General features: G+C 56.4%; 106 protein-coding genes, 9 pseudogenes and 1 other annotated feature (2 of these 116 running past the window's edge). Of the genes and pseudogenes, 51 read left to right on the top strand and 64 right to left on the bottom strand.

Annotation, left to right across the window (positions count from 1 at the left end; genetic code table 11):
• A protein-coding gene (locus tag EOK75_RS01815) for a hypothetical protein (protein WP_137192327.1) crosses the window boundary here: on the bottom strand, positions 1 to 1,763 show its 5' portion. 265 nt of this gene lie to the left of the window's left edge; 1,763 of the gene's 2,028 nt are visible here — the first part of the coding sequence; the start codon lies at positions 1,761 to 1,763; its stop codon lies beyond the left edge, outside the window.
• Between the two features lie 401 nt (positions 1,764 to 2,164).
• Between EOK75_RS01815 and EOK75_RS01810 the strand changes: the two genes are divergently transcribed.
• Positions 2,165 to 3,252, top strand: a protein-coding gene (locus EOK75_RS01810) for an IS3 family transposase (protein WP_137192138.1) whose coding sequence is annotated in 2 segments (ribosomal slippage) — positions 2,165 to 2,426 and positions 2,426 to 3,252 — 1,089 coding nt in all. Because the reading frame shifts where the segments join, the coding sequence is not laid out codon by codon here.
• A gap of 40 nt (positions 3,253 to 3,292) precedes the next feature.
• On the opposite strand, the pseudogene EOK75_RS01805 reads toward EOK75_RS01810, so the two are convergent.
• Positions 3,293 to 3,595: pseudogene (locus EOK75_RS01805) on the bottom strand (IS110 family transposase); the annotation flags it as partial.
• Positions 3,596 to 3,698: 103 nt separating this feature from the next.
• A protein-coding gene (locus EOK75_RS01800) for an IS5 family transposase (RefSeq protein ID WP_137192326.1) occupies positions 3,699 to 4,456 on the bottom strand; the annotation gives its coding sequence in 2 pieces (ribosomal slippage) (positions 3,699 to 4,138 and positions 4,138 to 4,456; 759 coding nt in all).
• 72 nt (positions 4,457 to 4,528) lie between these two features.
• Here EOK75_RS01800 and EOK75_RS01795 point away from each other — a divergent pair.
• From EOK75_RS01795 to EOK75_RS01765, 7 genes and pseudogenes are all read left to right on the top strand, one after another.
• Positions 4,529 to 5,272 (top strand): annotated as a pseudogene (locus EOK75_RS01795) (helix-hairpin-helix domain-containing protein); the annotation flags it as partial.
• A 46-nt stretch (positions 5,273 to 5,318) separates the two neighbouring features.
• Positions 5,319 to 6,553, top strand: a protein-coding gene (locus EOK75_RS01790) for an IS3 family transposase (protein WP_137192325.1) whose coding sequence is annotated in 2 segments (ribosomal slippage) — positions 5,319 to 5,613 and positions 5,613 to 6,553 — 1,236 coding nt in all. Because the reading frame shifts where the segments join, the coding sequence is not laid out codon by codon here.
• Positions 5,606 to 5,722, top strand: a sequence feature (AL1L pseudoknot). Its footprint overlaps the gene before it by 117 nt.
• A 285-nt stretch (positions 6,554 to 6,838) precedes the next feature.
• Positions 6,839 to 7,036, top strand: a complete 198-nt coding sequence (locus EOK75_RS01785) for a CsbD family protein (RefSeq protein WP_137192324.1) — start codon at positions 6,839 to 6,841, stop codon at positions 7,034 to 7,036.
• A gap of 73 nt (positions 7,037 to 7,109) precedes the next feature.
• Complete coding sequence (locus EOK75_RS01780; protein WP_137192323.1) at positions 7,110 to 7,208, top strand: DUF3309 family protein; 99 nt, start codon at positions 7,110 to 7,112, stop codon at positions 7,206 to 7,208.
• A 428-nt stretch (positions 7,209 to 7,636) separates the two neighbouring features.
• Positions 7,637 to 8,152 carry a DUF421 domain-containing protein gene (locus EOK75_RS01775; RefSeq protein WP_137192322.1) on the top strand — a complete coding sequence of 172 codons (516 nt, stop codon included), beginning with the start codon at positions 7,637 to 7,639 and terminating at the stop codon, positions 8,150 to 8,152.
• A 37-nt stretch (positions 8,153 to 8,189) separates the two neighbouring features.
• Positions 8,190 to 9,431 (top strand): cation:proton antiporter, encoded by a 1,242-nt coding sequence (locus tag EOK75_RS01770; protein WP_137192321.1) that lies wholly within the window; start codon positions 8,190 to 8,192, stop codon positions 9,429 to 9,431.
• A 523-nt stretch (positions 9,432 to 9,954) separates the two neighbouring features.
• Positions 9,955 to 11,226 (top strand): IS5 family transposase, encoded by a 1,272-nt coding sequence (locus EOK75_RS01765; RefSeq protein WP_137192320.1) that lies wholly within the window; start codon positions 9,955 to 9,957, stop codon positions 11,224 to 11,226.
• A 188-nt stretch (positions 11,227 to 11,414) separates the two neighbouring features.
• Here the strand turns inward: EOK75_RS01765 and EOK75_RS01760 are convergent, their stop codons facing one another.
• A complete protein-coding gene (locus EOK75_RS01760) occupies positions 11,415 to 11,780 on the bottom strand; it encodes a response regulator (protein WP_240793977.1) in 366 nt (121 codons plus the stop codon).
• Entirely contained in the window at positions 11,777 to 13,999 is a 2,223-nt protein-coding gene (locus tag EOK75_RS01755; protein WP_137192319.1) for a PAS domain-containing sensor histidine kinase, read from the bottom strand. The genes EOK75_RS01760 and EOK75_RS01755 overlap by 4 nt, the downstream gene beginning before the upstream one ends.
• Before the next feature lie 489 nt (positions 14,000 to 14,488).
• Here EOK75_RS01755 and EOK75_RS01750 point away from each other — a divergent pair, with 489 nt between their 5' ends.
• A complete protein-coding gene (locus EOK75_RS01750) occupies positions 14,489 to 15,001 on the top strand; it encodes a DUF892 family protein (protein ID WP_137192318.1) in 513 nt (170 codons plus the stop codon).
• 140 nt (positions 15,002 to 15,141) lie between these two features.
• Here the strand turns inward: EOK75_RS01750 and EOK75_RS01745 are convergent, their stop codons facing one another.
• The 7 genes and pseudogenes from EOK75_RS01745 to EOK75_RS01715 form a co-directional block, all read right to left on the bottom strand.
• Positions 15,142 to 15,330 carry a hypothetical protein gene (locus tag EOK75_RS01745; protein ID WP_137192317.1) on the bottom strand — a complete coding sequence of 63 codons (189 nt, stop codon included), beginning with the start codon at positions 15,328 to 15,330 and terminating at the stop codon, positions 15,142 to 15,144.
• A 461-nt stretch (positions 15,331 to 15,791) separates the two neighbouring features.
• A complete protein-coding gene (locus tag EOK75_RS01740) occupies positions 15,792 to 16,823 on the bottom strand; it encodes an IS110 family RNA-guided transposase (protein WP_137192047.1) in 1,032 nt (343 codons plus the stop codon).
• A gap of 103 nt (positions 16,824 to 16,926) precedes the next feature.
• On the bottom strand, positions 16,927 to 17,334 hold the full coding sequence (locus EOK75_RS01735) for an IS5 family transposase (RefSeq protein WP_276612527.1): 408 nt from the start codon (positions 17,332 to 17,334) through the stop codon (positions 16,927 to 16,929).
• Positions 17,335 to 17,349: 15 nt separating this feature from the next.
• A pseudogene (locus EOK75_RS01730) lies at positions 17,350 to 17,505 on the bottom strand (IS3 family transposase); the annotation flags it as partial.
• Positions 17,506 to 17,910: 405 nt separating this feature from the next.
• A complete protein-coding gene (locus tag EOK75_RS01725) occupies positions 17,911 to 18,282 on the bottom strand; it encodes a glutaredoxin (protein ID WP_137192316.1) in 372 nt (123 codons plus the stop codon).
• 140 nt (positions 18,283 to 18,422) lie between these two features.
• Positions 18,423 to 19,640 (bottom strand): type II toxin-antitoxin system HipA family toxin, encoded by a 1,218-nt coding sequence (locus tag EOK75_RS01720; RefSeq protein WP_137192315.1) that lies wholly within the window; start codon positions 19,638 to 19,640, stop codon positions 18,423 to 18,425.
• Positions 19,633 to 19,935: a helix-turn-helix domain-containing protein gene (locus tag EOK75_RS01715; protein WP_137192314.1), complete on the bottom strand. Its 303-nt coding sequence runs from the start codon at positions 19,933 to 19,935 to the stop codon at positions 19,633 to 19,635. The genes EOK75_RS01720 and EOK75_RS01715 overlap by 8 nt, the downstream gene beginning before the upstream one ends.
• Before the next feature lie 218 nt (positions 19,936 to 20,153).
• Between EOK75_RS01715 and EOK75_RS01710 the strand changes: the two are divergent.
• A pseudogene (locus tag EOK75_RS01710) lies at positions 20,154 to 20,366 on the top strand (IS3 family transposase); the annotation flags it as partial.
• 581 nt (positions 20,367 to 20,947) lie between these two features.
• Positions 20,948 to 22,035 (top strand): IS3 family transposase gene (locus EOK75_RS01705; protein WP_137192138.1). Its coding sequence is split into 2 segments (ribosomal slippage): positions 20,948 to 21,209 and positions 21,209 to 22,035, totalling 1,089 coding nucleotides; the frame shifts between segments, so codons are not numbered across the junction.
• A gap of 429 nt (positions 22,036 to 22,464) precedes the next feature.
• Here the strand turns inward: EOK75_RS01705 and EOK75_RS01700 are convergent.
• The 3 genes from EOK75_RS01700 to EOK75_RS01690 all read right to left on the bottom strand — a co-directional run bounded on the left by EOK75_RS01700 (position 22,465) and on the right by EOK75_RS01690 (position 29,044).
• A complete protein-coding gene (locus EOK75_RS01700) occupies positions 22,465 to 23,229 on the bottom strand; it encodes a hypothetical protein (protein ID WP_137192313.1) in 765 nt (254 codons plus the stop codon).
• Between the two features lie 588 nt (positions 23,230 to 23,817).
• Entirely contained in the window at positions 23,818 to 24,852 is a 1,035-nt protein-coding gene (locus EOK75_RS01695) for an IS110 family RNA-guided transposase (RefSeq protein WP_137192312.1), read from the bottom strand.
• Positions 24,853 to 25,360: 508 nt separating this feature from the next.
• On the bottom strand, positions 25,361 to 29,044 hold the full coding sequence (locus EOK75_RS01690) for a vitamin B12-dependent ribonucleotide reductase (protein WP_137192311.1): 3,684 nt from the start codon (positions 29,042 to 29,044) through the stop codon (positions 25,361 to 25,363).
• 624 nt (positions 29,045 to 29,668) lie between these two features.
• Here EOK75_RS01690 and EOK75_RS01685 point away from each other — a divergent pair.
• From EOK75_RS01685 to rarD, 5 genes are all read left to right on the top strand, one after another.
• Positions 29,669 to 30,343: a DUF533 domain-containing protein gene (locus tag EOK75_RS01685; RefSeq protein ID WP_137192310.1), complete on the top strand. Its 675-nt coding sequence runs from the start codon at positions 29,669 to 29,671 to the stop codon at positions 30,341 to 30,343.
• Between the two features lie 75 nt (positions 30,344 to 30,418).
• Positions 30,419 to 30,838 (top strand): Fur family transcriptional regulator, encoded by a 420-nt coding sequence (locus tag EOK75_RS01680; RefSeq protein WP_137192309.1) that lies wholly within the window; start codon positions 30,419 to 30,421, stop codon positions 30,836 to 30,838.
• Complete coding sequence (locus EOK75_RS01675) at positions 30,835 to 31,752, top strand: DMT family transporter (protein ID WP_137192308.1); 918 nt, start codon at positions 30,835 to 30,837, stop codon at positions 31,750 to 31,752. The genes EOK75_RS01680 and EOK75_RS01675 overlap by 4 nt, the downstream gene beginning before the upstream one ends.
• A gap of 34 nt (positions 31,753 to 31,786) precedes the next feature.
• Positions 31,787 to 33,064: a phosphopyruvate hydratase gene (gene eno / locus EOK75_RS01670; protein WP_137192307.1), complete on the top strand. Its 1,278-nt coding sequence runs from the start codon at positions 31,787 to 31,789 to the stop codon at positions 33,062 to 33,064.
• Positions 33,065 to 33,177: 113 nt separating this feature from the next.
• A complete protein-coding gene (rarD, locus tag EOK75_RS01665; RefSeq protein WP_137192306.1) occupies positions 33,178 to 34,086 on the top strand; it encodes an EamA family transporter RarD in 909 nt (302 codons plus the stop codon).
• Here rarD and EOK75_RS01660 read toward each other — a convergent pair.
• Complete coding sequence (locus EOK75_RS01660) at positions 34,083 to 35,177, bottom strand: anhydro-N-acetylmuramic acid kinase (RefSeq protein WP_137192305.1); 1,095 nt, start codon at positions 35,175 to 35,177, stop codon at positions 34,083 to 34,085. The two genes, rarD and EOK75_RS01660, sit on opposite strands and share 4 nt — an antisense overlap.
• A gap of 77 nt (positions 35,178 to 35,254) precedes the next feature.
• Here EOK75_RS01660 and tyrS point away from each other — a divergent pair, with 77 nt between their 5' ends.
• Positions 35,255 to 36,505, top strand: coding sequence for a tyrosine--tRNA ligase (gene tyrS / locus EOK75_RS01655; protein ID WP_137192304.1), 1,251 nt, complete (start codon positions 35,255 to 35,257; stop codon positions 36,503 to 36,505).
• Positions 36,506 to 36,551: 46 nt separating this feature from the next.
• On the opposite strand, the gene EOK75_RS01650 is transcribed toward tyrS, so the two are convergent.
• Both EOK75_RS01650 and EOK75_RS01645 read right to left on the bottom strand, forming a co-directional pair.
• Positions 36,552 to 37,163, bottom strand: a complete 612-nt coding sequence (locus tag EOK75_RS01650) for a peptidylprolyl isomerase (RefSeq protein ID WP_137192303.1) — start codon at positions 37,161 to 37,163, stop codon at positions 36,552 to 36,554.
• Positions 37,156 to 37,662, bottom strand: a complete 507-nt coding sequence (locus EOK75_RS01645) for a peptidylprolyl isomerase (protein ID WP_137192302.1) — start codon at positions 37,660 to 37,662, stop codon at positions 37,156 to 37,158. Before EOK75_RS01645 ends, EOK75_RS01650 begins: the two co-directional genes overlap by 8 nt.
• Before the next feature lie 124 nt (positions 37,663 to 37,786).
• On the opposite strand from EOK75_RS01645, the gene EOK75_RS01640 reads away from it, so the two are divergent.
• From EOK75_RS01640 to EOK75_RS01605, 7 genes are all read left to right on the top strand, one after another.
• Entirely contained in the window at positions 37,787 to 38,980 is a 1,194-nt protein-coding gene (locus EOK75_RS01640; protein ID WP_137192301.1) for a phosphoglycerate kinase, read from the top strand.
• 133 nt (positions 38,981 to 39,113) lie between these two features.
• Entirely contained in the window at positions 39,114 to 40,007 is an 894-nt protein-coding gene (locus EOK75_RS01635; protein ID WP_137192300.1) for a fructose bisphosphate aldolase, read from the top strand.
• A 116-nt stretch (positions 40,008 to 40,123) separates the two neighbouring features.
• Positions 40,124 to 40,426, top strand: a complete 303-nt coding sequence (locus EOK75_RS01630) for an FtsB family cell division protein (RefSeq protein WP_137192299.1) — start codon at positions 40,124 to 40,126, stop codon at positions 40,424 to 40,426.
• A 132-nt stretch (positions 40,427 to 40,558) separates the two neighbouring features.
• A complete protein-coding gene (gene pdhA / locus EOK75_RS01625; RefSeq protein ID WP_137192298.1) occupies positions 40,559 to 41,548 on the top strand; it encodes a pyruvate dehydrogenase (acetyl-transferring) E1 component subunit alpha in 990 nt (329 codons plus the stop codon).
• A gap of 15 nt (positions 41,549 to 41,563) precedes the next feature.
• Positions 41,564 to 42,928: a pyruvate dehydrogenase complex E1 component subunit beta gene (locus EOK75_RS01620; protein WP_137192297.1), complete on the top strand. Its 1,365-nt coding sequence runs from the start codon at positions 41,564 to 41,566 to the stop codon at positions 42,926 to 42,928.
• A 12-nt stretch (positions 42,929 to 42,940) separates the two neighbouring features.
• A complete protein-coding gene (locus EOK75_RS01615) occupies positions 42,941 to 44,233 on the top strand; it encodes a pyruvate dehydrogenase complex dihydrolipoamide acetyltransferase (RefSeq protein WP_137192296.1) in 1,293 nt (430 codons plus the stop codon).
• A 1,178-nt stretch (positions 44,234 to 45,411) separates the two neighbouring features.
• The gene (locus EOK75_RS01605) at positions 45,412 to 45,864 is read left to right on the top strand and encodes an IS1595 family transposase (RefSeq protein WP_137192294.1); all 453 of its coding nucleotides are present in this window, start codon (positions 45,412 to 45,414) and stop codon (positions 45,862 to 45,864) included.
• A gap of 260 nt (positions 45,865 to 46,124) precedes the next feature.
• On the opposite strand, the gene cysE is transcribed toward EOK75_RS01605, so the two are convergent.
• The 34 genes and pseudogenes from cysE to EOK75_RS01425 form a co-directional block, all read right to left on the bottom strand.
• A complete protein-coding gene (gene cysE, locus EOK75_RS01600) occupies positions 46,125 to 46,934 on the bottom strand; it encodes a serine O-acetyltransferase (protein WP_137192293.1) in 810 nt (269 codons plus the stop codon).
• Between the two features lie 309 nt (positions 46,935 to 47,243).
• Complete coding sequence (locus tag EOK75_RS01595; RefSeq protein WP_168199113.1) at positions 47,244 to 47,744, bottom strand: hypothetical protein; 501 nt, start codon at positions 47,742 to 47,744, stop codon at positions 47,244 to 47,246.
• 88 nt (positions 47,745 to 47,832) lie between these two features.
• Positions 47,833 to 48,920 (bottom strand): IS3 family transposase gene (locus EOK75_RS01590; RefSeq protein WP_137192138.1). Its coding sequence is split into 2 segments (ribosomal slippage): positions 47,833 to 48,659 and positions 48,659 to 48,920, totalling 1,089 coding nucleotides; the frame shifts between segments, so codons are not numbered across the junction.
• Positions 48,921 to 48,991: 71 nt separating this feature from the next.
• Positions 48,992 to 52,342: pseudogene (locus EOK75_RS01585) on the bottom strand (baseplate multidomain protein megatron); the annotation flags it as partial.
• Positions 52,343 to 52,355: 13 nt separating this feature from the next.
• Positions 52,356 to 52,790 (bottom strand): NlpC/P60 family protein, encoded by a 435-nt coding sequence (locus EOK75_RS01580; RefSeq protein WP_137192290.1) that lies wholly within the window; start codon positions 52,788 to 52,790, stop codon positions 52,356 to 52,358.
• A complete protein-coding gene (locus tag EOK75_RS01575; protein ID WP_137192289.1) occupies positions 52,787 to 53,677 on the bottom strand; it encodes a DUF2163 domain-containing protein in 891 nt (296 codons plus the stop codon). The genes EOK75_RS01580 and EOK75_RS01575 overlap by 4 nt, the downstream gene beginning before the upstream one ends.
• Positions 53,674 to 54,306 carry a DUF2460 domain-containing protein gene (locus EOK75_RS01570; protein ID WP_137192288.1) on the bottom strand — a complete coding sequence of 211 codons (633 nt, stop codon included), beginning with the start codon at positions 54,304 to 54,306 and terminating at the stop codon, positions 53,674 to 53,676. Before EOK75_RS01570 ends, EOK75_RS01575 begins: the two co-directional genes overlap by 4 nt.
• Before the next feature lie 9 nt (positions 54,307 to 54,315).
• Positions 54,316 to 54,969 carry a phage tail tape measure protein gene (locus EOK75_RS01565; protein WP_137192287.1) on the bottom strand — a complete coding sequence of 218 codons (654 nt, stop codon included), beginning with the start codon at positions 54,967 to 54,969 and terminating at the stop codon, positions 54,316 to 54,318.
• Positions 54,962 to 55,165: a rcc01693 family protein gene (locus EOK75_RS01560; protein WP_137192286.1), complete on the bottom strand. Its 204-nt coding sequence runs from the start codon at positions 55,163 to 55,165 to the stop codon at positions 54,962 to 54,964. Before EOK75_RS01560 ends, EOK75_RS01565 begins: the two co-directional genes overlap by 8 nt.
• Positions 55,162 to 55,482 (bottom strand): gene transfer agent family protein, encoded by a 321-nt coding sequence (locus tag EOK75_RS01555; protein WP_137192285.1) that lies wholly within the window; start codon positions 55,480 to 55,482, stop codon positions 55,162 to 55,164. Before EOK75_RS01555 ends, EOK75_RS01560 begins: the two co-directional genes overlap by 4 nt.
• The gene (locus EOK75_RS01550) at positions 55,482 to 55,895 is read right to left on the bottom strand and encodes a phage major tail protein, TP901-1 family (RefSeq protein ID WP_137192284.1); all 414 of its coding nucleotides are present in this window, start codon (positions 55,893 to 55,895) and stop codon (positions 55,482 to 55,484) included. Before EOK75_RS01550 ends, EOK75_RS01555 begins: the two co-directional genes overlap by 1 nt.
• A gap of 45 nt (positions 55,896 to 55,940) precedes the next feature.
• A complete protein-coding gene (locus EOK75_RS01545; RefSeq protein ID WP_137192283.1) occupies positions 55,941 to 56,339 on the bottom strand; it encodes a DUF3168 domain-containing protein in 399 nt (132 codons plus the stop codon).
• Positions 56,336 to 56,674 (bottom strand): head-tail adaptor protein, encoded by a 339-nt coding sequence (locus tag EOK75_RS01540; RefSeq protein ID WP_137192282.1) that lies wholly within the window; start codon positions 56,672 to 56,674, stop codon positions 56,336 to 56,338. Before EOK75_RS01540 ends, EOK75_RS01545 begins: the two co-directional genes overlap by 4 nt.
• Positions 56,671 to 57,273, bottom strand: coding sequence for a head-tail connector protein (locus tag EOK75_RS01535; protein WP_137192281.1), 603 nt, complete (start codon positions 57,271 to 57,273; stop codon positions 56,671 to 56,673). The genes EOK75_RS01540 and EOK75_RS01535 overlap by 4 nt, the downstream gene beginning before the upstream one ends.
• Positions 57,274 to 57,430: 157 nt before the next feature.
• Positions 57,431 to 58,627: a phage major capsid protein gene (locus EOK75_RS01530; protein WP_137192280.1), complete on the bottom strand. Its 1,197-nt coding sequence runs from the start codon at positions 58,625 to 58,627 to the stop codon at positions 57,431 to 57,433.
• A 38-nt stretch (positions 58,628 to 58,665) separates the two neighbouring features.
• Positions 58,666 to 59,226, bottom strand: coding sequence for an HK97 family phage prohead protease (locus tag EOK75_RS01525; RefSeq protein WP_137192279.1), 561 nt, complete (start codon positions 59,224 to 59,226; stop codon positions 58,666 to 58,668).
• Between the two features lie 4 nt (positions 59,227 to 59,230).
• A complete protein-coding gene (locus EOK75_RS01520) occupies positions 59,231 to 59,479 on the bottom strand; it encodes a GTA head formation protein, RCAP_rcc01685 family (RefSeq protein ID WP_050527395.1) in 249 nt (82 codons plus the stop codon).
• Complete coding sequence (locus EOK75_RS01515) at positions 59,476 to 60,651, bottom strand: phage portal protein (protein ID WP_137192278.1); 1,176 nt, start codon at positions 60,649 to 60,651, stop codon at positions 59,476 to 59,478. Before EOK75_RS01515 ends, EOK75_RS01520 begins: the two co-directional genes overlap by 4 nt.
• An 89-nt stretch (positions 60,652 to 60,740) precedes the next feature.
• Complete coding sequence (locus EOK75_RS01510; RefSeq protein WP_205965489.1) at positions 60,741 to 62,084, bottom strand: DNA-packaging protein; 1,344 nt, start codon at positions 62,082 to 62,084, stop codon at positions 60,741 to 60,743.
• 468 nt (positions 62,085 to 62,552) lie between these two features.
• Positions 62,553 to 63,731, bottom strand: coding sequence for an endolytic transglycosylase MltG (gene mltG / locus EOK75_RS01500; RefSeq protein ID WP_137192276.1), 1,179 nt, complete (start codon positions 63,729 to 63,731; stop codon positions 62,553 to 62,555).
• Entirely contained in the window at positions 63,731 to 64,993 is a 1,263-nt protein-coding gene (fabF, locus tag EOK75_RS01495) for a beta-ketoacyl-ACP synthase II (protein WP_137192275.1), read from the bottom strand. Before fabF ends, mltG begins: the two co-directional genes overlap by 1 nt.
• Before the next feature lie 116 nt (positions 64,994 to 65,109).
• Positions 65,110 to 66,846: a hypothetical protein gene (locus tag EOK75_RS01490; RefSeq protein ID WP_137192274.1), complete on the bottom strand. Its 1,737-nt coding sequence runs from the start codon at positions 66,844 to 66,846 to the stop codon at positions 65,110 to 65,112.
• A 377-nt stretch (positions 66,847 to 67,223) separates the two neighbouring features.
• Complete coding sequence (locus EOK75_RS01485; protein WP_168199112.1) at positions 67,224 to 68,165, bottom strand: MurR/RpiR family transcriptional regulator; 942 nt, start codon at positions 68,163 to 68,165, stop codon at positions 67,224 to 67,226.
• Entirely contained in the window at positions 68,116 to 69,138 is a 1,023-nt protein-coding gene (locus EOK75_RS01480; protein WP_137192272.1) for a C45 family autoproteolytic acyltransferase/hydrolase, read from the bottom strand. Before EOK75_RS01480 ends, EOK75_RS01485 begins: the two co-directional genes overlap by 50 nt.
• A complete protein-coding gene (gene glnQ / locus EOK75_RS01475) occupies positions 69,128 to 69,856 on the bottom strand; it encodes a glutamine ABC transporter ATP-binding protein GlnQ (protein ID WP_137192271.1) in 729 nt (242 codons plus the stop codon). The genes EOK75_RS01480 and glnQ overlap by 11 nt, the downstream gene beginning before the upstream one ends.
• Complete coding sequence (gene glnP, locus EOK75_RS01470) at positions 69,853 to 70,509, bottom strand: glutamine ABC transporter permease GlnP (protein WP_137192270.1); 657 nt, start codon at positions 70,507 to 70,509, stop codon at positions 69,853 to 69,855. The genes glnQ and glnP overlap by 4 nt, the downstream gene beginning before the upstream one ends.
• Before the next feature lie 57 nt (positions 70,510 to 70,566).
• Positions 70,567 to 71,304 (bottom strand): glutamine ABC transporter substrate-binding protein GlnH, encoded by a 738-nt coding sequence (glnH, locus tag EOK75_RS01465; RefSeq protein WP_137192269.1) that lies wholly within the window; start codon positions 71,302 to 71,304, stop codon positions 70,567 to 70,569.
• Between the two features lie 337 nt (positions 71,305 to 71,641).
• Positions 71,642 to 72,397 (bottom strand): ATP-binding cassette domain-containing protein, encoded by a 756-nt coding sequence (locus tag EOK75_RS01460; protein WP_137192268.1) that lies wholly within the window; start codon positions 72,395 to 72,397, stop codon positions 71,642 to 71,644.
• Positions 72,398 to 72,434: 37 nt separating this feature from the next.
• Positions 72,435 to 73,382 carry a sugar ABC transporter substrate-binding protein gene (locus EOK75_RS01455; RefSeq protein WP_137192267.1) on the bottom strand — a complete coding sequence of 316 codons (948 nt, stop codon included), beginning with the start codon at positions 73,380 to 73,382 and terminating at the stop codon, positions 72,435 to 72,437.
• Between the two features lie 20 nt (positions 73,383 to 73,402).
• On the bottom strand, positions 73,403 to 74,335 hold the full coding sequence (locus EOK75_RS01450; RefSeq protein WP_168199111.1) for an ABC transporter permease: 933 nt from the start codon (positions 74,333 to 74,335) through the stop codon (positions 73,403 to 73,405).
• 118 nt (positions 74,336 to 74,453) lie between these two features.
• The gene (locus tag EOK75_RS01445) at positions 74,454 to 75,917 is read right to left on the bottom strand and encodes a xylulokinase (protein WP_137192266.1); all 1,464 of its coding nucleotides are present in this window, start codon (positions 75,915 to 75,917) and stop codon (positions 74,454 to 74,456) included.
• A gap of 303 nt (positions 75,918 to 76,220) precedes the next feature.
• Positions 76,221 to 76,631 (bottom strand): LysR substrate-binding domain-containing protein, encoded by a 411-nt coding sequence (locus EOK75_RS01440; protein ID WP_420821933.1) that lies wholly within the window; start codon positions 76,629 to 76,631, stop codon positions 76,221 to 76,223.
• Positions 76,632 to 76,636: 5 nt separating this feature from the next.
• Positions 76,637 to 78,049 (bottom strand): annotated as a pseudogene (locus EOK75_RS21750) (IS256 family transposase).
• 878 nt (positions 78,050 to 78,927) lie between these two features.
• A complete protein-coding gene (locus tag EOK75_RS01425) occupies positions 78,928 to 79,476 on the bottom strand; it encodes a peroxiredoxin (protein ID WP_137192264.1) in 549 nt (182 codons plus the stop codon).
• A 461-nt stretch (positions 79,477 to 79,937) separates the two neighbouring features.
• On the opposite strand from EOK75_RS01425, the gene EOK75_RS01420 reads away from it, so the two are divergent.
• The 3 genes from EOK75_RS01420 (at position 79,938) to EOK75_RS01410 (ending at position 83,509) form a co-directional block, all read left to right on the top strand.
• Complete coding sequence (locus tag EOK75_RS01420; protein WP_168199110.1) at positions 79,938 to 81,044, top strand: GGDEF domain-containing protein; 1,107 nt, start codon at positions 79,938 to 79,940, stop codon at positions 81,042 to 81,044.
• A 634-nt stretch (positions 81,045 to 81,678) separates the two neighbouring features.
• Positions 81,679 to 82,436, top strand: a protein-coding gene (locus EOK75_RS01415; protein WP_137192262.1) for an IS5 family transposase whose coding sequence is annotated in 2 segments (ribosomal slippage) — positions 81,679 to 81,997 and positions 81,997 to 82,436 — 759 coding nt in all. Because the reading frame shifts where the segments join, the coding sequence is not laid out codon by codon here.
• Positions 82,437 to 82,633: 197 nt separating this feature from the next.
• On the top strand, positions 82,634 to 83,509 hold the full coding sequence (locus tag EOK75_RS01410; protein WP_137192261.1) for a transposase: 876 nt from the start codon (positions 82,634 to 82,636) through the stop codon (positions 83,507 to 83,509).
• Positions 83,510 to 83,766: 257 nt separating this feature from the next.
• Here EOK75_RS01410 and EOK75_RS01405 read toward each other — a convergent pair whose 3' ends face one another.
• Positions 83,767 to 84,051: a hypothetical protein gene (locus EOK75_RS01405; protein WP_137192260.1), complete on the bottom strand. Its 285-nt coding sequence runs from the start codon at positions 84,049 to 84,051 to the stop codon at positions 83,767 to 83,769.
• Positions 84,052 to 84,366: 315 nt separating this feature from the next.
• On the opposite strand from EOK75_RS01405, the gene EOK75_RS01400 reads away from it, so the two are divergent.
• Both EOK75_RS01400 and EOK75_RS01395 read left to right on the top strand, forming a co-directional pair.
• On the top strand, positions 84,367 to 85,314 hold the full coding sequence (locus tag EOK75_RS01400) for a hypothetical protein (protein ID WP_137192259.1): 948 nt from the start codon (positions 84,367 to 84,369) through the stop codon (positions 85,312 to 85,314).
• A gap of 81 nt (positions 85,315 to 85,395) precedes the next feature.
• Positions 85,396 to 87,411: a hypothetical protein gene (locus tag EOK75_RS01395; protein ID WP_137192258.1), complete on the top strand. Its 2,016-nt coding sequence runs from the start codon at positions 85,396 to 85,398 to the stop codon at positions 87,409 to 87,411.
• Positions 87,412 to 87,492: 81 nt separating this feature from the next.
• Here the strand turns inward: EOK75_RS01395 and EOK75_RS01390 are convergent, their stop codons facing one another.
• Positions 87,493 to 88,947, bottom strand: a complete 1,455-nt coding sequence (locus tag EOK75_RS01390; RefSeq protein WP_137192257.1) for an amidohydrolase family protein — start codon at positions 88,945 to 88,947, stop codon at positions 87,493 to 87,495.
• Positions 88,944 to 89,630, bottom strand: coding sequence for a GntR family transcriptional regulator (locus tag EOK75_RS01385; protein WP_137192256.1), 687 nt, complete (start codon positions 89,628 to 89,630; stop codon positions 88,944 to 88,946). The genes EOK75_RS01390 and EOK75_RS01385 overlap by 4 nt, the downstream gene beginning before the upstream one ends.
• 184 nt (positions 89,631 to 89,814) lie before the next feature.
• Between EOK75_RS01385 and EOK75_RS01380 the strand changes: the two genes are divergently transcribed.
• The 11 genes from EOK75_RS01380 to EOK75_RS01330 all read left to right on the top strand — a co-directional run bounded on the left by EOK75_RS01380 (position 89,815) and on the right by EOK75_RS01330 (position 100,601).
• Entirely contained in the window at positions 89,815 to 90,879 is a 1,065-nt protein-coding gene (locus tag EOK75_RS01380; RefSeq protein WP_137192255.1) for an ABC transporter substrate-binding protein, read from the top strand.
• A 34-nt stretch (positions 90,880 to 90,913) separates the two neighbouring features.
• A protein-coding gene (locus EOK75_RS01375; RefSeq protein ID WP_137192138.1) for an IS3 family transposase occupies positions 90,914 to 92,001 on the top strand; the annotation gives its coding sequence in 2 pieces (ribosomal slippage) (positions 90,914 to 91,175 and positions 91,175 to 92,001; 1,089 coding nt in all).
• 59 nt (positions 92,002 to 92,060) lie between these two features.
• Positions 92,061 to 92,582: a periplasmic substrate-binding domain-containing protein gene (locus EOK75_RS01370; RefSeq protein ID WP_137192254.1), complete on the top strand. Its 522-nt coding sequence runs from the start codon at positions 92,061 to 92,063 to the stop codon at positions 92,580 to 92,582.
• A 73-nt stretch (positions 92,583 to 92,655) separates the two neighbouring features.
• Complete coding sequence (locus EOK75_RS01365) at positions 92,656 to 93,639, top strand: ABC transporter permease (protein ID WP_137192253.1); 984 nt, start codon at positions 92,656 to 92,658, stop codon at positions 93,637 to 93,639.
• A gap of 13 nt (positions 93,640 to 93,652) precedes the next feature.
• The gene (locus EOK75_RS01360) at positions 93,653 to 94,570 is read left to right on the top strand and encodes an ABC transporter permease (RefSeq protein ID WP_137192252.1); all 918 of its coding nucleotides are present in this window, start codon (positions 93,653 to 93,655) and stop codon (positions 94,568 to 94,570) included.
• 6 nt (positions 94,571 to 94,576) lie between these two features.
• The gene (locus EOK75_RS01355; RefSeq protein ID WP_137192251.1) at positions 94,577 to 95,545 is read left to right on the top strand and encodes an ABC transporter ATP-binding protein; all 969 of its coding nucleotides are present in this window, start codon (positions 94,577 to 94,579) and stop codon (positions 95,543 to 95,545) included.
• A complete protein-coding gene (locus EOK75_RS01350) occupies positions 95,542 to 96,561 on the top strand; it encodes an ABC transporter ATP-binding protein (protein ID WP_137192250.1) in 1,020 nt (339 codons plus the stop codon). Before EOK75_RS01355 ends, EOK75_RS01350 begins: the two co-directional genes overlap by 4 nt.
• Positions 96,561 to 97,214: a flavin reductase family protein gene (locus EOK75_RS01345; RefSeq protein ID WP_137192249.1), complete on the top strand. Its 654-nt coding sequence runs from the start codon at positions 96,561 to 96,563 to the stop codon at positions 97,212 to 97,214. The genes EOK75_RS01350 and EOK75_RS01345 overlap by 1 nt, the downstream gene beginning before the upstream one ends.
• Positions 97,211 to 97,939, top strand: coding sequence for an aspartate/glutamate racemase family protein (locus tag EOK75_RS01340; RefSeq protein ID WP_338053342.1), 729 nt, complete (start codon positions 97,211 to 97,213; stop codon positions 97,937 to 97,939). Before EOK75_RS01345 ends, EOK75_RS01340 begins: the two co-directional genes overlap by 4 nt.
• Positions 97,936 to 99,129 carry an amidohydrolase family protein gene (locus tag EOK75_RS01335; RefSeq protein ID WP_137192248.1) on the top strand — a complete coding sequence of 398 codons (1,194 nt, stop codon included), beginning with the start codon at positions 97,936 to 97,938 and terminating at the stop codon, positions 99,127 to 99,129. Before EOK75_RS01340 ends, EOK75_RS01335 begins: the two co-directional genes overlap by 4 nt.
• Entirely contained in the window at positions 99,129 to 100,601 is a 1,473-nt protein-coding gene (locus tag EOK75_RS01330) for an amidohydrolase family protein (protein WP_137192247.1), read from the top strand. Before EOK75_RS01335 ends, EOK75_RS01330 begins: the two co-directional genes overlap by 1 nt.
• 399 nt (positions 100,602 to 101,000) lie before the next feature.
• On the opposite strand, the gene EOK75_RS01325 is transcribed toward EOK75_RS01330, so the two are convergent.
• From EOK75_RS01325 to EOK75_RS20660, 6 genes are all read right to left on the bottom strand, one after another.
• Positions 101,001 to 101,825 carry a sugar phosphate isomerase/epimerase family protein gene (locus tag EOK75_RS01325; RefSeq protein ID WP_137192246.1) on the bottom strand — a complete coding sequence of 275 codons (825 nt, stop codon included), beginning with the start codon at positions 101,823 to 101,825 and terminating at the stop codon, positions 101,001 to 101,003.
• A gap of 30 nt (positions 101,826 to 101,855) precedes the next feature.
• Positions 101,856 to 102,542, bottom strand: coding sequence for an HAD-IA family hydrolase (locus EOK75_RS01320; RefSeq protein ID WP_137192245.1), 687 nt, complete (start codon positions 102,540 to 102,542; stop codon positions 101,856 to 101,858).
• Positions 102,539 to 103,297, bottom strand: coding sequence for a glycerophosphodiester phosphodiesterase family protein (locus EOK75_RS01315; RefSeq protein ID WP_137192244.1), 759 nt, complete (start codon positions 103,295 to 103,297; stop codon positions 102,539 to 102,541). The genes EOK75_RS01320 and EOK75_RS01315 overlap by 4 nt, the downstream gene beginning before the upstream one ends.
• A gap of 14 nt (positions 103,298 to 103,311) precedes the next feature.
• Positions 103,312 to 103,665 (bottom strand): ABC transporter permease, encoded by a 354-nt coding sequence (locus EOK75_RS01310; protein ID WP_240793992.1) that lies wholly within the window; start codon positions 103,663 to 103,665, stop codon positions 103,312 to 103,314.
• A gap of 264 nt (positions 103,666 to 103,929) precedes the next feature.
• Positions 103,930 to 105,258 (bottom strand): Hint domain-containing protein, encoded by a 1,329-nt coding sequence (locus EOK75_RS01305; protein WP_137192243.1) that lies wholly within the window; start codon positions 105,256 to 105,258, stop codon positions 103,930 to 103,932.
• Positions 105,259 to 105,469: 211 nt separating this feature from the next.
• Positions 105,470 to 105,607, bottom strand: coding sequence for a hypothetical protein (locus EOK75_RS20660; RefSeq protein ID WP_168199109.1), 138 nt, complete (start codon positions 105,605 to 105,607; stop codon positions 105,470 to 105,472).
• Between the two features lie 199 nt (positions 105,608 to 105,806).
• On the opposite strand from EOK75_RS20660, the gene EOK75_RS21165 reads away from it, so the two are divergent.
• The 4 genes and pseudogenes from EOK75_RS21165 to EOK75_RS01290 form a co-directional block, all read left to right on the top strand.
• A complete protein-coding gene (locus EOK75_RS21165) occupies positions 105,807 to 106,082 on the top strand; it encodes an IS110 family transposase (RefSeq protein ID WP_240793991.1) in 276 nt (91 codons plus the stop codon).
• Between the two features lie 311 nt (positions 106,083 to 106,393).
• Positions 106,394 to 106,849, top strand: a complete 456-nt coding sequence (locus EOK75_RS21160; protein ID WP_240793990.1) for a transposase — start codon at positions 106,394 to 106,396, stop codon at positions 106,847 to 106,849.
• 54 nt (positions 106,850 to 106,903) lie between these two features.
• The gene (locus EOK75_RS01295; protein ID WP_137192242.1) at positions 106,904 to 107,659 is read left to right on the top strand and encodes an IclR family transcriptional regulator; all 756 of its coding nucleotides are present in this window, start codon (positions 106,904 to 106,906) and stop codon (positions 107,657 to 107,659) included.
• Positions 107,660 to 107,804: 145 nt separating this feature from the next.
• Positions 107,805 to 108,017: pseudogene (locus tag EOK75_RS01290) on the top strand (IS3 family transposase); the annotation flags it as partial.
• Positions 108,018 to 108,028: 11 nt separating this feature from the next.
• On the opposite strand, the pseudogene EOK75_RS20655 reads toward EOK75_RS01290, so the two are convergent.
• From EOK75_RS20655 to EOK75_RS01280, 3 genes and pseudogenes are all read right to left on the bottom strand, one after another.
• Positions 108,029 to 108,211 (bottom strand): annotated as a pseudogene (locus tag EOK75_RS20655) (transposase); the annotation flags it as partial.
• A gap of 149 nt (positions 108,212 to 108,360) precedes the next feature.
• A pseudogene (locus tag EOK75_RS01285) lies at positions 108,361 to 109,306 on the bottom strand (IS110 family transposase).
• A 129-nt stretch (positions 109,307 to 109,435) separates the two neighbouring features.
• Entirely contained in the window at positions 109,436 to 109,660 is a 225-nt protein-coding gene (locus tag EOK75_RS01280) for an ATP-binding cassette domain-containing protein (RefSeq protein WP_240793989.1), read from the bottom strand.
• A 432-nt stretch (positions 109,661 to 110,092) separates the two neighbouring features.
• On the opposite strand from EOK75_RS01280, the gene EOK75_RS01275 reads away from it, so the two are divergent.
• The 7 genes from EOK75_RS01275 to EOK75_RS01245 all read left to right on the top strand — a co-directional run.
• Positions 110,093 to 110,899 carry a CoA transferase subunit A gene (locus EOK75_RS01275; protein ID WP_137192240.1) on the top strand — a complete coding sequence of 269 codons (807 nt, stop codon included), beginning with the start codon at positions 110,093 to 110,095 and terminating at the stop codon, positions 110,897 to 110,899.
• Positions 110,900 to 111,009: 110 nt separating this feature from the next.
• Positions 111,010 to 111,648, top strand: a complete 639-nt coding sequence (locus tag EOK75_RS01270; RefSeq protein WP_240793988.1) for a CoA-transferase — start codon at positions 111,010 to 111,012, stop codon at positions 111,646 to 111,648.
• A 39-nt stretch (positions 111,649 to 111,687) separates the two neighbouring features.
• On the top strand, positions 111,688 to 112,884 hold the full coding sequence (locus EOK75_RS01265) for a CaiB/BaiF CoA transferase family protein (protein WP_137192238.1): 1,197 nt from the start codon (positions 111,688 to 111,690) through the stop codon (positions 112,882 to 112,884).
• A gap of 10 nt (positions 112,885 to 112,894) precedes the next feature.
• Positions 112,895 to 113,455 carry a molybdopterin dinucleotide binding domain-containing protein gene (locus EOK75_RS01260; RefSeq protein WP_137192237.1) on the top strand — a complete coding sequence of 187 codons (561 nt, stop codon included), beginning with the start codon at positions 112,895 to 112,897 and terminating at the stop codon, positions 113,453 to 113,455.
• A 2-nt stretch (positions 113,456 to 113,457) separates the two neighbouring features.
• Positions 113,458 to 114,027, top strand: a complete 570-nt coding sequence (locus EOK75_RS01255; protein WP_137192236.1) for a peroxidase-related enzyme — start codon at positions 113,458 to 113,460, stop codon at positions 114,025 to 114,027.
• Positions 114,028 to 114,030: 3 nt separating this feature from the next.
• On the top strand, positions 114,031 to 114,426 hold the full coding sequence (locus tag EOK75_RS01250; RefSeq protein ID WP_137192235.1) for a rhodanese-like domain-containing protein: 396 nt from the start codon (positions 114,031 to 114,033) through the stop codon (positions 114,424 to 114,426).
• A gap of 44 nt (positions 114,427 to 114,470) precedes the next feature.
• Positions 114,471 to 115,343 carry the 5' portion of an acyl-CoA synthetase gene (locus EOK75_RS01245; protein ID WP_137192234.1) on the top strand. It continues 783 nt past the right edge of the window, so only the first 873 of its 1,656 coding nucleotides appear in the window; it begins with the start codon at positions 114,471 to 114,473; its stop codon lies off the right edge, out of view.

Genomic DNA, 115,343 nt, shown 5'->3' with positions numbered 1-115,343 from the left:
CCGTGCAGAAAGTCCTCGGCTACGGCACCTGCGATGGCATCATTGCCCGCCTGTGCGTCGGATGTACCCGTCTGCACCAAGTCGCCGTGGTACCTCATGGTATCGATATCAGTGTTCCAAGTCACATCACCAAGGATGCCCCCGCCTGAAAGGGCTGAAAAATCCACCAACATGGTCGTATAGAGATCCCCTTCCGCAGGACTTCCAACCAGATTGACAATACCCGAGTATGTGACGGTGACGGCACCGCCCATATCTTCATAGTAGCCCAAGAACTTAAACTCATAGCCAAAACTGGAACCCGGCGTGGAGCCTCCGAGGGGATTATCATCAAGCGTGTCCGTCGTATCGAATACTGAACTGGCTGATGTGAGATTAATTTGAAGGGACGCCAAATTCTTGGTCACCGTCAATTCATGTTGGCTCCACCCATAATCCATAGTGATGTCGATGCCTCTTGCGCCACCGAGGGTGTAGGCATCGAAAGCTTCCCAAGTGAGGTTCTCGACAGAGCCGTCAGCGTAAGTTGCAACAATCAGCGCGCCAGCCAAATCCACGCCACGCGAAGAGGTATCATCGCGGATACCGTAAACCGTTTCACTTGGGTCCGTGTCCAGTCTTACGATCTCAATGACGGGCACGACCGGCTCTGCGGTATCAACCGGGTCTACCGGATCGACACCACTTATTGTTTGCCAAACAGCATCCGTTTCAGACACAACAAGCTCATGTTCTGAGCGGCTTACTTCGACACCTGCGCTATCAGAGCCGATGACTGAGATTTCGTAAATATGGTCTCGGTCATAGTCCCAGACCTCAGCGTAAGACGGGGTGAACCAGTTTTGATAGCTGACCTCACCGGTTGCCGCGTCTATCTGGAAAATCGCGGCATCTTCGCCAGCCAGCGTGTAGGTAATTGCATCACTCGGGCCGATAGAATCAACGGGGTCACTGCCGTCGACCGTCCGCCAAACAGCATCCGTTTCAGACACAAAAAGCTCAAGCTCTGCGCGACTGACTTCGACACCTGTGCTGTCAGCGCCAATGACCGAGATTTCGTAAATATGGTCTCGGTCAAGGTCCCAAACCTCAGCGTAAGACGGGGTGAACCAATTTTGATAGCTGACCTCACCGGTTGCCGCGTCTATCTGGAAAATCGCGGCATCTTCGCCAGCCAGTGTGTAGGTAATTGCACTACTTGGATCGACGGGGCCTACCGGATTCGTTCCCTCTGCCGCCCGCCAAATAGCATCAGCCTCCGACACAACGAGTTCAAGACCTGTGCGGCTAACCTCAGCACCTGTACCATCTGTTTCGATGACCGAGATTTCGTAAATATGGTCTCGGTCAAAGTCCCAAACCTCAGCGTAAGACGGGATGAACCAATTTTGATAGCTAACCTCACCGGTTGCCGCGTCTATCTGGAAAATCGCGGCATCTTCACCAGCCAGCGTATAGGTAATTGCACTACTTGGATTGATCGGGGCAATTGCGCCACCTCCGTCGATAGTTCGCCAGACAGCATCTGTTTCCGACACCACAAGCTCAAGCCCTGCTCGGCCAACTTCGACCCCCGCGCCATTTGATCCAATGACCGAGATTTCGTAAATATGGTCTCGGTCAAGGTCCCAAACCTCAGCGTAAGACGGGGTGAACCAGTTTTGATAACTGACCTCGCCGGTCGCCGCATTTATTTGGAATATTGCCGCATCTTCGCCGCTCAGAGAGTAAGAAATTGCGTTGGGCAGGTTAACAATGGGCATACTGGTCCTCAAGAACTGATCCACCGTCTATCTGCGCTAGTTTTGGAATTAGAGCCAGAAGAACGACGGAGAATTGTGTAAAATTCCCGATTTATTTTTTTCTCTTTTTCTTTTTAGATACTTACAAAAACGCGTAGGGAAGCGGGTTGTTGATGCAATAGAAATAGAATCCACCTACAGCGCGAACTGTTTCTTTGCGGACATCGTAATTCACCAGCGTCCCTTATCCTGATGCAATCCTATTCCACTCTAAGAGCATTGATCTGTATGATTCTTAGAGTGAACTTGTGCGCCAATCTGCGCAGATCAAAACAGATCATTCACAAAAAGGGTAATCCCCCCCGAAAGTAAGGGGCTGCGGAAGTAGAATTTTCTCGGCAAGATGAACGAGGAGATTTTGAATGAAAATGACCAGATATAGCGAACCCCAGATCCTTGCGATCCTGCGCCAAGCCGAAGGTGGTGTGCCGGTGGCCGAGCTTTGCCGTGAACATGGCATGAGCAATGCGTCGTTTTACAAATGGCGTGCGAAGTATGGTGGCATGGATGCATCCATGGTCAGCCAGATGAAAGCCATGGAGGAAGAGAACCGCAGGCTGAAGCGGATGTATGCAGATCTGAGCATGCAGGCGGACTTATTGAAGGAAGCCCTCGGAAAAAAGTAACGGGGCCATCTCAGCGCCGCGAGATGGCCGAAACGGCGGTAGAGCGACGGGGCGTCAGCATCGCGCTGGCGTGCCGGGCCTTCGAGGTCAGCGAGACCTGCTATCGTTACAGCCCGAAGCTGAAAGACGAGAACGAGGTGATCGCCGATCTGCTGACAGGGCTGACGGATGCGCGCAAGACTTGGGGATTTGGCCTGTGTTTCCTGCATTTGCGCAACGTGAAGGGGCATCCGTGGAACCACAAGCGGGTCTACCGGATCTACTGTGAGCTGGAACTGAACCTGCGCATCAAGCCGCGCAAGCGGCTGAAACGGGAGAAGCCTGACGTTCTGGCGGTCCCGAACAGACCGAATGTGACCTGGTCCATGGACTTCATGGCGGATCGCCTCGGCGACGGCAGGGCTTTTCGGCTTTTGAATGTGTTGGACGACTTCAACCGCGAAGGGCTGGGGATCGAGGTTGATTTCTCGCTCCCTGCCGAACGGGTCATCCGCAGCCTTGATCGCATTATCGAATGGCGCGGAAAACCGGGCACGATCAGGGTCGACAATGGGCCGGAATATATCAGCGAAACACTGAGAAAATGGGCTGAGAAACATAGTGTTACGATCCAGCACATCCAACCCGGACAGCCCCAGCAGAACGCCTATGTCGAGCGCTACAACCGGACGGTTCGGCATGAATGGCTGGATCAATACATCATCGAAAGCATCGAGGAGGCTCAGGATCAGGCCACACAATGGCTCTGGACATATAACAACGACCGCCCGAACATGGGCATCGGCGGCATCACACCCGCTATGAAACTGAAAATGGCCGCGTAAGTTCTACAGATGCACCCCGTTAAAAAGGGGGCGATTACCCAATGCCCTCGGCATCCCGCCGGTCCGTCTTGATTGGCATCGCCTTCAGGGCGCCTTTTACCTGGCGGGTTTCCATCAGGACGACTTCAAGCCCTGCAACGCTCATTGCGCGATGTAACCATTGAGACAATGGGCCAGCCTCGAGCCCAATGGCGGCAATAGTGCCGTCCTGTTCGCGGGCCCAACGCACCAATTCTTCAGGTTCACTGGCGACCTGCGCTTCTTTCACGATCTTGCCATGCTCGCTGATCACGCAAATTGCGGTCTTTGCCAGCGATACATCCAACCCAACAAACAGTCTCATCCTGTAGCCCTCCATGTGGATCCAATACGGGATGGTCGACAAATTGCCCCTGATCTTGCAAGCGGTAACAGGCAGTGTGCAACGCAGGCCCCGTTACGGCATCTCATAACCAAAATATGAAGGTTGCAGCGAGAGCGATGGCAGACAGGAATACCTTTGGGCAGCGATCGTAGCGAGTTGCCACGCGCCTCCAGTCTTTCAAACGACCAAACATGATCTCAATCCGGTTGCGTCTTTTGTAGCGACGCTTGTCGTACTTGATAACTTTGTCGCGTGACTTCCGGCCAGGGATGCAAGGAGTTATGCCCATATTCACAAGGGCTTCACGGAACCAATCCGCATCATAGCCACGATCCCCGAGCAGCCAGTCGGCGGCTGGAAGGCCACTCACAAGAGCTCTTGCTCCAGTGTAATCGCTCACCTGACCGGCTGTCATGAAGAACCGAATTGGTCGCCCCATCGTGTCAGTCACAGCATGCAGCTTTGTGTTCATACCGCCTTTGGTGCGCCCGATCAGGCGTCCACGCCCCCCTTTTTGACCGACAAGCTGGACGCTGTCCGGTGGGCTTTGAGGTAGGTCGCGTCGATTGAAATGGTTTTGTTGTCAGGCGCTTCAGCGGCAAGACCCTCCATGATCCGGGCAAATACTCCCATATCGCTCCACCGTTTCCAACGGTTATAGAGCGTCTTGGCCGGACCGTACTCCTTGGGTGCATCACACCAGCGTAAGCCGTTGCGATTGATGAAGATAATGCCACTGAGCACCCGCCGGTCATCTACGCGTGGCACACCATGGCTCTTTGGAAAGTAGGGCCGAAGCCGCGACATTTGATCTTCGTTAAGCCAGAAAAGATTGCTCATATAACCCCCCGCAGTTGGGGGGCTTGAATCATGCCGAACTGACAACCTCAACCGAATTAACGGGTCCTGAGCCTAAACAGCCAGCCGATGGGGTTTTACGCCCCCGCCCAGCTGGTGCGCGACGCGCGCGATCGTGGGGTCGAGGTGCGCCCCATCTCGGTCAACCACTCCGATTGGGACTGCACGCTCGAACCCCGTCCCGATGGCGCCTTGGCTCTGCGGTTAGGCTTTCGCCAGATCAAAGGCTTGCGGGCCGAGGATGCCGCGTGGATCACCGCCGCCCGCGCCAATGGCTACCCCGATGTGGAAAGCCTTTGGAGCCGTGCGGGAGTCAAACCAGACACGTTGGAGCGTCTGGCCGAGGCCGACGCCTTTGCCGCCCTAGGCCTGACCCGCCGCGATGCGCTGTGGGCTGCCAAGGCACTGAAAGCCCCAGCCCCCCTGCCGCTGTTCGGCAATGATGGTGAGGGTGGCATTGAACCCGATGTTGCCTTGCCGCAGATGACCTTGGGCCAAGAGGTGATCGAGGATTACCTGTCGCTGCGCCTGTCTTTACGCGCCCATCCGATGGAACTGCTGCGCACGCGTCTGCCTGAGTCCCTGCCCCATGACCGCCTTGCCAATACCAAAGGCCGCGCTACCATCACCGGCCTCGTCATCACACGCCAACGTCCCGGAACGGCATCGGGTGTGATTTTCCTGACGCTGGAAGACGAATCCGGCACCGCCAATGTGATCGTCTGGAAGCAAGTCTATCAGGCGTTTCGCAAGGCCGTGATTGCGGGCCGTTTGGTCCGCGTGACTGGCCGCATTGAACCGCCCCGGGTTTACCGGAGAGTAAAACTCTCCAAGGATAACCCTTATGACACAACGCAAACATATCCCGTCTTATACGGCTGAGTTCCGCGCGCGCGGCGTTCGGCTTTTCAATGAACAACGCTCGGAATATCGCAGTGACAATGCTGCTTATCAGGCAATTGCACCCAAGCTGGGCTGTGCTCCTGATAGCCTGCGGGGATGGTGCCGTCAGTCTGAACGCGATGCTGGTGCCCGCAACGGTCCCACCTGTGAGGAGAAGGCCCGGATCAAAGAGCTTGAGCGTGAGGTTCGGGAACTGCGCCAAGCAAATGAGATTCTGAAGAAGGCTTCTGCGTATTTTGCTCAGGCGGAACTCGACCGCCCGTTCAGGAAATGATTTCATTCATTGAAGATTACCGCACGGACTTTGGTGTCGGGTCGATCTGCAAGATTTTGCGGGTCGCACCATCGTCCTACTATGCAAATTCGGCGATCAGACGAGATCCCCGGCTCGCCTCAAACAGGGCGCGCCAAGACGTAACGGACAGCGTGGAAATCCGGCGCGTTCACGATGAAAGTCGTGGCCGCTATGGCGCCAGAAAGGTCTGGCACCAACTGCGCCGTGAGAGCAAGGACATCGCCCGATGCACTGTCGAACGCTTGATGAAAGTTATGGGATTACAGGGCGTTGTTCGCGGCAAGCCAGTCATCACGACGAACCCCGATGCCTCTCAGCCGTGTCCGGACGATAAAGTGAACCGCGAATTCAAAGCACAATCCCCAAACCAGCTCTGGGTCAGTGACTTCACTTATGTTTCCACATGGCAGGGCATGGTTTACGTCGCATTTGTTGTCGACGTCTTCTCTCGAAGGATCGTCGGCTGGCGGGTCTCAACATCGATGACAACAGCCTTTGTGCTCGATGCCTTGAACCAGGCGATCTGTCAGCGCAGCCCTGAAAAAGGCGGCGGGTTGATACATCATTCCGACCGCGGATCTCAATATTTGTCCATTAAATACACTGAGCGATTGGCGGACGCTGGGATCGATCCATCTGTCGGAACCGTGGGAGATTCCTACGATAATGCCCTCGCTGAAAGCATCATTGGCCTGTTCAAAACTGAGGTTACAAAGTTGCTCGGCCCATGGAAATCAATGGGCCAGCTTGAATGGGAAACGCTGAAATGGGTCGATTGGTACAACACCAAGCGCCTGCACAGTGCCATCGGATATGTCACGCCGCATGAAGCAGAGGAGATGTTCTATGCAACCTTGAACCCAAATGAAAAAGCAGCCTAACATTCGAAACAAACGCTCTCCGGCAAACAAGGGGCGGTTCACATTCTGAGTCCCGGTATATCCGACGTACTCGAACCCCGGCTTCCCACTCGACGGAAATCCATCAGTCAGGTGTGGGCGCAGTGGAGGGGCATAATTTGCGGAATCACTGGTTCACTTACAACTTGGTCACATTTCGAGAGGAACCAATTTTCCAGTTACGCATTTAGATACCGAGCGCCGCATTGTTAGCGCGTTTAACTCCGCACCAAAAGGTGCGGCGAGTCCTAACTAAGGAGATATTCGATGAATTGGGATCAAGTTCAAGGCAAGTGGAAAGAAATGTCTGGCAACGTTAAAGCCAAATGGGGCGATATGACAGACGACGAGCTCACAGAGATAGATGGCAACCGCGAAGCCCTCGAAGGAAAAATTCAGGCAAAATATGGCAAGTCTAAAGAACAAGCAAAAGCGGAAGTTGATTCGTTTTTGAGCGATCACTAAGTTTTAAGGCCGAGAGATGATCCTTCGTTTTTCGGCCTTTTACCCGCGCATTAAATAACAGAAAGTAAATCCAATGCTTGGCACAATACTCGTCGTACTTCTCGTACTTTTACTTATTGGGGCGTTGCCTAGATGGGGTCACAGCGCAAATTGGGGTTACGGCCCAAGCTGAGTAGTCGGGATCACCGTGATCATCTTGTTAATTCTTGTTCTGGCGGGCAGAATTTAATCAGCAGATACCAATTTACGGCTTATCTAAAAGCTATAATCGAGGGATGGGTTGGCGATGGTGGCCCGAGCGGGATGGCTTGCACATAGGCAGTTGAATCTTGGCCAGTGATTGTGAGTGACTTGAGAGTGGTAGTGCGTAAATTGCCCAGTGGCATTCTTAAAAATCCAATCGCGGGGTCCTGCGCGGCATAGCCAAGAAGCACACATTCGTCAAATGCAACTGTAATGTGATATTCTTGAACTGGCTTTATTTTGCAGGTCAGGCCTTAATACTTAATACATTGAGTGGCAGGGGTGCCGCTAGGTGCAGCACTATCTCTTGCCACAGATCCGACGTTCCAAGCGAACACTGCAAACACGGGGGTAATAATGTTCTTTGATGGCTCGCTCGCAGACGCCATAGCAAAGGGCTCATTGTTGAGCACTTTTGGGTTGGCGTGGATCATTCTACTGGTCCGCATCGTCGGGCTTAGGTCTTTTTCGAAAATGACGAACTTTGACTTTGTCATGACGGTTGCGATGGGCTCTTTGCTGGCGGGGGCTTCTCAATCCGAAACCTGGCCTGGCCTATTGCAAACCCTCACTGCGATGGGGTGTCTGTTTGCAGTGCAGTTTGGCGTCTCCGGTCTGCGCCAGCGATACCCAGGTTTTGACGATCTTGTTCAAAATACGCCAATCCTCCTTATGAAAGATGGTACGGTTTTGCACGATGCGCTGATCAAAACCCGTGTGTCAGAGGAAGATTTGATTGCCAAATTACGGGAAGCCAATGTGCTCAGTCTTTCGAGCGTGCGGGCTGTAGTGCTCGAAACCACTGGGGATATTTCGGTCCTTCATGGCCGATATCTCGAAGAAAATCTTCTGAATGGTGTTGCCCACACATAGCGACGAACCCGAGTTTTGCGACCAATCAGAGGGCCAAATGGCAGAGGACACGTTTTTTCAATTTAGCGATTATCATGTGATATTGGCCGTAGTCGGAGCTATTGTCATCCTGTCGCGCTGGTTTCCACGCTTGGTATCATCGCGCGAGCCTGCTGCCGCCCCTTTGATGATACTGTTCGGCGCTTTGGCCGTAGTTCTTTTCCCCGACGTTCCTTTTCCACCTGACCCGCGTATTGCCCCCAAGCTTTGGGAAGTTGTCGCCGAGATCACCGTCATCGTCGCATTGTTTGGAACGGGGATGCGGGTAGACAGCATTGGGCCTTTCAAGAAGTGGATACCAACCGGTCGGCTTCTCATCGTTGCAATGCCACTCACGATCTTGGCGATTTCGTTCTTGGGGAGCGCATTGGCGGGCTTGACGGCTGCCGGAGCTGTCATCCTCGCTGCGGTGCTTGCCCCCACAGATCCTGTTTTGGCAGCAGACGTTCAAATTGCTCCACCGCAGGAAGGTGAGGAGCATCCGGTCAGGTTCGCGCTGACGACCGAAGCGGCCCTTAACGACGGCCTGGCATTTCCCTTCGTCTATTTGGGCTTGGTCATTGCCGCACAGGGGCTTTCGGTTTCGGACTGGGGTCTCAAATGGCTGCTGCAAGATGTTGCGTATAGGATCGGCGTGGGAACACTGATGGGCTGGGCTGGGGGCTGGCTGTTGGGGCAGATCCTATTCAATCTGCCGAAAAGCACTCGGGTAGCAGACACCGGATCTGGCGTGATTGCCATTGCGGGCGTATTCCTCTGCTATGGCTCCACGGAGTTGGTCGAGGGATATGGGTTCATCGCTGTGGCGGTGATGGGCCTTTCCCTCCGCCGCATTGAAAGCGATCACAGATATCATCGACACCTCCATGATTTTTCCGAATCAATTGAACACGCTTTGACGGCCACCTTACTTATCGCTTTGGGTGCAGTAATGCCCACTTTAATGGTGGACCTGGCATGGAACCACGTGATTGTTGCTGGAATCGCGCTTGTCCTTGTGCGCCCTCTGGCTGGATGGCTCTCCTTGACGAGGACTACTCTAAGCCCTCAAGATCGCGGAGTTGTTGCAATTTATGGCGTCCGCGGTATCGGATCTATCTACTATCTCGCCTATGCAGCGGGCCACGCTGATCTCACGGATTTGTCTGACTTGTGGATTATCACAGCCCTTACGATCTTCGCCTCAACCATTTTACATGGATTTACCGTGGGTTGGGCAATGGAAAAGATTGATCGTTAAGATGGGCGGCCCAAAGGGCCGTCCATGCTTTGATGTGCGTAGTCGCTATACCCGATCCCCAACCCGGAGGGCCGCGCAAGAGCTGACAAAGTCCGCGCAATCCATTTTATCCGAGAGCGTCATTACACCATCGTCAAACTTATCCACATGATCGTGCTGACGAAAGATTTCGGACGATACGGCTACCATTGTACATTCCTTTGCCTGATCAGGAAGAACCTCTCTTGACCCTATAATTGGCAAAGAAAATGGGGCGCCGCAAGGGCACCCCACATGGTTAACGATATGAACTCAGGGACATAACACTCGGAAGAACCCATATCAGCAGACTATGAAATCCACCCTAACAGCACGTTTTCCCTTGACGCCCGATTTCGCCGAATTTTGAAATTCGGACATAATTAGTCCGGGCTGAACAAGTCTTAGGCCATTGATTTCAGGCGTTTTAGTTGCGGATTTTCTCGCCATGTGTCGCAAGGTTTTGTATAATCACTTTAGAAACCTTGCAAATCCGGTCCTGCCAATGAAGCACCGCTCGCGCCTGCCTGAACAAGATGACCTCCTGCGTCCGCGCCTGGTCGAGATGATCGACCCGCGCCATGAGTTGGTGAAGCTGACGGCGCTGATCGACTGGGAGGTATTCGAGCGGGAATGGTCGGGTTTCTTCCCTTCCGCCACGGGGCGTCCGGCCACGTCGCCGCGCCTCGTCGCGGGGCTGCTCTATCTCCAGCATGCCTATCGGTTGTCGGACGAGGCCGTGGTCGCCCGCTGGGTCGAGAACCCCTACTATCAGCATCTCACGGGCGAGACATTCTTCCAGCACCGCCCGCCGATCAACCCGTCGTCTTTGACGCGGTGGCGCAATCGGATTGGTGAAGAAGGTGTGGAGTGGTTGTTGACCCAGACCATTGAGGCCGGACGCAAATCCGGAGCCATCGACGACGCCAGCTTGAAGCGCGTGGCGGTCGATACCACCGTGATGGAAAAGAACATTGCCCATCCCACGGACGCCAGGCTTTACGAACGGGCACGGGCGCAACTTGTCACCCTGGCGCAAGAGGCTGGAGTGGATTTGCGCCAGTCCTATGCCCGTCTTTCCCCAAGGCTGGCGATGCAGGTCGGCCGCTATGCCCATGCCAAGCAGTTCCGGCGCATGCGCAAGGCATTGAAAAAACTGAAAGGTTACACCGGCAGGGTCATGCGGGACCTCCGCCGCCACCTCGATGACATCGCCACTGGCCCGCTTCGCGACCAGATTATCGCCAAGCTTGCCCTGGTCTCGCAATTGCTGCACCAGCAGCCCAAGGGGAGCGACAAGATCTACGCTCTGCACGAGCCCGAAGTCGACTGCATATCAAAGGGCAAAGCGCGGGTGCCTTATGAGTTTGGCTGCAAGGTCAGCATCACCACGACGCTGGAGCAGGTGGAGATCCTGACTGATCAGCGCCCCGACTTGGCTGTGGTCGACCGTGGTTATCGTGGCCACGGTGTTGAGGCGACCCGCGTGCTGATCAGCGGATCTCGACGCGGCCTGACGCCTCGGCTGATCGCCGACCTCAGACGCCGCAGCGCCATCGAACCCGAAATCGGTCATATGAAATCCGACGGCCGCCTCGCGCGTTGTCCCCTGAAAGGCACCATCGGCGACGCCTTCTTCGCGGTGCTGTGCGGCTGCGGCCACAACATCCGAAAGATCCTGGCCCACCTCAGGGATCTTTTGGCTCTCATCATTGCAGTTATCCTGGTGACCTGCAGGCACCACCAGAGCGGCCAAGATCACCCGTTGGAAGCCTGACAGTGTTGTTCAGGCTCGACTAATTACGGCATCTGACATATGTACGGGATAATATAACAGCAGGAATGAACTGATGTAGATGTGGAGCGTAGTTGGGGTAAAATGGCCTTGTACAGGCCTTTTTTAATGCTGTCGCGCAAACGCACGGAAGGCCGAGACGTAACTGCGGCGCCCCCAAGAGTTAATCTTCATGCAATCAGGCGCGTGCGAAAGTCGATGACAAGCTCCTCGACCATGTAAGGCTTGGGGACAAAGGTGGCACTAAGCGGAAGTTCGTTAGCTGATGGCTGGCTCATGCCGGAGGTGATAACGATTTGTACGGTTGGCCAACGTTCGGATACAACATGGGCAAGGCCAAGACCATTGGTCGCCCCAGGCATATCGATGTCCGTAAAAATCAGCTCTATGTCCTCGTCCTGTTCCAGCATCTTCAAAGCGTCGGCGGCGTTTGCCGCCTCACGCACCTCCCAACCCTGATCTCTAAGGACATCAGCGGTGGAAATTCGAATGATTGCTTCATCCTCTACTAGCAAAACGATAGGCGTTAATGTCACTTTATGTCCTGCTCGTCTGAGGTTAGGTCGGGCATAGGCGCCTCCAATACACATTCAACGCCCGAAGTGTCAAATTGGATCCGAACAGTGCCATTAAAATCGCCCGCTAGAACTTGCTCGATCAAAACACGCCCAAACCCTCGGCGTGTCGGCGCGGTCACCTCAGGGCCGCCTGACTCTGTCCAAGACCAGCGCAACTGCTCTTCGCCGTCGCCGGACACAGATCTGGACCAAGCGATATTGACACGACCTTCGGGGACCGAAAGCGCCCCGTATTTCAAAGAGTTCGTCCCAAGCTCGTTGACAGCCAGTGCCAGCGACAATGCTTGCTTTGGCCCAAGTTGCACAAAGGGTCCTGCAAGATCGATGCGGGCGACGGGCAGTGGTACGGTGGCGACGCGAACCACGTCTGCGAGCACCGCAGACGTCCAGTGCGTGTTCGAAAGCAGTGAGTGCGCTTTCCCCAAAGCTTGAAAGCGTTCGCTCAATGTATTGCGTCCGGTTTCGATATCGGTGTTGCGCAAAGTCTGCGAAGCAATCGCCGAGACGGTCGCCAAGATATTCTTGATGCGATGCTCTAGTTCATGTGTCAGCATGATCTGGCGCTCTTCCGCAAGTTTCTCATGGGTCACGTCGCGCAATGCGCCATAGATCTTCGCGGGCGCACCGTCTTGGCCGCGCAGCACTTCTATGTGGCGCGCAATCCAGCGGATGTCATCGGTGCTAGCCCGTTTGATCCGATAGGTCGCGTCCAACGCGGCCGTTCCGGTAAGGCGAGACTGCGCGGTCGATATCAAGTGACGATCCTCTGGTACGACCAGCGCCTCAATGTCCTTTGCCGAGACAGGTCCCTCATTGGCGAGCCCGAACATTGTCCAGAAACTGTCGGAGGCAAGGATGCAGTCAGTCGCCAAGTCGATCTCGATCGAGGCGATGCCGGCCGCCTGCTGTGACAACCGCAGCCGCCGCTCGCTGTCCTGCAGCTGTTGGCGGTCGCGCTTTTGGTCCTCAATATCCGTATTGGTGCCGACCCAGCGGTGCGGTTCGCCGTCTTCGTCGCGCAACATCTCGGCGCGCGACAGATGCCAGCGCCACGTCCCGTCGGCCCGGCGCAGGCGAAATTCGATCTCATAAGACTCGCCGGTTGCGACGGCCTCGCCCCAGACCTCGACTGCTTCGGCAACGTCTTCAGGGTGCAAGAGCCTGACCCATGCGCCATGGTCCAGATCACCCCGCGCGGTCCCGCTGTATTCATAGACCCGGTCGTTAAACCAATCAAGTTGGCCATCCGGTCCGGCAGACCAGACGTGGTTAGGCATCGCTTCGGCGAAGGTGCGAAACTGGCGCTCGCTGACTTGCAACGCGCGTTCTGTTGCAATTCTTTCAGTGATATCAGTGCCCTGCACAAAAATACCGCCGACATAGCCATCAGCATCCCGCATTGGCTGGAAGATAAAATCAACAAACCGCTCGACGGCCGTGGCGTCGGAAGACCGCTTCAAAAGCACAGGCATTGCAGAGCCGATAAAGGACTCTCCTGTGTTATAAACGTTATCCAGCAACTCGTAGAACCCCTGCCCTACAAGCTCGGGCAAAGCGTTGCGGACAGGCAAGCCGACAACGTCTCGATGGCCGATCAACTGTCGGTAAGCGGCATTTGTGATTTCGAAACGGTGATTTGCCCCATCGAGCACGGCAATAAAACCCGGTGCTTGCTCGAACATCTGGCGCAAACGGTCGCGCTCGGCCGCCAGTCGACGTTCGGCTTTCACCTTAGCGGTTGTTTCAGTCACGATCGCAAAGACCCCGATAGGGCTGCCCGCATCGTCGATGACGGGCGAATAGTCCAGATCAAGCCACAGTTGCTCTGCAATGCCCTTGCGCAGAAGCGAAAACTCCTGATCCTTAAAACTCGTCGAGCCACCAGCCAAAACGGTTTTGAGAATGCCGTCATTGAACTCTGCAACTTCGGGCCAAGCTTCGCGCACAGGGGCCCCAAGCGACGCAGGGTGCCTTTTCAATGCAAACTCGGCATAGGCATCATTATAGATCATGATGCCCTCCTGACCCCAGAGCGTGACCATGGGTATCTTGGCGTGAAGGATCAGCGCGACCGCACTGCGAATATGCGCAGGCCAATCCGTCTTTGGTCCAAGCGAGGTGCTGGACCAGTCGAAAGCTCCAATCAGGGTTTTAAGGTCTACGTCGTTACTCAGCATCAAGGCCTCATGGTTAAATCAGAAAGCCCTGCTTCGAAAAGTAATTCCACAGGATTTAGCTGGTGCGATCCGCCTCGACATTAACATGTGAGGCGGGACGCGGTAGCTAAAACTTTCAGCGGGATGACGAAGGTTCAGCCGATGACATCGCTAATGTGCGTCTGGCAGGACCGCGCTAATGCACTGAGAAAGCATCTGCAAACTGTCGTGGCTCTGCTCCGGACGGTTCTTATACCCTCAATACAAAACCTGCTCTTTCCCCTTGAGAGCTCAGATTGTTCAAACCCGTTTGTCGACATGATCAGGATCTTTCGCATTTTTAATATCTGCCATGTCTTGTCCTTTCTGCGGCGGTTCGGCCATTTCGAAAATGTAGCCTATCCCACCCACCGTGGGGAGGAGGTCATTTCGATTCAGAAGGATTGCTTGGAACGTAACACGTGGTCGGGCGTTTGTCTGGACAGATCAAATCAACGGCAGGAGGCCAATATGACGATGAACTCCCTCAAAGACGTTTACCATGACCAACTTCAAGACATGTGGAGCGCCAACAAACAGTCGCTCGATATCGTCACAGCGCTAGGGCGTGCGGCGCACGACAAGGATCTGTCAAAAGCTTTGATTGCGGGGGCCAACGGCATCAACGATGGGATGGAGAAAATTGCGGAAATCTGCAATCAACACGGAATATCGCCAGATGGCGAGCATTGTAAAGGAATGCAGGGTTTGGCCACAGAGGCGAAAGCGCACGTGCTTGACGCGGATTTCGGCTCGGATGAGGTCCGTGATGCTGTAATCGTTACGCAGTACCAGCGCATGGTGCATTATGCGATTGCCGGTTATGGCTGTCTTGTTGCATTCGCCAATCGTCTCGATCAGGATGGAGACGGCGCGGTTTTGCAAACTTGCCTAGACCTCACCTATGATGGGGATCGAACGATGACCTCGCTTGTAACTGCTGGGGTTAGCCAAGCTGGAAACTCGGGTTCGTGCAAAGGCTGATTCCTAGGAATCAACCTATATGGCAACGATGGCCGGTAATGGCTGACGAAAATATGAAGAGGGGAGCGATCACGCCGCTCCCCCTTTTTTTACTTAACAGCATCTTTCGTGGCTGACGACATGGCGTTTTTTGGAGTTGATTAATCCGCCGCGTCTTGAATGGGGTCGGTGGTCTCACTTTTTGATGAATCTTCTCGACCTGCATGGTCTGGATCACCCTTTTCGCCAGGCTGATTTTTCAACTCAAAGTGCAGTTCGGAACCATCAAGGGGAAACGGCATCTCGGTGTCGTTGGAAATCGATTGGTGGTTTTTTTCTTTGTCGGACATTTATTGAGCTCCTGTTTTCCTGTGCATATGAGCACTTCGCAATGGTCTTTACGCACGATCAAAGACCACGTTTCAAAACGCGTCAGCTGCCAGTTAGTTCCCATAATCGGGATTTGAGCAAATTTAGGGTCAGGACTTCGGTAACGGGGACGTCTCAGTCAAGTGCTTTTTGACATACGCATCCGGCCGCATAGTTGCGGATTTGATGACAGTTGTTTTCTGAGCCGTTCTGCTTTCGCCACAGCCTTCTTTTGAGATCACCCCGGGTGCATGCTTCGGTCCGTGGTCAGCGCGATGGCTACCAACATGATGCTGGTTCAAATGCAATTCCGATGTGCCCATCTCATAGGCGTGCTCGATGTTGGTCGGCAACAGTCCGGAGCACGGCATCATCGGAACCACGTCCCTAGGGGACCTCGAAGGCCTGCAGTCAGGCGCGTGACGGCAGGAAAAGCAATTTTTTAGACCGCATGGGGCACGGCAGTGTCTGATCGAAAGTCTGTGTCATCAACCCACATCCGGTGCAGGATCACCCCGATGCGCCGGGCTAACGCGACCATGGCGCGCTTACCACCTCTGCGGCGGGCGACTTGCGCTGCCCATGTTCTCAGCCAGGTCGAACGCCCGCGGTGCAACATCACGGTCGCAGCCTGACATAGCGCGCGACGCAGGTTGACATCACCTGCCTTGGTGATGCCGCCTGAGACATCGCGTTCGCCCGACTGGTTGCGTGATGGTGTCATGCCGACCCACGGGCCAACATTCTTGGAAGATGTGAACCGGGTGGGATCATCGACGGCTGATCTGTAGGTTAGCGCGACAACAGCTCCCACTCCAGGCATCGACATAAGTCGACGACAGACTGGGTCATCCTGAGCCATCTGACGGACAAGGCGTTCCAATCCCGCCAGCTCCTTTCGCAAGGATGCCCGTGCCAGAAGCATAGGGCCTGTCGCGGCCTCCAGCATCGAATTACCGTCCGCCAATTCGCGGATTCGGTGTTCATACCTGCCCCGAGAGATAGCACCAACTTTCAACCCAAAGTTCCGCAACAGCCCACGCATAGACATTTCTAGGGCGATCATACCTTGCTGGATGGCCTTTCGGGCACCGAGCACGGCACGAACTTCTTGCGCCGAGACGGATTTGCAGTGAACGGGCCGGAACCAGCCAAGGTGAAGCAGGCGCGCAATGCCCTCGGCATCCCGCCGGTCCGTCTTGATTGGCATCGCCTTCAGGGCGCCTTTTACCTGGCGGGTTTCCATCAGGACGACTTCAAGCCCTGCAACGCTCATTGCGCGATGTAACCATTGAGACAATGGGCCAGCCTCGAGCCCAATGGCGGCAATAGTGCCGTCCTGTTCGCGGGCCCAACGCACCAATTCTTCAGGTTCACTGGCGACCTGCGCTTCTTTCACGATCTTGCCATGCTCGCTGATCACGCAAATTGCGGTCTTTGCCAGCGATACATCCAACCCAACAAACAGTCTCATCCTGTAGCCCTCCATGTGGATCCAATACGGGATGGTCGACAAATTGCCCCTGATCTTGCAAGCGGTAACAGGCAGTGTGCAACGCAGGCCCCGTTACGGCATCTCATAACCAGAATATTACTGTTGCGGCGAGAGCGATTGCTGACAGGAAGACCTTTGGGCATCGGTCATACCGGGTTGAGACACGTCGCCAGTCTTTGAGCCTGCCGAACATCCTTTCGATGTGGTTGCGGCGTTTGTATCGGCGCTTGTCATACTTGACGGTCTTCTTGCGCGACTTGCGTCCTGGGATGCAGGGCTTTGTGCCTTTATCGACAAGGGTTTCACGGAACCAATCGGCATCATACCCTCGATCAGCGAGAAGCCATTCGGCTTTTGGCAGGCCGTTCATCAAGGCCGCAGCGCCAGTGTAATCGCTCACTTGGCCTGCGGTAATGAACAGGCGGACCGGGCGACCGCTGGTGTCAGAGGTGGTCCTGCTTTTTCGATCAGTTTTCAGCCTTGTTAAGATGGATCAGGGTTTCATTTAGGCTGCTAATCTCATTGGTTCTGTTTTGCTGGCATAAGCCTCATCGGGGGTCAATTTGCCGCTTGTTGAATGCGGTCGTTCGGCGTTGTAGTAACTCAGCCCTTTGCTGATCCCCGCCCGCTTTTCTGAGCCTGTCTCAAAGGCGTGCAGATATCGACCAAATGCTGGCAAAGCCGACCCCGCACTTAGCCCAACGGGGCCCGCTCAACAGGTCCGCCAGTTCGGACCAAGGCAAACCCACTACTCGAATCCCCATAACACAACAAACGGCCCACCAAGCCCACCCCCGCGATTTCCCGCTTGAGCGCTTCTCCGACGCCAGGCAACGATCCGCGTCACTCAAACGTCCGCGCGGGGCGTCCGAGAAACCTACACCTTTCCGGACTTTGACCGGCCATCGCATGCCGCGCTGCAGCTTCTCGGAAACAGACATTAACTGATCTTCTAATTTTTTTATCTACAAGCGGCTCTCTATGCGCAGTTGCACGACCCGCACACTACATGTTAGCTGGGCCATACTCTGGCTTAGAGGCAATGCTGCGAACGGCCCTCATGCGATCAAATGCGCTTCAAAGAGCTCGATTGCGCATCGGGATCTTTGAGAAGTGCTTGTAGTTCCGCATTGCCACCAATCAGCATTTGATCGACGAAAATCATTGGGAAGGTCGCCCAGCCTGACCACATTTTGAGTGCCAGCCGTTTATGCCACTGTGACGTGTAGCTGCCATATTCCAGATAAGTGAATTCGATTCCAGCAACTTGCAGGGATTTGCGTGCCTTTTTGACGATGGGGTTTTGTTTCATACCGACAACGACAACACCATCCGCAGCGACCGCTTGGATGACCTCTTGCACTATGTCGCTATGATACGCGCTGACCGTTTCCTTGATGGCAGGGTGGATAGCGTCTGGGCTTAGCAATGGGCGCATCTCATAAACTTTCTGGTCATTCTGTCGGCTGGTTTTGCCTTACCTAAACATGCAGGATACCTAAAGCGCCAAACATATCTTTGTCCTCCAACATGGGCTATCCATGACGGTTTTGATCACGCGGAAGGGGGGCATAGCCGCTACCAGACCTTGTCGGCCTCCTCGTGCTCAAACGCTGATGCCATCTCATTGATCTCTCGCTCTGGCGCGCCAAGACCGCGGGCAACTTCGCGCCAGCCTTTCGTGGCTTCGGCCACCTCAGCAATGATGCGGTGCGCCTCTTTGGCTTCGAGAAGATAGTTCTCATGCTGGGCGCGATGCAGGTCAATGCTGGCATCGGGATTGTCATCGTTGACGTAGCTTTTGAGCACGCGGGGCTGATTTGGAACGGGGTTGATGTCGTAGGCCGGCGAAAGGTGCCAACCGCCCCTCCCCCGCAGAAACCCGTGATTGCGCATGTGATCATCTAGGTTCGCTACCAGAATGCTAAAGGCAACCCGCCGGAACAGCTCTTCGCGGTCCGCGTCCGGGGTCACGCTGACAGTGGTGATCACATCGGCAAGGTCCAGGTAGCTATAACTCTCGCCGTCCCGCCCGTTCAGCATGGCCATCGCCGAGATGAACGGCACCCTGCCCGCGTCGCTCCGGTCAAACCGTTGGGACATGAAGACCGGTTTCGAGCCGGCCATCTTAAGGCTATGTTCCGCGACTGTAATTCCCGCTCTGCGGGCCAGTCTCAGTGCGATAGCCTCCCAGCGTTCAACGCAGTATGTGTCTGTTTCCTTGGGAAACTTTGCAACCGAGAGACGCCCATGCTGATCAAGGATGCTGGCCTTTGGTCGGGCCCCGCCAAGTGAGGACCCCGGAGCAAAGAGCATGCGGAGGTCTTCGGCGGTCTCATTGCCACGCAAAACCCGCTGGGATGCCTGAAGCAGATCGCCCAAATTGAGCAGCGCCGGGACGCCAATTCCATCGCGCGCCTCGAACGCACCATCGACCTTGTAGCGCAGCGCCCCCAGCCGTGTTTCATCGTTGACGCCCAGCAGGTAGTCGGCCTCTTGAAGTGTTTTCGGCCGCCTGTCCTCGGCCTCGGCCAAACGCCCCTCATAGCGCCGCATGACCGTCCTGCCCCATGTGTCCGGCGCGGAATCCCCCAGCGGTGCCAGCATATCCTGACCTGCCTCGGGCACAAATTGACCCGCGCCTAAAGGCATCGCGGGGGAAAGCTCAAACGCATCGTCATCGGCGATCCAATCTGCGTGGTATGTAAACGAGACGCGCTCGCGGCCACGGCCGGGCACCCGGTGCAGCGTCCCGACACGGCGCAAACCCTTCCAGTCGATCCAGACCTCAACCATTCTTCATCCTCACCCGCTTTGGAAGATCATCAATCGACATCTGTTCACCAATCGGGTCCTCGATGCCGCCCCAGCCCTTCAAGAGCCCGAGCGCTTGCAGCACAGCCACATAGGTGCCGATCTTCACGGCAGGGTCTCCGCTTTCGATTTTAGCCAAGGTCTGACGGGTCGTTCCAGCACGCTGGGCGACGATTTCAGCCGTCAGCTTACGGCGCAACCGAGCCACCCGGATGCCCTCACCAAAGGCTTCAAGCTCTTTACGTGCGGCGCGGGGCACTATGATTGCGGTGGCCATAACGGTGCCTGTTGTAAACCTTACGTTTTATTATGTTACTATGGCTTAACATATACGTCAATTTAGTGCGACCACAACAGTCATCCAAAGACAAACGCCAAAGACCCGTATAATGTCACTTAAAGCAGACATTATAAAGCTCTGACCTCGAAGACGACAACGCAATGGACGCACCGCGACAAAGAAGACCTGGAAAAGGCCTTGCCCGATTAGACGACAAACGCGTTTACCGGATCTACTGTGAGCTGGAGCTGAACCTGCGGATCAAGCCAAAGAAGCGCCTGAAGCGTGACAAACCTGAGCCGTTGGCAGCGCCTGGCGTGCCAAACGAGACATGGTCGATGGGTTTCATGGCGGATCAGCTCGCAGATGGTCGTTCGATCCGAACACTAAACGTGCTGGATGACTTCAATCGCGAAGGCCTGTGCATATCCGCTTTGGGGGCAAAGGTCGTCCGAATTCCCGTGTCCAAGCATTGGACAAAAAAGAATCCGCCGAAGCGGATTTTCTTACAAGACAGCATTTTCGAAATTGTCAGTTGGGATGGGCGATCAGGTGCGGCTTACGCGATCGAATGGGGTCCAAATCCCACACTGAAAATCTGATACCAGAAACAGACGGCGCACTACCAACGCGACAGGCATCAAGGCTATCGGAAAAAATCCGAGCTACTATGTCGCCAGTGCTTCGTCCAGTCATCTTTGTTGCCCTGACAATGTCGACCAGATCTGTCTTGCTTGGATGCACGGCCGGTAACCTGTCAATTCGGCCTAAGAATGAATCCAGATCTCGGCGGGCAAAAGCCAGCTTGCCGATACCGTTTGACACATCAGTGTCGATCACTGGACTTATAACCTTTTCCCTATACAGACTTTCGGCTTGGGTCCGCGAGCATCCGATCGCCTCGGGCAATTGGTGCAATGACACACTGTCGATGATGTGGTAATCCCCCCCGAAAGTAAGGGGCTGCGGAAGTAGAATTTTCTCGGCAAGATGAACGAGGAGATTTTGAATGAAAATGACCAGATATAGCGAACCCCAGATCCTTGCGATCCTGCGCCAAGCCGAAGGTGGTGTGCCGGTGGCCGAGCTTTGCCGTGAACATGGCATGAGCAATGCGTCGTTTTACAAATGGCGTGCGAAGTATGGTGGCATGGATGCATCCATGGTCAGCCAGATGAAAGCCATGGAGGAAGAGAACCGCAGGCTGAAGCGGATGTATGCAGATCTGAGCATGCAGGCGGACTTATTGAAGGAAGCCCTCGGAAAAAAGTAACGGGGCCATCTCAGCGCCGCGAGATGGCCGAAACGGCGGTAGAGCGACGGGGCGTCAGCATCGCGCTGGCGTGCCGGGCCTTCGAGGTCAGCGAGACCTGCTATCGTTACAGCCCGAAGCTGAAAGACGAGAACGAGGTGATCGCCGATCTGCTGACAGGGCTGACGGATGCGCGCAAGACTTGGGGATTTGGCCTGTGTTTCCTGCATTTGCGCAACGTGAAGGGGCATCCGTGGAACCACAAGCGGGTCTACCGGATCTACTGTGAGCTGGAACTGAACCTGCGCATCAAGCCGCGCAAGCGGCTGAAACGGGAGAAGCCTGACGTTCTGGCGGTCCCGAACAGACCGAATGTGACCTGGTCCATGGACTTCATGGCGGATCGCCTCGGCGACGGCAGGGCTTTTCGGCTTTTGAATGTGTTGGACGACTTCAACCGCGAAGGGCTGGGGATCGAGGTTGATTTCTCGCTCCCTGCCGAACGGGTCATCCGCAGCCTTGATCGCATTATCGAATGGCGCGGAAAACCGGGCACGATCAGGGTCGACAATGGGCCGGAATATATCAGCGAAACACTGAGAAAATGGGCTGAGAAACATAGTGTTACGATCCAGCACATCCAACCCGGACAGCCCCAGCAGAACGCCTATGTCGAGCGCTACAACCGGACGGTTCGGCATGAATGGCTGGATCAATACATCATCGAAAGCATCGAGGAGGCTCAGGATCAGGCCACACAATGGCTCTGGACATATAACAACGACCGCCCGAACATGGGCATCGGCGGCATCACACCCGCTATGAAACTGAAAATGGCCGCGTAAGTTCTACAGATGCACCCCGTTAAAAAGGGGGCGATTACCAGGCTTCCTCGTGTCGGCCGAGGGCATTGAGCGCAACACCGAGACAATATCCATAATGCCCGCCATCAATATCATAAGCTTTCTGAAAACAGCGTACAGCTTCTGTCCAGTTTTCGTCATCTTGTGCCCAGTGGCCTAACCGATCCCAAACCAAGGCTGCTTTCTCCGGCACAATGTGACCTATATGTTTGTCAAAATCAGCTCGAAATCCCACAATATTCGGACTGATCAAGAAGCGCGGCGATAGCAGGGCAGCACAAGGTTGCCATGAAAGCCGCTGACACACTCAAGGCCGATCTGGACGCCATAGACCGTGCGCTGGTGCTGTGCGGCTACGATGGCATTCTTTTTACAGTGCATGTCCGCGATAGGTGTCAAAGAATTCAGACTTTAAGCCGCGCCTGAAATAATCACCGTTGCTTCGCGAATAACCGGAGGCATCCAGCAGATCCCATTTTCGTCTTCTAGGGCTACTGGATCACAGAGGCTGGGATTTTCGCATACCTCGTAGAGGGAATCGCACATTTGGCGTACCAACTCATGTTTTGAGATGAAGTGCCATTTTCCGTCGTCCTGACGCTGCTTAATTGTGGGCTGACGTTGCGCAGATATTTCAGCCAATCCGATAGCCTGCACGAAAATATCTAAAACGTTTTGAATATCTTGATTGCCAGACATAAATCTTCGGTATGACGTGATATTACTTAAGGCAGTCTCTACCTCATTCTTTTTCTGAGGACTAAATGTGAAATATTTTACAACGTCGAGGTTTTGCCGGATAAACCGAAGGTCGAACTTTCCAGCGCCTGCAAGCCTAACGCGGTCTACGTGTGCCAGCAAAAAATCTAACCATAGGCCTGCGACTAATCCACCCAAGCCAATAAGCGGATATAGTGCGGTATTGGATGAGGCAAAATCGGTTATCACACCCATAAAGCGATCCCAAGTTTGGCCAGCATTCTCGTACCAACCTTTTGCCTTGGCAACTTCGATAAAAAATTCACCAACCACGGCAATCACGATGACGAAAAGTATACTACTGAGTATAAAGGTGAGGATTTTTCGTACAACTGACCGTATGTAAATAACACTTCCACGAAATCCGCCATCCTCTGCGAGGTCCTCTGTCCCTAACCGCGCGATTATCGTCGTCATAGTCCGCAGGACCATCCACACTCTCCAAGTTAAATGTCATCTTCCGTGATAGGAGCCTGATCAGGCGCGTAAATCAAACTTCTTTTGCCTCTACAGTGTAGACCAGACATTGGCTGCATTGCAGAAACTTAGAAAATTGGGCTTCTTGCCGCCATTTACACCCTTCCAAAAACGACCGTTTTTGGAAGGGGTCGCAAAAGCGGACATTAAGACACTTGCGACGAAGGTCTGAAAGGTCCGCTCTGCCGACCTTCACCCACCGAAAATGCTGCACGGTGGACGAATGGCCGGTCTGGTGAAGCTGCACCGCAGCGCTCGGCAATGAAGCGAACGGTAGCTTCTCTAATTGGGTGTTTGGGTCAAGCTCATTTTCCTTCTTTCTTTCGGGTCATGTCACTCATCCGGGTCACGCTTCTCTTCGCAGTCTGGTTGATGCCGTGATGGCACCGCTGCACGCATATGTCGGATCGGACGTGGAGAGCCTTGCTTTGAGACGCGCTTCAAGATGCGCAGCAGACATTTTCGGCTTTTTCCACGAACCTCGTCCGGTGAGGGACGACCCCGTCAGGTTGGTGATGGCGTTTTAGATCATGCTTTGCCTCCCACCTGATCCTGACGGAATTCCGTGCCATCAATCCACATCCGGTGGAGCAAGACGGCGAGTTTGCGTGCGACAGCCACAACGGCGCGGCGACGCCCCTTGGTGCGCATCAACCGCATGCCCCACGATTTGATCTGAGACCCGGCCATCGTTCGCATGAGCAAAGCGTTGGCCGCGGCGTACAAAGTTGCGCGGACGTCTCTGTCCCCCGCTTTCGATATGCGGCCAGGATTGTCGTGCTCACCAGACTGGTATCGTCGCGGTGTCAGCCCAAAATGCGCGCCAACAGTGCGAGATCGTTTGAAGCGCGTCGGATCGTCCACAGCGGCTTTGAAAGTCAGGGATGCAATCGGACCAACGCCTGGGACCGTCATCATCCGCATGCACACCTCATCATGACTGGCAGCGCGTTTGACGCGCCGATCCAGTTCCAGAAAGTGCTGATACAAAACCACACGTGCGTCCAAGAGTGGCACCAAAGCGTGGGTCAGAACTTCATCCATCTCGATCAACGGTCGCACGACACCGTCAAAACTGCCGTGCTTCACGGTCATGGGCAGGCGAATGCCAAAGATCTTCAACAGCCCACGAACCTCATTGGCGAGGTCCATCGTCTTCTTCAAAAGCGCTTTGCGGGTGCTCAGCAATGCACGGACGCCATGCGCTTCACGGCTCTTCATGTGAACAGGGCTGAACCAACCGGTGCGCAGTACTTGCGCGATGCCGCGTGCGTCATTTTTGTCTGTCTTGTTGCGCATTGCCGACAGCGCTGCATTCACCTGACGTGCTTCCATGCAGACAACGTCAAAACCTTCCGCTTTCAGGCCATGGAACAGATGCTGGCTCATGGTGCCGGCTTCAAAACCAACCCGTTCAATCGGATGGGGAAACGTTCCAAGATACTCAGCGATGTGGCTGACCTCGCATGGCAGCTCTCGCTCAAGCAGTACCTTTCCCTTGCTATCAACAATGCAAAGCGCACAGGATCGCAGCGACACGTCTATTCCGGCAAAATATTCCATTTCTCATCTCCCTTGTTCACAGTAATCCTGTGATCTTATCGGGAGCTCGACCTCAGAACAGAGGGCAGCCCAATTACGCATGCTTTGGGGAAACTGCACTGCGGCGAAGGTATGATTGGCCAATGACCGGTCTGGGCCGGTCACATCATATCACGGGCAAATTGGTGCGTGGCTAAGTGCCACCCTTCCAATCTGCACCGATGAAGACCTGCACGACGCCCCATTGCATAAAATTCTGGTCAGAGCGCTACAGTGTTATCTCCATTCTTGCTCAGGTGTCACGTGGGACGCTGGACGTATTGCGCATGGCGCAAAAAAAATGCCACCGCAAATCCAAGCCAGTTACTGGACGGAAAACAAATTATTCAGAAAATCGGCGACTTTCGCCCGTATAGGTTGAAAGTCGCCTCAATTTAGCCCCCGCCAGAAAACCTTTGCCCCCAAATCGGAAAACCTTACCCCGATTCCGGAAGAACTATGCCCCGACGGACAACAGCCAATCCAAAAATCAGCTACAGCCGGACGTTCCACCGCAGGTGTTACACTTCATGCAGGTCCCGTTGCGAACCAAAGTGTAGTTGCCACATTCGTTGCAGGCTTCCCCCTCATATCCTTGCATCTTGGCCTTAGTGCGGGCGTCCATAGTCATGGTGGCACTGCTGGTGGTGGTAACGGTGGATGACACCGATTGGGCCGTCTGCGGCATTAAAGTATTCAGTACTGAAACCGCATCCGTGCCGGTTGAAAGCGCGGTTGCCCCCATACCGCCCTGCAAGATCGTCAGCTCTTGGGGCAGCCGCTTGCGCAGATAGCCGGTAGAGGAGATCTGGCGCAGCACTTCCAGCCCGCGGCTTGCCGCCGTGTCGGTAACGTCGTTGACGTTCAGCTTGCCTTCGTCATTGCCGCCGCCCAAGGCATCAAATGTGGCCCCTTGCGGTTTGACATGGGCAAGATCTGTGCGGTCCAGATAGGATACGGCCAGCTCCCGAAAGATATAATCAAGGATCGAGGTCGCATTTTTGATGCTGTCATTGCCTTGCACCATGCCGGCAGGCTCAAACTTGGTGAAGGTAAATGCCTCGACGAATTCCTCCAACGGGACGCCGTATTGCAGGCCTACCGATACCGCGATGGCAAAGTTGTTCATCATCGCGCGGAAACCCGCACCTTCCTTGTGCATGTCGATGAAGATCTCGCCAAGCGTACCGTCTTTGTATTCGCCAGTGCGCAGATAAACCTTATGCCCGCCGATCAATGCCTTTTGGGTATAGCCCTTGCGGCGTTCCGGCAGTTTTTCGCGGTGGGATTTGACGATTTCGCGGACAATCACCTTCTCGACGATCTTCTCGGCCAAAACGACCGCTTTTTCCTGATCGGATCCGTTTGCGAGGATCTCTTCGGCCTCGTCGTCATCTTCAACCAAGGCCGAGGCCAAGGGTTGCGACAGTTTCGATCCGTCACGGTAAAGCGCGTTGGCCTTGATGCCCAGCGAGTGCGACAGCTCATAGGCGGCCAGTGTTTCGCCGATGGTGGCAGTGTTGGGCATGTTGATCGTCTTGGAAATCGCCCCCGAGATAAAGGACTGTGCCGCCGCCATCATGTGGATATGGCTTGCAACCGACAGATAACGCTTGCCTTTGCGGCCACAGGCATTGGCGCAATCAAAGACCCCGTAATGATCTGCTTTGAGGAAAGGTGCGCCTTCCAGCGTCATGGTGCCGCAAATATGCTCATTCGCCTGCTCGATCTGGGCCTTGGTGAACCCGAGGTGACGCAGCAAGTCAAAGGTCGGATCGGCCAGCTTTTCGGCCGGAATGCCCAAGGTGCCTTTGCAGAATTCCTCGCCCAATGTCCATTGGTTGAACACAAAGCGGATATCAAATGCCGCCGCCAGCGCGTCTTCGACCTTTTCGATCTCACGTGGGCCAAAGCCGTGGCCGACAAGCGAGGTGTGGTTGATGCCGGGGCAATTGCCAAGTGATCCGTGACCAACCGCATAGGCGATGATCTCGGCGATCTGGGCAGAACCGTAACCCAGCTTTTCCAAGGCGGCGGGCACCGATTGGTTGATGATCTTGAAATAACCACCGCCAGCCAGCTTTTTGAACTTCACCAAGGCAAAGTCAGGTTCAATGCCAGTGGTGTCGCAATCCATCACCAGCCCGATCGTGCCTGTGGGGGCGACAACGGTGGTTTGGGCGTTGCGGAAACCGTGCGCCTCACCCAAGGCAAGCGCCTCATCCCAAGCGCCCATGGCCAGAGAGATCAATGTCTCGTCGGGGCAATTGGCATGGTCAAGGGCAACCGGATTGACGTTCAACCCGTCATAGGCACCGGAGGCATGGGCCGCCGCGCGGTGGTTGCGGATGACCCGCAGCATATGGTCGCGGTTGCGGGCAAAGCCCGGAAAAGCGCCCAGCTCACCCGCCATTTCGGCCGAAGTCGCATAGGAAACGCCCGTCATCAGCGCCGAGAGCGCACCGCAAAGCGCGCGGCCTTCATCGGAATCGTAGCTGAAGCCCATGTTCATCAACAGCCCGCCGATATTGGCAAAGCCAAGCCCCAGCGTGCGGAAATCATAGGACCGCTGTGCGATTTCCCGAGAGGGGAATTGCGCCATCATCACCGATATTTCCAGCGTCACGGTCCACAAGCGCGAGGCGTGGACATAGGCACCGCTATCGAACCGGCCATCCTTGTAAAAGGTCAGCAGGTTCATCGAGGCAAGGTTACAGGCCGTATCGTCAAGGAACATATATTCCGAGCACGGGTTGGAGCCGCGGATCGCGCCATCCTCGGGGCAAGTGTGCCAGGCGTTGACCGTATCGTGGAACTGGATCCCGGGATCGGCGCAGGCCCATGCGGCATGGCCGACCTGATCCCACAAATCCCGCGCTTTGACCGTCTTGGAAACGCTGCCGTCTGTGCGGTTGATCAGATCCCAATCGCCATCTTCTTTGATCGCTTGCAAGAATGCATCGGTCACACGGATGGAGTTGTTGGAGTTCTGCCCCGCAACGCTCGAATAGGCTTCGGAGTCCCAATCTGTATCATAGGTCGGGAATTCAATGCTGTCGTGGCCCTGTTTTGCGTAGTCCAGAACCCGTTTGATGTAGGTTTCCGGAATCGCCACTTTTTTAGCATCTTTGATCGCGGCTTTGAGGCCGGGATTGTCCTTGGGCTCATAGGCGGCCTCAACCGCGCCGTCCCATGCTTTGATCGCCGCGAAAATCGCGTTCAGCTTTTGCTCGTGCATCTTGGAGCCGGCAACGATGCTGGCAACCTTCTGCTCTTCGATCACTTTCCAGTTGATGAAATCCTCAATATCGGGGTGGTCGGCGTCGACGATCACCATCTTGGCCGCGCGCCGTGTGGTGCCGCCCGATTTGATCGCCCCCGCCGCGCGGTCGCCGATCTTCAGAAAGCCCATGAGCCCCGAGGATTTCCCCCCGCCAGAGAGCTTCTCCCCTGCCCCGCGCAGGCTGGAAAAATTGGTGCCGGTGCCAGAGCCGTATTTGAACAGACGCGCCTCACGCACCCACAAATCCATAATGCCACCATCGCCGACCAGATCATCGGCGACCGACTGGATAAAGCAGGCATGGGGCTGCGGATGCTCATAGGCGCTGGTGGATTTTGTCAGCTTGCCGGTCGCGTGATCCACATAGTAATGGCCCTGGCTTGGCCCGTCGATGCCGTAAGCCCAATGCAGGCCGGTGTTGAACCACTGCGGGCTGTTCGGCGCGGCCATCTGGTTGGCCAGCATATAGCGCATCTCGTCGTAATAGGCGCGCGCATCGGCCTGCGTGGTGAAATAGCCACCCTTCCAGCCCCAATAGGTCCATGCGCCGGCCAAACGGTCAAACACCTGTTTCGCCGAGGTTTCGCCGACAAAGCGCTCGTCTTCGGGCAGTTTCGCCAATGCGTCCTCATCGGGGACAGAGCGGTACAAGAATGCGGGCATGCCCTTTTCACGCACGGTTTTAAGCCGTGCCGGAACGCCTGCCTTGCGGAAATACTTCTGGGCCAGCACGTCAGAGGCAACCTGGCTCCAGCTTGCCGGAACCTCTACTGCGTCGTTATGGAATACGATCGTGCCGTCAGGGTTTCGGATCTCGGATACCATTGTCGTGAAATCCATCGCGCCGTACGCGCCTGTGGCCTCTGTCGTGAATTTCCGCTCGATTTTCATTTTGCCCCGTCTCCGACTTGTTGCAGGCGGCTTCGCGCCCGAGATTTTTGCATCAAAATCCGCCACGCCCGCGTCGTTAACCAAAACGACTTGCGAAAACCCTTTTGGGCCTTACTCGCTCATAGGTTGTAGTTCGAATTTCAGCATTACCACATGTAGTGTCTCAATGCGGCATTTAGGCAAACTGTCGTATTTCCCAATAGGGATCAACGGATAAATTCTCTCTATCCACAGATATTTCTTGTGCCTGTGGGTGAAATTTGTTTGCCCCAAGTTTTACTGGGGTTTTCGCGAAACTTAGTTAATTTTTGCGGGCAAACCCGCCCCGCCAGCTTTCCCCAATGTTTCGGCAAGCTTACCACAAATGGTTAATTTTTGGGGTCAAACGTTAATATACCACTAAATATAGCCCCAAGGGCCGAATCAGCGGATCCCGAAATCGAGCGGCCGGATGCGTTGTGTTGCCGAGCGGCGACAGTATGAAAAAGTTGCCCTCTCCCGTGTTCAGCTGCCCATCCGGCCCTGCGGCCACTCTTTGCCTTTCCGGCACCATGCAGCTTGCAATTTCGCCAAAGGACAGCACATTCTTTTACAGTACGTGGTTCTTAAAAGGAGTCTCCTCATATGAGTTTATTTTCAACACTTGCCAAAGTCGCCGTCGGCGTCGTGATTGCCAAAGGCGTAAGCCATGTGTCGCGCAACGGCATGCCCAAACTGGGCAGCGGCGGAATCGGGGGCATGCTTGAAAGCCTTGGCGGGGCCTCTCGCGCGAATGCGGATGCGCGCGGACCACATACCTCGGGCTTGGGCGGATTGCTGGCACAGGCGGGTCCTGCGCTTAGCGGCCTTCTGGGCGGGCAAGCCTCCCAAAGCGCAGATACGGGCCTCAACCCTGCATTCAATCCCGCCATTCTCGGCCAAGCTGGCGCAGCACCCAGCCGCGATCAGGAACTCGCCGCCGCTTTATTGCTGCGCGCAATGGTCCAGGCCGCGATGGCCGATGGCAAACTTGATGACGCCGAGCGCGCCAAGTTAATGGAACATCTGGAGGAAGCCTCTCAGGCAGAGCGCGCCTATGTCACCAGCCTATTTGAACAGCAGCCCGATATTGATGGTCTCACCGCCGATGTGCCCCACGGGATGGAAGAGCAGGTTTATCTGGTCTCTCTCATGGCGATTGATCTGGATAGTCAGGCCGAGGCTCAATACCTCCACGGGCTTGCCCAAGGGCTTGGACTCGACCAACCCGTGGTCAATGATATCCACCGGCAGGCGGGTGTTCCCCCGCTCTATGCCTGAACGCCTGAAATAGGGGTGGAGCCTGCGGCCCAAACTGCCTAAATGGGCCGCAGAAATGACGAATGGGGCGGATCCATGGCCAAAGACATCATCGCTCGTTGTGAGGCCAAGGGCCTGCGCATGACCGGGCAACGCCGCGTTGTGGCCCGCGTGATCGGAGAGGCCGAGGATCATCCCGATGTGGAGGAGCTCTATACGCGTGCCTCCGGCATTGATCCGCGCATCTCGCTTGCTACGGTTTACCGCAGTGTCAAACTGTTTGAAGAGGCTGGCATTCTGGAACGTCTGGAATTCGGCGATGGCCGCGCCCGCTATGAAGATGCCGAGCGCGACCACCACGACCATCTGATCGATATGCATTCCGGTGAAGTCATCGAATTCGTCGACCCCGAAATCGAGGCCCTGCAAGAACGTATTGCCGCACGGCTTGGCTATCACCTCAAAGGGCACCGGCTGGAACTATACGGCGTGCCAGTAAAGCCGAAATCAACATGAGCGATTCAGACAACACCCGCGCCAGCCTTTTGATGCTTGGCTCCATGGCCGCTTTTGCCTTTGAGGATTTGTTCCTCAAACGCTCTGCGACCGCGCTTAATCCCGGACAAGTTCTGGTAATGATCGGGACAGTGGGGGCTGTTTGCTTCTGGCTGGCTGCCGCATCCAAGGGTCAGGTGATCCTGACGCGGCGTGCCTTTGCACCCGCGGCCCTGCTGCGCTCGGTCTGTGAGGGCTTGGCAAGCCTGCTATATGTCACCGCCCTGTCACTGATCCCGCTTTCGACCAATGCGGCCCTGCTGCAGGCCTCGCCCCTGGTGGTGACGATGGGGGCGGCGCTGTTCTTGCGCGAGCCTGTGGGCTGGCGGCGGTGGTCGGCGATCTTGGTCGGGTTTATCGGGGTGCTAATCGTCTTGCGGCCCGGCACCGAAGGGTTCCAGATCGCGGGACTTTTGACCGTTGCCAGCGTGATCGCCCTTGCCGCGCGCGACCTTTCCACCCGGATGATGCCCTCCGATATCGGCACGTTCCAGCTTACCACTTGGGCCTATATCTCGATTGTCCCTGCGGGGATATTGCTGATGGCGATCAATGGCGCCACGCCGGTGCTGACAATTCCCGCAAACCAGTGGCCTGATCTGATCGGCGCGCTCCTCACCGGGCTTGTCGGCTATTGGGCGGTTACGGCGGCAATGCGCGTGGGTGAGGTGTCTTTCGTTGCCCCATTCCGATATTCGCGGCTGGTCTTTGCGGTGATCCTTGCGACGCTTTTCCTAGGCGAGCGTCCTGATATCTGGATGATCGCAGGCTCCACCCTCATCATCGGCTCCGGTCTCTATACCTTCGCCCGGGAGCGCAACCTGCGCCGCCGCGCCCGCCTTCAAACCCTTTCCAAAGTGCCCGTCACACGCTAAACAACCTCACCGCATCAATAGCCTCGGAGGCCCCATGTCCACCATCGTAGATATCCACGCTCGCGAAATCCTAGACAGCCGGGGCAACCCCACTGTTGAGGTTGACGTCCACCTTGAAAGTGGCGTGATGGGCCGCGCAGCCGTGCCATCGGGCGCCTCCACCGGCGCACATGAGGCGGTTGAAATGCGCGACGGCGACATGTCCCGCTACATGGGCAAAGGCGTTCTGGATGCCGTTGCCGCCGTCAACGGTGAAATTGCCGAAGAGCTGGTCGGTTTCGACGCGATGGAACAGGTCGGCATTGACCGCACCATGATTGAAATGGACGGCACGCCGAACAAATCCCGCCTTGGCGCAAACGCGATCCTTGGTGTGTCACTGGCGGTCGCCAAAGCTGCGGCTGAAATCTCGGGCCAGCCGCTGTTCCGCTATATCGGCGGCACCTCGGCACGCATGTTGCCTGTGCCGATGATGAACATCATCAACGGCGGCGAACATGCTGATAACCCTATTGATATTCAAGAATTCATGATCATGCCTGTCGCTGCGGAAAACATCCGCGACGCCGTGCGCATGGGCTCCGAAGTGTTCCACACGTTGAAAAAAGAGCTGTCGGCTGCCGGTCTTTCCACCGGTATCGGCGATGAGGGCGGCTTCGCACCAAATCTTAGCTCTACCCGCGATGCACTTGATTTTATTCTGAAATCTATCGAAAAGGCAGGCTATCGTCCGGGTGAGGATATCATGCTTGCGCTTGATTGCGCCTCCACCGAATATTTCAAGGGCGGCAAGTATGAGATGAAGGGCGAAGGCAAAACCCTGACATCCGATGAAAACGTCGATTACCTTGCAGCCCTTTGCGATGCCTATCCGATCATCTCGATTGAGGACGGCATGGCCGAGGATGACTGGGACGGCTGGAAGCTGTTGACCGAGCGTTTGGGTGGCAAAGTCCAGCTGGTCGGCGATGACCTGTTTGTCACCAACCCTATCCGTCTGGCGCAGGGTATCGCGCAGGGCTGCGCCAACTCCATGCTGGTCAAGGTCAACCAGATCGGCACGCTGACAGAAACGCTGGAAGCGGTCGAGATGGCCCACCGTGCGCGCTACACCAACGTCATGTCACACCGTTCGGGCGAGACCGAGGATGCGACCATCGCCGACCTTGCCGTTGCCACCAATTGCGGCCAGATCAAAACCGGATCGCTTGCGCGGTCCGACCGGTTGGCAAAATACAACCAGTTGATACGTATCGAGGAAATGCTGGGCGAAACGGCTGAATATGCAGGACGCTCTATCCTCAAGGCCTAAAGCACCACGCCCCTGCCGATATCCATCGGCGGGGGCACCCCTTTTGGGGGCCCGAATGTAGCGGGTACAAAATTGCGCTGGCGCAAAGCCATAGGCAGCGCTAATGCGGTTATATGACACAGCTCGCCCCAAAAAACACCGATACTCTGCGTGGCTTTATTTACGCGTTTTCAGCGTATTTCATTTGGGGTTTTTTGCCGCTTTATATGAAGGCGCTGGCACATGTCCCGCCGCAAGAGGTCATCGTCCACCGCGTCATTTGGTCCCTGCCTATCGCCGCTGCCGTGTTGCTGTATCAAGGCCGCACGGCCGAGCTGCGGCTTGCGCTGCGCACCCCTTTGACCTTGTTCATGGGGGCGGTGGCGGCCACGCTGATCTCGCTTAATTGGGGGGCTTATGTTTGGGCGATTGGCGCGGGCCACGCGCTTGATGCCGCCCTTGGCTACTACATCAACCCGCTGTTTAGCATCCTTCTTGGCGCGATCTTGCTACAGGAACGGATCGCCCCGCTGCAAAAGGCTGCGGTGGCGTTGGCTGCACTGGCGGTTGTGGTGCTGACCGTCGACCTGGGCCGTTTGCCGGTGGTCGCAGTGATCTTGATGGTCACATGGGGGTTTTACGCCTACCTTAAAAAGCAGCTTCCTATTGGCCCGAACCAAGGCTTCGCCCTAGAGGTGATTTTGCTTTCGCCCTTCGCGCTTGGCTATATGATCTATCTGCAAGTGCAGGGCAGCGGACATTTCTTGATGGGCAATGCTTGGGATACCGGTCTTTTGCTGGGCTGCGGTGTGGTCACAGCCGTGCCTTTGATGTTTTATGCAAATGGTGCCAAGGGCTTGCGGCTTTCAACCATTGGCATCATGCAATATATCGCGCCAACCATGATCATGCTCACTGCCGTGTTCATCTTCAAAGAGCCCTTTGGCATCGCGCGTATGATCGCCTTCCCGATGATCTGGGTTGCCCTTGTGCTTTATACCCTTTCGATGTTCCGGGACCGCAAACGCAAACCTGCGCTTTAAGGTCGGCTGATCTGCCCGCCCCCGATCGTCGCGCGCACACCTGTTGTGCCGGGACCGGATGTGGGCAGGCCCATCGCGACCCGCACCGCGAGATAGGCAAAGGCCTGCGCCTCCAGCATATCGCCATCAAGGCCGACAGCCTCTACCGGTGCCACGTCACAGCCCATCAGCTGGCCAAGCGCGGCCATGATCACCGCATTGTGCCGCCCGCCTCCTGTCACCAATAAACGGGAAACTGGGGCGGGAAAATGCTCTGCCCCTTTGGCGACGGCGGCGGCGGCGGCGGCGGTTAAGGTCGCGGCTGCATCTGCATCGGACAGCCCCGCAACGGCATCTGACAGGCTGTCAAAATCATTGCGGTCCAGCGATTTCGGAGGCATTTTCAAGAAATACGGATGCGCAAGAAATCTGTCCAGAATTCCCGCATCCGGCACACCGCTTGCAGCCAAAGCCCCGCCTTTGTCACAGTCCAACCCCAAGCGGGCCTGCATCAGGTCATTGATCGGCGCATTGGCAGGCCCTGTATCAAAGGCCACACAGACCCCCGCCTCCTCCGCCTTGGCAAAGCGCGGGTCCACCCATGTCAGATTTCCCACCCCGCCAAGGTTTAAAAAAGCCAAGGGTGCATCAGCCCCGATATATTTCGCACAGGCAAAATGGAAAAACGGCGCCAGCGGTGCGCCCTGCCCGCCCATCTCGACATCGGCGGTGCGGAAATCCCAAACCACCGGCAGGCCCAGAACCTGCGCCAAAACTGCGCCCGATCCCGCCTGATGCGTGCCCCGCCCGCCCGGATCATGTGCCAGCGTTTGCCCGTGGAAGCCCACCAGCTCTGCACCGTCAAACAGGCCCAGAACGGCTGCATGGGCGGCCTCAACCACCTCAGCCACGTCCTCTACGCCCGAATCATCCTGCCAAAGCCCGAAGCCCGCACGGATCGCCTCTCGCTGTGCCGGGGTGTATTCGCGGTAAGCGGTATGGCCAAATTCGAGCAGGTTTTGCCCGTCGGTTAGCACCATCGCCGCATCCACCCCGTCAAGCGAAGTGCCAGACATCGCCCCCAATGCCCAAACCGGCCCCGCCTTCAACATTCAAGCCCCCTTTGACGCCACGCTATCGTCCCGCTATACGCGCATGATCTTAAATTCCTATAAAGCACGAGTGACCCATGACCTACCATGCAAAATCGGATTTCATGCGCGTGATGATGGAGCGCGGCTTTCTGGCCGACTGCACCGACTATCAGGCGTTGGACGAAGCTTTGGTGAAGGGCGTCGTGCCAACCTATATCGGCTATGATGCCACGGCCAAATCGCTTCACGTCGGGCATCTGTTGAACATCATGATGCTGCGCTGGCTGCAAAAGACCGGCCACAAGCCGATCACCCTGATGGGCGGCGGCACGACCAAGGTCGGCGATCCCAGCTTTCGCGCCGATGAACGGCCATTGCTGTCGCCGGAACAGATCGGCGAGAACATCAACGGCATGCAGCAGGTGTTTGCAAAATACCTGCGCTATGGCGACGGGCCGAGTGACGCGATCATGCTCAACAATGCGGAATGGCTGGACGGGTTGAACTACCTTGATTTTCTGCGCGATATCGGGCGTTACTTTTCCATCAACCGGATGCTGTCGTTCGAGAGCGTGAAATCCCGGCTTGACCGCGAACAAAGCCTGTCCTTCCTTGAATTCAACTATATGATCCTGCAAGCCTATGATTTTCTTGAGCTTAATCGCCGTTATGGCTGTGTGTTGCAGATGGGCGGATCGGACCAATGGGGCAATATCATCAACGGGATCGACCTGACACGGCGGGTGTTGGATACGCAGATCTTCGGGCTGACCTCACCTTTGCTGACCACCTCTGACGGGCGCAAAATGGGCAAAAGCCAGGGCGGGGCGATGTGGCTGAACGCCGATATGCTTTCGCCTTATGAGTTCTGGCAGTTCTGGCGCAACACCACCGATGCCGATGTCGGCCGGTTCCTGAAGCTTTATACCGAACTACCGGTTGAAGAATGTGACCGGCTTGCAGCGCTTGAAGGCTCCGAGATCAACGCCGCCAAAGTGATTCTGGCCAATGAGGTGACAACCCTTTGCCACGGTGCCGATGCCGCGGCCAATGCCGAGGCCACCGCGCGCGAGGTTTTTGAGAAGGGTGGCACCGGCGAGGATTTGCCGACCTTCAAGGTCTCTGCGCAGGACTTGGCCGAGGGGGTTTCGGTGTCATCGCTGTTTGTGAAATCGGGACTGTCGAAATCGGGCAAAGATGCCAAGCGGTTGATTGCCGAGGGTGGCGCGCGGCTGAATGATGAGGCTGTGACCGAGGCGGGCCAGATGATCACCGCCGCCGATCTTGCACAGCCGATCAAGCTGACCGCAGGGCGCAAACGTCATGCGCTGATTGTGATGGCATAAAACGGCTTCGGCCCATCCCCGCAAACATCGGGGATGGGCCAATTTATTATCTCTGAACGGTTACGGAAACCATCTTGTCGGGGTCGGAAACCTCGCCATTGCTTCCGGCACCCAGTTTGATCTGATCGACCACATCCATGCCATCAATCACGCGGCCCACGACCGTATACTGACCATCCAAAAACGGTCCCGGCGCGAACATGATGAAGAACTGGCTATTGGCGGAATCGGGGCTTTGGCTGCGGGCCATGCCGACGATGCCGCGCGCAAAGCTTTCATCTGAAAACTCTGCCGGGATATTTGGCAGGTCGGACCCACCCATACCTGCGCGCGACGTATCACCACTGGACTGACCGTATTGCACATCGCCGGTCTGGGCCATGAAGCCGTTGATCACGCGGTGGAAAACGACGCCATCATAGGCGCCTTTTTCGGCCAGCGTCGTGATCTGGGTCACATGCTTAGGCGCCAGATCGGGCAGCATGTCGATCACGACCGTGCCTTTTGCATCGCCGTCCATCTCAATCACAAGGTTCGGGCCGGGGCCGTCAACAGCCTGCGCCATCGCGGGTGTCGCGGTTTGGGAGAGCGTCCAGCCCCCCAAAACCGCCAGCCCGACTGCAAAGAAACCGCCTGCGATCAGCGTGTCCTTACGCATCAGCGGCAACCTTGACCGAGATCATGCGGTCAGGCGCTTCGGGTGGCTCGCCTTTGACGATCGCATCCACATGTTCCATCCCGGAAATCACGCGGCCATAAACCGTGTATTGCCCGTTCAGGAAATCATTGTCTTTGAAGTTAATGAAAAACTGGCTGTTGGCCGAGTTCGGGTTCGACGAACGTGCCGCCCCCAAAGTGCCGCGCGCGTGGGGCAGCTTGGAAAACTCTGCCGGAAGGTCGGGCTTGTCGGAACCGCCCGTTCCTGCGCGGCGCACATTAAAGCCGTCTTCCATATCGCCGTGCTCTACATCGCCGGTCTGGGCCATGAAGCCGTCGATCACGCGGTGAAAGCAAACGTTGTCATAAGCGCCTTCACGGGCCAGCTCTTTCATACGTTTGGTATGTTCCGGTGCGACGTCTGCAAGCAGTTCAATCACGACGGTACCGTTCTTGAGTTCCATCAGGATCGTGTTTTCGGGGTCTTTGATATCGGCCATTTGGCGCTCCTGTTGCTTTTATGTGGCGCAACCTAATCATCCATGGCCGCGATGAAAAGGGCTAACCATTGACGCGGGTGCAGGGATAGGGTGGAAAGGGGCAACAGAACGCATGGAGGCCGAGATGGCTTGGAAAACACTGGATGACATGGACTTGAACGGCAAAGTTGCGCTGGTGCGGGTGGATTTGAACGTGCCCATGTCCGGCGGCAAGGTAACGGATGCCACCCGTATTGAGCGGATCATCCCGACGGTGGCGGATATTCTGGCCAAGGGCGGCAAGCCCGTGCTGCTGGCGCATTTCGGTCGGCCCAAGGGGGCCGTGGTGCCAGAGATGAGCCTGGACCAGGTGGTCCCGGCCCTCCAAGCCGCTTTGGGTGATGTTAAGGTGAGCTTTGCCAGTGACTGCATCGGCGCACCTGCGAAAACGGCCGTGGCCGCGATGGGGGTCAAAGAGGTGGTCTTGTTGGAAAATACCCGTTTCCATGCAGGCGAAGAGAAAAACGACGCGATGCTGGCCGCAAGCATGGCCGCCTTGGGCGATGTCTATGTCAATGATGCGTTTTCGGCCGCACACCGCGCCCATGCCAGCACCGAGGCGATTGCCCGGCTTTTGCCCAATTGCGCAGGCCGTTTGATGCAAGCCGAGTTGACAGCGCTAGAGGCCGCTTTGGGCAACCCTGCCCGTCCGGTGGCGGCCGTCGTTGGCGGGGCCAAGGTTTCGACCAAGCTGGACCTGCTGGGCAACCTTGTGACCAAGGTCGATCATCTGATCATCGGCGGCGGCATGGCCAATACCTTTCTGGTGGCACAAGGGATCGAGGTCGGAAAATCCCTTGCCGAACGGGACATGACCGAAACAGCGCTTGAAATTCTTGCCAAGGCAAAACAGGCCGGCTGCACCATCCACCTGCCAAGCGATATCGTGGTCGCGCGTGAGTTCAAGGAAGGCGCCGCCTCTGAGGTTTTGCCTGCAAGCGCCTGCCCCGAGGATGCGATGATCCTTGATGCCGGCCCTGAAAGCGTCGCCCATATCGCCGAGGTATTCACCAATTCCCGCACCTTGATCTGGAACGGCCCGCTGGGTGCGTTTGAAATCTCTCCCTTTGACGCGGCCACCAATACTGCCGCACAAAAGGCCGGCGCTTTGACGGGCGAAGGCAGCCTTGTCTCGGTTGCGGGCGGCGGTGACACCGTGGCCGCGCTGAACAAAGCAGGGGTCGCGGATCAATTCACCTATATTTCGAGCGCAGGCGGTGCGTTCCTGGAGTGGATGGAGGGCAAGGATCTCCCCGGCGTTGCCGTCCTCAAGGATTGACACAACCCGAACGGGATTTCTCCGGCCTTTCGCAAGTCGTTAGCGCCAACAGAATTGAACGCATCCGCGCTTAGGGCTATGTCCGCTTTCAATCGGGCTTCGGGCCCTTTCGTGAACAGATAAGGATTTGACGATGGCGAAGACCAAAATGGCCGAACATATGACCAAAGGCGCAGGCTTTATCGCGGCGTTGGATCAAAGCGGCGGCTCCACCCCCAAGGCGCTGCGGCTTTATGGCGTTGAGGAAAGCGCCTATAGCACCGACGCCGAGATGTTCGATATGGTTCACGCCATGCGCGCCCGGATCATGAAGTCGCCTGCATTTAATGGCGAAAAAGTTGTCGGCGCGATCTTGTTTGAAGCAACCATGGACCGCGACGTCGACGGGATTCCCACCGCACAATACCTGTGGGAAAAACGCGGCGTTGTGCCTTTTTTGAAAATCGACAAGGGGCTTGAGGATGAGGCCAACGGCGTGCAGCTGCTAAAGCCCATCCCCGGCCTTACCGAGCTTTTGGCACGTGCGGCAAAGGCGGGCATTTTCGGCACCAAGGAACGTTCTGTCATTAATGCGGCCAACCCAAAGGGCATTGAGGCGATCGTTGCCCAGCAATTCGCCTTGGGGGCAGAGGTTACTGCCGCTGGACTGATGCCAATTTTGGAGCCCGAGGTCACCATCACCATCGCCGACAAGGCAGAGGCCGAAGAGCTGCTGCGCGACGCAATCTTGCGCCATCTGGACGCGCTGCCTGCTGGTCAAAAGGTCATGCTCAAGCTGTCTTTGCCCACAAAAGCAAATCATTACAAAGCTTTGGTGGATCACCCTGCGGTGATGAAGGTTGTCGCCCTCTCGGGTGGGTATTCGCGGGATGAAGCAAACCGGATGCTGTCGCAAAACGCAGGCATGATCGCCAGCTTTAGCCGTGCGCTTTCCGAAGGGCTGAACGCAGGGCAGACCGATGCAGAGTTCGACGCAACGCTTGCCAAAGCAATCGACGCGATCCACGCCGCCTCTGTCGCAGGCTAATTTCCGGCCGGATCGGTAAAATAATAAGGAGTTTCCCTTCGGGGGGATTCCTTTTGTGATTCGTCTGTGCCATTATCAAAACCACCCCCGAACAACATGGGGAGTTGAGGCAAAATATGACGACCCAGAAATCACGCCCCGCAATTACATCACTTTTATTGATGATGGCTGCCGTCTCTCTTGGCGGCTATTTTACGTTTGCCGCCGTGCAGGGCGATTACGGTGTTTTCCGTCAGGTGCAACTTCGCGCCGAGGAACGCAGCCTGACCGAGCAGCGCGACAAGCTGCGCGCCGAGCTGGAGCGGATGCAAAACCTGACCTTGCGCCTTTCAGACAGCTACCTTGATCTTGATCTTCTGGATGAGCAGGCCCGCGATGTGCTGGGCTACCTGCGCGCCGATGAGATCGTTATCCGCTAACCCCCACCCCAAGCCTATCTTTCCTTAACGGCGCCAAGCCGACGGATGCTTGCAAGTTTTTTCCTTGTTTTTCCGTATTGCCCTCGATAGTTTAATACTGAACTACATGCAAAGTTGGGGGGAGTGCGACCTATGGCCGTACCGAAGAAAACCGCGAAACCGAACACATCCAAAGAAGAGCTGTTGGGCTTTTACAAGGAAATGCTGCTGATCCGTCGTTTCGAGGAAAAAGCAGGGCAACTTTACGGGATGGGGTTGATTGGCGGTTTTTGCCACCTCTACATCGGGCAAGAGGCCGTGGTTGTCGGCATCGAAGCCGCCGCCAAAGAAGGCGACAAGCGCATCACCTCTTACCGCGACCATGGTCATATGTTGGCCTGTGGGATGGACCCAAAGGGCGTTATGGCCGAGTTGACGGGGCGTGAGGGCGGCTATTCCAAGGGGAAAGGTGGCTCTATGCACATGTTCTCCAAGGAAAAGCACTTTTACGGCGGTCACGGGATTGTTGGCGCGCAGGTGCCGCTGGGGGCCGGACTGGCCTTTGCCGATAAATATCTGGGCAATGACAATGTGTCCTTTACCTATTTCGGCGATGGCGCGGCGAACCAAGGTCAGGTTTATGAAGCCTATAACATGGCCGAGCTTTGGAACCTTCCGGTGGTTTTCGTTATTGAAAACAACCAATACGCCATGGGCACCAGCATGAAACGCTCCACAAAATCGCCTTCGCTTTGGGAACGTGGTGCGGCTTACGGCATCAAGGGTGAGGCCGTGGACGGCATGGATGTTCTGGCCGTGAAGGCCGCTGCTGAAAAAGCTGTGGCCGTGTGCCGCGCCGGCGACGGTCCCTATATTTTGGAAATGAACACCTACCGCTACCGTGGCCATTCCATGTCTGACCCCGCGAAATACCGCACCCGCGAAGAGGTGCAAAAGATGCGCGATGAAAAAGACGCCATCGAACATGTGCGCGATCTTTTGGTTCAGGGCGGTCATGCGACGGATGATGACCTCAAGGCCATCGACAAAGACATCAAGGCAGTCGTCAATGAGAGCGCCGAATTTGCCAAAGAAAGCCCGGAGCCCGCGTTGGAAGAGCTCTGGACAGATATTTACGCCTGAGGGGGATACACACACATGGCAACGCAAATCCTAATGCCGGCCCTTTCACCCACGATGGAAGAGGGCACTTTGGCCAAATGGTTGGTCAAAGAGGGCGACACCGTTAAATCCGGCGATATCATGGCCGAAATTGAAACCGACAAGGCGACGATGGAATTTGAAGCGGTTGACGAAGGTATCGTCGGCAAGCTTTTGGTCGCCGAAGGCACCGCAGGCGTGAAGGTGAATACACCCATCGCCGTGCTGGTCGAAGAAGGCGAAAGCGCCGATGACGTGCAGGCAGCACCCGCAGCCGAGGCACCTCAAGCCGCCCCTGAGCCAAAAGCTGCAGCCGCCGCACCGTCGGTCCCCGCGGACGTAAAATCCAAAGCCTCGCCAGATTGGCCCGAAGGCACGCCCATGAAGACCATGACCGTGCGCGAAGCCTTGCGCGAGGCGATGGCCGAAGAGATGCGCAGCAACGACCGTGTCTATTTGATGGGCGAGGAGGTTGGCGAATATCAGGGCGCTTACAAGATCTCGCAAGGGTTGCTGGATGAATTCGGTCCCAAGCGCGTGGTCGACACACCGATCACCGAACACGGCTTTGCCGGCATCGCTGTAGGGTCTGCCTTTGCCGGTCTGAACCCTATTGTAGAGTTCATGACCTTCAACTTTGCCATGCAGGCGATTGACCAGATCCTGAACTCTGCCGCCAAGACGCTTTATATGTCGGGCGGGCAGATGGGGTGTCCGATTGTGTTCCGGGGTGCCAATGGTGCCGCCGCCCGCGTTGGTGCGCAGCACAGCCAATGCTATGCCGCTTGGTATGCCGCGGTTCCCGGGTTGAAAGTGGTCATGCCCTATTCGGCATCGGATGCGAAAGGCTTGCTCAAACAGGCGATCCGCGATCCGAACCCGGTGATCTTCCTTGAAAACGAGATCATGTATGGCAAATCCTTTGAGGTGCCAGATCTGGAAGATTTCACCATTCCGTTTGGCAAGGCGCGTATCTGGCGCGAAGGCACGGATGTCACCATCGTTTCATTTGGCATCGGCATGACCTATGCGCTGGAGGCGGCTGACAAGCTGGCCGAGGATGGTATTTCAGCGGAAGTGATCGATCTGCGTACCCTGCGCCCGATTGATTACGACACGGTTCTGGCCTCGGTTCAGAAAACCAATCGCTGTGTCACGGTTGAGGAAGGCTGGCCCGTGGGCGCCATCGGCAACCATTTGTCCGCGACGATCATGGAAAAGGCCTTCGATTACCTCGATGCGCCGGTGATCAATTGCACAGGCAAGGATGTACCGATGCCCTATGCGGCGAACCTCGAAAAACATGCACTGATCACGGCCGCGGAAGTGGTCGAGGCTGTTAAATCTGTCTGCTACCGGTAAGGAGAAACGCAAATGGCTACGCAAATCTTGATGCCCGCGCTTTCACCCACGATGGAAGAAGGCACATTGGCGAAATGGTTGATCAAGGAAGGTGATACCGTCAAATCCGGCGATATCATGGCCGAGATTGAAACCGACAAGGCGACGATGGAATTTGAAGCGGTCGATGAAGGTATCGTCGGGAAAATTCTGGTTGCCGAAGGCAGCGCCGGGGTGAAAGTGAACACCCCTATCGCGGTTCTGCTGGAAGAGGGCGAGGATGCCTCTGCCGCGGATATCGCCCCCGCCAAGGCCGAGGCGGCGCCTGCAGAGGCACCAAAAGCCGAAGCAGCTGCTGCCCCTAAAGCCACGGCGACGGCCGCCCCTGCGGCGCCCAAAGCAGCTGGCGCACGCGTCTTTGCCTCACCGCTGGCGCGGCGTATTGCTGCGGACAAGGGCATTGATCTGACGCAGATCACCGGATCCGGCCCGCATGGGCGGATCGTAAAGGCGGATGTCGAGGGGGCAAAACCGGCCATTTCCGCGCCAGTCGCGACAGCCCCTGCCCCAGCGGCCTCTGCGGCACCGGCCAGTGGTGCCACAGCCGATACGGTAAAGAAGATGTTCGCCGATCGCGACTATGAGGAAGTTACGCTGGACGGTATGCGCCGGACCATCGCGGCCCGCCTGACCGAAGCCAAGCAAACCATCCCGCATTTCTATCTGCGCCGCGATGTGCAGCTAGATGCGCTGATGGCCTTCCGTGCCACGCTTAACAAGCAGTTGGAAGGGCGCGAGATCAAGCTGTCGGTCAATGACTTCATCATCAAGGCCTGTGCCAATGCCTTGCAAGCCGTGCCGGACTGCAATGCGGTTTGGGCCGGTGACCGGATCTTGAAGCTGAAACCGTCGGATGTGGCGGTTGCCGTTGCGATTGAGGGGGGCTTGTTCACGCCGGTCTTGCGCGATGCACATCAAAAATCCCTCTCGACCCTTTCGGCCGAGATGAAGGATCTGGCATCGCGCGCGAAAACCAAAAAACTGGCACCGCATGAATATCAAGGCGGCAGCTTTGCGATTTCAAACCTCGGGATGATGGGGGTGGATAATTTCGATGCGGTTATCAACCCGCCACACGGATCGATTTTGGCCGTTGGTGCAGGCGTGAAAAAGCCGGTGGTGAATGCTGCGGGGGAGATTGCCGTGGCAACAGTCATGTCGATGACGCTCTCGGTAGATCACCGTGTTATTGACGGCGCTTTGGGGGCGCAATTCCTCAAGGCCGTGATCGATAATCTGGAAAACCCGATGTCTATGCTGGCCTGATCCGTCGCACAAACAGGAAAAGGGTTCTGTTGCGTATTGCTGGCGGATTCTCGACTGTAGGACATATAAAATCAACGCTGCTGGATTGGTTTCCAGCAGCGTTTTTTTTGTGTGAGAATGTGGATTTTGCGGGAAGGCCCGAACCTCTCGGACAGGAAGTCCAGTGGCCATCACGCGTTGGGATACCCGGCAGCTTGCATTGGCGTACGCGTGGCGCGTTTGCGTCCATGCGGTCATGTCACCGATGGCCCCTCTTCGCGGTATAGACGCTACAACTATTCATGGTTCATGTTTATGCCTTTACGTTCGGGCAGCACACCAATCCGACCATAAATGCCCCTGTCACGCATTCGTGCCGCTCCGATTGCTCATTTAAGCGGCCTTTGCTTCGAAGGCGCATCGGCGGACGCATTCTCGGGGATAGTGGAGGCCTACGAGACCTACCATCGAGAGTCCCGCAAAGGGTCTCGTGAATGGGTTAAGTATCTGCGGGGCAACGCGCGGAGCTTATCAGACAGAGAACAACACTCATCGACAAACTCGTAAGAAAAATTGATCTGGGCAAAGAGATCGCTCTCGATTCGGTCAGGGTCGTCGACGTGCTCCAGCGTCAGCAAACGGTGAAAACCGACCAACTGACGACTTTGCGCTCGCGTCAGTCGTCGCGCGTGGCGAACGGCCTGGTGTAGGTCGGATCAATGTGCTCCACGTTTGCACTTCACCGTCAGCCAACCACGACAGACCAACCTCAATCGGCCAGCTTTCCTGTGACAAGCTGGATGCTTCAAAGTCCAGCGTGGCGAATTTCTCGATGTTGGGTTTTGTCATAACAGCATGGCCTACCTGATGAAGATGCCATTTTATGCGTCGGAAGCCTGCGCATAGAATGGGTGCAATCCACGCCATCGGGGCCTCTGTTCGGCCGTGTTTTCGTTTCGGCGCGGTCTCAGAAAGAGGACCGCGCAAAAAACGAAAACCTGCCAGACACGGGACCTACAATTTGACTACTTCTGATGCTGCGGCTTTGAACTGCAGCGACCTACTAACCCGCGTTTCGTCAATCGGGATCAACAGACACAGCGGTTTCTTCAGGATTTCATGACCAGAGCACCGGCATCCAAGGTCATTTCGTAAATTTTGGCCGAAATATTTCATTCGGCCAAAATTGTTTTAATTCAATGCTGTACGCCTATGTGGCAAAACTTATCCCGCTCCGTGGTAAACCAAAACAGGGGTTTTGGCATAACTATGCCCGTCCCGACATCACGGTGGCAGATCGAGGCGGCGCCAGTCGCTTTCGGCGCATATCTGGACGCTCGAACGGCGCCATCCATATGGCTCTCGAGCCGATCATTGCCGCTGACTCCGTACTTTGCTCGGACGGGTTGGATGGCTATGCCGCTTTCGCGGAATATAGAGGCATTGAGCACCGCGTTATCAAGGCCAAGCCAGGACAGAAGACCGCTTCCAAGACCTATCACATACATAACATCAACAATCTTCATTCACGATACAAAGAGTTCATCAAACCTTTCAGGGGGCCTGCCTCAAAATACCTTGAAGGTTATCTTCAATGGTTCGTCGGCCGCGTCAGCAAGGTGCGCCCTGGTGATCTTTTGCGCGCCGTTTGACACTTACCAACACAATATGCGGACACTACTAAAGAAAAAAGCCCCAAGCGGGAATGCGTCAACGCATTACAGCTGGGCTTTTGTCACGCACTGAATTTGCAGGTCTATTTGTAATCGACAGGTCCAAGTTTAATTCTACCGCTTTACCAACACATGAGCGCGAGCCCACGTACCAAGACTTACTTACGGCAAAAACGCATAATCCGGTACTGTCACAAACGCGACAGGTGAAAACCGCATTCATTGCCCCTTTTTCTACATTAATCTGTGCTATCAAACACTTGGTTCATCATGATAGATGGCTGATCGCAACCCGCTTCCCCTACAACTCGCGCGGGGATACCGGCCACGGTCTTGCAAGGAGGTATATCGCTTAATACAACCGATCCAGCCGCAATCCGGGAGCAATGGCCAATCGTGATATTGCCCAAAACCTTGGCCCCAGCACCGATCAATACGCCATCTCCGATTTTGGGATGACGATCACCATCTACCTTGCCAGTACCGCCCAAAGTGACCGAGTGCAGCATGGAGACATTATCGCCAATCACCGCGGTTTCACCAATTACGATGGAATGCGCATGGTCAATCATGATCCCGCACCCAAGCTTCGCATTAGGGTGGATATCAACGCCGAACACCTCAGACACCCGCATTTGTACAAACAATGCCAAATCCTGCCGCCCTTGCGTCCACAGCCAATGGCCGATGCGGAAGGCCTGAACTGCCTGAAACCCTTTAAGGAACAATAACGGTTGCAAAAGGCGATTGCAGGCGGGGTCACGCTCATACACAGCAGCTATGTCTGCCCGTGCGATCTGGCCCAGTGTTGGATCGGCTACAAAGGCCGCATCCGCAATTTCACGCAAGATTTGTTCGCTCATCTCTCCCGATGCGAGTTTGAGTGCAAAGCGAAAGGCCAAGGCGCGCTCCAGAGATGCATGATGCAAGACGCTGGAATGGATCAAGCCGCCCATGAGCGGTTCCGTTGCGACGGCTTGCACAGCCTCATCACAAATACGCTGCCACACGGGATCAAGCGATGTGATCTGTTGTTTCTGCTCGTGCATAGCGGCCTCTTCGTTTACCATCAACCCTGACTATAAGGTAAATTCATCCCCATGGTCCACTGTCGGAAAGATCACTTAACCCTGATCAGCCTCAGTTTCCAGACGTTCCTTTACCTACCCACTGAAAGCAGCAGTTCCCATCGTGAGATGGGCTTGCAAAATCATGCCGTGACTTTTCGGGACAATAGGAGCCACTCTATATAACGACGAAAACACTATAGGCATGGAGAGAGTAGTCAAAACCGCCCTCTCCATGCTTGTCAAAAGCCAAAGTTTATACCGAGAACCGAAGGGCACAGACCTGCGCGGTCATGCCGCAAGGCTCATCGATGCGAATGGCCCCGGTCCGAACCGATCCGAGATTTGCGCCACCATAAGCGTCCCACCTGCCGCCGCATCTGCCGCGAACTGCGCATTGGAATAGGTCCAGCTTGGTTGCGTTACCACCTGCTCGCGTACGATAGCCCCCGAGACCACAATCCGAACCAGATATTGCTCCTGCGTTTCTCCCAATGGAACCTCGAAGGATTCCCAGCTGTCCCCATCAATCCGGGTCCGCCGTACCCAGGTTACCTCACGGTCACCACCCGGCAAGGATTTTGCGCGTAGATGAGCGGGCGAATATGGCCTTAAACCAATGCCCGAAAACGCTTCGATACGGTGAACGACGTTTGGATCATCAACCCCGCGCGCCAGTGCCCCAATACGGTAGTGCCGCGCCAGACCACGCTCGGACGCCAGAAGATCAATCTGGGTCAAAGCATCATCAAGCAAGATAACCATACTGCCTATCGGCCAAACTCCGGGCATTATACCGTCAGTACCAAGCTGCCCTCGCAGCCGGTGGTTAATCTCATAGGGTAATCGCCCCCTTTTTAACGGGGTGCATCTGTAGAACTTACGCGGCCATTTTCAGTTTCATAGCGGGTGTGATGCCGCCGATGCCCATGTTCGGGCGGTCGTTGTTATATGTCCAGAGCCATTGTGTGGCCTGATCCTGAGCCTCCTCGATGCTTTCGATGATGTATTGATCCAGCCATTCATGCCGAACCGTCCGGTTGTAGCGCTCGACATAGGCGTTCTGCTGGGGCTGTCCGGGTTGGATGTGCTGGATCGTAACACTATGTTTCTCAGCCCATTTTCTCAGTGTTTCGCTGATATATTCCGGCCCATTGTCGACCCTGATCGTGCCCGGTTTTCCGCGCCATTCGATAATGCGATCAAGGCTGCGGATGACCCGTTCGGCAGGGAGCGAGAAATCAACCTCGATCCCCAGCCCTTCGCGGTTGAAGTCGTCCAACACATTCAAAAGCCGAAAAGCCCTGCCGTCGCCGAGGCGATCCGCCATGAAGTCCATGGACCAGGTCACATTCGGTCTGTTCGGGACCGCCAGAACGTCAGGCTTCTCCCGTTTCAGCCGCTTGCGCGGCTTGATGCGCAGGTTCAGTTCCAGCTCACAGTAGATCCGGTAGACCCGCTTGTGGTTCCACGGATGCCCCTTCACGTTGCGCAAATGCAGGAAACACAGGCCAAATCCCCAAGTCTTGCGCGCATCCGTCAGCCCTGTCAGCAGATCGGCGATCACCTCGTTCTCGTCTTTCAGCTTCGGGCTGTAACGATAGCAGGTCTCGCTGACCTCGAAGGCCCGGCACGCCAGCGCGATGCTGACGCCCCGTCGCTCTACCGCCGTTTCGGCCATCTCGCGGCGCTGAGATGGCCCCGTTACTTTTTTCCGAGGGCTTCCTTCAATAAGTCCGCCTGCATGCTCAGATCTGCATACATCCGCTTCAGCCTGCGGTTCTCTTCCTCCATGGCTTTCATCTGGCTGACCATGGATGCATCCATGCCACCATACTTCGCACGCCATTTGTAAAACGACGCATTGCTCATGCCATGTTCACGGCAAAGCTCGGCCACCGGCACACCACCTTCGGCTTGGCGCAGGATCGCAAGGATCTGGGGTTCGCTATATCTGGTCATTTTCATTCAAAATCTCCTCGTTCATCTTGCCGAGAAAATTCTACTTCCGCAGCCCCTTACTTTCGGGGGGGATTACCATAGACCCCCGGCTCGATCAGATTGGCTTGCTCAAACTGGATGATCTCCCAATTACCAGAGCTTCCATCGCCGATTGCCATCGCATTTGCACCGGCCAAGACCGCACGACTGTCTGCAGACGACAATGCACCGTTGCTAAGCTTGATGCGCAGCGGCGCGCCACGATCCCATAATCCGGATTCCGCAGTGGCCAATTCGGTTTGTGTGACGCCAAGCACCGCAGGTCGCGTGATGATCTGGTTGACCGCATAACCGGCATCAGATGATGCGCTCCAAACCCCTACTGATTGCGGCCAAGGACGTGCGGCCACGGCAATATGCGGCGCATATGGCACCTCATCCCCCGTCATCAGCGGCAAATCCAGAAAGAGCGGATAAACCGGAGTTGGCGGCACAAATGTATTGACCTGGCGGCGATCCTCAAAAGTATCCGATGGCGTATAGACAGACCGTTCCATGCGAACCGCCTCAACCAAGGCGGATTCCGACTGCTCTACCCTGTCAATCCGGTAGGCCTGACCGTCAAGATCAACAACATCCCCAGCCCCCAAATTTGCCAAAGAGCGCGGTAGCGCAAATCGCGCCGTATCACGGGCCACCCGTGCCTCTGACAACCAGCGCTCAGCGATGCTTCGGCCCTCATTATCCGTCAGCGCGATAGACAGTTCACTTTGCGATACGCCAAAGCTCTCTTCGTCCGGAAAAATGGCTTCGACTTGCCGGTTTCCGAAATCAGCCTCTGCCTCAATGAAGTTCAGCCGAACCCGCCCTGCGGTCTCCGCCTCCGGGGTGCGCAAGGTTTCGATGATCCCGTCAAGCGAAGAGGTCTCGACAAGCCGTTCTGTATCAACAGAAATCGCAGGCTTTTTGCCCCGCATCTGAAAGAACAACACACCGTCGCGCTCGATCGCTTCAAAGCCGTAAGCCAGCATTAATGGCTGCACAGCGGCCCGTGCCGATCCGACCCCTTCGGGCGTATAACCCCGCACCACGCCGAACAGGCCCGAAACATCGAAATCGCGCACACCGGAGCGTTCGCAAATTTCCGCCACGACCAGATCCAGCGGTTGGCTTGTGCTACGCCCGGTCAGCCAGTGACCACGCGAATAGTTTTCCCCATCAGACCAAAGATCCCCATTATTGGGAAACTGCGGAAAGGGTCGCGCATCCCAAGCCCAGGCGTGCGCGCGTGACATATCGACCATCGGCTCTTCGTAGATTACCGATATCGGGTTGCTTGCCGGATCCGCCCATTCCAGTGCCATCGCCCGAAGGTATTGCATCTGGATCATATCATCGCGCCGACCGTTAGAGTATTTGGGCAGGCTCGATTCAGATGATTTCGGGTCCAAAAACTTGTTGGGTTGGTTGGTCCCATTGTTGATCGCGGCACAGCCGTATTCAGTAAACCAGATCGGCTTTGACTGCGGAATCCATTCGGTAGACACAAGCGCCCGCTCGCCATCAATGCGATTGTGGTGCGCATTCAGCCACCAGTTTTTCAGGTCTTTGTAACGATAGATCCAAGGCTCATCATGCGCCCCATCTGTGATCGGCAAGCGCCGTTGCGCAACCTCACCTTCAATGCTGTCGTAATACCAGTCATAGCCTTCACCACCCATCACATTGCTGCGCAAGTAGTCCAAATCATACACAGAGGAGAACGCAGAATCCGCCTGGCTATCGTCGTCACGCCAATCCGAAAGCGGCATGTAATTGTCGATACCGATAAAGTCGATGTTCGGATCTGCCCAAAGCGGATCGAGGTGAAAATACACATTTCCACCCGTCTGGTAGCCAAAGTACTCCGACCAATCCGCCGCATAGGTGATCTGTGTTTCCGCACCCAAAATGGCGCGCACATCTGCTGCCAATTGGCACATTGCTTCAACGGCAGGAAAACTATCCCCCTGCCCGCGAATTTGGGTCAGCCCTCGCATTTCGGAACCGATACAAAAAGACTCAACGCCGCCCGCAGCCGCGCAAAGATGGGCATAGTGCAGGATGAACCGACGATAACGCCATTCGCTCGGCCCGCTATAGGACACGACATCGCCGTTGACCGTGAAATCGCTTGCCTGCGCCGTGCCAAAGAAATCCGCCACTTCCATTTCAGCCGCCGATGTTCGATCCGCCCCCCCGTCACGACCCGGTGCCTTTGAAAGCGTAATACGTCCGCGCCATGGTAGAACTGACTGGGTGGTTGTGTCAGAATAAGGGTCCGGCAGTGTGTTTCCTGACAGCTGATCCATCAAGATGAAGGGATAGAACATCACCTCCTGCCCGCCTTCGCGCACAGCTTTGACGGCCTCAATAACAGACGCATCCGAAGGCGTTCCACCATAGACAGAGCGCCCGGCTTCTTTCTCAATTTCAAGGGCCTGGCTGCGGCCAATGCCACCAGAGCGCCAGGCCATCTTCTCTGCGTCTTGCTCCTTTTGCTCCACCTTGGGCTGAACCAAGCATTCCCCACAGCGCAGATCCCCGCCAAACCATGACACGATCAACGAGACAGAGCCGACATTCGGCAACTCTCCCCGCATTTGCTGCAAAGAGGTCGCAAAATCCGCCTTACCCGAAGGCGAGTTCACATTCGCGCTGCGACTCAGGCCCGGTCCATCGTTGTAATGCAATGCCGTTGTAGCCAAAGCATATTCGCCCGTGCCCGGCATCATTGCCACGGCCTGAATTGCGCGCGAAAGATCGGTCGTCGTGTGGGCATATTGACCTTGGGCCGGGCGCACGACTTCAAATGTAAACTGTGGTACACGGCTGCCGAACCGAGATATATCAAGGTCTTCCACCACGATATAGGCAATCCCGCGATAGGCCGGCGCATTGCCCAGGCCTTCTACTGCCTCGATCTTTGGATCCGGCAGCTGATCCTCTGTCCCGCGGTAAATACGCAGGTTCAGACTGTCAGGGTCCAGCTCGATACCATCCGCCCATATTCGGCCAACGGTTGAAATCTCTCCCTCACATAAGGCAACCGCAAAGCTGACGGTATAAGAGTAGCTGGTCACGCTCTGCTGTGGTGCGCCCTTCCCGCCGCTACGATTTGTCGACGAGGTTTCCGAGAACTGCGTTGCCCAGATAACATGCCCCGCCACACGCATGCGTCCGTAAACCTGCGGCACGGACGCGCCTTCCGACGCGCCGGTCAAACGAAAGCGTTCGATCCGCCCTGTTTCCACAGCTTCAGACCCGGCACCCATCAAGCGCTGATCAATCACCCGGCCCAATGTTGCCCCGACGGCCCGGCCAATGACCGCACCAGACAGGCCCAAAACGGTGCCCCCAAAACCCGCCCCGGCGGCGGCCCCAACAGCTGACAGCAGAATCGTCGCCATTTACAGCACTCCTTTATGGAAATTCAAATCGCGCAGCGATGCGCCGTGCCCACGGCTCTGACAGCGGGCTTTCAATCACTCCATGCCCTGTATAGGCATGGATAAACTTGGGCTGAGGTGAAACATCACCTACAATTCCCAAGTGTTTGGCAACGCTTCCATTTCGCATCCGAAACAACAAAATATCACCCGGTGAAACATCACCCAAAGGCTTTCGCCGTAGCCAACGACAGGCCGCACGCATCAACACTTCATCGCGGCTCGGCTCGGACCAGTCAGGCGTATAGGCAGGCACCACTTCAGGCTCCGGCCCGCGCATCGCACGCCAAACCCCGCGCAGCAGGCCAAGGCAATCCGTGCCCGCGCCCTTGCTGCTGGCTTGATGTATATACGGCGTGCCGATCCAAGCCTGCGCCTCTGTGACAATACGGGCTTGATACGGCGTCATCGTACCAAACTCCCGCCGGTGTTCGTTTGCGTCGAAACGGGATAGGAGGTCAGCCAATCCTCGCCAGGAATATCAGGGAACCCACGAAAGTTCACGAAGTTGGCGAATTTCAATTGGCAGGTTGTCCCGCGTTTATCACATCCCGCCTCAAGCCGCAGCATGTCCCCTTCCAGCAACGGCAGGGTGATTTGTTGCCACAACTCGATCACCCGCTGACCATCTTCCAGACGATCATTCTTGATAATCGAGACCAAGCCCTTCGCCGCACCAGACAATACTGTCAAACGACCCTTCTCGAACCAGCGATCACTATGTTCCGACAGGCCCGAAAACCGGAATATCCGGTTCTGCGTCACGGTTTCCAACGGAATCTCTTCCGAAAACCCCGGCTGTGTCAGATCAAACCCGCATTTGGCATCCCCCAAAACAGCAGCACAGCTGCGCTGGAACGCGCGCCCCTGCGGTTGGTTCAAGCTTTCGGTCAACCCGCGCAATTCGGCCTGAAAGGCGCCGCCGGCGCGTGATAACTCTCCGATAGTGCCCCGAAAGGTAAGCGCGCGATCCTCGGGGTTGGCCCAATTCACCTGCCAACCGGTCAAAGCCGCCCCGTCGAAACGGCCAGCCAGAATATCGGCTTCTGTCACCGCCAAATCCGACAAGGCGCCTGTTGCCTCTGTATTATCTACTGACAGACCCGTGGTCTGTTGCAACGCGCGTGCTGTCAGCCCGGAATTGGCCTTATAGACCTGCCCGCCAAAGACAAGATCACAGTCATGGTCTGTAAACCCGAACCACATCCCGTCTTTGCGTTCGATCCCCCAAGCATGGCAAACCGTGGTCGTCCCACTTTCAAGATGCGCCAAAAGGCCGTCTTTGCCCGTCGTCATACCCGAACCTCCACCACAGGGACGGATGGCATATCACCCGCCTTAAAGGATGAGACCGAGGTTTGAACGGCGTCCGTGTCAAACCGCACCGGCACGTCAAATTCAAACCCCGCCGTAATGCGAACCCCTTCATCAGGGGGCGTCGGAAAGCTGACAACTCCCGTCGTGACATCAACGAAAAACTCAATCGTCTCCACCTTTGGATCACCCGAGATTGCCACCAGAACGGTGCCCAAGACCGGCTTCACCACGGGACGGGAATAGCTTTGGCCACCTGAAACATAAGTCTTTGTCAGTTGGAACGTGCGCCGCGTCCCATCACCAAGACCGATTGACTGGTCCATCGCTGTTGGTTGCTTTGAGGGCAGGCAGGATTTGTAATCCGACCAGTCCTTCCAGCGAAAACCATACAACTGACCCCGCCGCGCCTCGTAAAATGCGATCAGAGATTCCACATCATCAAGACTACGCAAGCTGACCCCTGCGTCATAGCGCCGACGCGAATGGGCCCACAAGCTGTTGCGTTCTTCAAAGCCATTGGCCAATGTCACAATCTCGGTGCGCCGTTCCGGCCCACCAACCGAACCAAAGCTCAGGTTTGCCGGAAATCGTATTTCATGAAATCCCATGTCTTACCCCTACCTGTTGCGTTGACCGCGCGATAACGCGCGGGCGGCCTGTGCCGCGATCTGGCTTTGACTGCGCTGAAAGCCTCCGACATCGGGGCTGGAGATATTCATCACCACCGTTACCGGTCGCCCGCCGCCACCGGCCTGCACACCCAAGCGCCCGTCAGCGCCACGCGCCAATGGCATAATCGCCTCCGGCCCCGCTTCACCCATCAAGCCCATGCCGCCCCGCATCGGGAAATTAGTAGGGGACGACACAACCCCGCCTTTGGCGAAAGGCATCACGCGGCCTTGGGTAAAGGCCCCGCCGTCGGCAAAGGGCATTATGCCGCCCAAAGCCGAGTTCAGCCCGTTCGCAACCAAGCCGCCCAATGCATTTTGTACCGGTTTCATCGCGACCGAGTAGACCGTATCCATCATCGTCTGTGCGACGCCCTTCAGCGCATCCGACAGCTTCAAGCCATCAAACACCACACCGTCAAATGCCCGCCGTAGCCCGCCGCCGATACTGTTGGACAGGGTGTTCACTTCTCGTCCGGTAAACACCAGGCTGTCGCGCATCCGTGCCAATTCACCATCAAACGCCGAGACCATGCTGCCGGCCCCGTCAAGCGACACTTCAAGCGCCGCGATCTGGTCTTCCAGGTCTTCGATATCAGCCATGTTCCGTTTCCTTTTTTACGTCAGGAAAAGCACGCGCCAAATCTTCAAGGCGCGCGCGGGTCAAGGGCGCGGCACTGGCCGCAGCCCCGAGCTTTATCCGCAGCTCCACCGGGGTCAGCCGCCAGAAGTCCTGCGGCTGCATCCCCAAGCCATGCAAACCCACTTGCATCAGCCCCGCCCAATCGATGCCTGTCATGCCTCACCCGGCACCGAGAAAGCCCGCGCCAGCAGCACCGCCGCAACCCGTGCCGCCTCTACCGGACCGCCCCCGATTTCCACCGTGCGCAAATCGGCAGCTGTGCCTTGCCAGCCACCACCACGCAGACCGGCAACCAAAAGCGCCAAGACATCACGGGTGGAAAAGCGCCCTGCCTCAAACCGTTCGACCAGTTCGATCAGGGAACCAGTTTCCAGCACCGCCTCCAATGCGGCCAGCGCCCCGAGTGTGAGCTTGGCCACATGCCGCGTGCCATCCAGCACAACCGCAACTTCGCCTGTCCAAGGGTTCGCCATTATAGCGCCGTGAACGTCAAAGCGCCGGCCGAGGCCATCGACAACTCATAGGTTGCCTCATTATTGTGGCTGCCCGAGTATTCAATCGACGACAATTGGAACGGCCCCTCGACCACACCAAAATCAGGGATAATCACCTGAAATCGCGGGATTTCCCCATCAAAGAAGATCTGGCGCGCGCGTTCATCCGTACCCGCATCGCGAAAAACGCCAGAGCCGGAAATCGAGGCGGTCTTCACACCTGCACCCGCCAGAAGCTCTCGCCAGCCACCCTGGCTTTCAAGGCTGGTCACATCAACCGTTTCGGCATTAAAGCTGATCCGCGTCGCCCGCAGGCCCGCGATCGTCTCAAAACTGCCGTCCCCATCCATATCCAGCTTGATCAACAGATCCTTGCCACTTTGCACAGCCATTGCTTATCTCCATTTTAAAAAGTCGCGCCCCATAGGGCCAAAGCCTCAATCCTCGATCCGTGCCCGAAAGCTCAGATCAATCCGCCGCGCGCCGCCCTCGTCCAGCCGCACCGCTTTGGCCCGCCGAAAATGCAGGCTCACCAACCGACCGCGCGTAAGCGTCAAGGGCGCATCCACCAGTGCATCCGACACCGCGACAGCAACCGTTTTCGCCGCTGCAAAACCAGTAGCGCTGCTGATCACGGCGACGGTCAGCCGGTGTTCTGCACCGCCCCCGGATTTGTCGGATTGGTCATAGACTTCCTCGGGGCCGATCAGCACGAAAGTACCCTCACCGCCACCTGTCGGCACCGCATCCACCACTGACACGCCCGTTAACCGGGGGTCCGAACTCAGACGCCCATAAATCGCGGACTGAAGCGCCGCCGCTGATCCATAGCTCATGCAAGAATCTCCTCTTCCACAAAGCAGACAAGATATTGTCCGCTATCGTTCCGCTCGGTCACCGCAAGAATAGAGAAAACCCGCATGTTATCGCGAAACCGCTGGCCGACCTTTGGCCGCGATGGTGCGCCTTGTGGCGCGCCCCGCACCGTAATGCGGTAAGGCACCGTGGACAGAACCACTTCCTCACCCGCTGCATCGCGGCCCGTGCCAGGCAGCACCGATGCCCAAAGCGTACCCAAGGGTTCCCATGTCAGAGTGAAACCGCCCATGCCATCCGAAACCTCAACCGGGCTTTCCAGAACCAGAGCGCGGGATAAATGAACCGCCGTCATGCCCCAGCCCCTCCCAATACGCGGACCGTGCGCCAACGTTCGATCAATGTGATCACGCCCAGCGGCAGGCCACCGTTAGACCGCAAGCCGCCCTCATGGCGACGCTCATAGTATTCGGCAGCAAGCAACAACACCGCCTGCCCCAAATCGGATGGGACATCGTTCCAGGCCGGGCCAAAACCCGCGACGAATTCGATTTCCACGCGCCCATCCGTCGGGATGGATGGCAGCATGTACCCCCTTGCCCGCAGCTTTGGCCGGTGCATATCCTGCACCAGACGGTATTTCTCAGCAGGTACAACCTCGGCCAGTCCATCCCGATCCAACATTGTAACCTGCGTGATGCTGGAAACCGGTGCCACCGGCAAAGCCTGCTCACACCCCGTGCGCCAGTCCTCAACGCTCCATTTATATTCACGAGAGATCAACACCTTGCCGATCCGTCCTTCAATCGCGGCCATCGCGGCCCGCAGATAGCTTTCCATCAAGCCATCCTGCATCTCGTCATCGGCAAACCCGGTGCCAAGCCGCAAATGGTATTTCAACGCCATCACCGGCAACGCCGCTGAGGGAACCGTTGTTTGCTCGATCAACATCATTTCGTTTCTCCGATATTTTTGCCGCAAATAAAAAGTTTGGGCACGCACCCCGCATCGCTCGGGCGGAGGGAGCAGCTAGACAACCCGGGTTAGGGTCGAACCCCAAGTGCGTACCCAAGACCCAGCCCCGAAGGGCTGGGCCATTCGCAGGGACCCCTTAGGACACTGCGAATTTCAGAAGTTTGATCGCTGCAAAGTCGGAAACATCGCCGCCCACACGCTTGGTGGCATAGAACAGAACATGCGGTTTGGCGCTGAAGGGGTCCCGCATAACGCGCAGGTCAGGGCGTTCGGCAATGGTATAGCCGCTGGCGAAATCACCAAAGGCGATGCCATAAGCGTTGGCCGTGATATCGGGCATATCCTCGGCGATCAGCACCGGATAACCCATCAGACGGGCCGGCTCCCCGGCGGCAAGGCCGTCGGACCACAGGAAGCGACCATCGGCATCCTTCATCTTACGCACAGCACCAGCCGTCTTGGAGTTCATCACGAATGTCGCGTTGGCACGGTAGGTTGCGTCAAGTGCATAGACCAGATCAACAATCGCATCGGCTGGGTTGGAGCCCAAAAAGTCGCCCGCCTCGCCGGTCGCGATGTAACCCAGATTACCCCAAGTCCACGAGCCATCGGCAACCTTCGCGTGGTTCAAGAAGCCGCGCGGTTTGTCCACACCGTCGCCTGCCACAAAAGAAGCAGCCTCGGCGCGCATGAATTTGTCCGCGATGCGCCCAGCAAGCCAACCTTCCACGTCAAAGGCGCTATCATCCAGCAAACGCTGGCTAGCCTTGGGCAATGCCGAAAGCTCATGCAGCGGGATAGAGATGCGTTCAATCGCAGGTGTACCGGTCTCGACCATCGCGCCGGTTTCCGTCGCCCAGCCCGAGCCTACATCGGTATGGTCGATCAGCACGTCAAAAGACGTAGCCTCAACCTGCACCACATTCGCAACAGCGCGGATCGAAGACGTCGATTTCAGGCTTGAACGGATGGTCTCTGCGGTCTGTGGATCGACCAGAAAGCCACCCTCGGCATTCACCGCCGTGTTCAGCGCTTTGCCTTCCAGTACAAGGCCACGCAGACCGTCATCATCACCCGAACGCAAGTAGGCATCAAAAGCCTTCTTATGGGGCACATCGACTTCAGCTTGGGCTGAGAGGGCGGGACGTCCGTAGGTCATTGTTTTGCGATCAAGCATGGTCATACGCTCTTCCTGTTGTTGCAACGCTGTCTTCATCTCGGCCTGAAAGCCGCTGAATTCTTTCAAAAATCCGGTCATGGCGGATTTCACTTCCGCACCCGGATGCAGGGCCTCAGGGACAACTTCCCCGGCCCGAGCCTTTGTCTCGGTCATTCTCGTTTCCTTCTTGGGTTTCAGTCGTGAAAGCCGTCCTAGCGGGCGGCCAACTCCCGGCGCGCATCTTCAAAGATCTGCGCCACGCCGCGCCAGGTATCGGCAAGCTCATCGTTTTTTGCCGCTACCCGCGCCTCTGGCAGCATTGGAAAGGTCACAAGCGACACTTCCCAAAGCTCCAACTCAGACAAAAGCCGTTGGCCCTTGCCATCCTTCTCGGCCCGCAACGTGCGATAGCCGATGGAAAGCCCGTCAATCGCGCCCGCAGCAAGCAAAGCCGCCGCCTCGCGTCCTTTGTCAACTTCGGGCAAGATTCGGCCCTTGACGTAAAGGCCTACGCCATCTTCACGCACCTCGTCCCAAATGCCGATTGGCTGTGCCGGATCATGCTGCCACAGCATCTTGACCCGCCGCTCGGCTTTCGCCAGCGCCTTTAGGCTGGTGGCATAGGCGCCCTTTTGCACCACATCCCCGCCTTGGTCACGCTTGCCAAACAGGCTTGCGTAACCCTCGATCACCAGACCATCCGTCACGATCAGCCCCTTTTCGGGGGCGTGATACTTGCGCTCCGGTGCGCCATGTTTGTCCATATATCCCATTCGCCTACCTCATCGCCGCTTTCAGCACCGCCTCGGCCCCCTGCGCCAGCAGAAAGGCCGTAACCCCGTAAACCCCCAGCCAAAGCCGCTTTTCCAAGCGATCCAGACTACCCTCGATCTGGCCAAGCCTGTATTCCAGCCCGACCCAGCGCTCCTCGGCCACCCGTTCGTTCGCTTCGATCCGCGCCGTGGCCGCATCAAAACTGTCGTAAAGGTACCTGGAGCCACCGCTATCCTTGCCGCGCAGGCTCATTCATCCTCTGCCAAGGCTGGCAGCCCCAGAATTGCGCGTTTTTCTGCCGTGGTCAGGAAATCTGCCGCCCCGACCCGCGCCCATTGCTGGTCACGCTCCGAGGCCAAGGCATGCACTTGGTCAAGATCGGCCTTGAACTCGATCTCCTCACCGGTGAACCCCGAAAGCCAATGCGACAGGGAGGCTGTTACCTTGGACACCAAGGGCAAAACCGTCAGCCGGAAAAATGCGCGGTTGGCCTCTTGGTAATTGGCATAGGTCGCGTCACCTGGGATGCCCAAAAGCATCGGCGGCACACCAAAGGCAATCGCGATTTCACGCGCTGCGGCTTCTTTGGTTTTCTGGAACTCCATATCCGAGGGGCTAAACCCCATCGGTTTCCAGTCCAACCCACCCTCCAGCAACATCGGACGGCCCGCATTGCGCGCGCCTTGATGATGCGATGCCATCTCGTTCAGCAAACGATCATATTGATCATTCGTCAGCTGCGACTGCCCGTCGACGCCCTTGTAAACAATCGCCCCGCTTGGCCGTGCCGCGTTGTCCAACAACGCCTTGGACCAATGAGACGCCGCCACATGGACATCCAACGCCACCGCCGCCGCCTGCATCGGCGAGAAGCCGTAATGGTCATCATGCGGATGGAAGTTCCGGATGTGACATATCGGGGCCAAGCCACCGGTCATATCGAACCGGTGTTTGCGGTTGCCGACGGTATAGTCATAGCCAACCGGCCAACCATCCGCGCCGGGAACCAGGCTCATCCGGTCCGAGCGCAGAACATGCAGCTCTCCCGGCAGCAACGTGGCACCCTGCACCGCCTCGATATAGGCGTTGCCTGACAGCAAAAGCTGCCCGTAAAGCGCCTCCATCAACTCTGCACGGCCCTGCATCTGGTTTGGGCGCTTCATCAGCGCCAACAGCGGATGCATGTCGTAACGACGGTCGCAATCTTGCAAAACCAAGGGCATTGCCGCCGCAGTTTCGGCAATCAACTTGACCGCACGAAACCCGATGGGGTTGCCGAGGAAACCTGTCTTAGTCAGGCTCACCACGTCCCGCGGGCTCCACGCCACCCGGCCAGAGCCGGAGTAGTTGATCACCGGCCCCGCGGCCGATGCCTTTTGCTCCGGCACCGAAACCTCACTACGTTTCAGGAAATCGAAAACCATCTGGATCAGCTCCTTTGTCTTTGTCTCGGGGGGCGAAGCGTTGCCCCCTCGGCTTGAAACCAAATCTGAACCAATTTGATTAAATTGTGTTAAAGTGTGCGAACGGTGGGCCGCTGGTAGTGCTGACCCGCGTCGATGATCAGGTCCGTCAAGGCCCAAACCAACGCATCCACACGGTCGGGGCTGCCCTTGCCCTGAAAGCCCGTGCTGGTCATCAAGCACATCTGGTCCTCCAGCTTGCCCAGATTGGGCAGATGGCTAACGCGGCCCTGCTCATAAAGCGCTGCCACAGGCTCGGCGCGCACGGCTTTGCCACGTGTGGCCCGCACGGCGCGGTAAGCCACCAAGGGATCGATTTGGCGCAAAACGCTTTCCACCATATCCCCGCCCTGGTTGACCTCTGCCACCACGCGGTCGGCCTGATAGCGTTCCTTGGCCGCAATCGCCGCCCGCGCCCAAGTGTCCGGTGATGCCGCCTTCACGCTCGCATCCTCCAGCACAAAGGCCCGCCATGTCTGCGGCGGCCCTTCGGTCACGGCCCCCACAACCAAGATCCCGCATTCGTCCGACCCCGCATGGCCTGTTACTGGTGGATCAACCGCCACCACAATGCGCGTCAAGGCAGGCGCACGCTCTACCCTGCCCCGTTCCAGCTGCGTCAGGCTCCACATCGCACCATCGGCCTCTTCCAGCAAAATGCCTTCCAGCTCTTGTCGGCCTTGGCTGGTGCCCGCATAGCGCCGTTCTACCTCCTCAAGGAATGAGGACGCCAGATTGGCGCGGTTGGCCTGTGTTGGCGCATGGGTGGAAACCGTCGACGGATTCTTTAGCACCGCCTTTAGCACCTCCACATTCCGCGGCGTGGTCGTCACAACCTGCTGCGGATGGTCGCCCAACCGCAGCGAGAATTGCAACATATCCCAAGTGTTCTGCGCATTGGGCCATTTCGCCAGCTCATCTACCCAAGCCGCATCAAATTGCGGCCCCCGTAATTTTTCAGGGTTATGCGCCGAATAAACGCTTGCCGTGGCCCCGTTTGGCCACAGCAAGCGTGCACGGCTCGCCTCCCACTTCGGGCGGCGGTCGGGGGGAGAGCATGCCAGAATACCGCTATCGCCAAAGATCATGACGTCGCGCACCTGATCCACGCTTTCCCCCACAAGGGCCACGCGCTGGGCGCGCCCCACATCAAGGGGCTGCGATCCTTCGACCATACTTCGCACCCATTCGGCACCGGCGCGGGTTTTCCCCGCGCCGCGCCCTCCCATAATCACCCAGCTTTTCCATGCACCTTCTGGCGCAAGCTGATGTGGCAATGCCCAGAATTCGAACATCCAAGGCAGGGCCAGCAACGCATTGTCGCTCAGCCCTTCCAGAAACTCAGCCACCACCTCCGGCGTTTCGGAGGCGAGCCAGCCTGCTCCCGATTTCATCGCGCGCGGCATCGAGGTCGAGGAGTTCTTCCCCGATGATCCCGGCTGTATCTTTGCGGATTTTGTCAATTTTGCTCCTTTCATCCATCGCCAGCTGAAACGCGGACTTCAAATCCCGCACTGCCTGCAGGGCCGCTTTCGCGTCTGCCGGGGCACATGATTTTGCCGCTTTAACTGCGCGCGCCAGTTCAACCCCGGCGTCACGATACATTTCTTCTGTTGCCGCCAACAATTCTGTCAGCGGCCCATCCCCAGTTAGAAAATTTATTGTCATGTAGTCCTGCACCCGCCTCATGCCTGCCCGCACGAGAAAAATGAAAAAGCGGCACCGGGGTCACCCCCGAGCCGCTTGCCCACTTCTTCTAGCATGCCTAAATACGTACAGCAGACCGTACGCAGAGTCAAGTGATTTACGTTTTATATCAAACGGTTAGCCGAACGCAGCCTTAACTTTACGTTAAGTTTTGCTCAATTCCCCTGCACCCCAGTAGTACCCTCCTGGCCACGCTGCGCCTCGATCTTGCGCCAGGCGGCAACATTGGCGTTATGCTCTTCCAGCGTCACTGCAAAGGCATGTCCGCCCGTGCCATCGGCCACGAAAAAGATAAACGGCGTGTCATCGGGGTTGAGTGCAGCCTCAATGCTCAGCCGTCCGGGGTTTGCAATCGGACCGGGCGGAAGCCCCGCAATCACATAGGTATTATAAGGCGTCTCACGGCGCAGTTCCGACTGGCGCAAACCACGCCCCAAGATCCCTTCGCCATTCGTGACACCGTAAATCACCGTCGGGTCGGTTTGCAGCTTCATCCCCTTGCGCAAGCGGTTCACAAAGACGCTTGCCACCTGCCGCCGTTCCTCGGCGATGCCGGTTTCTTTTTCAACGATAGAGGCCATGACCAGCGCCTCTTCCGGGCTGGCATAGGGCAAATCAGGCGCGCGATCGGCCCAAAGAGCGGCCAGAGTCTTCGCCTGACGTTCCTGCATCACGGCCAGAAGCGCCGCCCGGTCACCGCCGCGTGTCACGTCATAGCTGTCGGGCGCAAGGCTGCCTTCTGCGGGAACCTCATCCACAGTGCCTTCCATGAATTCCGCGCGGCGCAGCATTTCCACCACCTGCCATGACGTCACCCCTTCGGCCAGCGTCACCCGATAGCGCAGATCCAGATCCTCAACCGCATCAAGATAGGGCTGCGGCAGGGCATCCACCGCCGGATCAAAAGAAGCCACCTCAACATAGCGGTTGGTCGCCGCGTCCAGCTCTCGCAAAATCACATCCGACGAGGCAATCCCGATCCGGAAATTCACTTCACTGCCGCAGGTCGATTGCCCGCCCGCTGTGATGATGTCCAACACACCGACCATAGAGGTCTGTGCAGGCAGCAAATAGCTGCCAAACTTCAACCCGCTTCCCTGTCCCGAGTAATCCGCCCCGATCCGGAAAATCCGTGCGTCCGAAATCACGCCACTGCTTTCCAGCATCCGGCTGACCGAGGACAGCGTCGCCCCCCGCTCTACCCGAAAGCACATCGCATCGGCCAATGGCCCCGGCCCGCTATATTCCTTGCGTCCCCATGCCAATAGGCCCGAGGCTATGACCAGAAAAACGATAAAAAATGTCAATGCGTTGGACGCGACTGCCTTCCACATCAGGCGGACACCTTCCCCATAATCAAGCTGGCATTGGTCCCGCCAAATCCAAAGGAGTTGGACAGCGCCACGTCAATCTTGCGCTTGCGGGCCGCATTCGGCGCAAGGTCAAGCTTGGGTGTTACCGCAGGATTATCAAGGTTGATCGTTGGCGGAGCAACCTGATCGCGAATGGCTAAAATGCAGAAGATCGCCTCGACCGCGCCCGCAGCCCCCAGCAAATGCCCGATTGCCGATTTGGTCGAGGACATCGTCGCCCCCGCAGCCGCATCGCCCATCAAGCGTTCCACTGCGCCCAGCTCGATCGTGTCGGCCATCGTGCTGGTGCCATGCGCATTGATGTAATCAATATCGGCAGGCGTCAGTCCGGCGCGTTTGATCGCCATTTCCATGCTGCGATATCCGCCATCGCCGTCCTCGCTTGGGGCGGTGATGTGATAGGCGTCGCCCGAAAGCCCGTAACCCAGAACTTCGGCATAAATCTTGGCACCGCGCGCCTTGGCATGCTCATATTCCTCAAGCACAACCACACCGGCACCCTCGCCCATCACGAAACCATCACGGTCGGCGTCATAGGGGCGGCTGGCCTTGGTTGGATCATCCGCGCGCTTGGTCGAAAGCGCCTTGCAAGCGTTGAAACCCGCAATCCCGATCTCGGAAATCGGGCTTTCTGCGCCGCCCGCCACCATGACATCGGCATCATCAAAGGCAATCATCCGCGCCGCATCGCCAATCGCATGCGCACCTGTTGAGCAGGCCGTCACAACCGCATGGTTCGGCCCCTTGAAGCCAAAGCGAATCGAGACCTGCCCCGAGACCAGATTGATCAACGATCCGGGAATAAAGAACGGGCTGACCCGTTTGGCCCCCCGCTCTTTGATCAGCACAGCCGTCTCGGCAATCGAGGACAGCCCGCCAATGCCCGATCCGATCATCACACCGGTCCGGCATTTCTGATCTTCGGTTTCAGGCACCCAGCCCGAATCCCTGACCGCCTGCGTCGCCGCCGTCATGCCGTATAGAATGAAGTCATCCACCTTGCGGCGGTCCTTCGGTTCCATCCAGTCATTGGGGTTGAAGGTGCCATCAGTGCCATCCCCAAGCGGGATTTCGCAAGCGTATTGCGTGATCACACCCGAAGGATCAAACCGTGTAATAGGGCCCGCGCCCGATTGGCCCGCGATCAACCGCGACCATGTCTCTTCTACACCGCATGCCAGCGGTGTAACCATACCCAGACCTGTGACTACCACTCGACGCATCAGTGCCTCCCCGTCAAATTATCAGACTTTGGGCACAGATACACCGCAAGCCCGCCCCGCGCAACACAGACAGCGTTAACGGCAGCTTTACGCTTGCATGCCTTCGCACTGGCTCACTATTTTGCTAAATACATTTCAATCGCTGCCCGCGTATTGGCCCGTATATCAGCCCGGTTATACTCCTCTATAAACCGGCCATATAGTTGTTCACCAAGGAAAAATGACAGCGTTGTCGTTTGCTCTGCAGGGTTCAGGACATTGCTTTTCAAAAAAGCGTCGATGTATTCCACAGAAATCCCAAAGCGCCGGTCATCGTTACGAACCGGATCATGTACCTGTAGCCAAACCAGAAAACGGGCTGCTTCTCTGGCGACGGCAAGCCAACATTCGCCCTGAATATCAACGCCGTAAATTGTTCCGCGATGGAAATGCGCATTGATACCAACAAAATCCCCGTGGGTTGCAGCCTGCACGACGGGCACGCCTTTCACCCCTTCCGCCTGGTCCCGCAACGAAGCCAACACGCGACCAAGAAGCAACTTATCCTCTTCCGAGGTGAAGTGATCGCTGTTCTTGGCCGCAGCCCGCTTGACCCAAAAACCAGGCCCGAATGTGGTGTTTCGCTGACGTGATGCACAATACCGGCGCAACCATTCGCCACTTTGCTGCATCAACCGCGCGCGTGCATTGCCCGATGACTCCGCGATCCTATCGCCAAGCCTTTGTCCGGGGGCAAAACTGAGGATGACAATGCCACTTTCAGGCCAAGCATATAAACACCGGTTTGCCTGAAAACCGTCATCATTGAAGGCCGTCTCCAGATAGGCCAACTCCCCCTGCAAACTGCGGACTGTATGCGCAACATCCCCGCTCAGAAAGCGCTTAACAACCACCTTCTCGCCATTCACACGGGCCTTATACACCCAGCTTTTCTCGGATACTTTCAAGGCATCAAGCAGCAGATAACGCCCCACCTCGGGCTGCTTATCCAAAAAAGCGCCAAGCTCTTGTGCCGCCTGGTCGATACGGGCCGCTTTGGCAAGCCATGAAGGTTTGTTCACAAGTCCCAATCTTTCCCCCGTGAATCCCGATTGGGCAAAGCGTGCAAGCAGCTTTGCATCAAGGTCGGCGTCGTCAATATCATAGCAGTGATTTTTGAAATACCAGTACAGATACCGAGCGTAATCGTGCTTGCTTTTCAAAGTCCGCCCCATCGCCATCGGGAAATGGTCAGGCTCCCTCACCGTTTCGCAAATATGATGGAAGTCGGAGGCGCCGAATAGAATTGCAGGCGTGTTATGCATGAACCCTTCGATGGCAACAGCGGAGTTATACGATACAGAAACAACGCTCTTTTCCAGAATGTCGTGGATATTTGCATCCGTTGGATAGAGTTCCACCCCCTCAGACAACAGGCTGCGGATCAATTCTGCTTCCTGCTTGATGTTGCTGGAGGGATGCGCCTTTACGACAACCGGCCTGCCCCCGGCGTATTTCGCCACCGTGCGCAGCATGGTTTTGGGATCGCAATACGCGGTGCGCTGTTGGTGCGGAAATCCGCCTTGCAGAAAGATTGATATGCACCCGTCAGGAATATCGGCCTTGTCCTCAAGCTGATCATAACGCGAATGGCGGCGTTTCACAAAGCGTGTCTGCAAACCCTCCCAGAATTGCGCGACATCTTTCGGGTCCGCGCCTATTGGGTCATAAGTTTCGTCCCTGACGCGGCTTTTCGCCAAAACGCCCTGCGGGTCGAGGTGATAATATGGCTGAAGATATGCCAGCGTTGTGTTAAGCACATTGTGTTGATGCACGCAGCCGTTCTCGATGATGTGCAGGTTGTCATCTTCCAACAGATCGGACCAATTCGTTTCATCTGGGTCGCGAAGCCGCTCATCACGTCTGCGCGCCTCGATTGTCCCACCGGCAGCGTTGAACATATTGTTGATGTGATTGAACAGCTTCAGATGCGGGCGGCTTGCAAAATTGTCCAGAAACCGGCCTGATAGGTGAAAAACGACTCTTGCAGGTGGTCGCATCGGTCTTCCTTCAAGGTTGAAGTGGCCCTGCGCAACCCGGTCGTTGCGAAATGCCGTTGCGGCGAATTGCTATCCGAACCGATCAAAAACTGCCTTTCAGGTCAAGGATTTAATGCAAGCATTCCTATCAAACCCTGTACATGTCCCAAACGGCCCCCGCCGACCAACTCGCCGCACGGCATGGCCCGGGATCAGCGATCCTCAACATTCAGGCGTTTGATTAGGTTTTGACGGGCAATAAGGGCCTGTTCCGTTTCTTCCGAATTCGACGCCGCCACAGCATTGATCACGCATTCCGCCACGGCAAAAAAGCTGGTGATCGAGTTTGAAATAAAGCTGCTTTGATGCGGTGCAAAAATCGCGGCCTTTGAGGTTGAAACAAGTGGTGAACTCGCCAGATCGGTAATCGCGATGACATCAAGCCCCTGCTCATGCGCAACTTGTGCGGCGGCGACAACCTGACGCGAATAGGGTGCCACGCTGATCACAATGCACACGTCGCCTGCCCCCATGGCCCCGATCTCTTCGGCGGCGCCCAGAGCGTTCGAATCCAGAACGCTCACATCCGCGCGGATCAGCCTAAGCCCGTAAGCCAGAAATGCCGCAAGGGAATGAAACTGGCGGATGCCGTAGATGGTGACGCGCCGCGCGTCAGCGATCAGCCTAATGGCTGTCTCAAAGCTTTTCGGATCAAGGTTTTCGACAAAATGATCGATATTCGCCTGATTTTCATGACAAAGCTGGGCCGCACGCTGTTTGATCGGCTGATCGGCATTCAACAGGGCCGATTGCGCCTGATTGAGGTAGAAGGAGCCGGGCTGTTGCAGGCGGGTTGCCAGCAGCGCTTTTTGAAACGCCCCGAAACCGGGATAGCCAAGGTTTTTGGCCAGTCGGGTGATCGTCGAGGGGTTGGTCTCGATGCGCTCCGATAGTGTCGTGATGGACAGCAGGTCGTTGCTGTCCTGAATATCCAATATCCTGCCAAATGCAGCGCGCGCTTTTGCCCCGAGGCTGTGGGGAGCATCACCCTTTGTGATGTCGATTAAAAGCGTGCGCAGTTCTTCGATATTGGTCGGGGGCGTGTCAGGCGATTTCCTGTTCGCATTGATAGGTCGCTCGTCCTTCTTTTTCACCGTAGATCCCCCACTCGATACCCGTTTTAGAGACAGTAAACTGACATGTTGCAAGCGTGTTCTCATGGTCGGGATCATTTGGTGCATCGCGGCGGATCGGCAAACCCGGGCCGGAAACATCGCGCAGTATATCAAGGTCTGACACATCGGCCTGTGTCACCAAGCGCTCTGCCGTGGATTGGCGATCAGCGGATGATTGCGTGATGATCTGCCCCTCGGCCGCCAGATGGAGCGCATGGTTGGCATGGCCGCTGCGCGCCTCAACCCCGACCACTGAGGCCTTGCCATCACCGTATTCCACACTCAGCAATTGCGGATTTCCAGCTTGGGCCAATGTCATATGGAAACCACCGCATTTCGGATCATCGGTCAGGGCGTTTACCGCCCCTTGCAACGTGGCAGAGGCCAGAACCGCACGCCCCAAAACCATACGCGGCACCATAGGCGCCGTATTTTGCAGCCGCAAATTGTTCACAGCCTGAACCAGCCCCGCATCATTCCACCCGAAAGTATGACCCGCAAGCGAGCCCGGATAGCAAAAGGCGCGAAACCCCAATGAGTCTTGCGGTTTGGCATCCAGAATAAAGCAATGGCCGCGAAAGAACGGCAACCCGTCCTCATTGTGGCTGACGCGGATTATGTCGCCGGGCGACTGGATTGTAGTGCAACCGTCCGGGGTTGATGCAAGGATATCACCGCGGCAATTCCACGCAAAAACGTCCTGAAAAGGCAGCCCCAGCCCCTGTGCCAAGCCGCGCAGTTCCTCATAGAATTCAGGGAAACGGCTTTTCGTGTTTTGCATCAGCCGCGTAACGGTTACGGCATGATGCGGGCCGGTAATTTTGGACCAGATATCCGCGTGGATCAGATGTTCATGAACAGCGGCACGGCCTTGCTGCCCCATTGCGTGCCCGATCTCGAATGGCGAGCCAGAGGCCACAAGCCATCCGATCGGGTTCTTGTTATTCGACATGGCTCAGGAAGTCCTTCATCCGGGGATTAGGGGGGGTATCGATCACGGTGCGCGGGTCATCATCGACCGCAATTTTACCGTGCTCCATAAAGATCAGCCGCGTGCCGACCTGTTTGGCAAAGCTCATCTCATGGGTGACGACGACCATGGTCATGCCTTCTTTGGCCAGTTGCAGCATCACGTTCAGCACTTCATGCTTCAACTCCGGATCAAGCGCCGAGGTCGGCTCGTCAAAAAGCATGACCTTGGGCTTCACGGCCAAGGCCCGCGCAATGGCGACACGCTGTTGCTGCCCGCCCGAAAGCTCGGAAGGATAGTGGCCGCCCTTGTCCGACAGACCAACTTTTTCCAGCAATTCCTGTGCCTGCGTTTCCGCCTCGGTTTTAGAGAAGCCACGGACCTTGCGCGGGCCAAGGGCAACGTTTTCCAGCGCGGTCATTTGCGGAAAGAGGTTGAACTGCTGAAAAACCATTCCAGCCTCTTGCCGTATCTCGCACAGCACCTTTTTTCCGCCCTTGACCGACAGCCCATCAACAATCAAATCGCCGCCCGTGATCATTTCCAAGCCGTTGATACAACGCAACAACGTGGATTTGCCCGATCCGGAAGGTCCGATTAAAACAACAACTTCCCTCTTCTCGATGGAAAGATCGACATCCTTCAGCACTTGCAGCGGGCCAAATGCCTTTGACGTGTTTTTGAATTCAATAAAGCTCATAGAATTTTCATCCGCTTTTCTAGGGTGCGCAGCGCAAGCGACATTGTACCCGTCATTATGAGGTAGCAGATCGCCACGGCGGTCCAGATTTCGACCGCGCGAAAGTTGGCAGCCATGATTTCCTGTCCTGTCCGTGTCAATTCACCGACACCAATGACAATGAACAACGAGGTATCCTTCAGGCTTACGATGAACTGGTTTCCAAGCGGCGGGATCAGGCGGCGAAAGGCCAGCGGCCCGATGATATAAAGCAATACCTTCCAATGCGGCATCCCGATGGCCAGACCAGCTTCGGTCAGGCCCTTGTTGATCGACAAAAACGCACCCCGGACGATTTCCGCGATATAGGCGCCGGCATTGACGACAATCGCCAGCACGGCCGCAGACATCGGATCAATACGGATATCGGCCAAGACCGGCAGCGCGAAATATAGAAACATGACCTGAACAACGATAGGCGTGCCGCGGATCAGCTCGATATAGGTAAAGGCGATACCGTTGATAATCTTGCCGCCATAGGCACGCATCAACCCGGCGATGGAGCCTAGAATAATGCCCCCGATCAAGCCAAGTACGGTGATGTAGATTGTGACTTTTGCCCCAGCGATAAGCTGCGGGATAAAGTCGAACATGATAGACCAGTCGACCTGCATGGTGTCTCCCCCTCAAATCGCCTGCGCCGGTTGTGGCGCAGGCATATTCTTTGTGATTTACTTAGACGGCGCTTGGCCGAACCACTTGGAGAAGATCGCATCATAACGACCGTCTTCTTTCATTGCCGCCAGCGATCCGTTCACACGCTCGACCCATTCGCTGCCTTTTGGAAAGGCGATGCCATATTCGTGTGCCAGCATTTGTGCGCCCACTGCCTTGACATCGCCGTTTCCTGCATTAGCGATATAATACAGCACGTTAGGCGTGTCATGCATGGCCGCATCCACACGACCGGTCCGCAACTCAAGGTACGCATTGTCAATATTGGGGAACAGGCGCAGCTCACTTTCCTTGAAGTTGTTGTTGGCATAATCCGCAGCGGACGTGCCGGTCTTCAACGCAACGGCTTTGCCCGCCAGATCGGCCTCGCCGGTGATGTCGCTATCGCTTGGCACCATTAACAAGAAACCGCTGTCGTAATAGCCGTCGGAAAAATCGATAACTTCTTTGCGTTCGTCTTTGATCGTGATGCCCGCCAGTGCCACATCAACCTGCCCTGTTTGCAACGCAGGGATAATCCCGCCGAAATCCATCGGACGCAGTTCATAGCTCACGCCCAGATCGGTGGCGATAGCGTCCCACATATCGATGTCAAAGCCGACATAGTCGCCATCTTGCTTGAACTCGAACGGAACGAATGCCGTATCTGTTGCGACGATCAAATCTTGGGCCGCGGCGCTTGTTGCGGTGATGGCAAGGGCCGCAACGGCAGCCAGTTTTTTGAAGGTATTCATAAGTTCTCCCTGATTTAATGGATCTTTCGTCCTCCTATAATTGATATGCAAATATATTTGCGAGTAAAGTGGAAATGAAATATTATTAAATGCAAACTACAAAGGGACTGTTCGATGACCGCCGATGGAAGGGCGTCTGGCCGAAATAAGGGTGGCTATCTCGTTGATAACGCGCAAAGAGATTGTCAAAGCGCGGTTCGTTTCCGTTAAATATCCAAAAGGAATATGGACGGGCGGCACAAGGGCTGCGCGCGGCAGATTTCCACCGCCATAGCCGATTTTTGCATCCAACAGATAGAATCAGCTGATAAAAGCGCAACCTGCATGGTGCCAGCCGTCAGGCCGCCTTGATTTGCCTGTCACCGCTTAGAATATAGTGTGACAATGCATCTGCAGTCAGATTGGCCGCCTCCAGATCGATCTGGTTTTCCCCGCGCCGCAGGATGCTGACACGATCCGCAACCGCCACCACGTCCTTCATAGCGTGGCTGATCAAAATAACAGTCTTGCCCGCTTGTTTGAGCGCGCGGATCAATTCAAGCACCTGTTCGGTTTCGCGCACGCCAAGGGCGGCCGTGGGTTCATCCAGAATGACAATATCGGCGTTCCACCGCAGCGCCCTGCAAATTGCGACCGCTTGGCGTTGCCCGCCGGACAGGGCCTCAACCTTGGTGTCCATATCGGTGATCGACTTGTTAAGCTGGGACATATACCCTAAGGCATCGCGCCGCATAGCCGCCTTATCCAGCAAAGTCACGCCGAATATTTTCTTGGTAAGCTCTGCACCCATAAAGATATTTTGGGAAATAGACATACGCGGCGCAACCGCCAGATCCTGATGGATTGTCGCAATCCCCGATGTCAGCGCATCTGTCGGGCTGTCAAATTTGCGCGCGCTATCATTCACCCAAATCTCACCGCTCTCAGGTGCCTCAACACCTGAAAGGATCTTGATGAGGGTCGACTTCCCCGCGCCATTGTCGCCGCAAATCGCGTGAACATCGCCCTCTTTAATATCAATACTGACGCCCCGCAGGGCTTGGACCGCACCATAATTCTTGAAGATATTCTTCATCACGATTTTTGAAGACATGGTTTCTTTCCTTATGGCCGGGACGTCAGAAAACAGGTTAGTCGATATAGTCAGCGGCGTTATTGGCATCCACCAAAATCGCGGGCATGAACATATAGGGGCCTTTGACGATCTCTTCTTTGGCCTTGCCGTCCACCACGATCGCCTTCATCGCATCAACGGCAGCGATGGCCATTTCCTCGAACGGAATAGAGACCGTCGCCGTCATCATGGATTGCGGGTCCAGAATGCGCTGGAACACCTCCTGGCCGCCATCAATGGACACCAAGGACACATCCCCCTTGTTCAGCCCCGCCTCCTTGAGCAGATCATCAATGATGAACGCCTGCCCGTCAAAGGATGCCCAAACGCCTTTGAACTTACCGGCCTGTTGCAAGATCAGCGCCTGCATCCCGTTGCGCACATCATCGCGCCAGCTTTTGGTCCGCGCCATGGAATGTTCGCCCACAACCGTAACCGCAGGGTTTTCGGCCAAAACAGCCGAGAGCACAGCCCCCCTGATCCGCGTGCCTGCATTAGCCTCAAAGCGCTGAACCAGAATGCCGCCCTCAAAATTGATGGTGCCCAAGAGGTACAGCGCAGATTCCGCGCCAACACCGTATTCATTGACCTGAACATCAAACAACGTATGCGGGCTGGAGCCGCTGACGACGGACACCACCGGGATGCCCGCCTCTTTGGCGGCGGCGAATTGGGCGTCGGCCTCAATCGGTTTCGACATGCAAACAAGGATCGCATCGGGGGCGGCCAGAATAAGGTTCTCGATCTGCTCGGAATGGGTTTGCAAGCTGCCGTTTGAATTTAGCACCTGAACATCCCAGCCCAGTTCGGCCGCACGCGCCTCGGCTGCATTGGCGCAACGGGCATGTGTTTCAGACGACATCTGGAAGGCAACAATGCCAAGATCAAAGGCCAGCGCCTGACCGGCAAGCAAAGCCGACGTCACAAGCATAGAAAGCCCCGCAGTTGTTTTCAAAAGCTTCATGTTTTTTCCCTATTGGCTGATTAAAGGCTAAAGGCCGCCTGTTTTAATGTGGATGCAGATACGGCGACAGAGGCAATGATAATGATACCCAGCATGATGTCTTGCACGTAGTATTGCGCGCCCAGCAAGATCAAACCATTGCCAAGCATCACAATGATCAGCGCGCCCACGACCGTGCCCAGAATGTTCGGCTTGGCGGGGGTGAACATTGTCATGCCCAAAAGCGTGGCCGCGATGCCCAGCAACATGAAGTCGCCGCCCATTTGCGGCGCTGCGGATGACAGGTTTGCGACCAGCAAAACCGCCGTCAGTCCAGCGGCAGCCCCCGACAGCATCATCCCAAGGACCTTGTTGCGTCTGGTATTGATGCCCGAGCGGCGCGCGGCCTCTTTATTTTCGCCAGTTGCCTGCAGGTGAACACCGGCCCGCGTTTGCGTTGAAAATACAAATGCAACCACCACCACAACCGCCAAGATGATCACAATCAACGGCACAGGCCCCAGCTTGCCCCGCGCAAGAAACAGAAAATTCGGATCCCAACGCCCCACAAAGGCAACCCCGCCCGTCAGCATAAAGGCCAAGCCGTTCGCGACCGAGGAGGTGCCAAGCGTTGCAATCAGGGACGGCACTTTCAGCACCGTAACCAAGAACCCGTTCAACAACCCCGCGATGGTTCCCAAGCTTATGCCTGCGACCACCGCCAATGGCCAAGGCAGCCCGTTAAAGATCATCATCCCAACAATCACACCTGACAGGCTGCATATATTGGCAAAAGACAGGTCCAGTTCGGACGTAATCAGCGCAAAGGTAAATCCGATGGCCAGAATGGCAAGAAAGCTGGCCTGCTTCAGAATGTTAAGCAAATTCGCGACCGATGCGAAGTTGTCAGCAAATATCAGCAGAAAGACAAACAGGGCGATACCCGCAAAAAACGTACCATATTTCTCGATCATCTAAAGCATACCTGTTTTTATGTTGTGCTGATTGCAAGAACCAAAGCTAAGGCCCGCCACAGCATCAGGCTGGACCATATTGGACGGGTCTGCGTGTTTCCAGCCCTTGGCCACAAAGTTATGCGTTTGAAAGCATTGAAATGCGGTGTGAAATCGGCGTGATGGCGGCGCTGGCGGCCTCAAAAATGGAAAACCGCTCTGAATAGGCCGCGCTGGTTTCGGGATCGGGGTGATACCAGCGTCCCTTGGCCAACAATCCGGTTGTGATACCTGTGATATCGTCAGAGGTGGAAAAAGCCACGCTCGCCGCACCGATCAACCCCGATTCCGGCACATCGGCGACAAAAACCGGTCTGCCAAGAATATCGGCCTTTAGCTGGCACAATATCGGGTTGTTGGATAATCCGCCCGAAAAACAGATATGCGTGCAAGGCACAGCGGTCTCTTCTTCGGCGCGTTCCAAAATGACACGGCTTAAAAAATTGATGCCCTCTGCGACCGCCCAGACAAAATCCTGCGGCGAGGTGTCGGGATCAAGGCCCAGGAAGGCACCCCGCAAATCGGGATCCCAATAGGGTGTCCGCTCCCCCTCTAGAAAGGGAATAAAGATAGGTGTTCTACCGTGTTTCGCGTGGCTTTTTTCAATGGCGTCCTTGATCGTCAGATCTGGCATGAAACGTGCAACCGCCCAGCTTAACCTAGAGGCGGCCCCTTGGCTTGGCCCCCCGAGCTGCCAATAATCAGCACCCCATTGCACCGTCATCAGGCCCTCGCGGTGATAAGGCCTGTCCGTGATGACACCAAACACATCACTTGTCCCCGAGATATTATAGGCCGCCCCGTGCCGCAGCCCGCCACTGCCAAGCACGCAGCTCCACGTATCATTCGAGCCGCATAAAACGGGTATCCCCTGCAGGCCCAAAAGCGGGCTATCTGGATGATGGGCAACCGTGCCCACCCTGTCAAAAGGGCTAAGAAGCGGCGGCAGTAAGGATTTATCCATACCCAACGCCAATGCGGACGGGGCATCCGCGGCAAGCGCATCAAAGAAAAGCTGTGCCGCGTTCTGCGAAATCCGGTCAGAGGCGTAAATGCCCGTCAGCTTGAAATTGATGAAGTCTTTAGGCTCAAGAAAAGCCTCAACCTGCGCCCAAAGCGCGGGTTTGGTTTGCTGCAACCAAATCAAGCGTGCAACGGGATGAAACGGGTTAAGCTTTGCAATATGTTGCGCAAGCTCGGGCGCTGCGACATATGTTTCAAGAACAGCTGCGGCACGTGCATCCTGAAAGGTGATGGCAGGATGCACGGCCTCGCCCTGTGCATTCATCGCGATTTGGGTGCGCGTAAAGCCGCAGCCCGCAATAGCCGCTATTGCACCGAAATCAGCACCACGGCGCAGCAATTGGGAACAGGCCTCGCAAAACCCCGCCCACCAGATTTCGGGATCGACATCATAAACACCAGCCGCGCTATTCTCGATGCACATGGGCAGTTGAACGATGTCGAGCACCTCACGGCTCTCTGTGACAATAGCCACCCGTAAACTGCTGCCGCCAAGGTCATATACAAGGACATTTTTCATACGGCCCACCCTAAAACAGCGGCCCCTGCCCTGCACGGTGGATTGCGCCCGCACGTCAGGTCCTTTGATCCACGCCCTTTGCCGTGCAATCCAGTCCGGTTTCCTGATGCGATGTTCAAACCCGGCATCTCATCCCCATCTTCATCGTGACACCTTTCAAAAGCCGGTATGACAACATGAAATGATGATGCAGGGCCCGCCCCAAATCGATCTGCTTGCAGCTGTCAGTTTCACGGTCCTAAACCGAGGGGGCTTCATGGGCAATCTTTTCTGATTGCCAAACGCATGCCGCGACAGGCCCTATCAATCGCAATGGACTGTATTTGAATGACCCTCCAAGGGGGCATGCCCCTCTGCCGTCGCCCGTACGGCAACCATCTGAATGTCAAAATCCTCTATTTGCCGTCCCATGGCCCGCATGGCCTGGCCGTTGTTTAAAGTGATGCGACTGTGCAGGGGCGGCGGCACGCCTTCGCAAAGCTTGCGCTGCCTGAGGGCTGTGTCGCGCAGGTGGCCGATGCGAATGCCAATATCAAAACCCTCGCGCTGCAAATCCCTTGCGCGGTCGTCATAGTCAACGCGCAGATCAAGTTCGGGGTGTTGTGCCGCAAATTCTGCAGTCATGGGCGATAGGGAAAGGGTACCAAAGCTCATCGATACGGCGATCGACAGCGTTCCGCGTAAGGTCGAGCTATGCCCGAAAGTTGGTGACAGCGTGATTAGGCGGCCTTTTTAAGTTGCTTGATACCGTCCTTGAATTCAATCCCCTGGATGATCTCAGGCATACGGTTTGCGCCGTCGAGTTTGCGCCATTTGGTCTGGGCTGACAGCATCAGCTTGAACGCCATGGCAAGGCCCGTTTTGCGGCTGAGGCATCCTTTGGTTTTGCCGGTGCGATGCCGAACCGTGGCGAAGGTGCTTTCGATTGGGTTGGTAGTTCTGATGTGTTTCCAATGCTCAGCAGGAAAATCATAGAACGCCAGTAGCACGTCGCGGTCTTTGGTCAATTTGGCGACGGCCTTGTCGTATTTCACACCATATGTCGCGACGAAGTAGTCGAATGCAGCCTCAGCGTCGACACGGCTTTCAGCCTGCCAGCCTCTCGGGCCATTGCTGCGCAACGCCCTGTCGGCCAGTGGATATCGTGCAGATGGCCCTTTGCTTTGGCCTGAACCGACGTGGGCATCGCATTCAGTGCATTGCCCCGTTTTGTGGAACCAACATCGCTGCTCTTTCGTGGAACCAAAGACCTCGCGCAGGGCATTCCAGAAGCCCAAGACACCATCCATTGCCCGGCAGTCGCTTTGTGAAGCAAAACGATGAGAGGGGCCAATGGCAAGGTCAGGCGCGTCGGTGAGCCCGCGTCGTTGCAAATCAAGGAGCAATTCGCGCCAGCTTTGGGTGCTTTCACGATAGCCGTCGGCCAAGCCGATGATCTCCTTGCGGCCTCACTCGTCTGTCACCGGCAGTGGTTTGCCTGCAAACCACGAGAGGCGCCCCGATCAGCACCAGAACACATTGTTTTTCCTCAGCCATTCGGGGGCGAAAGTAGACGCCGTCTGTTACCCGGCAGGCGCATGCAAAGCATGCTGCCGAGAGGGCGCCCAGATGTAGACGAAACGACGTGCGCTCAGATCGCGCCGTTGCCAACGGTCATACTCATCCCACCAATCAGATTTGAGCCTTGAGATCGTCGTCGAAGACAGCCCCGCCGCGTTTGGGCCAAGCAGAGCGGCGAGCGCTTCTTGGAAGTCGCCCGTGGAAATACCCTTGAGGTAAAGCCAGGGCAGTAGGTCCTCGATGGATTTGGTTTTGCGCAAATAGGGCGGCAGGATTGTTGACGCGAACCGGACATTCTCTTCGCCATCGCCTCGGTCCCGCACGCGCGGCACTCTGACCGGCACTGCGCCGACCCCAGTCACAATCTCGCGTTCAGGCAGGTGACCGTGGCGCACGAGCCGAGCACGACCATCATCCGTCTTGTCGGAGGCATAGGCCTCCAGCAGAACTGCAAGTTCGGCTTCAACGGCTTGCTCAATCAGACGCTGCGCGCCCGATCGGAGCAGCTCCGTCAGTGGATCATGCGAAGATCCCTGTGGATCGGTCAGCTGGGTAATGGTAGTTCTCGTCATGTGGCATATCCTTTTCTCGGTCGAGAATTGCGGCGCGTGAACAACGCCATGATATGCCGCCCCTCAAGGGCCATCACCAACTTTGAGCTATATCTCCCACGCGGTCAGGTCTTGTCAGAGGACAACTGACTTAAGCTGGGCGGGGCGCCGACCTCGCGTTGCCGGATCGGCGTTGTTGCGCAGGTTCAGGCCTTCGGTAACGGGGACGTCTCAGTCAAGTGCTTTTTGACATACGCATCCGGCCGCATAGTTGCGGATTTGATGACAGTTGCTTTCTGAGCCGTTCTGCTTTCGCCGCGGCCTTCGTCGGAGATCATCCAGGGTGCATGCTTCGGTCCGTGGGCAGCGCTTGGCTGCCAACATGATGCTGGTTCAAATGCAATTCCGATGTGCCTATCTCATAGGCGTGCTCAATGTTGGTCGGCAACAGTCCTGACCACGGCATTATCGGAACCACGCCCCTGGGGTATCCTCGAAGGCCTGCGGCTGTTTGCAGTTTCATTGCGGGAGTTAGCGGCCGGATCACGAACCTATTCAATGATGATGCCGTCGCATGTATGGGGCTTCGCTTCGTACGGGACTGCAGCATATGTTGGTCTCAATGCAAGTTTCCAGGGTATTGCGGGCCGTGTGCCTGACGGGCGCGCTGATTGGCGCGCCTGTTGCAAGTCTTGCGGATGCACCGGCCAAAGTTGTGTCGATGAACCTTTGCACGGATCAATTAGGCAATGCTGGTCGCGGATAGGCGCCATCGGTAAAATCTGGACCGGCCGATCTTTCACTGTATCCCGCGTTGGCATCTGGCGACGAACACTACCCTTTCCCCAAGCGGGTGGATCAAAGGGGGCGTTCCGCACGCAACGGGGTATCTACAATTTTCAGGCAGCTTTCTCTTTGCGGCCCTCGTGCAGCCACTGCAACACGGCTTCGGGCGTTGAGGCGCCATAGGGATCGTCAGGCGCATTGTCGCAAATGCCCGGCTCTTCAAACCAGCCTTCTACGACACCGTCCTGTACCACAGCCGCATAGCGCCAAGAGCGCAGCCCAAACCCCAGATTGTCCTTGCGCACCAGCATACCAAGACGCCGGGTAAAGTCCCCCGAACCATCAGGTATCATCTTGATGTTCTTCAGTTTCAAGTGATCCGCCCATTGCTTCATCACGAAGGCGTCGTTGACGGATACGCAATAGATTGCGTCAATTCCCTGCTCTTTAAAGGTATCTGCCATCTCGTCAAATGAGGGCAGCTGACGGTTCGAACATGTGGGCGTAAAGGCACCGGGCAATCCGATCAGCAAAACACGCTCCCCCGAGAACAGGTCCCGGGATGTCTGGTCACTCCAGCGATAGGGGTTTTCACCGCCGATCGTTTCGTCGCGCACGCGTGTTTTAAAAGTTACATTGGGAACGGGTGTGCCTATTTTCATATCATACTTCCTTAGAGATGACCTTTTGACGGTCAGTATCAGAGCTTCACGAAGCCGTTCTACCGTCAGCCAGCCAAGGCTTCAAGGCAGTCCGGACCGACTTTCCTGCCTCGGCATTTCGGGGCCGCCAAGGGCGATGACAGGGATTGGTATGTCTTTAAGGCTGCGGTGAGGTTTTGTCCGGATGCCTCGACATATCTAAGGGTTGCGGCCGAATTCCGTCCGACGGAAAATGACGAAAATTTGCAAAGAAAACTCCGTCCTCCCCGACGTCAAGGTATTGAGGGCAAACTCAATTCACCGAAAACGACGCCTTCCCGCAACCGGGCCTTTCCGGCGAAGGAAGCAAGTAAGTTCATCACACAAGGAATACCCTTATCAACTTCATCAAATATTAGGTTATAGGCTCCAAGAATTTGATAGGTTTCACCATGTGGGCCCTACTCTACGAAGGGGGCGAAATGCCGATGAATCCAGTCACAGTCCTGACCACCGTCATGTTTGGCGCTGGCATCATGGCACTACTGGCGATCTCTTACGGGGTCATAGAGCGTTCCAGAATCAGGCCGTTCTGGCGGTCCATTTTCCATGGCATGTTTTTCGGTGCCGGCGCTATTCTGGTTATGTTGAAGCCTATTCAACTTGGTGAAGGCGTGATCATCGACGCCCGGGCAATTATCGTGGGCATAGCGGCTGCCTTCGGAGGTTGGCCTGCCGCGATTCTATCGGGGATTATTGCGGGCGCTTATCGCGCATACCACGGCGGGACAGGCGCACCTTCGGGCGTTATCGGGATCTTTATGGCCGCCGGGTTGGGTTGGTACTGGTCTTGGCGATTGAAGCCTAATGGAGAAATCAATATTCGCGACACAGCAACCCTTGGGGCGATACTCGCGCTTTATACGATCAGTGCCGCACTTCTACCCAAAGAGGTTTTCTTTCAGGCGGTTACAACCGTCGTCCCGGTCATTGTTGCTGGCTGTATTTTCGGCGCGATCGCAATGGGAAGCCTGATGGAGCGAGAGCGCCGATACATCTATTCCGAAAGAAATTGGCGCGAGAGCGCCCTTACGGATCCCTTGACAGACTTGCCCAATCGCAGGGGTTTTTTCGAGAAAGTGAACCGGGCGCTCTCGGCGCCAAACCACGGCAGAACAGATGCTTTGCTCATATTGGATGCAGATCACTTCAAGCGTATCAACGACACTCACGGGCATCCTGTAGGTGACGCCGCCCTCGTTCTGATCGCAGAAAAACTCAAACTAATTTTGGATGAAGAGGCATCAATCTGCAGGCTGGGCGGGGAAGAATTTGCAGTCTTCTTGCCCGCAACATCCCAACCTGCTGCCAACCAAATCGCGGAAACCCTAAGGTTGGGAATCCGGAAAGCCGGGTTCACCCATGATGGTGTGACAGTACCTCTTTCTGTCAGCATAGGCGCAGTCATGCGATCTGCAGCATCAAGAGCCCCCCTCATAAGCCTGCTTCGCTCTGCTGACAACGCGCTCTACTATGCCAAGGAAGGTGGTCGAAACAAAGTTGTTTTCGCGGAACCACTGGAGTCTTGAACCCGCGAGTATTGGCCTTGTTGCGCCTCTGTCCGAACGTCTTGAGGGCAAGGGTTGCCATGAAAGAATTAGGGAACCTTTTACAAACACCCCGTCAAGCACGGGACGTGATCAATCAAAGCATCAACGATTTTCTGTCACCTGACACCGACTGCGATCACTTGGCATTGGTGTCGACAACCCCCGTCACATTCAAACGAAATGCCGCATAAGTTCTACGCATGTACCCCGTCATAAATGGAGAGACGCCCTAAGAACGCGCGCGCCAAAAGCGACCTTGCCCCACAAAGCCTTCCGCAAATCTACTGACCGGGTTGCGCAACCGATCCCAAGGGTTCCCACTCCCCTTATGTGATGGCTATCACTCTCATCAGAAAGGCACATGGACATGCCACAGCGAGTGACTGCCACGCCACCAATCAAATCCAATCGAACAGATCGCATGACTTTTTGCGCTGAGGATATCCGGTGAGATGTAGCTTGAGCGGACGGGAGAGGTGAGACCACCCCAGCCGAAAGGTCGCTGCACAATATTCTAGAATTTCAAAAGTTGGCTCTATGCGTCAATTAGGGTCAAGATGCATTGATCTTCGCGATGTGGCGTGATTCATGTCTCCCCAAACGGAGCGGTGACATGAGCGATTTATACTGGCTGAACGACGAACAGATGGTCAAGCTTGAGGCTTTCTTCCCGAAGTCGCACGGCAAACCTCGCGTTGATGACAGGCGGGTGTTGAGCGGGATTGTTTTCATCAATCGCAATGGCTTGCGCTGGCGAGACGCGCCAGCAGAATACGGCCCGCAAAAGACACTCTACAGCCGCTGGAAGCGCTGGAGCGACAAGGGCATCTTCGCACGGATGCTGCTGGAACTCGCCGAGCAAGGCGGCGCGACCGACACGCTGATGATCGACGCGACCCATCTCAAGACCCACCGCACGGCCTCCAGCCTGGGGCTGAAAAAGGGGGGCGTGGCCGCCTGATCGGCCGCACCAAGGGTGGGATGAATTCCAAGCCCCACACCGTCACGGATGCCTTGGGTCGTCCCCTGCGGATGTTTCTGACGGCGGGCCAGCGCAGCGATTACATCGGCGCGCGGGCGTTGTTGGACGGTTTGCCGCTCGCCAAACACATGCTGGCCGACCGCGGCTATGACGCCGATTGGTATCGCGAAGCCCTTGAATACAAGGGGATCACACCCTGCATCCCGTCTCGCAAGCGCCGCAAGACCCCGATCCCACACGACGAAGTCCGCTATCGCAAACGCCACAAGATCGAGAACAGCTTTGCCCGGCTCAAGGACTGGCGACGCGTCGCCACACGCTATGATAGATGCCCGAAGGTCTTCCTGTCAGCCTGCGCCCTCGCCGCCGTCGTCATGTTCTGGTTATGAATCCTGACCCTTCTGTATCCTCAGTTTGCTATATTGCCCCCGTCAGCAGCCTTGGCCGAGGTCGCTGACGGGGCGGTATATGGCGTCTGAGCCTTGTGGCATGAACCACGTTTACTAGCGAGCCAGCACCGTCTCTCTTCATCATCTCGAACAGTTGCATGTGGCCGTTGAGGACCACGGATCAGAAGGAAGAGAACATGGATACGGTAACACAAGCTACGATCATCGGCATAGATGTCAGCCGTGATTGGTTGGATATTCACTGTCTGCCAGCTGGCAAATGCGCGCGCTTTCCGAACAAAGTCAAAGGCCACGAGCAAGTCGCTCAACTTGCTTGCGAGCTGGGCGCGCTGGTCTGCTTCGAAGCTACCGGCGGGCAGGAGTGGCAGCTTTGGGTCGCGTTGGACGATGCCGGGATCGCGACGCGGCAATTGCCACCGGCTCAGATCAAAGCCTTCGCTGCCAGCCGGGGGACACGCGCCAAGACCGACCGGATCGACGCGGAACTCATCGCGCGCTTCATGGCATTCAGACCGGATGCCGGGCGGGCCCTTCCACATAGAAAGCTACGTCTTCTCGCGCAAATCAAGGCGCAGGGGAAGCTTGGATCCGCCGAGATGTTTGCAGCCATGGACGAAGACCTCAAAGGTCTGCTCGACAGGCAAATTGCCGAGCTCGAAGCTCAGATTGAAGATATCATCGCAACCGATGAGTGCCTTGCCACGACTGCCGATATCCTGCGTTCCGTTCCCGGGATTGGCCCGGTTGCCAGCACGATGCTGCTCGCAGAAATGCCGGAACTCGGTCAGATCAATGGCGAGCAAGCCGCCGCCCTCACAGGCCTGGCTCCCATTGCACATGACAGCGGGGCGATGCGAGGCAAGCGCGCAATTGGCGGCGGTCGGCGGCTGCTACGGCGTGTCATGTTCCAGGCTGCTCTTGTCGCAAGCCATCACAATCCAGTTCTGAAAATCTTCGCCAATCGTTTGCGGGCCGCAGGAAAGCCACACAAGGTTGTTATTACAGCCGTCGCTCGAAAGCTCGTCACAATCGTCAACGCCCTCTGTAAATAAAGCCAGAAATGGGCCGTCCCAGAAAGTTAAAGATACAGTTGCTAGTCACAACCCCGTAAGTAGTCTTGAAAAGTTGTCACCGTAAAACGAGCCGGAGCAGGTTGAAACATTTCCGTTTATATGCATAATTCATTGTTAAAATAGTCCACGGGCGCCTAGACGATATACACCACCCGAAGCAACACAATTATTTTTCATTTCAACAGAAATGACACTTGAAAACTTTTTTTTAACTGCATTAATATGGCTTGAAGTTCTTAGTTCATTAAATGTGACCCGTAGTAGTGTAGTTGGTAAATATTATGAGACTTGTTTTTCGTCGGAATGACGACCTTCCACCATTGGCTTGGTATTGCTGTATCAAAAAGCAAAATGAGATAGCCGATGTCGTGCATGGCGCCGGTGTTGATTTTCAAGAAAATGCTTTCGTTGAAGGTGCTTGGAATGGGGCGTTCTCTCGGATGGAATTTTCCGATCATGAGTGTTTCGGTAGCGGCGGCAGGATCGTCGAGAGTGGCATTCGGTTCACAGCCCCCGATCATCTACTTTCAGGTATCTTTGAATACTCGGATACCTCGGGCCATGTATCTATATCGAATTCCCTTCCCCTTATGCTCGCTAAGGAAAGCCTGTCTTTTGAGGATACGCTTGCGAATGCTCAGCGGTATCTTAGTGCGATTTCAGGCGGATTGAGCCAATCCCCCGCCATCATTCCATTGAGTGGCGGGAAGTCTGTTAAAATGCACTTTTGGTGCAATTTGGATGTAACACCTGATTTACATGTTGTTTCACGGCGAAAACAAGTTGAGGCGGAATTTTCCGATTATAAAAGCTACACGCACTATGTCCGCGGTGTCATGGCCGGTATCTTTGCCAATGCCGCGGATCCGCACAGGGCCAAATGCTACGAACCGCTTGCCACACTTTCAAGCGGGTATGACTCAACCGCTATCGCCACATTGGCTGCAGAGGAAGGGTGTCGCGACGGTGTAAGCTTTTCCCACAGCCGCAAGTCAAAGGGCGGCGTTGAAGAGGATGATGGGCAAGTCGTCGCATCTGCCCTCGGGTTGAACCTGATGATGGCCGACAGGCTTGCCTATACCAGCTGGAACGACATGCCAGAGCTGGAAACCTGGGGGCAAGGGTCGGAGTTTCTGTCGATCCGGCCACTGGTTGCGGGGCGGGTTGTTCTTGTCGGGCATTTCGGGGATTCCGTGTGGGAACGCAATCTCGTCAACCTTGGAACCGATGTAAAGTGGCCGCTGATTGCGGGCCACGACCTGAGTGATTTTCGCCTGGAACAAGACTTCATCCTGTTTCCGGCGGCGTTTCTTGCCGCATGGCGGCTTGCCGAGATCAACCGTATATCCCGCTCGGACGAAATGCAGCCCTGGACGCTCTATAACGATTACGATCGGCCGATCTGTCGTCGAATCGTGGAGGAAAAGGGCGTCCCGCGTGCCGCTTTTGGGCAAAAAAAACTGGCTGCCGGTGTCTTTTCGCGCGATGAAGGGCTGGACGCAACGATAACAAAATCAAGCCTGCAGGACTACCGGAACTGGAAGGTTGCGACGATCCCGCCGACAGCCCCCACAGTGCAGCAAAAGCTGAAATTTGCTTTGGGCAAGTGGAACAGCAAGATCAGCCGGAAGGTTTACAAAATAACCGCCGTCAAGCTCGGGCGGGGCTATGCAATCCCAATCATTTTTCCCATGACGTCAAAGCTTACCGAAGGCTCATTTGCCTTCGTCTGGGCCATGCGGCGCTTGTCAGAGCGGATGACCCATGCGCTGCGCCAAGATTGATGGTTGGGCAGTGTCCCGCCAAGTGATGACCAGTGCTGCCCCCTTCCAAGCGATGGGGCTGGCCTCATAAAAGGATAACCAATGCCAATCTCGCGCCGCCATCTTCTTGTCCTGCTGGCGTCAACCGGGCTGGTTTCCACCCTGCCCTGCCCGACTGTAGCAGGGAACCTCGGCGGGGGCATCCGCCATGGCTGGGACGAGAATGTGCCTGGTCCGACCAAGGCCGATTTCTTTGTCGCCCCTGCTGGTGATGACACTGCCCCGGGCAGCTTTGACCAGCCGCTGCGCACAATACAAAGGGGCGTTGATATGTTGGCAGCCCGCAAAGGCGGCAGTCTGGGCATCCGCGGCGGCATTTACCGTGAGCAGGTCAGCCTCGATGCATTGCGGGGAACCCACGCCGCCCCCTACCGCATCCACCGCTATGGCCAAGAGCGGGTGACGATCACCGCTGCCGAGCCGCTAACCGGCTGGCGTCCGGCCAGTGCGATGGAGACCTCCACACTGGGCCTGCCCTCGGGCGTTTTTGCCGCACGGCTTGATCCGTCGCGCGTGGCGCATAAGGCTGTGCTGTCGCTGAACCTCTATGAAGGTGACCACCCCTGCACGCTGTCGACCGACCGCGCCGATTATACCAGACCACAAGCAACCGGAGATTACACAACCTACCGCCAAGGTACATTCTTGGTAGACAGCGAAGATCGTATCCTGGCTATCCAAGATAAGCGGCTTGTCGGGATGGACCCGGTCCGGCTTACAGATGCGCGGGTGCGGGTTTATCATGCCCCCAACCTTGTTTCGACACAGCGCATCGAAGCTTTTGACCCGGCGACAGGAACGCTGACCCTATCCAACCAGACGTTGAAACTACAGCGATCCAATAAGAAGCCACAGATGCGCTATGCGCTGGAAAATCTGGCGCAGGCAATGCAGCCCGGCGATTGGGCGGTCAAACGGACTTCGGCGGGGCTAATCGTCTACCTGCGCCCGCGTGATCCGACCCATATTGAAAACGGCATTGAGGTATCGCTGCGCCCGGTGTGCATTGATGTCGGTGCAGCCCGCCACGTGGAGCTTTTCGGGCTAGAGGCGATACGGGCAAGCGGCGAGGCACGGCTGGATGGAATATGCATTCGTGTGCTGGGCAACGCAGGGCATGACGATGATGCACCGACCGGGCTGCGCGTGTCGGAATGCCGGGTCGGGGAATCTCCGCGAGGGCCGCGCCGCGGCTTCGGGGCGATTTATATGCGCAAGGTAAAAGATGTCCAGCTGCGCCACATCACTATGGACGGGACACGATGCGGGCTTTTTATCAACGATGGTAATGATGTGGACATGCGCTTCTTGCATGTTTCCAACGCGGCGGCGACCCCCACGATCTTTTACAGCCTGCGCAATTCTATCCTCGCCTTCTCTCTGTTTGAGAATTCGGGCAGTGATGCCCATTCCAACAAGTTCAACTTTTACCAAGGCTCCGATGCAGTATTGGTTTACGGTGTGCGCTGCCGCGGAGTGTCGGGCTATGCGACCTATCAAAAAGCGAGCCGAATACATTTCGCATTCTGTGACCTGCCCTGCGACCCCCGCTCCAATAATCGGGCATTGGTATCGCAGAATTTTTCACAAAAAACGGGCAAGGATGCTGGCGACGGAACCGGCGAGCCAGTCGAGGGGAGTACCTTTTATTACTGGAACAATACCCTCGCCAAAGGTCACAACAATTCGGAAAAGGCGAATGCACTGCGGCTTGGACCAGAACGAAACAGTCAAAACCATGCGTTCTTCAACAATATACTGCACGGGGGTGGGCTGTCCCAGATATATACAAAAAGCGCCGAGCCAAAGCGTGAACGGCGCTCTCACAACCGCTACACCGGCCTCTCCTGGTGGCAGACATCCCACTATAACTGGCACCTTGGCCCCGACGAGGAGCAAATGCGCCCTGGTCAGAAGCCGCGCGGCAAAGGCTTGGACATGCGGCCTGTGATCTTGTCAGAGATCGCACCTCTTTTTCCAAAGTTCACCCATTGGGACCTAGATATCGAAGGGCAGCCGGTGGACTGGGATGCCCCCCCGATAGGATGTTTGGCCTAACTGCTTGGCCCCGCGATGTGGTGATGCGGAGCGAACGGCGCCAAGAGAAAACCCGGCGTCAGCGCTTGGGGCATCCTTTCGTCAATCGTCAGAGCCGGCTGCACGGTAAGCACCCGCTACCCGCCGCGCGTTTCGCCATGATTGGGACGATTCATGTCGGCTGTCCATACGGCCACATGCGGTAAAGACCCGATCTGCCTCAGCCGCGGCCTCTGCCAGAATATCCCCGAGATCAAGATGTGGAACCTTGCGATTTTCCATAAGCACACGTCCGTCCACCAGCACGGTATCTACATCGGCGGCATTTGCGAAATGGGTGATGCGGTTCAGCGGCATGACCGGGGGCCAAAGATGCGGTTTGTGGCCATCCAGTAGAATAATATCTGCCCTTTTCCCGACTTCGAGCGATCCGATTTGGTCCGCCAGACCAAGCGCGCGAGCAGCATCTATGGTGCACAGCTCCAACGCCTTGCCATCGGGCAACACAGCAGGGTCTTGGAAATGGCGACGGTGGTAATGCATTGCCTGCGACATGTGCCGGAACATATCGAAACCACGATCCGGCGCCCCTGCATCAGAGCCAAGGCAGACCGTCACACCAGCCTCCAATAGTTCCGGCACAGGGCAACGCCCGATGATGGACATAATGGCCGAGGGGTTGTGAATAATCGAAGCGCCGGTTTCGCGCAGGGCGTCAAAATCCGCCGGCGTCAAGTCAACGCTGTGGCCCAAGGCTGCACGAGGCGACAGCAGGCCAAGCTCTTGCGCAAGGGCAATACTGCCCGCGCGGTGGCCATCTTGCGTGAATAATGTGCCGGTCTGTTCCTGCAATGCGCGCATTGCTGTCGACATGCGGCGAATTTCCGGCCCGTGATCGGCCATATGTGCCGCAACATAGACCGGCAAAATGAGGGCAACCCCCGTTCTTTGGCCAAGAATGTCGTCGTGGCGCGCGATCAAATCGGCACATACCTCCATCTGTTGCTCAAAGCTGACGGGTTTGCGGTCCGCGCCAAAAAGTTTAGGGCCAAAAAGCTTGGGGAATGGCAACCGCCCCGGCCCCACCGCCATATAGGTTCGCAGGCCCGTTTCCAAGGTTACCGCCGAATGGGCATCGCCCGCCTCTGGCGTATCGGTGCGCATCACGTCCGCCCCGCCGCCAAGCAAGGAAACGGCTGTCGTAACACCGCCCAACAAGCGTTCCATTTGCGCCAGACGCGCCTCGGCGCGCCAAAAGTCGGGCGTGGCAACGCCGGCATAGACCTCTTCGCAAATAGTGAACCACAGATCCCCGTCCCCGTCACCCGCGGCCCTTACGAGGCCGTGCCCGGCATGAGAATGGGCATCGATAAGACCGGGAAGGGCAATCAGGCCCGGCCGGTCAATAACCCGTTTTGCGCGGGGCGGTTCGCCCTGGCCGATCGCGGCGATCTTGTTGCCATCAACCGCAATCCAGCCCGCGTCAATCACGCGCCGCCCCTCGTCCACCGTGAGGATGGTCGCACAATGAATAATCAGATCATAGGCTTCTGTCATGAAAGAAGGTCCCGCAAATCATTGGTTTCCTGGTTGCTGTCCTCAAGGTTCAGCTTGCCCTCAAGGTGATCAAGATGATGGTCCATCAGATGCCGCGCACGGTCCGCATCGCCGTTGCGAATGGCTGTGACAACCTCGGCATGTTCATCAGGGCCACAATCGGCCTGACTGCGGGTTTGATACATCGCCATGATAAGCGACGTGCGCGACACCAGATCACGCAGCACATCCCAAAGGTAGGGAGAGCCTGCCAGCTCACCTATCAGCAGGTGAAAGCCACCCGACAAGCGGATCGTCGCCTTGATATCCCCCGCATCCCTTGCGATCCGCTCTTCGTTCACATGGTCGTCCAGTCGCGCAATTGCGGCGGGGGTTGCCGTTTCACACAGGCGCGACACAAGGCTCGTCTCAATGGTCCGGCGCGCAAAAAAGATATCCCGCGCCTCATCGGTCGATGGCTGTGACACGAACGCCCCCCGATGCGGCACCAACGTCACCAGCCCGTCATGCTCCAACGTTGAAAGTGCTTGGCGGATGCGGGCACGACTCACCGAGAAGATCTCGGCCAGCTGTTCCTCTTTCAGGCGCGTTCCGGGTTTCAGCTTCCGCTCCGCAATCGACAACCAGATGCGATTATACACCTCCATTTGCGGGGTGTCTGTCGTGGGTTCCGATGCTGTCATGCTTGCTATCCTCCCAGCCCAACAGGCAATTCTCAAGATGCACAAAATTTATGCTAACAATAAAGTTTACACAAGGTGAAATAATTGTAGACAATTTGAACGATACATGTTTGCAATATGTAATACCGCGGCCAGCCAGCCTGTAGAAACGGACCGCGCAAAAACCAGAGAGGGAAACTTGCCAATGCTTCGTCACCTGATGATGACCGCCACCGTCGCGACCCTTGTCGCAACCGGGGCCTCAGCCGAAACCCTGCGCTATGCAACGTCGCGGGATGTGTACGGCCTTGATCCACACGCAACGACCGACAGCTTCACCAACATCTTTACCCATCACATCTATGAACCGCTGGTTCGCTATGATGCTGATATGAAAGTGGAACCTGCGCTTGCGACCAGTTGGGAAGTGATCGACCCGACCCGCGTACGGTTCAAACTGCGTGAGGGCGTGACCTTCCAGGGCGGCGAGACCTTTGGCGCCGATGACGTTCAGGTTTCGCTGATGCGTGCTGCCGATCTGAAATCACCACTGCGTGGCAATTTGCCGGGCCTGAAAGCGGTCGAGATTGTTGATGACCTGACCGTGGACTTGATCCTCGAAGGGCCGACACCCCTGTTGAACAACTACCTCACCAATATCTTCGTCATGGATAAAGGTTGGCTGGAGACCCATAATTCCGTGGCCCCGATCGATGCAAGTCAGGGCGAGGAAGGCTACACCACCAATAACGCCAATGGCACCGGACCATTTGCCTTGGAAAGCCGCCGCCCCGATGCGCTGAACGTGCTTGTGGTCAATGACGGCTGGTGGGACACGCCGCAGCATAACCTGACCCGGATTGAACATACGCCCATCGGTTCGGATGCGACCCGTGTGGCGGCATTGTTGTCGGGCGAGATCGACCTGATCGAGCCTGCCCCGCTGCAAGATGCAAACCGGATTGACGGGTCGGACGGCGTGCATATGCTGCAAAATCCCGGCCTGCGCAGCATCATGATGGGCATCAACATGGGCGACAGCCTGATTGATGGCAATGTCGAGGGCAACCCGCTCAAGGATTTGCGGGTCCGTCAGGCGATGTATCACGCGATCAATATGGACCTGATCCGCGACCGTATCATGCGCGGCAAATCCCGCGTTACCGGATCGCTGATTGCCCCTGCGGTGAAAGGCTATTCAGATGCGATGGATGAACGCCTCGCCTATGATCCGGTAATCCCCCCCGAAAGTAAGGGGCTGCGGAAGTAGAATTTTCTCGGCAAGATGAACGAGGAGATTTTGAATGAAAATGACCAGATATAGCGAACCCCAGATCCTTGCGATCCTGCGCCAAGCCGAAGGTGGTGTGCCGGTGGCCGAGCTTTGCCGTGAACATGGCATGAGCAATGCGTCGTTTTACAAATGGCGTGCGAAGTATGGTGGCATGGATGCATCCATGGTCAGCCAGATGAAAGCCATGGAGGAAGAGAACCGCAGGCTGAAGCGGATGTATGCAGATCTGAGCATGCAGGCGGACTTATTGAAGGAAGCCCTCGGAAAAAAGTAACGGGGCCATCTCAGCGCCGCGAGATGGCCGAAACGGCGGTAGAGCGACGGGGCGTCAGCATCGCGCTGGCGTGCCGGGCCTTCGAGGTCAGCGAGACCTGCTATCGTTACAGCCCGAAGCTGAAAGACGAGAACGAGGTGATCGCCGATCTGCTGACAGGGCTGACGGATGCGCGCAAGACTTGGGGATTTGGCCTGTGTTTCCTGCATTTGCGCAACGTGAAGGGGCATCCGTGGAACCACAAGCGGGTCTACCGGATCTACTGTGAGCTGGAACTGAACCTGCGCATCAAGCCGCGCAAGCGGCTGAAACGGGAGAAGCCTGACGTTCTGGCGGTCCCGAACAGACCGAATGTGACCTGGTCCATGGACTTCATGGCGGATCGCCTCGGCGACGGCAGGGCTTTTCGGCTTTTGAATGTGTTGGACGACTTCAACCGCGAAGGGCTGGGGATCGAGGTTGATTTCTCGCTCCCTGCCGAACGGGTCATCCGCAGCCTTGATCGCATTATCGAATGGCGCGGAAAACCGGGCACGATCAGGGTCGACAATGGGCCGGAATATATCAGCGAAACACTGAGAAAATGGGCTGAGAAACATAGTGTTACGATCCAGCACATCCAACCCGGACAGCCCCAGCAGAACGCCTATGTCGAGCGCTACAACCGGACGGTTCGGCATGAATGGCTGGATCAATACATCATCGAAAGCATCGAGGAGGCTCAGGATCAGGCCACACAATGGCTCTGGACATATAACAACGACCGCCCGAACATGGGCATCGGCGGCATCACACCCGCTATGAAACTGAAAATGGCCGCGTAAGTTCTACAGATGCACCCCGTTAAAAAGGGGGCGATTACCATCCCAAGAAGGCCAAAGACCTGCTGACCGAGGCCGGATATCCGAACGGTTTTGCCTTCAACCTGAACTGCCCGAATGACCGCTATGTGAACGATGAAGGCGTCTGTCAGGCCATGGCCGCAATGCTGGCACAGGCCGGGTTTGAGCCACGTCTGGTAACAGAGCCGCGCCAGATGCATTTCCAGAAAGTTGACAATCATCAAGTTGATGTCTTCATGCTGGGCTGGGCAACCCTGCCAATGCTGGACGGCTTTTCGGTTCTGTCCGCGATGTTGGCCACCAAAGAAGGCGAATACGGCACCTTCACGCCAAAAGGGTATTCCAACCCCAAGGTCGATGAGCTGACGAAAGCTGTCGCTGTCGAGATCGACGAAGAGAAACGTCTGGCGATGATGAATGAGGCGTTGATGCTGGCAAAGGCCGATATCGCCTGGCTGCCATTGCACCAGCAGCCTTTGTCCTGGGCGGCCCGCGACACGGTCGAAATCCCGCAGGCACCGGATGATCTTGTTCGTCTGTGGTATGCGCAGGTCTCTCAATAACATCATTGGGGACTGGTGATACGACACCACCGGTCCCCTTTTAATCCAACTATGGACCCAGAAAGGACTGCACATGCTCGGCTTTCTCATCCGCCGGATTATACAATCGGTCTTCGTGATGCTTGCCGTTGCCTTGATCGCCTTCATGATGTTTCGTTTCATGGGTGACCCGGTAAATTCATTGGTGGCCGAGAATGCCACGACCGAGGAACGCGACGCCGTGCGCGAACGTCTTGGCCTCGACCAGCCCATCTGGGTGCAATACGGCCGGTTTGTCGGCCGCGCAGCAACGGGGGATTTCGGCCTGTCTTGGCGCAATGCCCGGCCCGTCTCCACCCTTCTGTCCGAGCGTTTCCCCGCCACCGCTGAGCTGGTTCTGGTCGCCGCGGGCCTGTCCCTGCTTCTTGGCATTCCCCTTGGTATTCTGACCGCGCTCAAACCCAACAGTTTTTCCACACAGAGCTTGCAATTCCTTTCGCTGATCGGGATATCCCTGCCAACCTTCGTTACCGGCATTCTGTTGATCTTGGTCTTTTCTGTCTGGCTGGGGTGGTTGCCATCCTTCGGGCGGGGAACGGTGATTGATGTCGGCTGGTGGTCCACCGGCTTTCTGACCCTCTCGGGGCTCAAGGCGCTGATATTGCCGTCGTTCATGCTGTGCCTGTTCCAACTTACCCTGATCATGCGATTGGTGCGGGCCGAGATGATGGAAGTGCTGCGGACCGACTACATCAAATTTGCCAAGGCGCGCGGGCTGACGAACCGCTCTATCAATTTTCGGCACGCGCTCAAGAACACGCTGATCCCCGTGATCACCATCTTTGGCCTGCAACTGGGGGGGCTGATTGCCTTTGCGATTGTCACGGAAACCGTCTTCCAATGGCCGGGCATGGGGGCGCTGTTCATTCAGGCTGTCAGCTTTGGCGACGTGCCTGTGATGGCGGCCTATCTGGTGCTGGTCAGCCTGATCTTTGTCATCATCAACACCACCGTCGACCTGCTGTACGCTGTGCTTGATCCGCGCCTGCGTGTCGATAACGCGCAATCCGCGCATTGATCCGGGGGAAATCATGACAACCACAACCCTATCCCGCCTGTATGAAAGCGACATTGCATGGAGCTTTCGCAAATCCTGGACCGCACGGATTTCCTGCCTGATCCTTATTGCGCTGTTCGCAGCGGCCCTGTTTGCGCCCATGCTGGCAACGCAGAACCCCTATGATATTTCGCAACTCTTCTTGCTGGACAGCGAACTTCCCCCCGCATGGGTAGAGGGCGGAGACCCGCGCTATTTGCTGGGCACCGACCAACAAGCGCGCGATCTCTACTCTTCTATTCTATACGGGTTACGCCTGTCGCTGATCGTGGGCTTTGCCAGCGTGGCACTGGCGGCAGCTCTGGGCATTTCGCTTGGGCTGTTGGGCGGTTTTCTGGGCGGAATGGTCGATGGGGCCATCATGCGTGTGGCCGACATTTTGCTCAGCTTTCCGGCAATCCTTGTGGCGCTGTTGGTCAACGGGGTTGCGCGGGGTGTCTTGCCGCCCGAACAACATGCCGATGCCGCTATCTGGGTCATGATCCTTGCGATCGGCCTCACAAACTGGGTGCAATATGCCCGTACCGTGCGCGGCTCCACCATGGTTGAGCGCCAAAAGGAATATGTGCAGGCCGCGCGGATCAACGGTGTTTCCGGCTCGGGGATCATGATCCAGCATATCCTTCCCAATGTGCTTGGCCCCGTTCTGGTGATCGCCACGATAAATCTTGGCATGGCCGTTCTGACCGAGGCCACCCTGTCCTTTCTGGGGGTCGGCATGCCGGCCACACAGCCGTCGCTCGGGACATTGATCCGAATTGGCAATGAATATCTGTTTTCCGGCGTGTGGTGGGTGGTGATCTTTCCGTCCGTCGTGCTCGTCATCCTTGTTCTTGCTGTCAACCTGCTGGGCGACTGGCTGCGCGACGCGCTGAACCCGAAACTGAGGTAGACCGCCATGACCCTATTGACCGTCGAAAATCTGACCGTTTCCTTTCCCGGGCGCAGTGGCGTGGTAAACGCAATCGAAGATGTATCCCTTTCGGTTTCCCCGGGCGAGATTCTGGGCATGGTTGGGGAAAGTGGTGCCGGAAAATCGATGACCGGTGCTGCGATCATCGGCCTGATCGAACCGCCCGGCCGTATCACCAAGGGAGAGATCCGGCTGGAAGGCAGCCGCATCGACACCCTTCCGCCAGAGGCAATGCGCCGTATCCGGGGCCGCAAGATTGGGGCGATTTTTCAAGATCCGCTGACCAGCCTCAATCCTGTGCTGACCGTGGGCGAACAGCTTATCGAGACCATCCAGACCCATCTGAAACTCTCGAAGGCCGAGGCACGGACCCGTGCAATCGACTGGCTGCGCCGTGTTGGCATTCCCGCCCCCGAGGCTCGCATCGATACATATCCGCACCAGTATTCAGGCGGGATGCGTCAGCGCGTGGTCATCGCCCTCGCACTTTGCGCCGAACCCCAGCTCGTGATCGCGGATGAGCCGACGACCGCGCTTGACGTCAGCGTGCAAGCCCAGATCATCGCGCTTTTGCGCAAGCTTGCGCGGGAAACGGGTGTTGCCGTTGTGCTGGTGACCCATGATATGGGGGTCATTGCCGAAACAGCTGACCGGGTTGCCGTTATGTATTCCGGCCGGATTGTGGAAATCGGCACCGTGACAGAGGTGCTTACCGCCCCCAAACACCCCTATACCGCAGGTTTGATGGCCTCTATCCCGCGGATCGGCCCCCGGCCGGACATCCTGTCGCAGATTGACGGCGCGATGCCGCGCCCCAATGCACGTCCCGAAGGCTGCGCCTTTGGTCCGCGCTGTCCCCACCGGATGGAGATTTGTTCGCAACAGCGTCCGGAACTGTCAGGCACGAAGACCAAATCTGTTGCCTGCCACCTGACCGAAGGAGTCCCCGCATGACCGCGCCACTTCTGACTGTTTCCGGGTTAAAGAAATCCTTTGACCTGTCACAACCCTACCTCAACCGCATCCTCTCTGGCGGGGAGCGCAAATTCGTCCATGCGGTGGATGGTGTTGAATTTTCGATTGAACGCGGCACGACGCTTAGCCTTGTCGGCGAATCCGGCTGTGGTAAATCCACCGTGGCCAAACTTTTGATGGGGCTGACGCGCCCCTCGACCGGCAGCATCAATTTCGACGGGAACGAACTGTCGGGCACCACAGCGGGACAACCGCCCGCGGTGCGTCGCAGGATGCAGATGATCTTTCAAGATCCCTATGCCAGTCTGAATCCGCGCTGGCGCGTGGCGCGTATCATTGCCGAACCGATGAAAAGTTTCGGCACCCACCCCGACCCGACCGAGCGGCGCAAAGAGGTTGACCGGCTGCTGGAATTTGTCGGCCTTTCGGCGACAGATGGTGAAAAGTTTCCGCATGAATTTTCCGGTGGCCAAAGGCAGCGTATCTCTATTGCGCGGGCCATATCAACCAAGCCCGAATTTCTGGTCTGCGATGAGCCGACCTCGGCGCTGGATGTCTCGGTTCAGGCCCAAATCCTGAACCTTATGCGAGAGTTGCAGCGCGAGCTGGGGCTGACCTATCTGTTCATCAGCCATGACCTTGCTGTCGTGAACTACATATCCGACTATATCGGTGTGATGTATTTGGGCCGTTTGGTGGAACTTGCGCCGGCCGACCAGATATTTGCGAACCCACAACACCCCTATACCCGGCTGTTGCTGGAAACCGTGCCCGATATCACCATGGCACATCGCGACCTCGACCGCCCCGCGGGCGAGGTGCCAAACCCGATCACGCCGCCCAAGGGCTGCCACTTCAACCCGCGTTGCCCACTGGCGAATGATCGGTGCCGGACCGAGGTTCCTGACTTTCTGGCGCGTGGCACAGCCAATGTTCGCTGCCACGCCGTTGAAGAGGGCCGCGCCAACATTCCTCCGCTGCAAAAGGCTGTATAATGGATTTCGACTTCACCCGCCTGCCCCCGCAGGACCGCTATCGCCTGCTGACAAACTTCGTCGGGCCCCGCCCCATCGCACTTGTCACCACCCGCTCACAGGCGGGCCATGCCAATGCCGCCCCGATGAGCTTTTTCAACGTCTTCTCACAAGATCCCGCCATTGTCATTCTGGGCATCCAAAAGCGCGGTGACGGCAATGAGAAAGACACGCTGGTCAATATTCGCCGCACGCAGGAATTCTGCGTTAATATGGTGGATATGGAGATTGCGGATGCGATGATCCTATGCGGCATCAACTTTGCCCCCGATGTTGATGAACCCTCCTTCGCGGGTCTGGCGACGGCCCCCTGCCGCCAGATCGACGCCACCTATCTTGAGCGCACACCTTGCGCGATGGAATGCCGGGTGGAGCGGATTATCGACTTCCCGAACCGAGCGATTATTCTGGGCGAAGTTGTTGAAATGACGGTGCGCGACGATTGTCTTGACCCACAGGGTCGCTATGTGAACCCCGATGTGTACCAGCCCATCGCGCGGCTGCATGCCGATAGCTACATCGTCGCAGACCGCCAGTTCGAACTGCTTAAACCCGAAGGCGCAGCCGCTTTGGAGGCCGCACAGCTGACGCCGCCAAAGGAAAGCGGGAAATGATGCGTATTCATGTCATCAATCCCAATTCTACTGTGTCCATGACCGCCCAAATTGGCCGGGCAGCACAGCGCGCGGCAAGTACAGGAACCGAGATCGATCTTGTAACCGCAACCGGCACCCCCGTCTCCATCGAAGGTTATGCCGATGAGGCGCTGGCCGTTCCCGCCATGCTCGCCGCCATCCGCACCGCCGAGGCACGGGGCGCCAAGGCCCATGTCATCGCCTGTTTTGACGACCCCGGCCTTTCTGCCGCCCGAGAGGTCGCGGCAGCCCCCGTGATCGGAATATGTCAGGCAGCAGTTCAGGTCGCAGTGACACTCGCGGCACGGTTCTCGGTCATAACAACACTCCAACGCTCCGTTCCGATCATCGAGGATCTGGTCGAGAGCTATGGCGCAGGCCGCCGTTGCCGCCGTGTGCGCGCCATTGACCTGCCCGTGTTGGCGCTGGACGAAAACCCCGAAGATTCCTATGCCTTGCTTGTGGCCGAGATCCGGGCCGCACGCGATCAAGACGGGGCAGAGGCCATTGTCCTTGGCTGTGCCGGAATGGCCGAAATGTGCGAAAGGCTGACCGAAGAGACCGGCGTGCCGGTGATTGATGGTGTCACAGCAGCCGTCAGGAATGCAGAAGCCCTGATCGGCATGGGGTACCGGACATCAAAACTGGGCGGCTACGCGTGGCCGCGCGCCAAAACAGGGGGCTTCGCCCCGGAGGCCGCATGACAGATCTACTTATCCGAAACCTTCGCCCCATGGGTGCGGCCCCCACAGATATGCTGATCCGGGGCGGCCGTATTGATGCGGTCTCCTCGGGCATAGATGCCCCCGGCGTGCCGGTCGAAGATGCCAAGGGTGCCATCGCCATTCCCGGTCTGGTAGAGGCGCATACCCATCTGGACAAGACGCTGATGGGCATGGGCTGGTATGAAAACGCGGTCGGCACCGACCTGCGCGCCATGATCGACAACGAGCGCGCCGAACGTCGTCGCCTCAACCATGATCCTTTTCGCCAATCCATGCGCCACGCCTTGGCCCTTGCCGGAAATGGCATAACCCATATCCGCAGCCATGTGGATGTAGACACGGAAAACGACCTTGCCGCAATCGAGGGTGTGATACAAACCCGCGAGGCGTTGCGCGACATTGTGGAAATCGAAATCGTCGCCTTTCCGCAATCCGGCCTGATGATCCGCCCCGGCACGGCCGAATTGCTGGATCAGGCTCTGGCGCTCGGTGCCGATCTGATTGGGGGGCTGGACCCATGCAACATTGATCATGATCCCAAGGGGCATCTGGATACGATCTTCGGTCTGGCCGAGAAACACGGCAAGGGTATCGACATCCATTTGCACGAAGGCGGCACCCTTGGCGCGTTCTCGACCGAGCTGATCCTAGAGCGCACGCGGGCGCTTGGCATGAAGGGCAAGGTCGCAATCAGCCATGCCTTCTGTCTGGGGATGGAAGACTGGAACCGCGTCGAGGCGCTCCTGGCTGCCCTTGCCGATCAGGATGTGGCCATCCTGACCACCGGCGCCCCCTCAAGCGCGGTGCCTGCGGTGAAACGCGTTCTGGGGGCCGGTCTGCGTATGGGGGCCGGATGTGACGGCGTTCTGGACACCTGGAACCCCTGGAACCGTCCGGATATGTTGGACCGCGCGCGGATCGTCGCCCAAAAGAACAACATGCGATCCGATGCCGATCTGGCCGTGGCACTGGCAGTTTGTTCCACCGGCGGCGCGGCTGTGATGGACGTGGTAGGCCACGGCGTCGAGACCGGATGCAACGCCGATCTGGCGCTGATCACAGGCTTGACATTGGCCGAGGCAATCGCTGCGGGCGGTCCCGTCGCCCTGACAGTAAAAGGTGGTCGCATCACCGGCCGGAACGGAAAACCCGTAATGGAGGCCCCATAATGCTTGCTGACTTGACCCTTGGCGAACGCCCGCAAGGCCGCACCTCCCTGACCGCCCGCTGGATTGTCGGCCACCAGGATGGAAGCCACCGGCTGCTGGAAAATGGCGAGCTGGTGTTTGAAAATGACCGCATCCTTTATGTCGGCCCGCGGTTTGATGGCGAGGTGGCGCGGCGCATCGACCTTGGCAACGTCCTGATTTCTCCGGGGCTGATTGACCTTGATGCCTTGTCGGATCTTGACACCACAACGCTTGGCGTCGATTGCGGCCCGGCCTGGGCCAAGGGGCGCGTCTGGCCGCAAAGCTATGTCGACCGCGGCCCCTATGAGATGTATTCACAAGAAGAGCTTGCCTTTCAAAAGCGATTCAGCTTTGCGCAGCTTTTGTGCAACGGCATCACCTCGGCGCTTCCCATTGCCTCGCTGTTCTATCGTGAATGGGGAGAGACGGTCGCGGAATTTGACGCTGCCGCTCAAGCTGCAGGGGATCTGGGTCTGCGGGTCTGGCTTGGCCCGGCTTACCGGTCGGGCGGTATGGTTTGCACCGCGCCCGGCGTTCTGGAACCACAGTTTGACGAGCCGCGCGGACTTGCAGGCCTTGATGACGCAATTGCATTTGTCAAAGCGCAGGCCGGACGTTTTGGCGGATTGGTGCAAGGAATGCTGGCCCCTGACCGGGTAGAAACCTGCACGAAAGCCCTGCTGACCCGCACCATGGCCGCCGCGAATGATCTGGACACCCCCGTCCGCCTGCACATGGCGCAGGGCCAGATGGAACGCGACACTGTCCAGTCCCTGCACGGCACCACCTCTCCGCAATGGCTTGCCAGCTTCAACGCGCTGAACAACCGCCTGATCGCCCCGCACGCGACCTTTGCCACCGAAGAGGACCTGCACCTTTATGCCGAGCATGGCGTAACGGTCGCCCATTGCCCGCTGGTCTTTGCACGCTCTGGCGCGATGCTGCGGTCCTTTGGCAAACTGCGCGAAATGGGCATCAACATCGGCATGGGCACAGACACGGCACCACCCGACATGGTGCTGAATATGGCAGTCGGCGTGATGATGGCCCGCATGGCAGGTGACAGCCAGACCGACACCGCGCCGGAACACCTGTTCAACGCGGCGACGCTTGGCGGGGCGGCAGCGCTTGGCCGACCCGATCTTGGGCGGCTGCAAACGGATGCAAAGGCCGATATCGCAATCTTCGACATGTCTGACGCGCTAATGGCCCCGCAAGTGGACCCTATCCGCACCCTGATCCTTGGGGCAACGGGACGCGTGACAAAGGCGGTCTTTGTCGACGGGAGGCTTTCAATGCGCGACGGACAGGTGCCAACGATGGACATGCCCAAGGATCGCGTCCGCGTTCAGGCACAGTTTGACGAATTGCAAAAGAAATACCCTGAACGCACTTGGGGGCAGCCCCCCTTGAACGAGATGTTCCCACCAAGCTATCCACTGTTTCGTTGACACCTTCGGCATGAGGCCCCCCGCAGGCCCCATAATGCGATCGCGCCCGTCAAAGGTTTTTTTTAATAAGGCGTAAAGATCAAAGGTGAACTCGTCGGATTGCCCGCCGCGGCCAAAAGCGCCCTAGATGTTTCGGGATCATAATCCCACAGCGGTACATCCTGCGTGTCCGTATGGCAGGCCAACCCGTTTTGCAATCTTGCGGCTGGCGGCATGGGGGGGCATCATGGATACCCTTACGGCAGAGGCCTATTCCGACACGGACCTTGAGGTCCGCCCCTTCAGCGCCTGCAGGCTGAAACTTGTCCTTCCAGCAACGCAGGCGCTTTCCAAACCGGCAAAGATCTGTATCGACACTCTTCGCAAGCAGGCCGCTCAACATTCAGCCACGCCGATTGCTCATCGTGCAAGGCCGAGCGATTTCAGATAGGCAACCGATGGCAGGATGTTGGCCTTGTCTCGCAGTTCAAGGATTAGCCGGGGCTGGCTGTTGAATTCCGAGAGAGCCCGGAAAACCGATGGCCAGCGGATAGTACCCTCCCCGATGGCCCAGTGGCGGTCGGCATAGCCGTCAGCATCCTGCAAATGGATGTGCTGCAGGTGATTGCCAGCGCGGCGGACATAGTAATCCACGGGCGGCGCGCCATTGGTGCCATGGGCGTAATGCGCATGCCCTGTATCAATCGATACAGCCATAGCGGGCGAGTTGAAGTTATCGGCCAAGATGCAGCGGATATCCGGGTCGATATCCTCGATATTCTCGATCACCATGGTAACGCCGCAGTCTTCGGCACGTTTGACCACTGCCGCCATCGTGTCATGGCAGTTTTCAAGTAAACGGTCGTATTCCTTGCGATCCGGCGCGTTGTCCAGATTGTTAAAGCTCCATGTCGTATAGGGGCTGTGGATCACCATTTGGGTGGCACCAAGATATTCGCAAACCTCGATACCCTGAAGATGCTTGCGACGGTTCAGCGCGCGCATTTCCGAATCCGGGCTCGCGATGTTCAGCCCCCAAAATGGTCCGTGAATACCGAGACGCCCGCTATACCCGGCCAAGAGGCTACGGGTCCGGTCCGCCACAGTTTTCCAGTCACCGTTCAGAAGGTCGCAATCGATGAAATCCTGAATTTCCAGATCACGGTTTTCTTCAAGGATAAATCCTTGCAGTGTCTCAAGCGCATCATTGGGTATGGCAGCCCCCAAAAGTGGCAGGTCGGTCATGTCGAAATCCTTACTATTTTGAACGGGGAGTTATTCTGCGGCACCGATCAAGGTCGGCGCTAACAAGTCGGACAGCAACGCTTGCAGTTCGGCGGTACCGTGAACCACATAATCGGCCCCGGCCTCGCGCAAGGTTTGTGCATGGCCTGCGCGGTGTTCGGACGGGCCAACAAACCCCACAGCCAAGATGCCTGCCGCACGGGCGCAAGCAACACCGTGGATATTGTCATCGATGAAAATTGCACGCTCGGCGGTACTGTGCATCTGTGCCAGACAATGCAGGGCCAAATCCGGGGCGGGCTTGCCCTTGGAGACATGATCCGCGCTGTAGATATGTGTGCCAAACAGCGGCGCAAGCGCGGTGCGGCCAAGGCTTCCGGCCAAGCGTTTTACACTGCTGTTCGAGGCGACACAGATCCGGGTATCAAGACCGGTCAGAAGCTCTTGCATGCCGGGCATCTGCTGGACGCCTTGGGCAAACAGCAGCGACAAGCGCTGAACGGCATCGCGCAAGACCGTTTCGGCATCCAACCCCATCTGCGCGATCAAGTCCCCGGTCTGATCGTGGGAACAGCCGCAAAACAGATGCCCGGCCTCATGCGCTTTCATCGCCCGACCCGCCGCCGTGACAGCCTCGGCCAATGCCTGCGCGCCCTGTGCCTCGCTTTCGATCAAGACGCCGTCGCAGTCGAAGATCACCAGATCAAAGCCCTTCATACCATGGCCTCCGCTAATTGAATGCTCAGGGCAAGCTGCGGGTCATCGCTGGTCAGATAACCGGGGCCGCGCGCCAGCCAATGGGCGATTGAGCCCGGATCATTCACCGTCCAAACAGAAAGCCGCTCCAGCGGGAACAGGGCGGTGATACGGTCGAACTCGGCCTCGAACAGCTCTTGCTCGATGGCGATGATGCTGACCAAATCGCGCACCTGCCCGATGACGGCCTCGATCCCCCCATGCCGCGCCGCCCAATTGGCATTGACCGAGATCATGCGGTCAAACTCGGGCGCGATACGGGCAAGCAGATGCAGCACCTGAATATCGAAACTGTGCAATGTCGTGCGAGGCGCAAGCCCATAGTCGCGCAAGATGTCGACCGTCGTCTCGATCAATACCGGATCATAAAAGCCCGTCTCATCGGCCTTGAACTCCGGCATGATCCGAAGGCCCGCACAGGGGGCAATGATTTCCAGCACTTCCGAAAGTATCGGGACGCCTTCATCGATCTCTCCGTCCGGGCCGATTAAACACAGATTGTGACGGCTGGTCTTGGTAAGATAGCGCACAGGGCCATTGGCGGTTGTGGTCCGGTCCAGAGTTGCGTCATGGATGACCAGAACCGCGCCGTCGGCCCCAAGATGCAGGTCGAATTCCACAGCGCCAACCCCAAGGGCCACAGCATTGCGAAAGCCTTCCAGCGAGTTTTCAGCCCAAAGGTTGCGGGCGCCACGATGTGCAATAATCTTTGTCATTGGAGTGTCCTTCATCAACGGATTGTCGGGTCGAGCTTGTCACGCAGCCAGTCTCCAACCAGCGAGATCGACAAGGTTGTCATCATGATCACAAAGGCGGGGCCAAGCATGATCCAGGGCGCACGCGTCAGGTATTCGCGGCCAAAACCAACCATATTGCCCAAAGAGCTTTCTGGCGGCTGCACCCCGAGCCCCAAGAACGACAACCCGCTTTCCATCAGAATGATCTCGGGAAAGGTCAGCGTCATTGATACGATCAGGGTGGAGGCGACATTGGGCAGAATGTGGCGCAGATAGACACGGGCGGGCGTTGCCCCCAGTTGCACAACCGCCGAGGCATAGCCCTGCGCCCCTGCCGAGATCGCCAAGCCCATCCTTGGCAAAGCCAGCGCACCCGTAGCAGCCTCCAGCAGGCCAAGAGCTTAACGACGTTGGATAAGCATGGGAAAGCTCCTTGAACATATGCCGACACCAACGGCATCGTCGGCGCCAATCTCAAGCGTGTTATCCATCTTGCATGTGACAGCTCCGCGACAGGGATATGAACCTTTTGTCTCATGGAGCGCCGGAAACGCTTTAGCCGCGCGCCTGATCCCTGCCCCGTTACTTTGGCAGACGGGGTGCTATCCGCCTCAGGATGTCGCCAGATGCAGCCCTGGGTCGGGGCGCACGGGCAATGCTTCCCCGTCAAACATCTGGAAAACCGGTTTGTTGTTGTTCAGGTGCCGCGCAACAAGCCGCTTTTGCAATCTGTCAGGCGGAATTGGTTGGGCGGGCTTGGCCACATAAGTTATGGAGCTCAACTCTGGAAAGATTGCCAGAATTTCCTGCCGAGACGCCGATGGAACCATTTTCAACGATTCAGGGCAAATGTAGAAACTTTCCGTCGGTGCGGACTCGGCAAAGATCACCTGATGTTGATCAAACATCAGATGGATATATTCAACATCACGGATTTTTTCATCAATAGAAATGCCCGGCAATGCCGTAAGCTTTATCGCCGCGACAAGTACCGTCCTGCTGCCGAACATGCGCGCTGCAATTTTGGACGAGACCAGCATGCGGTGATGACGCGATACCCGCAGATCCCGCTTTGGCAAACCGTTTCCCAGCGCACCGGCCGCAATCCGGACAGGACGAAGATTATCCGCGCCACTTGAAGCTTTCGCCAGAACAAGACGCCGCACTCCGATCCAGCGAATGCGTTGCGGGGGGCCATCTGCCGTGCAGACCAAATCGCCAACGCTTAAAGTCTCTATCGGACGTTCCCCACGCGGTGTCAGGATCAACGTGCCCTTTGTAAAACAAGGGATCGTATTGGCATGGACATTCTCGTCGTAAATCGCAACGCCTTCGATTGTACCGTCAAAGAACCCTTGCACAATATCAGCTGTACCGTCACCGCTGACCGCCTGTGTTGCGCCGATGACTATGGGTTCGCTGTTTCCCGCCATGGTCAGTGCTTCCGTGCCTGTATCAACCACGACACCGTCCACGACAAGCTGACTGCCCGTTGGGCTCCACGTATAGATAACGGTCGTCGGCTCCCCAAGCGTGACGTTGCCACCTTTGTAGTAGAACGATTGATCCGGTACCTGATGGCGCACGGCGACGCTGCCGTCGGCCTTGATATAGATCGTAAGGTGTCCGCCACCGTCAAAACCCGACGAGTCACGCGAAAACAGCGTTTGGGCCGCGCCACTTCCCCAAGGGTCGTTCCCGGTCGAGGCAGTCTCTTGGGTAAATGTGATTGCGACCGAGCCTGTGTCCAGATCGAACCCCGGATCGTAGGGAATTTCAAAATAGTCACTGCTACCATTAAACACCCCCGAGCCAGAGCCCGAAGTCGTTGCGCCATTTTGAAAAGTCCCGTTTTGGGAGGTGCCGTCGCTGGTTTCCGAATCGGCACCAACAGATGATCCCGGAACTTCATCGAAGGTCCACAGTGCTAGTCTTGGCATATCAGCCGCTCTCCAGATCGCGCATCAAGCCGAAGCGAATGCCCCTAACCCACCTGCACGTCCTGAAATTTGTCTGCCAAAAAGGTTAATCGACGATGTAGCGCGCAGGGCAAGGTACAAACAATTTTCACTAAACTGTCAAAGATCCGCGCGTCATCGGGATCTAAGATACGTCTGTAAAAGCGGCCAGATCACGAAGGCGGGCAACCGCTCAGGTCTTTGCGCGCATTTGCCAGTGGCCATGAACACCATACTTCTTGGAAAACTCCGCCATCGCTATCTCCTCGCGGATTGCTTCAAGCGCAACCTTGGCTTGGAAATCGGGCGGATGGTTCTTTCGTTTCGTCATTTGGGATCACTTCTTTCACAAGTTGATCCACTTTAACTACTGGTCCGAAACCTTGCGACCACCTCTGTATTGACGCGTCGACCGTCAAGTCGCCCCGGAAACGGGCGAGATGTGACCTTATAGGAGCCTGACTGTCGGCGCACCATCACAGTCCTGTCCCCTCGGATCGATGTCTGGGCATTCTTAGCAAGAGGGCAACATGAAGAGCATACATCCGGTTATAATCGGCATCGATACGCATAGGGCAACACATGTGGCTGTTGCGATTGATACACAAGGCACCCGTTTGGCGGCCCTGTCCATCCCGACCAATCCGAAGGGATATATGGAATTGGAACGTTGGTCGCGATCTCTTGGGAAAGTTCTGGGATTCGAAATCGAAGGGACTGTTTCATTTGATGCTGGCCTTTCCCGGTCTTTGTTGGCTCAAGGCTACAATGTCATTGAGGTCACGCGACCAAATCTACAGGTGTGATACACGCAAGGTAAAACAGACAGTTTGGATGCGGAAGGTGCCGCACGATCCGTTCTATCTGGGAAAGCAACAGCACGACCTAAAACACAAACAGGGTCGTCAGAAATGATCAGGCATCTGAAGATTGCACGCGATACAGCTGTCAAATTACGCTCGCAGGCGATGGTGACTTTGAAGACGTTGATCATCAATGCACCTGTCGAACTGCGCGAGGCCGTTGATGGAAATCGAGGAAAAGTTGCTCTACTCAGGCATATCGGGCCTTTCGACCTGGCAATATCGACAATCCATCAGCCTCTGCAAAAGCGGCCATGCGTGCATTGGCACGTCGTTGGCTATGGCTTCATGAGGAGATTATTGGACACGATAAAGAACTGGAACGCCTTGTCACCGAACGCGCACCAGAATTGATGGCATCCCACGGGATAGCAACACTGACAATCGCGGAGATGATGATCCTTGTTGGCGAGGATCCAACGCGCATCCATTCAGAAGCTGCATTCGCAAAGCTATGCGGCGTTTGTCCAATTCCGGCAACAAGTGGCAAGACACACCGCTTTCGATTGAACCGAGGCGGCAATCGACAAGCTAACGCTGCCCTTTACCGCGTTGCTATCGTCAGAATGCGAAGCCACGAACCGACACTTGCATATGTCAAGAAACGCACGAAAGACGGCAAGAGCAAAAGCGAGATTATTCGTCGCCTAGCCGAGGGCATCAACGCAAGGCTGCGGCTGGTGCATTATTGTGGCGGCCATTGCGCGTAATAGTATAGTAACAGTCTTATCTGAGGGTAAAGCCGAATGGGTGGTAAGTAAGGAATGGACAAAGCGTTTATCAAGGGGCTGCGTTTACTTGAGACTCTTGCACTCAGCGATCAGTCGCGCGGGGTCAGTAATCTGGCGTCCGAACTGGGGCTTACCAAAAGCAACGTGCATAGATTACTGCAAACGCTGCAATCCCAAGGCTATGTCCGCCAAGTGCCGAACAACAGCACCTATGAACTAACGACAAAAATATGGGAGCTGGGCCGTTTTGTTATTGGCAGGATGGATTTGATTAAAGTGGCGCACCCGGCAATGATGTTATTGGCCGAACAAACAGGCGAAACGGTCCATCTCTCGATCTTGGAGGATGTTGATGTGATCTATGTCGATAAAATAGAAAGTTTGCATCACATTCGGGCGCATACAAGTATTGGTTCACGCGCGCCCGCATTCACTGTGGCCACAGGCAAAGCGATGTTAAGCCACATGCCGGATGAATATCTTGAGCGGTTTCGCCCGCATATGCGGCGCTATACTGACACCACGCGAACCACGATTAAAGAACTACGTGAGGATATCCGAGTCGCCAAGTTGCAGGGATATGCCGAAGTCTTACGGGGGGAATGGCGCGAGGGGATTGCAGCCTGTTCCTGCGCCATTCTGGGGCGGTCAGGCGAGGTGGTCGGAGCAATCGGGATGTCTGGGCCAGATTCGCGCATCAAACGAAAGCAATTGAAAATAATAGCGCCTCAAGTAGTCGAGGCAGCGCGATCAATTTCAGCGACACTGGGTTATGCCCATGGTGCCTGATTGGATAGCTGGGTGGAGTCAAGCAAACGGTTGTGTCTCGAAACTGGTGGAAACTCTCCTGAAGACCTTATCCGCGCAATTACCGTTGCACTGCTTATCGCGCATTTGCTTAGACGTTGGCGGCACTGGGGCGCGTGCTGTCCGCATGGTGTTGGAGCATCCGGGCTCCTATGAAACGCAATCCGCTGCGGTAGCCCCGAAGATTGGCTGCATCCCGGAGACATTGCGGGTCTGGATTCGGCAGTCAGGGCATGACAGCGGCACGCGAGATGGTGTGAGCAGTGCTGAACGCGATCGGATCAAAGAGTTGGAGCGGGAAATGCGCCAGTTTCGGCAGGCGAATGAGATCTTGCGTAAGGGTCAGCGTATTTTGATCAGGATTTCGTTGGCTTGGCGCAGTTCTCGGACCTCGCGTTCCATGGCTTCAAACTGGGCGCGCCCATCGGAAGTCTGGCCTTCTTTGCGCCCGCTATCGATGTCGGATTGTTTGACCCAACGCCGCAGCGTGTCTCTGCCACAACCAATCTTTGGCGCAACGGCCATGATTGCTGCAGCGCGCACCACGGTCGAAAGTCGGTTTGCTCTGTTACTTTTTCTCATGGGCTCCATCCATACTTACTTTGGAGCCTCCGGAAAACTGGGGGCGGTTCAAACTGCTCCTTGCCCCTCCTTCGCTCCGACGTCCTCGCGGCCCTGACGACTTATACCGCCGTGGCCGGAGCCTTGTAGACACCACCGCGGGCCCTCAAGGCCCAAACGATCCGTGCCATTTTGTTTGCCAGCGCCACCCGCACCAGCATCGGTGGCTTACGTGTCAGCATCCCGCCCAACCACGTGCCGGGCTTAGCGGCAGCATGGACATGTCGTTTGATGATGACGCTGTTGGCGCCAATGATCAGCAAGCGTCGCAAGGAGCGCTCGCCCATCTTTGTTGTCGCCCCGAGCATCTGTTTGCCGCCGGTCGAATGCTGTCGTGGGACCAGGCCCAGCGTCGCGCCAGAGGCGTGCTTTCAGCACGACGCAGCAAAATCGCGGGCCTTGCGGAAGGTCTCGGGCGGTGGGGCTAGGACCGCAATGACCGTGGCGATCCACGGACCGATACCCAGAACCGTCATCAGCCGCCACGCCCTGAGGCACGATCTGGCCGAATTCGGTCAGATGACCACGCAGAGCATTGATCGCTTGGGTGCGCTGCCGGATCAGCAATTCGCTAACACGAAAGATCATCGCCGCTCCCTGTGTGTCTTCGCTCTTCACCGGATCAAAACGCCCTATCGGCGATGCAAGCATCGCCTGCCGGGTAACACATGGTGGGGCGGATCGCAGCTTCACAGATCGCCTCAGCATCTGCCGCATCGTTCGGCGGGAAAAAGATTCACTGGATCTTTTTCTTTTCCGCCTCACTCTGGCGCTTGACGAAGGGCTTGACGTAAGCAGGCGGGATCAGCCGGACGTCATGGCCCAGCTTGCCAATCTCGCGGCCCCCAAAGTGGGCTCCGCCGCAAGCTTCCATGGCCACGACACAAGGGGGCAGCTTGCTGAAAAATCCAGCACCTGCGCCCGCCGCAGCTTCTTACGCAGCACCGCGTGACCAGCGCCATCCGCTCCATGAACCTGAAACACATTCTTTGCCAGCCTATCGGCGATTGCTGCGCATTCGCCTGTCGGCCAACGGATCGAGCCCGACCGTGATAATCTCCGACATGACCCCTCCCCTTTGTGAATCCTAAGAGACCCACCTTAGCACACAGATGCCGTCGCGGGGCGGTTACATCATCAAAGCCCAGACACCCAATTAGAGAAACGGATATTCTGGTTCACTACCATATTGGGAAATATTGCATAGGCTTGGAACACCATGCCAAAGCCCCATTTATGAGTCGGCGCATGACCAATGGCCTTGCCGACAATCAAAACTTCGCCGCTGTCTATCGATTGAAACCCTGCCAGAAATTTCAATAAGGTGGCTTTGCCACTGCCCGAAGAACCAAGCAGCGTCACGAATTCGCCGGGCCTAATGTCCAAATTTATGCATTCAGCAGTACAAACGCGCCATAATTTTTAACGACATTACTCATAGAGACTCTCGACCCGTTTTACCGGCCTGCCCAACACCCTGTCGCGTCGCTATCACAGCTTTGGACGCGGACCCATGCTCTCTCATACTATCCTTTATTGCGCCCCCAATCGCTCCACATTACGGAACGCAATTCCGTCATGTTTCCTCCATAAATTTCGGTCGTCAATACCTTCATCAAGTGACGCCGGCATCAAGTGACGCCGGCCGGAAGAAAGAACAATAGCCTTGCCAGCATCACATGTGGATTGACACGTCACTTAAACTCAACATATCCTGATATACAGAATGATGTTCTACAATACAGAACACTGTTAAAATTATCGGCAAGTGCCTGCAGGGGAGTGGTAAGCAAAATGGCTAACGACATTCATGAAATGGTGCGGCGCATTCAGCCCGCAATGCGCATCGCACTGCCGGTCGATTATGCGGGCGTCTCGATGGCCATGACCCGCCCGATGATTGACCATGCCGCAGGCGATCTGGATCTGGTCTGCGTGCCAACGGGCGGTCTACAGGTTGATCAGTTAATCGGCGCGGGCCTTGTGCGCTCTGTCGAAACCAGTGCAATCACCTTGGGTGAGGCAGGTGGTGCGCCGCGCTTCAACCAAGCCGTAAAAAATGGCGAAATACGCCTACGGGATGCGACATGCCCCGCGATTCATGCCGGTCTTTTGGCCGCCCAAAAAGGCAGCCCATTTGTACCAATGCGCGGCCTCATTGGAAGCGATATTCTTCGCAACCGTGAGGATTGGCTGGTTATCGACAATCCATTCGCCGACGCCAAAGACCCGATCGTTTTGATTCCGGCAATCCGACCTGATATCGCGATTTTTCACGCACCTATGGCTGACCGATTTGGTAATGTCTGGATTGGGCGGCGGCGCGAACTGGCTGCAATGGCCTACGCCTCGACCGAGACGCTTGTGACAGTCGAGCGTATTATTGAGACGAACCTTTTAACGGATGAGACAACAGCGGCGGGAACACTTCCCGCGCTGTATGTAACAGACATTGCGCTCGCCCCGCGCGGCGCTTGGCCTTATGGACTGTGGGGTGAGTATGACGCCGATGTGGCTGAGTTGAAGCACTATGCAAGCGCCGCCCGCAGTCAGGAAGGATTTGCCGAATACATGGCCGCACAAGTAGAGGCTGCAACATGATCCCTGCCCCCCTCCCTCGTGAAATCCTGATGTTCACCATTGCCCAACTCTTGGACGGTGTGCGCCATGTGGCTGTCGGGGCATCCTCGCCGATCCCCGCAGCGGGATCCATGCTACGCCGCGCCCTAGATGAAGGGAAACGGAAAGTTAGGCTGTCCATACTGGGTTCAGTCGAGCACAATTTTTTCACCAACGGGTCGACGGAACTTTTCGACTCCGCGGGTCAAGGACGGCTAGATGCCTTTTTCCTTGGCGGCGGGCAGATCGACAAGCATGCGAACATCAACTTGGTCGGAGTTGGCGAATATCCGCAAAGCACTGTGCGTTGGCCTGGTTCCTTCGGGTCGGCCTATCTCTATTTCACTGTTCCACGCGTCATTTTGTTCCGCGAAGAACACACGCCCCGTGTCTTTGTCGATGAAGTCGACTTCATTTCCGCCCCCGGAATTAGCCCACCGGAGGTCTATCGCCCCGGCGGTCCAGTCGCGTTGCTTACCAGCAAGGCTATGTTCAGCTTTGACAAGGCCAAGCCGGGCTTCAAACTGGAAAGCATTCATCCAGGTCAAGATCTACGAGATCTGATTGCGGCAACCGGATTTGACTTCGATCATCAAGACCAGCCTTCTGTTACCCCTGCCCCCGACACAGCCACATTGGCACTGCTGCGTGGCCGCGTCATGGACGAACTGAAAGAAACATATCCCGCCTTTGCCGAAAGCTGGCAGAGCGATTTGGCGGATCAATACTAGATGCAGATTGCGCATTTATCCTGAACAAAGGAATCCTTTATGTTGCAACCCGGCTCTCTTGCAAACCTCAAGGTTATCGACGCCAGCCGCGTGCTTGGCGGCCCCTATGCTGGCCAAATATTGGCAGATCATGGCGCTGACGTCATCAAAGTGGAACCACCTGCCGGAGATGAAACCCGCGGTTGGGGGCCGCCTTTTCTGGATGACGCGGCGAGCTACTTTTTGGGCTTGAACCGCAACAAACGCGGCATTGCCGTCGACTTTTCGAAAGAGGCCGGGCGAGAGCTTTTGCTTGAATTGCTTACCGGGGCAGATGTTTTTCTTGAAAACTTCAAAACTGGCACATTGGAGCGTTGGGGGCTTGGGTATGACGAGCTTTCAAAGCGGTTTCCGAAACTGATCCATGCCCGCGTTTCGGGTTTTGGTGCGGATGGTCCAATGGGTGGGATGCCCGGCTATGATGCCGCCATTCAAGCCGTCTGTGGCATCATGAGCGTGAATGGCGAACAGGGCGGCCAACCGCTTCGCGTTGGGTTGCCAGTGGTTGATATGGTGACGGGGTTGAATGTGACCATTGGCATTTTGATGGCCCTCAATGAACGTGCGCAAAGTGGCGAGGGTCAGTTTGTAGAAGCTAGCCTATATGATTGTGGCGTGTCGCTACTTCATCCGCATCTTCCAAACTATTACCTTTCGGGCAAGGTGGCAGCGCCATCTGGCAATGCCCATCCGAATATCTGCCCTTATGATACCTTTGCGACCAGAACCGATCCGATTTTTCTGGCGGTTGGCAATCATCGCCAATTTACGACTCTGTGCAAATTGATTGGCCGTCCGGACCTGCCCGACGACCAACGCTTCATCTCTAACGGCCAACGTAACATTAACCGAGATGCTTTGAAGGTTGAATTAGAGGCCGCCTTGGCCGCGTTCGACTGTAGCGAATTGGCTGACCTATTGATCAAAGCCGGTGTCCCATGTGGTGCGGTACGCAGCCTTGACCAAGTGGTGGCCGATCCACACACGGTTCACCGCGAAATGGTCGTCGACATTGGCGAGTATCGTGGCACGGGTAGCCCAATCAAGCTATCCCGCACACCGGCGAGCTACCGCCGCGCGCCACCACAGTTTGCGCAACACACCACGGAAGTTTTGAGTGAGCACTCTCTTGGCACGGAACAATACCGCGATGTGCTGCCTGGCCTTTCACCCAACACACCTAACAAACGCGCTTGAGGTAGTGTGAATGAACACCCAAATCAAATCACTTTCCGTTGGCATCATCGGTGACGGCTTTATGAAACCTGCTTTTTTTGAGGGCGCTCTGCGCAAGCGCCTTCCCAATCAGGCGCTGGAATTCAGCCAAATGGAACGCGATTGGTCAATGAAGGTGAAATCGACGAAAGATGACAGCAGCTTACCAATCGGCGAATTTTTCGGGCATGAACAAGTGCGATTGCACCCCGCGGACGCCAAGTCGCGCAGCGTGGCGGACGGTCAAACTGTTCATCTTTGGAACGCGCAGGGCGTTTGTCTAGCAACAGCTTGGGTTACAGACACGGTTGCGCAAGGCGTAGCGATCTTACAAACTGGCACTTGGTTGACGCCCATAGGCAACAGCGTGCTGGACACTTCGGAAAAACCGAATGTCCTCATCTTGGACATCGCCACCTCGGCCTTGGTTCATGGCTGTTCGGCCCATACCTGCCTTGTGCATATAGAGCCCTATAGCGGTGAGGTGCTAGATCCGATCCAATCCTATCAAGCGAAACTGGCAGAGATACTGCCCCTCGAAAAAGGACTTTAACCATGGCCACCCCCGCAATCAGCCGCTTTCAGATACCCAAAATAGAGGACATGCCCGAGGACATTCGGGACCGCATTCTGGCTGTTCAGGAAAAGTCTGGATTTATCCCAAATGTGTTTTTGACCTTGGCGCACCGGCCTGATGAATTTCGTGCCTTTTTTGCCTATCACGACGCGCTGATGGACAAGCCCGGCAATCTGACCAAAGCAGAGCGAGAAATGATCGTAGTCGCCACGTCGAACATCAATCAATGCCAATATTGTGTTGTCGCACATGGGGCCATTCTGCGCATCCGCGCCAAAAATCCACAAATTGCCGATCAAGTGGCCATTAACTATCGCAAAGCCGATATCACGCCCCGGCAAATCGCGATGATTGACTTTGGGATGAAGGTATCCACCCGCGCTTATGAAGTGCATGACGCCGACATGGCCGAGTTGAAATCACACGGCTTTAATGAAGATGACATCTGGGATATTGCTGCTATTTCCGCGTTCTTTGGCATGTCAAACCGGTTGGCAAATGTCACGAGCATGCGTCCAAACGACGAGTTCTATGGGATGGGGCGATAATCGATGGCCAAAGGATACAAACATCTTCTTGCCGAGGCCGAGGCGGTAATCAAATCTGTCACCAGCGATGAAATGGCTGTGCAGTTCCAAAATGACAGTGTCGTCATGGTTGATATACGCGACCCGCGTGAGTTGGAGCGTGAGGGCATGATCCCCGACGCATTCCACGCACCACGTGGCATGCTTGAGTTCTGGATCGACCCTGAAAGCCCCTATCACAAGCCTCGCTTTTCTGAGGCAAAAACCTATGTCTTTTATTGCGCCTCAGGTTGGCGATCCCTCCTTGCTGCCAAGGTTGCACAAGAAATGGGCTTAGATGCGCGTAGCCTGCTTGGGGGGTTTAACGAGTGGAAGAAAGCCGGAAATCCTGTTGCTGAGCGGGCGGTGCGCGGTGGTTAACACCTTCCCAACCCTAAGCGATCTGCCAAGTTAAAGGGACGCTGATGAGTAAATACGATGATGGACTGGTGCGTTGCACCGCAAACTACCAACCTATGACGCCAATATCTTATCTGGAGCGGGCTGCCCGCACCTATCCAGACCACACAGCGGTGATCCATGGCAATGCACGCTCAAGCTATTCCCAGCTTTGGCAAGATTGCTGCCGTTTGGCATCATCGCTTGTGGCGCATGGGGTGCAGCGCGGCGACACTGTGACAGTAATGCTGTCAAACACTCCACCGATGATTCATGCCCATTACGGTATTTCGCTTGCAAATGGCGCGGTGCTGCATGCGCTGAACACCCGATCAGATGCAGCAACCATTGCGTTCCAACTGGATCACGCTGAAACAAAAGTGATAATCGTTGATCGTGAATTTTCGACAGTTATGGCCGAAGCATTGGCAATGGCGAGCGTTAATCCTTTGGTCATTGACTATGATGATCTTGAGTATCCCGATGACGCGCCCCATCCAAAAGGCGCGGCCATCGGCTCGTTGGACTATGCCGAACTGCTTGCCTCTGGCGACCCGGACTTCAAGGGAACCATGCCTGCGGACGAATGGGACGCCATCAGCCTGAATTACACCTCAGGCACCACGGGTAACCCAAAGGGCGTTGTCTATCACCATCGCGGCGCAGCCTTGATGGCTTTGAACAATGTAATCCATGGCGAAATGGGAAAACATCCCGTTTACCTTTGGACCCTCCCCATGTTTCATTGCAATGGATGGAGTTTCAGCTGGACCGTTGCGGTACAGGCAGGCACGCATGTTTGCCTACGTTGGGTGCGCGCAGGGGCAATTTATGCCGCAATCGCTGACCATGGCATCACCCATCTTTGCGGCGCCCCTATTGTCATGTCTACACTGCTG

The sequence above is a fragment of the Pseudorhodobacter turbinis genome (assembly GCF_005234135.1).
In the GTDB taxonomy this organism is placed as follows: Bacteria; Pseudomonadota; Alphaproteobacteria; order Rhodobacterales; family Rhodobacteraceae; genus Pseudorhodobacter; species Pseudorhodobacter turbinis.
This window is presented reverse-complemented; position numbering and strand designations above follow the sequence as displayed.

Excerpts from the sequence above, each read along its gene's own strand:
- EOK75_RS01765 (WP_137192320.1), top strand. The coding sequence starts at position 9,955 with ATGAAGCACCGCTCGCGCCTGCCTGAACAAGATGACCTCCTGCGTCCG.
- rarD (WP_137192306.1), top strand. The coding sequence starts at position 33,178 with ATGACACAGCTCGCCCCAAAAAACACCGATACTCTGCGTGGCTTTATT.
- EOK75_RS01750 (WP_137192318.1), top strand. The coding sequence starts at position 14,489 with ATGACGATGAACTCCCTCAAAGACGTTTACCATGACCAACTTCAAGAC.
- EOK75_RS01540 (WP_137192282.1), bottom strand. The coding sequence starts at position 56,674 with ATGACGGCGGTTCATTTATCCCGCGCTCTGGTTCTGGAAAGCCCGGTT.
- EOK75_RS01365 (WP_137192253.1), top strand. The coding sequence starts at position 92,656 with ATGCTCGGCTTTCTCATCCGCCGGATTATACAATCGGTCTTCGTGATG.
- EOK75_RS01605 (WP_137192294.1), top strand. The coding sequence starts at position 45,412 with ATGCTGTACGCCTATGTGGCAAAACTTATCCCGCTCCGTGGTAAACCA.
- mltG (WP_137192276.1), bottom strand. The coding sequence starts at position 63,731 with ATGTGGAAGGCAGTCGCGTCCAACGCATTGACATTTTTTATCGTTTTT.
- EOK75_RS01255 (WP_137192236.1), top strand. The coding sequence starts at position 113,458 with ATGGCCACCCCCGCAATCAGCCGCTTTCAGATACCCAAAATAGAGGAC.
- EOK75_RS01350 (WP_137192250.1), top strand. The coding sequence starts at position 95,542 with ATGACCGCGCCACTTCTGACTGTTTCCGGGTTAAAGAAATCCTTTGAC.
- EOK75_RS01525 (WP_137192279.1), bottom strand. The coding sequence starts at position 59,226 with ATGGGATATATGGACAAACATGGCGCACCGGAGCGCAAGTATCACGCC.
- EOK75_RS01520 (WP_050527395.1), bottom strand. The coding sequence starts at position 59,479 with ATGAGCCTGCGCGGCAAGGATAGCGGTGGCTCCAGGTACCTTTACGAC.
- EOK75_RS01675 (WP_137192308.1), top strand. The coding sequence starts at position 30,835 with ATGAGCGATTCAGACAACACCCGCGCCAGCCTTTTGATGCTTGGCTCC.
- EOK75_RS01450 (WP_168199111.1), bottom strand. The coding sequence starts at position 74,335 with ATGATCGAGAAATATGGTACGTTTTTTGCGGGTATCGCCCTGTTTGTC.
- EOK75_RS01385 (WP_137192256.1), bottom strand. The coding sequence starts at position 89,630 with ATGACAGCATCGGAACCCACGACAGACACCCCGCAAATGGAGGTGTAT.
- EOK75_RS01660 (WP_137192305.1), bottom strand. The coding sequence starts at position 35,177 with ATGTTGAAGGCGGGGCCGGTTTGGGCATTGGGGGCGATGTCTGGCACT.
- EOK75_RS01515 (WP_137192278.1), bottom strand. The coding sequence starts at position 60,651 with ATGGTTTTCGATTTCCTGAAACGTAGTGAGGTTTCGGTGCCGGAGCAA.
- EOK75_RS01325 (WP_137192246.1), bottom strand. The coding sequence starts at position 101,825 with ATGACCGACCTGCCACTTTTGGGGGCTGCCATACCCAATGATGCGCTT.
- EOK75_RS01345 (WP_137192249.1), top strand. The coding sequence starts at position 96,561 with ATGGATTTCGACTTCACCCGCCTGCCCCCGCAGGACCGCTATCGCCTG.
- EOK75_RS01405 (WP_137192260.1), bottom strand. The coding sequence starts at position 84,051 with ATGATCGGGGGCTGTGAACCGAATGCCACTCTCGACGATCCTGCCGCC.
- EOK75_RS01275 (WP_137192240.1), top strand. The coding sequence starts at position 110,093 with ATGGCTAACGACATTCATGAAATGGTGCGGCGCATTCAGCCCGCAATG.
- EOK75_RS01640 (WP_137192301.1), top strand. The coding sequence starts at position 37,787 with ATGGCTTGGAAAACACTGGATGACATGGACTTGAACGGCAAAGTTGCG.
- EOK75_RS01595 (WP_168199113.1), bottom strand. The coding sequence starts at position 47,744 with ATGCCCGGAGTTTGGCCGATAGGCAGTATGGTTATCTTGCTTGATGAT.
- EOK75_RS01685 (WP_137192310.1), top strand. The coding sequence starts at position 29,669 with ATGAGTTTATTTTCAACACTTGCCAAAGTCGCCGTCGGCGTCGTGATT.
- EOK75_RS01330 (WP_137192247.1), top strand. The coding sequence starts at position 99,129 with ATGCTTGCTGACTTGACCCTTGGCGAACGCCCGCAAGGCCGCACCTCC.
- EOK75_RS01305 (WP_137192243.1), bottom strand. The coding sequence starts at position 105,258 with ATGCCAAGACTAGCACTGTGGACCTTCGATGAAGTTCCGGGATCATCT.
- EOK75_RS01510 (WP_205965489.1), bottom strand. The coding sequence starts at position 62,084 with ATGAAATCGGGAGCAGGCTGGCTCGCCTCCGAAACGCCGGAGGTGGTG.
- tyrS (WP_137192304.1), top strand. The coding sequence starts at position 35,255 with ATGACCTACCATGCAAAATCGGATTTCATGCGCGTGATGATGGAGCGC.
- EOK75_RS01335 (WP_137192248.1), top strand. The coding sequence starts at position 97,936 with ATGACAGATCTACTTATCCGAAACCTTCGCCCCATGGGTGCGGCCCCC.
- EOK75_RS01535 (WP_137192281.1), bottom strand. The coding sequence starts at position 57,273 with ATGATGTTGATCGAGCAAACAACGGTTCCCTCAGCGGCGTTGCCGGTG.
- EOK75_RS01260 (WP_137192237.1), top strand. The coding sequence starts at position 112,895 with ATGAACACCCAAATCAAATCACTTTCCGTTGGCATCATCGGTGACGGC.
- EOK75_RS01715 (WP_137192314.1), bottom strand. The coding sequence starts at position 19,935 with ATGGCCACCGCAATCATAGTGCCCCGCGCCGCACGTAAAGAGCTTGAA.
- EOK75_RS01445 (WP_137192266.1), bottom strand. The coding sequence starts at position 75,917 with ATGAAAAATGTCCTTGTATATGACCTTGGCGGCAGCAGTTTACGGGTG.
- EOK75_RS01680 (WP_137192309.1), top strand. The coding sequence starts at position 30,419 with ATGGCCAAAGACATCATCGCTCGTTGTGAGGCCAAGGGCCTGCGCATG.
- glnH (WP_137192269.1), bottom strand. The coding sequence starts at position 71,304 with ATGAATACCTTCAAAAAACTGGCTGCCGTTGCGGCCCTTGCCATCACC.
- EOK75_RS01425 (WP_137192264.1), bottom strand. The coding sequence starts at position 79,476 with ATGAAAATAGGCACACCCGTTCCCAATGTAACTTTTAAAACACGCGTG.
- glnP (WP_137192270.1), bottom strand. The coding sequence starts at position 70,509 with ATGCAGGTCGACTGGTCTATCATGTTCGACTTTATCCCGCAGCTTATC.
- eno (WP_137192307.1), top strand. The coding sequence starts at position 31,787 with ATGTCCACCATCGTAGATATCCACGCTCGCGAAATCCTAGACAGCCGG.
- EOK75_RS01740 (WP_137192047.1), bottom strand. The coding sequence starts at position 16,823 with ATGAGACTGTTTGTTGGGTTGGATGTATCGCTGGCAAAGACCGCAATT.
- EOK75_RS01780 (WP_137192323.1), top strand. The coding sequence starts at position 7,110 with ATGCTTGGCACAATACTCGTCGTACTTCTCGTACTTTTACTTATTGGG.
- EOK75_RS01320 (WP_137192245.1), bottom strand. The coding sequence starts at position 102,542 with ATGAAGGGCTTTGATCTGGTGATCTTCGACTGCGACGGCGTCTTGATC.
- EOK75_RS01265 (WP_137192238.1), top strand. The coding sequence starts at position 111,688 with ATGTTGCAACCCGGCTCTCTTGCAAACCTCAAGGTTATCGACGCCAGC.
- EOK75_RS01390 (WP_137192257.1), bottom strand. The coding sequence starts at position 88,947 with ATGACAGAAGCCTATGATCTGATTATTCATTGTGCGACCATCCTCACG.
- glnQ (WP_137192271.1), bottom strand. The coding sequence starts at position 69,856 with ATGAGCTTTATTGAATTCAAAAACACGTCAAAGGCATTTGGCCCGCTG.
- EOK75_RS01560 (WP_137192286.1), bottom strand. The coding sequence starts at position 55,165 with ATGACAGGCATCGATTGGGCGGGGCTGATGCAAGTGGGTTTGCATGGC.
- EOK75_RS01580 (WP_137192290.1), bottom strand. The coding sequence starts at position 52,790 with ATGACGCCGTATCAAGCCCGTATTGTCACAGAGGCGCAGGCTTGGATC.
- EOK75_RS01380 (WP_137192255.1), top strand. The coding sequence starts at position 89,815 with ATGCTTCGTCACCTGATGATGACCGCCACCGTCGCGACCCTTGTCGCA.
- EOK75_RS01530 (WP_137192280.1), bottom strand. The coding sequence starts at position 58,627 with ATGACCGAGACAAAGGCTCGGGCCGGGGAAGTTGTCCCTGAGGCCCTG.
- EOK75_RS01695 (WP_137192312.1), bottom strand. The coding sequence starts at position 24,852 with ATGGAATATTTTGCCGGAATAGACGTGTCGCTGCGATCCTGTGCGCTT.
- EOK75_RS01340 (WP_338053342.1), top strand. The coding sequence starts at position 97,211 with ATGATGCGTATTCATGTCATCAATCCCAATTCTACTGTGTCCATGACC.
- EOK75_RS01570 (WP_137192288.1), bottom strand. The coding sequence starts at position 54,306 with ATGGGATTTCATGAAATACGATTTCCGGCAAACCTGAGCTTTGGTTCG.
- EOK75_RS01455 (WP_137192267.1), bottom strand. The coding sequence starts at position 73,382 with ATGAAGCTTTTGAAAACAACTGCGGGGCTTTCTATGCTTGTGACGTCG.
- EOK75_RS01690 (WP_137192311.1), bottom strand. The coding sequence starts at position 29,044 with ATGAAAATCGAGCGGAAATTCACGACAGAGGCCACAGGCGCGTACGGC.
- EOK75_RS01700 (WP_137192313.1), bottom strand. The coding sequence starts at position 23,229 with ATGACGACGATAATCGCGCGGTTAGGGACAGAGGACCTCGCAGAGGAT.
- EOK75_RS01410 (WP_137192261.1), top strand. The coding sequence starts at position 82,634 with ATGGATACGGTAACACAAGCTACGATCATCGGCATAGATGTCAGCCGT.
- EOK75_RS01615 (WP_137192296.1), top strand. The coding sequence starts at position 42,941 with ATGGCTACGCAAATCTTGATGCCCGCGCTTTCACCCACGATGGAAGAA.
- EOK75_RS01575 (WP_137192289.1), bottom strand. The coding sequence starts at position 53,677 with ATGACGACGGGCAAAGACGGCCTTTTGGCGCATCTTGAAAGTGGGACG.
- EOK75_RS01420 (WP_168199110.1), top strand. The coding sequence starts at position 79,938 with ATGCCGATGAATCCAGTCACAGTCCTGACCACCGTCATGTTTGGCGCT.
- EOK75_RS01460 (WP_137192268.1), bottom strand. The coding sequence starts at position 72,397 with ATGTCTTCAAAAATCGTGATGAAGAATATCTTCAAGAATTATGGTGCG.
- EOK75_RS01355 (WP_137192251.1), top strand. The coding sequence starts at position 94,577 with ATGACCCTATTGACCGTCGAAAATCTGACCGTTTCCTTTCCCGGGCGC.
- EOK75_RS01400 (WP_137192259.1), top strand. The coding sequence starts at position 84,367 with ATGGCCGGTATCTTTGCCAATGCCGCGGATCCGCACAGGGCCAAATGC.
- EOK75_RS01360 (WP_137192252.1), top strand. The coding sequence starts at position 93,653 with ATGACAACCACAACCCTATCCCGCCTGTATGAAAGCGACATTGCATGG.
- EOK75_RS01555 (WP_137192285.1), bottom strand. The coding sequence starts at position 55,482 with ATGGCGAACCCTTGGACAGGCGAAGTTGCGGTTGTGCTGGATGGCACG.
- EOK75_RS01650 (WP_137192303.1), bottom strand. The coding sequence starts at position 37,163 with ATGCGTAAGGACACGCTGATCGCAGGCGGTTTCTTTGCAGTCGGGCTG.
- EOK75_RS01775 (WP_137192322.1), top strand. The coding sequence starts at position 7,637 with ATGTTCTTTGATGGCTCGCTCGCAGACGCCATAGCAAAGGGCTCATTG.
- EOK75_RS21160 (WP_240793990.1), top strand. The coding sequence starts at position 106,394 with ATGCGTGCATTGGCACGTCGTTGGCTATGGCTTCATGAGGAGATTATT.
- EOK75_RS01745 (WP_137192317.1), bottom strand. The coding sequence starts at position 15,330 with ATGTCCGACAAAGAAAAAAACCACCAATCGATTTCCAACGACACCGAG.
- EOK75_RS01755 (WP_137192319.1), bottom strand. The coding sequence starts at position 13,999 with ATGCTGAGTAACGACGTAGACCTTAAAACCCTGATTGGAGCTTTCGAC.
- EOK75_RS01295 (WP_137192242.1), top strand. The coding sequence starts at position 106,904 with ATGGACAAAGCGTTTATCAAGGGGCTGCGTTTACTTGAGACTCTTGCA.
- EOK75_RS01785 (WP_137192324.1), top strand. The coding sequence starts at position 6,839 with ATGAATTGGGATCAAGTTCAAGGCAAGTGGAAAGAAATGTCTGGCAAC.
- EOK75_RS01645 (WP_137192302.1), bottom strand. The coding sequence starts at position 37,662 with ATGGCCGATATCAAAGACCCCGAAAACACGATCCTGATGGAACTCAAG.
- EOK75_RS21165 (WP_240793991.1), top strand. The coding sequence starts at position 105,807 with ATGAAGAGCATACATCCGGTTATAATCGGCATCGATACGCATAGGGCA.
- EOK75_RS20660 (WP_168199109.1), bottom strand. The coding sequence starts at position 105,607 with ATGACGAAACGAAAGAACCATCCGCCCGATTTCCAAGCCAAGGTTGCG.
- cysE (WP_137192293.1), bottom strand. The coding sequence starts at position 46,934 with ATGCACGAGCAGAAACAACAGATCACATCGCTTGATCCCGTGTGGCAG.
- EOK75_RS01770 (WP_137192321.1), top strand. The coding sequence starts at position 8,190 with ATGGCAGAGGACACGTTTTTTCAATTTAGCGATTATCATGTGATATTG.
- EOK75_RS01250 (WP_137192235.1), top strand. The coding sequence starts at position 114,031 with ATGGCCAAAGGATACAAACATCTTCTTGCCGAGGCCGAGGCGGTAATC.
- EOK75_RS01545 (WP_137192283.1), bottom strand. The coding sequence starts at position 56,339 with ATGAGCTATGGATCAGCGGCGGCGCTTCAGTCCGCGATTTATGGGCGT.
- EOK75_RS01725 (WP_137192316.1), bottom strand. The coding sequence starts at position 18,282 with ATGCGCCCATTGCTAAGCCCAGACGCTATCCACCCTGCCATCAAGGAA.
- EOK75_RS01720 (WP_137192315.1), bottom strand. The coding sequence starts at position 19,640 with ATGGTTGAGGTCTGGATCGACTGGAAGGGTTTGCGCCGTGTCGGGACG.
- fabF (WP_137192275.1), bottom strand. The coding sequence starts at position 64,993 with ATGCGTCGAGTGGTAGTCACAGGTCTGGGTATGGTTACACCGCTGGCA.
- EOK75_RS01565 (WP_137192287.1), bottom strand. The coding sequence starts at position 54,969 with ATGGCTGATATCGAAGACCTGGAAGACCAGATCGCGGCGCTTGAAGTG.
- pdhA (WP_137192298.1), top strand. The coding sequence starts at position 40,559 with ATGGCCGTACCGAAGAAAACCGCGAAACCGAACACATCCAAAGAAGAG.
- EOK75_RS01635 (WP_137192300.1), top strand. The coding sequence starts at position 39,114 with ATGGCGAAGACCAAAATGGCCGAACATATGACCAAAGGCGCAGGCTTT.
- EOK75_RS01315 (WP_137192244.1), bottom strand. The coding sequence starts at position 103,297 with ATGACAAAGATTATTGCACATCGTGGCGCCCGCAACCTTTGGGCTGAA.
- EOK75_RS01620 (WP_137192297.1), top strand. The coding sequence starts at position 41,564 with ATGGCAACGCAAATCCTAATGCCGGCCCTTTCACCCACGATGGAAGAG.
- EOK75_RS01270 (WP_240793988.1), top strand. The coding sequence starts at position 111,010 with ATGCTACGCCGCGCCCTAGATGAAGGGAAACGGAAAGTTAGGCTGTCC.
- EOK75_RS01480 (WP_137192272.1), bottom strand. The coding sequence starts at position 69,138 with ATGTCGAATAACAAGAACCCGATCGGATGGCTTGTGGCCTCTGGCTCG.
- EOK75_RS01395 (WP_137192258.1), top strand. The coding sequence starts at position 85,396 with ATGCCAATCTCGCGCCGCCATCTTCTTGTCCTGCTGGCGTCAACCGGG.
- EOK75_RS01630 (WP_137192299.1), top strand. The coding sequence starts at position 40,124 with ATGACGACCCAGAAATCACGCCCCGCAATTACATCACTTTTATTGATG.
- EOK75_RS01550 (WP_137192284.1), bottom strand. The coding sequence starts at position 55,895 with ATGGCTGTGCAAAGTGGCAAGGATCTGTTGATCAAGCTGGATATGGAT.